The sequence below is a fragment of the Sphingobium sp. EP60837 genome, assembly GCF_001658005.1.
Taxonomy (GTDB): Bacteria; Pseudomonadota; Alphaproteobacteria; order Sphingomonadales; family Sphingomonadaceae; genus Sphingobium; species Sphingobium tyrosinilyticum.
In genome coordinates, this window is the sequence record NZ_CP015986.1 from 1,995,480 (window position 1) to 2,110,133 (window position 114,654).

The window sequence follows — 114,654 nt, forward strand, 5'->3', positions numbered from 1 at the left end:
GCGCAGGCAGCGTCAGGCTGATGCCCGGCGACAGGGTGCGGCTATATTTGCCGAGTAGCGTCACCACACCCCGTTCCTGCGGGCCGACCCGATGGAAGCAGGTGAGCACAAGCCACAAGACTACAAGGATGCCGACGGCGGCAGGCCAGAGCGTCTTTCCGGTGGGGCGGGGAGGCAGATTGCCAAAGCCGCCACCGCCGCCACCCTGGCCGAAGCTTTCGCGGCTACGGCGCAGCAGTTCCTCAATAGCCGAAGGGCCCTTGCTGCCCGGAGAGCGGCCCGGCTGCGTCCAGGGATTGCGCGGCCCGCCGTCGCCACCCTTGCCCGAACCGTCATTGCCGTCTGGGCCATCGCTTTTGCCGCCCCAGGGACCCTGGACCATTGCGTCAACGATGCCAGGCATCCACCCGAAAATTCTCTTCATTTCGTCTCTATAGGAAGGCTGGGGCGTGAAAAACAGTGCCCATCGCAACGATTATTGCCTAGGAGGCACTGTCATGACCGATCTTGAGAGTTTCGCCGCGCGCCTGAAGACATTGACTGATGGGCGCGCCAGCACGCCACGGGTGAAAGATGGCGTCATGACCCTGGCGCTCGACGTGGGCGGCCTTTCCGCTGAGCGGCGCGATGCCGTCGCTGCGGCGATCAGGGAAGGCGGCTTATCGGTGCCTGGCGTGCAGGATGTACGCATCGCGATGACCGCCGAGCGCAAGGCGCCCAGGATCATCGCCGTGGCGTCGGGGAAGGGCGGTGTGGGCAAATCTACCCTTTCCGCGAACCTTGCCGTGGCGCTGAGGCGCTTGGGTTTCGCAGTGGGTCTTGTCGATGCGGACATTTACGGCCCCTCGCAGGCGCGGCTGATGGCGAGCGAGGAGAAGAAGCCGCAAGCGCGCGAGAAGCAGCTTATCCCCGTCGATAGCCCCTTTGGCGTGCCGATGCTGTCGATGGCGCATCTGGTGGAGCCGGGCAAGGCGCTCGCCTGGCGCGGTCCGATGGCAGGCAACGCGCTGTCGCAGTTGATCGATGCCGATTGGGGTGAGGTCGAACTGCTGGTGGTGGACATGCCGCCCGGCACGGGGGACGTTCAGTTGTCCATGGTTCAAAAGCATAAGCCGGTGGGAGCGGTGATCGTTTCAACACCGCAGGATCTGGCATTGATCGATGCGACCCGCGCAGTGAGCCTTTTTGAACAAACGCAGGTGCCCCTGATAGGACTCGTCGAAAATATGGCGGGCTATAGTTGTCCGCATTGTGGTGAAATTTCCGATCCCTTCGGCTCGGGTGGAGCGGAGGCGGCCGGTTCGGCGATGGGCATGGCCTTCCTTGGGCGTATACCCCTCGCCATCGATATACGACGCCGCTCGGATGCAGGTGACCCCCCTGCGTCGGGTGACGACGCGTCGGGCAAGGCTTTCCTCGCGATTGCAGAGAAGGTGGCGGCCTGGCTGCGCGATTGAGGCAGGCCGTGGGAACGGTTTGATGCTATTCCGCGTCTGTTTGGTTCCGGCCATCAAGGGAGCATGCTCATGCCGCTAACCCAGCCACAGGATATTGCTGACCTGCTTCAGGAAACGCGTACCATCGCGTTGATCGGCATTTCGGACAGGCCGAACCGGCCAAGCTATGGCGTGATGAAGTTTCTTCAGGATCATGGCTATCGGGTACTGCCAGTCAATCCCCAGATAGCGGGGGAACATGTGCATGGCGAATTCGTCTGGGCTCGGTTGATGGATATTGGCGTACCGATCGATATGGTCGATATCTTCAGGCGCAGCGAGGCAGCGGGAGATGCGGTGGACGACGCCATAGCGGCGGGAGCCAAAGCAGTTTGGATGCAACTGGGCGTTGTCAACGAGTCTGCCTCCGCCCGCGCGGAAGCAGCCGGTCTGAAGGTGGTGATGGATCGCTGCCCGGCAATCGATATTCCTCGTTTCAATATCCCGCCGATAGGCGCGCATTAGCGCTTTTCAGCCGCGCCAAGCCTCATTATCAGCATGGTCATGGGGCGCGTACCGCGAAAGGCGGCAAACCGTAGGAAACAGGTCGGCGGCGTCAATCGCCGTACCCTGTTGGTGGGCGCCGGGGCATCGGCAGGGTTGCTGCTGGCGTGGGGGCTTTGGCCCCGCACCTATCGCACCAATCTCAACGCTGCGCCTGGCGAGACGGTCTTCAACGCCTTCCTGAAAGTCGACAGGGCCGGGCGGATCATTGTCATCGTGCCGCAGACTGAAACGGGCCAGGGCGTGACGACGCTGTTGCCGCAGGTCCTTGCTGACGAATTGGGCGCTGACTGGCGAACCGTCGGCGTACAGAGCGCTCCTATCAGTCCGCTCTATGCCAACAGCTTGCTGGCAAAGGAGTGGCTAGCGAGCGATTGGTCGCGCTTGGTGGGCGAGGCGGGCGAATGGGCCATTGACCAATATGCCACCCGCCGGGCGCTGATGTTGACCGGAGGGGGCACGTCGGTGCCGATGTTTCACGACGCTTACAGGGAAGCTGGCGCGGCGGCCCGCGTGCTTCTGTGTCAGGCTGCGGCTGCACGCTGGGACGTGCCCTGGGAAAGCTGCGACATCGACAATGGCATAATTTCCGATGGTGGTCAGCGAACGCTCAAAATCGGGGAGGTGGCTGCGGAGGCTGCTGATTTTGACCTGCCGGAAATACTGCCGTTTCGGCAAGGGCAGGCCGACAGACTCGCCGGACAAGACCTGCCTCGCCTCGACACCCCATCAAAAATCGACGGCAGCCATAATTTCGCGGCAGACATTCGCTTGCCCGACATGCTGTTCGCTTCCATCCGTCAGGGGCCGATCGGCGACGCCCTACTCAAGAGCGTCAATGAACAGGCCGCCAAATCCGTTACCGGCTTTCTCAAGCTGGTGCGGACGGATCGTTGGGTAGCCGTGGTCGCCACGAACTGGTGGGCAGCTAACAAGGCTCTGGATCTTAGTGACCCTGTTTTCGAACTGGCAGGAGCGCCGCTCAGTAGCGCCAGCATCGATGCGGCGCTCGAAAGTGCGTTTTCAGGTTCGGCCGGCCAGCGCCTTTATTCGCAAGGCGATCTCAAGTCCCTGTTCGACAACGCCACCATCCTCGCCAGCGAATTTAGCGTTGCGCCTGGCCTTCACTTGGCGCTCGAACCCATGTGCGCGACGGCTCGCATCAGCGATGGTGTCGCTGAAATATGGATGCCGACGCAAGCGCCTGCGCTCGCCCGGGCGGCTATCGCAGACGCGCTTGGTATGACGGAGCATGAGGTTACCCTCTATCCGCTTCATGCAGGCGGCTCCTTTGGCCGAAAGATGGATTTTGAAGCGGGCGTTCAGGCCGCGTTGGTCGCCCGGGACATGGGGCGTCCGGTGCAGTTACTCTGGTCTCGACTGGAGGACGTCGTCCAGGATCGGCCGAGCGCTCCGGCGCATGCGCGGATGGCGGCAAAGCTCGGCCGCAACGGCGCCATCGAAGGCTGGCTCGCGAAGGTGGCCGCTCCTTGCGCGATGACCCAGACATGGGACCGGATCGCCCATCACAAGTTGCCGCACGAAGCGAGCCGGGACTCTGCCGGTGCGTCCACGCGTTTGGCGGTGGCTGGGATGGAACTCCCCTATGCGCTCCCCAATTGGGCGGTGGATCACTATCCTGCTTGCGCCGGTCTTTCGCTCGGCTTCACGCGCGCCAACGCTCATCTGCATGGCGCCTTCTTCACGGAAAGCTTCATCGACGAATTGGCGCATCAGGCCGGGATTGAAGCCTTGTCCTTTCGCATACAGATGCTGGGAGGCAATCCTCGGCTGGCGCACTGTCTGACAACCGTCGGCGCGATGGGTGGTTGGCAGGGCGGTATTGAAGGAAGCGGCCAGGGGCTGGCGGTCCATGAGATGAACGGCGCCTATGTGGCCGTCATGATCGAAGCCGCCCTTGATGGCGGGATGCTTAGCGTTGGCCGGATCGTCGCGGCGGTCGATGGGGGTGAACAGGTCAACCCGGATATCGCGCGCCAGCAGGTGGAAAGCGGCCTAATCTACGGACTGGCGCTGGCTATGGGCGCATCGGTTCCCTATGCCAGGGGTATGCCCACTCGCGCGATCCTTGGACGTATGGGGCTTCCCCGCTTGGCAGATATTGGGGAGGTGACCGTCGAGCTCATCCGCAGCACGGCGCCCCCGGCGGGGCTCAGCGACATCGGCGCTCCCCCGGTCTCTCCAGCGATCGCGAATGCGCTTTTTACCGTCACCGGACAGCGTTTTCGCCAACTGCCGATCCTGTCCAGGACATGATATCGAATATGGATAAAATCGGCATCCTCCTCATCAATCTGGGCACGCCTGATGCACCGAATGCCGCTTCTGTACGCCGCTATCTGAAAGAATTTCTCTCGGACCGCCGTGTGGTGGAGATCCCGCAGCTGATTTGGCAGCCGATTTTGCGTGGCCCCATTCTGCTGACCCGTCCTGCCAAATCGGCCAAAGCCTATAAGGAAGTCTGGCTGGAGGCGGGATCTCCGCTGGCGGTCAATACCCGTGAAATGGCGGTTAAATTGCAGGCGCTGGTTGGCCCTGATGTCTCCGTCAATTGGGCGATGCGATACGGAAAGCCGTCAATCGCCGACAGGTTGAGCGCGATGGTCGCCGCCGGATGCGGCCGTATCCTTCTGGCGCCGCTCTATCCCCAATATTGCGCAGCGACGACCGCGACTGCACTGGACGCCTGCTATGCTGCGCTCGCGGGCATGCGCGCGCAGCCAGCCATCCGGACCTTGCCGCCTTATTTTGCAGACCCCGCTTATATCGAAGCGCTGCGCAGCTCGACCGAGCGGCAGTTGGCTGAGCTGGATTTCACTCCCGACCTGCTTGTCGCCAGCTTTCATGGCATGCCGGAACGGACCCGGACGTTGGGCGATCCCTATTATGACCAGTGCCTTGCCAGCGCGAAGCTGCTGGGGGACGCGCTGAACCGGGAGGTGCGCGTTTCATTTCAGTCACGTTTCGGACGAGCCAAATGGCTCGGCCCGGCGACAGATGAAAGCTTGCGAACACTGCCGGTGAAGGGTGTGAAGAAGGTCGCTGTTCTTACCCCCGGCTTCTCGGCGGATTGCCTGGAAACGCTGGAAGAAATCGCAATGCAAGGTCGCGAGGAGTTTTTGGCGGCGGGCGGTAATAAATTTGCCCATTTAAGCTGTTTGAACGCCTCCCCAGAAGCTATGAATCTTTACCGCGCTCTAGCCATCCGTGAACTGGTGGGGTGGCTGGAGACTTAAGTTTCGTCCATTTGAACAGGAGGGGCTGATATGAGCAGAGTTGCTATCGTCACCGGCGGAACACGTGGCATCGGGGAAGCGATCAGCCTGGCCCTCAAGGAACAGGGCTTCAGTGTCGCCGCCAACTATGCAGGCAATGATGAGAAGGCACGCGCTTTCACTGAAAAGACGGGGATTCAGTCATTTCGTTGGGACGTAGGTGATCATCAAGCTTGTCTGGAGGGGTGCGCAACGGTGGCCGAGAAACTCGGGCCTGTCGATATCGTCGTGAACAATGCGGGCATTACGCGCGACGGCGTTCTCGCCAAGATGAGCTTTGACGATTGGAACGAGGTGATGCGCATAAACCTTGGTGGATGTTTCAACATGGCCAAGGCGACCTTTGGAGGCATGCGAGAAAGGGGTTGGGGCCGGATCGTCAATATCGGGTCGATCAATGGCCAGGCCGGTCAATATGGGCAGGTCAACTATGCTGCCGCCAAGTCGGGGATTCATGGCTTCACCAAGGCGTTGGCGCAGGAGGGCGCAAAATATGGTGTGACCGTCAACGCGATCGCTCCGGGCTATATCGACACTGACATGGTTGCCGCAGTGCCTGCGGCTGTGCTGGAGAAAATCGTCGCAAAAATCCCCGTCGGCCGCTTGGGCCATGCCGAAGAGATTGCACGCGGCGTCGCCTTCTTCTGCAGTGACGATGCGGGCTTCGTCACGGGCAGCACCCTGTCCATCAATGGCGGCCAGCACATGTATTGATGAGCGAGGTTCCTGTGAGCGGTGCTTCGGGGCCGGACGCTGCATCGCCCTTCGGGCCACCCGTCAAGCGGAGCGTGACGATCGCGGGCCATCAGACCGCGATCAGCCTCGAGCCTATTTTCTGGGCCGCTTTACGCGTTGAGGCGGTTCGCCAAGAACTGCCCATAAACGCCCTTATCGCGCGTATCGACCTGGACAGAATGTCAGCTGATCCGGCTCCAAATCTCGCCAGCGCCATCCGTTGTTGGCTGTTCGATCGGCAGGCCGCCGCAAGTGATAAGAATTATTCGCAATAGCGTTGACAGTAAGAACGATTCGCAATAGCACGCCCCCAGCAATGAAGGGGGTTAATCCATGTCTGCTCATGCGAAGTCCGCATCTTTTCTGGCGCTGAGCTGTGTTGGCGCAATTGTCAGCACGCCCGCCGCAGCGGTTGAAGCTGCTGCTACCGTTGCAACGCAAGATTCGATCGTGGTGACTGGCAGCGTCTATGCTGATGAACTGGTCAACCCGAAGAATACAGCGCCGCTGGTGGATACCCCGCAAACCATCACCATCATTTCGGATCAGACGATCAAGAAGCAGAATCTGCTGACCCTGCGTGACGTTCTATCGACTGTGCCGGGCATTACCTTCGGCGCAGGTGAAGGTGGCGGCGGCTATGGCGACAGCATCAACCTGCGCGGTTATTCCGCCAATAATGACATCACTCAGGATGGCGTTCGTGACAGCGCGCAATATAGCCGCACCGACCCGTTCAATATGCAGCAGGTCGAAGTCTATAATGGCGCCAATTCGGTCTATAACGGCTCCGGCTCGGTAGGCGGGACGATCAATCTTGTATCGAAGACGCCTCAGCCCGAAAATCTGACGATCGCCGAGGCAGGCATCGGCACAGACGATTATTATCGCGCCACGATCGATACGAATCAGCGGGTCTCAGACTTTGTCGGCCTACGCCTGAACGCCATGTATCACCGCAACGACATGCCTGGCCGCGATGTAGAACGCTTCAAGCGGTGGGGGATCGCTCCCTCCATCAAGCTGGGGGTCGATGGACCGACCAGTCTGACACTCTCCTATTTCCACCAAGAGGACCGCAACACCCCCGTCTATGGTGTTCCCTATGTGAAGAACGCCGTCAATGACGGACCGCTTCCGGGCGTGGATGACAGCGACTATTTCGGTATCGCCAATCTTGATCGGCAGAATGTAAACATCGATCGGTTCACTGCAATCTTCGCGCATGAGTTCAGCGATGCAGTGTCGATCCGGTCGCTGGGCCGTTGGCAGCGCGTGCACCAATATAGCGTGACCAGCGCGCCGCAGGGCACCTTCTGCCTGGCGAACGGAGTGCAGCCGATTACGGGCACGAACCTGCAGACAGCGGCAGCGTGCACCGGCGGTATGGCCGCGGGCACCTACCGGCCGTCGGGCCCACGCGGCCTTGTGCGTGATCAGATCAACGATCTTCTCTACAGTCAGACTGATTTGCGGGTTGTTACGGGAGAGGCGGGCAAGCTGCTTAATACGCTGGTGGTCGGCTTTTCGGCAATGCAGGAGGATTATCAGCTGACCACGGCAAATCTGCTTCGGGATGCACAGGGGAATGTGCTGGCGCAGCCGGATATAAGTCTGTCCAATCCGAATACGATTTGGACGGGTGCCACTAACTACATCGTGTCCGGCAACAGCTATGGCGACAGCCGTAATGTCGCGGTCTATGCTTTCGACACGTTGGAACTGGGCAAGTTTGAGGTGAATGGCGGCGTACGCTATGAAAATGCCCGCAATATCTTCCGCGCCGATACTGTGGCTACCCCGGCGTCGGGCGGCGCAACGACCACGGGTCCGCGTCAGCGCAGTCAAGACAACCTCTTCTCTTATCGTATCGGCGCGGTGTTCAAGCCCGCTGAACATCTGAGCTTCTACGCCGCCTTTGCCAATAGCAAGACGCCCTCATCAGCCACAGTGCGGGCCGGCTGCACCAGCGGTTCAGCCGCGACCTTATCAGATTACTGCGATGTGGCGCCGGAGACTGCGCGCAGTTATGAAATCGGCGCCAAGGCCAATCTGATGGGCGGTAAGCTGCTCGCAACGGCGGCGCTTTTCCGCAACGAGCGTACCAATTATCGCGTGTCGAGCAACGACCCAGTTAACCCTACACTACAGGTGCTGGACGGCCATTCCCGAGTGGATGGTGTTGCGCTGGGCCTGACCGGCAACATCACGCCAGAATGGCTGATCTTCGCCAACTATACCTATCTGGACAGCAAGATCGTCCAGGGGACTTCCGACAGCTGCGTCGCCAATCCGCGAACGGCCTGTTCAAACAGCGTCGTCCTGCCCGATCCATCAAAGGGTGACGACCTCATCCAGACGCCGGAGCATTCGGGCAGCATCTATACCAGCTACCGCCTGCCCTTCGGCCTCGAGCTTGGCTATGGGGTCACCTATCAGGGTAGCTTCGCGCTCAATCAGAGCAACCTGTTCAACCGCACCCAATATCGGTCGGATGATTATTGGGTGCACCGCGCTTTCCTCGCGTGGAACTTCAACAACGGACTGACAGCGCAGCTGAATGTCCAGAACCTGTTCGATAAGAAATATTATACGGGTATCCGCAACAATATCAGCGCTACGAACGGCGTAGTTTCGGGCGGTTGGGTGACGCCGGGCGAAGGTCGAGCCGCGCGACTTAGCCTTTTCTACAGCTTTTAAAGTAAGTTGACGGCGCCTCCCCACCGTCCCTTGGTGAGGCGCATTGAGTGGCGGGCAACCGGCGATCCTCCTCGGGCCGGTTGCCCGCCATTTTCATGAGCGATAGAGGTGCGACATGCTTATCGCCGTTCCTAACCTACTTGATGCAACTGCCATTGCCTCCGTTCGCGCGTTGATCGATGCCGCTCAATGGGTTGATGGAAATGTGACATCAGGCCATCAGTCCGCGTTGGCCAAGCGGAACATGCAACTGCCCGAGGATGCGCCCGAGGCGCGGCAGGCGGGACAGATCATCCTGGACGCTCTTGGCAAATCGCCGCTGTTCATTGCGGCTGCGTTGCCGCTGAAGATATTCCCCCCACTGTTTAACAGTTACACGGGTGGGCAGGCTTTCGGTGTTCATGTCGATAACGCCGTTCGCGTTCAGGCTGGCACGGGGTTTCGCGTCCGATCCGACCTGTCGATCACGGTCTTCCTCGAAGATCCGGAAAGCTATGATGGCGGCGAATTGACGATCGAGACCAATTTCGGCGTCCAGCAGGTGAAGCTCCCGGCCGGGCATGCGGTTCTCTATCCTTCCTCATCGTTGCATCGGGTGGAACCGATTACCAGCGGACGGCGGGTCGCCAGCTTTTTCTGGCTGCAGTCGATGGTACGCGACGATGCTGCCCGGCAGATGCTGTTCGATCTCGACAGCAGCATCCAGGTGCTGGCCGCCGAGCTTGGCCATGACAATGGGCAAGTCATCCGTCTGACGGGTCTGTACCACAATTTGCTGCGGCGATGGGCGGACGTCTGAGCGCGTCCAAGTCGGTCATTCCAGCATCGCGGCCAAAGCAGGGCTCATATATTCTTTTGCCCCTTGCCGGGTGCGAAGGACAAGATGGGCAGCAAGGTTTTCGCGCGTGGCGAGGGTCATGCCGCTTTCGGGTCCTGCTACGGTGATCGCGGTGGCCCAAGCGTCAGCCAGCATGGCGGTTTCATGCAGGACGGTGACTGACGCGACATCATTGCCTACCGGGCTGCCGGTTGCCGGATCGATGCTGTGCGACATTAGCCGGCCGCCTTCATTGCGAAAGCGGCGATAATCTCCAGAGGTCGCTGCGGCGAGATTGCATAGGGCGATGCGCAGCACCGGGATAGTAAGGCCGGGCGGTGCTTCTACATCGACCCACCAGGGTTGCAGATCGGGTCTCACGCCTTCGCCCCGCAACTCGCCGCCAATTTCGACAAGGAAGTTGGGCACGCCCAAATCGCGAAGAGCTTGGGCGACGGCATCGACGGCGAAGCCCTTTGCGATGCCGGAAAAATCCAGCGCCACATCTGCGAGCCGCCGCGCCTTTCCGCCATTGATCTCGATCTTGGTCCAAGGAGAAACGGGGGATTGCAGGGTGAGGGGGCCGGTGATGCCCGACGGGCCAAAGCCCCAGCGTTCGACCAGGCGGCCGACTGCGGGGTCGAAAGCGCCGCCAGAAAGACGCGCGACGTCGAGTCCCGTCCGCAGGACCGTCATCATGTCGCAGGGCAGCGCGGTCCAGGTGCCGACAGGCTGGGCGTTGAAGCGGCTGATGTCAGACTGCGCTTCCCAATTGCTCATCTGCGCTATGACGCGAGCGAGTACGTCAACGATCACGGCGGCGCATCCGGAGGGCGCATCGACGATGCGCGCAGACCAGCTGGTGCCCATCGTGGGTCCGGATAATTCGGTGACCATGCCGGCCCGGTGTCGCCCGGCGAAGGTGCCGGGCGACAGGTGGGTGGGGATAGCTATACGGAGCCCCGTCAGGGTGCGAGCACTTCCAGCGTGGTGACATAAGAGGCGCGACGCTGAGGTGGGGTAGCGGGGCGCGCCGCCTGCGGGCCGCTCGCGCTGGGCTGGCCAGCACCCGGGCTGCCTTCGCCGCCTTCGCGCCCGCCCCCGATGCTGGCGTTCAGCCAATACATGCCGGGCTGCGGCCAAGTGATGGAGAGCTTGCCGTCCTTGCCGGTGGTCAGGTCCTGCTGCCCAAGCGCGTCGCGATAGCGGATGCCCCCGGGAATGACGGTGACCTTGAGGCCGGCGGCAGGCTTGCCATCCAGCAGGAACTGGAAGGTCGCCGCTTCGCCCGATACAAGGTCATTGGGATGAGTGACGGGCACCAGTTCGATGCCGACGCCGGTGGACTTGAAGATAGTGGCAGTAGGTGCGCCTAGGGTCAGGAAAATCTCGTTCCGGTTGGACGCTTCGGCGGTCTGGACGTTGGTAGCGCCTGCGGGAATGGCGGCGAGATTGTCCTTGGTGGTTCCGCGGGGCAGGCGCTTGATCTCGCCATTCAGCGTGTAGCTGCCCATGACGCCAGTGGAGACGCTGGCCACGCGGTAGGTGCCGGGCTGTGTCAGATGGACATCGAAGGTTGAGCGGTACTTGCCGGTGGCGGCGTTCTCAATCTTGCCGTCCGAGCCGTCAGGTTGCGTAACGGTGACATTGTCGATGCGCATCGGCATATGTTCGAAGTAGAAAAGATCGTTCGACACCGCTGCATCGACGGTGACCCAGCTGTCGGTTCCCGACAATGTCGTGGAAGAGGGAAGCATCCATTGGCGGTGCGCCTGAGCGGCTCCGGAAGCCATCAGGGCGGCGAGGGCGCCTGCGATCAGATATTTGGCTTTCATGATAATCCCCTTTATTTGCCGAAGCTGAGGCTGACCGCCCCCAATTCAGTGCTGCCCTTGGCGCGGATAACGGCGCCGGGCTTGGGCGGCCAGTTGAAGGGCAGGCGGACCAGTTCGCGGCCGCCGACTTCGCGGGCGGCTTCGACGACGAGTGTGTAGCTGCCCGGCGACAGCGGACCCAACGGACCTTTTCCTGCGGTGAAGGCGATCTTCTGGTCGCCGGGCGCGCGCGTGGCGCCGGTGATGCCGTCGGCGGGGAAGCTCATGGAACGGCCCGAGGTCCGCCACCATTGGCGGACGTCGCGGAGCCATTTGGTGCCTTCGCCCTTCGCCTTATCGACATCGTACCAGACCGACAGGGTGCGAGGCGTTGTGCCTTCCTTTTCGAGCCAGATTGCGACGTAGGGGCGGTGATATTCGGCGACCGGCAAGCGGGGAATGGCGACGCTGACACTGAGTGTCTGGGCGGTGGCTGGCATGGCTGCGCCGAGCGCTGCGCCGGTGCCGAGGATGAGTTTATAGCCACTTGGCATCGCTGCTGTTCCCCTGAATTAATGAATGAAAAGAAGAATTAAAATGGTTGGGATGATGAAGCCCGCCCCGACCAGGGGCCAGGTGCTGCGGCGCTTGGCGGCGTGGAGCTGGAGGAGGAGCAGGCCGGTCATTGCGAATAGGAAACAAGCGGCGGCGAAAATGTCGATGAACCATTTCCAGGCGGCGCCGGTATTGCGGCCCTTGTGGAGGTCGTTGAGATAGCTGATCCAACCACGGCTTGTGCTTTCGCTGGTGAGCTGGCCGCTCTGCCGGTCGATCGAGACCCAGCCGTCGCCGCCGGGGCGAGGGAGGGCGAGGTAGATTTCGTCCGCGGACCATTCGGCCTCGCCAGCGACGCGAGCGCCGATTTCCTTTTCAACCCAGGCGGCGATAGGAGCGGGAAGGGGCTTCTTGCTGTCGGGAGCGTTATCCGGCGCGACCTGCGTGCGCAGGGCAGCGGGCAGGGTTGCGGACTTTTCAACCGTCTGCAGAGAGCCCTCCACATCGGCGGCATGGTTGAGGGTGATGCCGGTGAAAGCGAAGAGCAGCAGGCCGATAAGGCTGATCGCGGAGCTGATCCAATGCCAGCTGTGCAGTTGCTTCAGCCAGAAGGCTTTCTTCTTTTTCTTGGGCTGAACGCGAACGGGAGCGTGCATGGGTTGGATCGGTCCTGGCAATGACGCGTCCGCATAACGCGAACGACTCGCAATTGCAAACCGAGGCGGCGGGAAAATTGTATCAAAATGTATGGGGTTGATGCCTTGTGGGGACTGTTTTGAGGCCCTTGTCGGATCGGCTCTTATTGAGGAGAGGAGCCCTTCGACAGGCTCGGGGCGAACCGAGGTGAGGAGCGGGGGCTGTAATGCCCTGCCTAGAGTTCGCGGTCGAACCGTCATTCCAGCTTTTGCTGGGATGACGGGTGGGCGTTATTTGGCGAGCAGCCCTCTTGCCTGCCCCGCTATTTCGGCGAGCATGGCCACATTGGGGGCTGCGGCGGTCTTGGCGCGTTGAACCAAGGCGCGGAATTGATGGATGCGGGGCTGCTTTTCGGCGAGCCAGGCGTCCACATGGGCGATGATATCCTTGCCATGGCCTTTGCCGCCCTGCTCCAGAAAGTCGAGCCGGACCTGCTGCATGTCGCGGGCGACACCTGAGATGAGCAGTCTTTCCCAAGGATCGGAGGGGGTCATTCGCGCGGCGGTGGATTGGACCCAGTCGATGCCGACCGCTTCGCCCAGATGGGTGAAGGCGCGCGTCAGCGCGACTTCATCGACCTTCAGCCGTCCGGCAAGGGCGGCGATGCCGACCGCGCCATCGAGCTTGAACAGGCCCGCCGTGCGGCGGACGAGATCTTCGGGCGCACCGAGGATGAGCAGGCGATCAACAACGGCGTTGGTTCGACGCAAGGCTTCGCTGGTGAGCAGGTCATCGACCTGGGTAGCGAGCTTTTCGACGCCCTTCGCCAGCAGGGCATGGCCCGCGCCGGGAAGTGTGCCAGCGGGCAGGCTGCGCAATATATCGGCGATCTGCGCCCGGACGCCGCTCGCTATATCGGCGAACAGCGCAAGCCGTGCGGCTTCGGACATATCGGCGGCGTCGATCGCCGCCCAGAGCGTGCCGATGTCATAGAGCCGTTCGGCAATCAGGAAGGCGCTGGCGAGGTCGGCGAGCGAGCAGCCTTCCTCTTCCGTCAGCTCGAACGGGTGGATGAGGCCGAGGCGGTTGACGATACGGTTGGCGACTTTTGTTGCGACGATTTCCTTCGCAAGCGCATGGGCGGCGATCGCGTCTGCTTCCTTCTTGCGCATCGCAGGGGGGAAAGCGGCGGCCAGTTCGGCAACCATAGTGGGATCGGAGGCAAGTGCGCCATGTTCGATGGCATCCTGCAGCGCGAGTTTGGCGGTCGAGAGCAGCACCGCGAGTTCTGGGCGGGTGAGGCCAAGCCCGTCCTGCCCGCGGCGGAGCAGCTGGTCGTTGGAGGAAAGTCCTTCGACCTGACGGTCCAGCCGGCCGCTTTCCTCAAAGGTTTCGATGAGGCGGACATAGCTGGCGAGGTCGGCAGCACCGCCTGTTTCGGCGATGGAAAGGCCGAGAACCTGGAGGCGATTATCCTCCAATACGATATCGGCGACGGCGTCGGTCATGCTGTCGAGCAGCTTGTTGCGCGCATCGAAGTTCAGCCGCCCTTCGATCATTTCCTTGTTGAGGGCGATCTTGATGTTCACCTCATTATCCGAGCAATCGACGCCAGCCGAATTGTCGATGAAGTCGGTGTTGATGCGGCCGCCGCGCAGCGAAAAAGCGATGCGCGCGGCCTGGGTGACGCCCAGATTGGCGCCTTCACCCACGACCTTGACGCGCAAGTCCTCCGCATTGACGCGCAGGCGGTCATTGGCAGGGTCACCGACGTCGCCCTGGCTTTGGGAAGCGGCCTTTACATAAGTGCCGATGCCGCCGAACCAGAGGAGATCGACGGGGCTTTTGAGGATCGCGCCGATGAGCGCTGCGGGCTCCATTTCCGTGGCGGTCACGCCGAGGATGGATTGGACCTGCGGGGTGAGCGGGATGCTCTTCAGCGTGCGCGGAAAGACGCCGCCGCCTTTGGAAATCAGCGATTTGTCATAATCTTCCCAGCTCGACCGGGGGAGTTGGAACAGGCGATTGCGTTCTTCCCAGCTCTTGGCCGGTTCGGGATCGGGATCGAGGAAGATGTGGCGATGATCGAAGGCTGCAAGCAGCCGGATCGACTTGGACAGCAGCATGCCATTGCCGAACACGTCGCCCGACATGTCGCCGCAGCCGACGACGGTGACAGGCTCGCTTTGCACGTCGATGCCCATTTCGGCGAAATGGCGGCGGACGCTGATCCACGCGCCGCGCGCGGTGATTCCCATCGCTTTATGGTCATAGCCGTGCGAGCCGCCGCTGGCGAAGGCATCGCCCAGCCAAAAGTCCTGATCGAGCGCGATGGCGTTGGCGACGTCACTGAAAGAAGCCGTGCCCTTGTCGGCGGCGACGACAAAATAGGGATCGTCGCCGTCATGGATGACGGTTTGCGGGGGATGCCGCACCTTGCCGCCGACAAGATTGTCGGTCACCGACAGCAGGGCGCGGATGAAGATGCGGTAGCTTTCCGTTCCTTCCGCCATCCACGCGTCGCGATCGATCTGCGGGCTGATCAGCTGCTTGGGGTAAAAGCCGCCCTTGGCCCCGGTGGGAACGATGACGGCGTTCTTGACTCGCTGCGCCTTCATGAGGCCGAGAATTTCTGTTCGGAAGTCGTCGCGACGGTCGGACCAGCGGATGCCGCCGCGCGCGATCGGCCCGGCGCGCAGGTGGATGCCTTCGACCCGAGGCGAATAGACCCAGATTTCGCGCCAAGGCAGCGGTGCGGGCAGGCCGGGGATTTGCGCACTGTCGAGTTTGAAGGCGAGCGCCTCGGCGGCGGCGTTGCTGAAGAAATTGGTACGCAGCGTGGCGGTGATGACGGCGCGCAGCAGGCGCAGCACGCGGTCCTCGTCGATGGCGCTGACCTTTTCCAGGCCCGCATTGATCGCGGCCTGCGCCTGCTCGGCGCAGGCGGAGCCATCCTTGCCGGCGGGATCGTGCAGCGCTTCGAACAAAGTGATGAGCTGACGCGCGATTTCCTGCTCGCGCCGCAGCGTTTCGGCGAAGGTCGCCATGCCATAGGCCATGCCGGTCTGGCGCAGATAGCGGAAGAGAGCGCGGAACAGAACGACCGCCCGAGGAGCGAGGCCCGCGGTCACGATCAGTTCGTTGAAGCGGTCATTTTCCGCCCGGCCTTCCAGCACCTGGGCGATGGCTTCGGTGACGACGGAAGCGCGCGAGACCACGGCTTCCCCATCACCGCCAGCGGGCAGTTCCAGGACGAAACGCTGGACATGGCCCTGCGCGCCATTGTCGATCGCGGTCGTCATTTCATCGATGACGCGGAAACCGAAATTCTCGAATGCCGGGACGACTTCCGAAAGGGCGATCACGTTTTGGCTGTAGAGTTTTAGCCGCAATTGTTCGGGCGTGTCTTCGCCATTGCGATAGATGCGAATCGATTTGTCCCCGGGGCCTGCAAGACCGTGCAGCAGGCGAATGTCGATCGCGGCTTCGGCGGGGCCTGCGCCGTTGCGGTAGGCCATGGGGAAGCCGGGTGCGTAACGCTGGGCAAGGGCGGCGGCGCGGCCGGGTTCTTCAGTTTCGGCAAGCGCCGCCTCTACGGCCGGGAGCCAGCCGCGCACCATCTGCTTGAGCTGCCGGTCGAGCGGCGCTTCGTCGGGCACCACGCCGCCGTCGCGCAGGTCGAGCGTTATGCGGAGCAGCGCAAGGCCGCTTTCCTCCAGTGCAATGGACCAGCTGAGCACCGGCGCCTTGGCGGCGTGGGAGAGCATGTCCTGAACGGCGACGCGGCGGGCGGTGGTCAACTCTTCGCGCGGGAGCCAGGCGAAGGCGTAGAGGTGGCGGGCGAGCGCGCTGGTGCCGAGCGCCAGCTTCGGACGCGGCCGATCGGTGAGCGACATGAAGGTGAGGGCCAGCCGCTCCAGCGTTTCATGATCGAAGCCGATCAATATGTCGTGGGGCAGGGCGGTGAGCGCATGGGCGAGGACCTTGCCTGCATGGCCGCCGGGGTCGAAGCCGAACTTGTCCATCAGTGCAGACAGGGCCGAGCGCAGCAGCGGCACCTTGTCAGGGCTGGCGGCGAGTGCGGCGCTGGTCCACATGCCGGTATGGATGGACAGCGCGGCGACTTCCTTGCCTTCCCGCACGGGCACGATGATGAGGTCGAGCAGTACGGCGCGATGGACGCGCGACAGATGGTTCGATTTGATGATGAGCGGGTTGCGCTTACCCTCCTCGAACCAGGCGAAGGCGGCTTCGAGCGAGGCCGGGGACAGCAGCGGGGCCTCCTCCAGCGTGCAGATGCCGAGCTGATCCTCGGCGGAGCCGTCGCGGCGGCGGCGTTCATGGCCGGTCTGGGTGAAATGACGGGCGAGGAACCAGCGGAGCAGGGCGGCGCCTTCGCCATCGGGAATGGCGTCGGCATCGCGGGCCATGGCGTCACGCATCTTGGGCCAGTCGGCGACCGCGACGCGGACGTCGGCCAATGTTTCGCTCAGCGCCTTTTCCAGTGCGCGGCGGCCCCTGGCATCGGCGCGGTCCGCCTCGATATAGATCAGGGATTCACGCCGGGCGCCGGGGGCTTCGTCGTCGAGGATGGCGGTAAGCGTGCCGTTCTCACCGCGATCGACCGACAGGACGGGATGCAGCAGGCGATGGATGGTGATGTCCTGAGCGGCGAAGACATTCGCGATCGAATCCACCAGGAACGGCATGTCGTCATTGATGATCGCGACCCGCATGTAGCGGCCGGTTGCGCCTTCCCCCAAAGTTTCGATAGCGATGGCGAGTTGGCCGGGTTTACGCGCGCTGGCGGTGCGACCCAGGAAAGCGGCGGCGGCCGATGCGGCGTCATGATCGAAATCGTCGCTCTCGCCAGGAAGCGCGCCTCGCTCAAGCGCCGCCTCCAGCGCCTGGCGGATCGATGCATCGACTTTCTTGGTCTTGGGCTCAGCCAGTGCCGTCATGCGTAACCTTCTCCCGGTGCGGGATTTTCCCGCTTCTGCTTGAACGGAGAAGACGCTGGAACGCCGCCATGCGACTCCTCGGCTATACCGTTTCTTATGCGCTACCGCCCGATAAGGCTCAACATGGAGTTGGAAATAAAGTTACGTGTGATCGAAATAAAATGATGGGGCGCGGCATGAGAAGCGGTTCTCATGGCGTAACAGCCGAGCCCGGAGGATGATCCCGTTCTGGCGCGGCGCGGCGGCCGTTCCTGCCGATCCGGCGGGGATCAGCCTGCGGCGGCGGCGATGACGCGCTGGCCGAGGTCCGAACCGTCGGGCAGGGCGCCTACGATCGCGATCGTGCCGTCGGCTTCACGCCGGGCGATGACGACGGCCAGGCCATCGGTGTCGGTGGGAATGGCCGCGGGGTCGATCGGCGCGGCAGCCTTCAGCGCGGCGCGGGCGCTCTGGCGCGGGTCCGGGCGGTCGGGCAAGGCGGCGCGGCGCTGAGCGCGCTCATCGCGCACAAGGGCCTTTAGACCGCCGGGATATTGGTCCAGATAATCGCCCAGCGCGCCGAGGCCAAGTTCGGCAGCCTTCGCATGTTCGAGTGCGGTCGCATATTCGGTGATGCGCGTCTTGTCATAGGTTGAGCCGAAAACCAGCTTCACCACGGCGGTCAGCGGGCTGCGCGCCTGCGCCTTGATCCCGGCGTCGGCCAGCATCTCAGAATAGTCCTCAGGGGCGGCTTCGGTCATCAGCGCGAAGTCATAAGCGAGGCCGATGGCGCGGTAGAGCGCGCTGTGGGTGCGCGCTTCGCTGGTGCGGGCCTGTTCGGCGCCGTCGCGGGCAAGAGCCAGCCAGTCGGCAAGCGGGGCGTCTTCTGCTGGGCTTTCCATGCCGGCAAGATCCAGCGTATCGCCATCTTCACCTGCAGCCGGACCGTCTGCCCAGATCGGCGCGACATCGCGTGGCTGAGCGCTGCTGCGCAGGGCGGCATCCACCTCACGGCCAAGTTCGTCCGCTACCGCCTGGCTCGCCAATTCCTTCCAACTGATGACGCCGAAAACGAAATCGATCGTCTCCCCATCGGAGGAGAAGGGCATCAGGATGCCGCGATAGAGGATATCCGCGCCGCGTTGGTTGACGAATCCAGCCTCGAAGCCGATCGGCGCGGCGTTGGCAATGATCTGGAGATAATGGTCGGTCAGTCGCGACAGCAGCGAGCGGGAGGGCACATCGTTGATGAACTGGATGGCCCCCGTAACTTCGCACTCGCGGCGCAGCGCCGTGCCGAGATAGACGACCGCAGGATTGTCGAGACCGGTGCTGAAGTCGAGGAGGACGCTGTTGGGACCGAAATCTTCCAGCTGATCGGGAGACAGGTCCTCGATCGAGGGAAGCGCGCGGTCGCTGAGCAGGGACGCCCAATAATTATAGGCGCGGACCTGCATGCGCCGCTCGTCGGAGCCGACACTGGGCGGCGCTTCGATCGCCCCGTTATCGGCATAATCGAAATCATCCTGTTCGTTGGAGATTTCCTGCCCCCGCAGAGTGTCCATCCGGCCGGTCCTTAACCCAGTAGAAAAGCTTTCCTGAGAATCGACACTGCCATGGGATGGTAAACATGCTGTGAAGAAGCGATCGCGCGAATGACGGCGCTTGGCGAGGGCTTTGCGAAAGTGATGCGCGAGGATGCATTGCCCGCTTGTCCTGCGCATCAACCGCTGTTATCTGGCCCCCGAGCGCCGCTTTAGCTCAGTTGGTAGAGCATCGCATTCGTAATGCGGGGGTCACAGGTTCGAGTCCTGTAAGCGGCACCACGATTTCTGACATTTCGGAACGGAATGAGGCAGGCCTACCCATGCGGTGCGGCATGCTTCGCCGCGCATTCAAATCCTGATGGTGAATGTACGGCCGCCAGAAGGGCCGCTTTCCTGCTTGATTTGTTCCAGCCGCTGGCGAATTTGACGGCGACGGCTGAACGCGCGGAGTGCTTTTCTTACCAAGCTTGTCACGACCCCTCCTTTTGATTTGGAGGGAATTTAGCGGCAGCTTTGGCCGCTGCAATATGTCGTTCGGCATGCGGAATCAGTGAGAGGTAGAATCCGTCGAAAGATGGATTTGGCCCGCCGAGTGTAGGGGAACGTCCTACTTCTTTAGAAGAAAACCGTCGCTGCGGCAGCCTTGTTACGAACAGCGCAAGGCAGGTACCGAGCAGAGAAACTTCTCGCTCAAGGCCGACGTGAATGAGAGGTCGAGAGAAATCTGGATGCCCGACAAGGATTCGAACCTTGATTGACGGAGTCAGAGTCCGCTCTCTTACCATTAGAGGATCGGGCACCAAGGCGGGTGTCACCCGCATCGGAAGCGCGCAGATAGGCTGGTTGGACCGGCTGGTCAAGGGGCTTGCGCCGGAAAAATCCGCCCCTTGGGCCATGAAAAAGCCCGCCGGACATGCTGTCGCGTCCGGCGGGCTCTTTCATCTTCCCATGCAGGATCGATGGGCTTGGGAGCCGCTGCTGATGTAGGGAGCGGCGCCCTTTATTTCAAAGGTCTCAGTCGAGGTCCTGGGTGGTGAAGTCCTCACCCTGGACAACGCCCAGCGGATCGTCGCCGATCGCCGCTTCCGGACCCTGCGCCAGTTCGGCGGCATGCTCTTCAGCGGCCGTCTTGGGCGCGATCAAATCGACCTGGCTGGAAGCCCGCAGAGCGGCCCGCATGGCGGCGTCACGCGACGAGGCGGCGACGCGCATGCGGTTCATGCCAGCGCCGGTGCCCGCCGGGATGAGGCGGCCGACGATGACGTTTTCCTTGAGACCGACCAGCGTGTCCTTCTTGCCCTGAACCGCCGCTTCCGTGAGGACGCGGGTGGTTTCCTGGAAGGACGCGGCCGAGATGAACGAACGGGTCTGGAGCGAAGCCTTGGTGATGCCGAGCAGCACCGGCTTGCCCGCAGCAGGCTGGTAGCCGGCGGGAAGCTTGGCGTTGATCTCGTCCATTTCCTCGCGATCGACCTGCTCGCCCACCAGCAAGGTGGTGTCGCCGGACTCGATGATCTCGACCTTTTGCAGCATCTGGCGAACAATCGTCTCGATGTGCTTGTCGTTGATCTTCACGCCCTGCAAGCGATAGACTTCCTGGATTTCCGCGACCAGATATTCGGCCAGCGGCTCGATGCCGAGCACTTCCAGAATGTCATGCGGGTCGGGCGAACCACCGATGAGGTTGTCGCCGCGCTTCACATAGTCGCCTTCCTGAACGTCGATCACCTTGCTCTTGGGGATCAGATATTCGACCGGCTCGCCGCCATCCTCGGGATTGATGGCGATCTTGCGCTTCGCCTTGTAGTCCTTAAGGAACTGTACGCGGCCCGAGACCTTGGCAATGATCGCATTGTCCTTGGGCTTGCGGGCTTCGAACAGCTCGGCAACGCGCGGCAGACCGCCGGTGATGTCGCGGGTCTTCGCAGCTTCGCGAGAGACACGCGCCAGCACGTCACCAGCCTGAACCTGGGCACCGTCATCGACCGACAGGGTCGCACCCACCGCCAGCATGTAGCGAGCGGCTTCGCCCGACTGGTCGTCGAGCAGGGTGAGGCGGGGACGCAGATCCTCCTTGGTGCGGGCGGAACCGCGATGCTCGGTGACGACGCGCTGGGCGATGCCGGTCGCTTCGTCGGTCTGCTCGGTCAGCGTCTTGCCGTCGATCAGGTCCTGATACTTCACGATACCGGGCTTTTCAGTGATCACCGGCATGGTGAAGGGGTCCCACTCGGCGAAGCGATCGCCCTTCTTAACCGCGTCGCCATCCGCGAACAGGATGGTGGCGCCGTAAGGCAGGCGGTGCGTTTCGCGTTCGCGGCCTTCGCTGTCGATGATCGCGATCTCGCCGTTGCGGGCGAGCGACAGACGACGGCCGTTCTTGTCGGTGATGGTCGGCATGTCGCGCAGTTCGATCGTGCCGTCAGCCAGCGCTTCCAGGTTCGACGTTTCGTTGAAGTTCGCCGCGCCGCCGATGTGGAAGGTACGCATGGTGAGCTGCGTACCCGGTTCACCGATGGACTGCGCCGCGATAACGCCGACCGCTTCACCGATATTGACCGGCGTACCACGGGCAAGGTCACGGCCGTAGCACTTGCCGCACACGCCCATCCGGCTTTCACAGATCAGCGGGCTGCGGATCTTCACGGCCTGCGTCCCGATCGCTTCGATCTGGGCGATCATCGGCTCGTCCAGCAGGGTACCAATCGGGATGATGACGGTACCGTCCTTGCTGTCGACGATGTCCTGAGCCGTGGTGCGGCCCAGGATACGTTCGCCGAGCGAGGCGATGACCGAACCACCCTGGACGATGGCCTTCATCTCCAGCGCCTTGTCGGTGCCGCAATCTTCCTCGACGACGGTGCAGTCCTGCGACACATCGACCAGACGACGGGTCAGGTAACCCGAGTTCGCCGTCTTGAGCGCGGTGTCGGCCAGACCCTTACGGGCGCCATGGGTCGAGTTGAAGTACTCGAGAACCGTCAAGCCTTCCTTGAAGTTCGAGATGATCGGCGTTTCGATGATCTCGCCGCTCGGCTTGGCCATCAGGCCGCGCATGCCGGCGAGCTGCTTCATCTGTGCCTGCGAACCACGGGCACCGGAGTGCGCCATCATGTAGATCGAGTTGATCTGGGCCATGCGGCCGGTCTGCGGGTCCTTGGGCTGCGCGCGGATTTCGTCCATCATGGCGTTCGCCACCACGTCGCCGCAACGGCTCCAGGCGTCGATGACCTTGTTGTACTTTTCCTGCTGGGTGATCAGGCCGTCCTGATATTGCTGCTCATAGTCGGCCACCAGCGCCTTGGTTTCCGCGACAGTCCCTTCCTTGGAGTCGGGGATGACCATGTCGTCCTTGCCGAACGAAATGCCGGCCTGGAAGGCGTGGCGGAAGCCCAGCGCCATGATGGCGTCGGCGAACAGCACCGTGTCCTTCTGGCCGGTGTGCCGGTAGACCTGGTCGATGACGTCCCCAATTTCCTTCTTGGTGAGAAGGCGGTTAACGACGTCGAAGGGCACCTTGTGGCTCTTGGGTAGACATTCGCCCAGCAGCATGCGGCCCGGCGTGGTCTCGAAGCGCTTCATATACTGATTGCCGGCTTCGTCGGTCTGCGGCACGCGGCTGGTGATCTTCGAGTGCAGTGTTACGGCCTTGGCATAGAGGGCCTGGTGGACCTCCTGCATGTCAGCCAGCAGCATGCCTTCGCCCGGCTCGCCTTCGCGCTCCATGGACAGGTAATAGATACCCAATACCATGTCCTGCGAGGGGACGATGATCGGTTTGCCGTTCGCGGGCGAGAGGATGTTGTTGGTGGACATCATCAGCACGCGCGCTTCCAGCTGGGCTTCCAGCGAGAGCGGGACGTGGACGGCCATCTGGTCACCGTCGAAGTCGGCGTTGAAGGCCGAGCAGACGAGCGGGTGCAGCTGGATCGCCTTGCCTTCGATCAGCACGGGTTCGAACGCTTGGATGCCGAGGCGGTGAAGCGTCGGCGCGCGGTTCAGCATGACCGGATGCTCGCGGATCACCTCGTCCAGGATGTCCCAGACTTCCTTGCGCTCCTTCTCGACCCACTTCTTCGCCTGCTTGAGGGTCATCGAGAGCCCCTTGGCGTCGAGACGGGCGTAAATGAAAGGCTTGAACAGTTCGAGCGCCATCTTCTTGGGCAGGCCGCACTGGTGCAGCTTGAGTTCCGGCCCGGTCACGATGACCGAACGGCCCGAATAATCGACGCGCTTGCCGAGCAGGTTCTGACGGAAGCGACCCTGCTTGCCCTTGAGCATGTCGGACAGCGACTTGAGCGGACGCTTGTTCGCGCCAGTGATGACGCGGCCGCGGCGACCGTTGTCGAACAGGGCGTCGACGGCTTCCTGCAACATGCGCTTTTCGTTGCGGACGATGATGTCCGGCGCGCGCAGCTCCATGAGGCGCTTCAGGCGGTTGTTACGATTGATGACGCGACGATAGAGGTCGTTGAGGTCCGACGTCGCGAAACGACCGCCGTCCAGCGGCACCAGCGGGCGCAGTTCCGGCGGAATGACGGGGACAACGTCCAGGATCATCCATTCCGGACGGTTACCCGATTCCAGGAAGCTCTCGACGACCTTCAGCCGTTTGATGATCTTCTTGGGTTTCAGTTCCGACTTGGTGACGGCCAGTTCGTCGAGCAGCGCCTGCTTCTCGCCCTCAAGGTCGAGGTCCATCAGCATCTGCTTGACCGCTTCCGCGCCGATCCCGGCGGAGAAGGCGTCCTCGCCATATTCGTCCTGCGCGTCGAGCAGCTCATCTTCATTCAGAAGCTGGAACTTCTCCAGCGGAGTCAGACCCGGCTCGGTAACGATGTAGCTTTCGAAGTAAAGGACGCGCTCCAGCTGCTTGAGCTGCATGTCGAGCAGCAGGCCGATGCGCGAGGGCAGCGACTTCAGGAACCAGATGTGCGCGACGGGCGCGGCCAGTTCGATATGGCCCATACGCTCGCGGCGGACCTTTGACACGGTCACTTCCACGCCGCACTTTTCGCAGACGATGCCCTTGTACTTCATGCGCTTGTACTTGCCGCACAGGCACTCATAATCCTTGATCGGACCGAAGATGCGCGCGCAGAACAGGCCGTCACGCTCGGGCTTAAACGTGCGATAGTTGATGGTTTCCGGCTTCTTGATCTCGCCGAAGGACCAGCTGCGGATGCGCTCGGGCGAGGCGAGGCCGATCTGGATCTGGTCGAAGGTTTCCGCCTTCTGGACGGGGTTCGCGAAGTTGGTCAGTTCGTTCATCTTGTCATTCCCTCTAGAGGGTAAAATTTTTGGGGCGAAGGAGGAGGGCACTGCCGAAGCAGCGCCCCGCAACTCTTATTCCGCCGCCTGCGCGAAGCCGTCGTCGTCCTCGATCTCGTCCATAGCGGCGAGTTCGACGTTGAGGCCCAGCGAGCGCATTTCCTTGACCAGCACGTTGAAGCTTTCGGGGATGCCGGCTTCGAAGGTGTCGTCGCCCTTGACGATCGCTTCATAGACTTTGGTACGGCCTACGACGTCGTCCGACTTCACCGTCAGCATTTCCTGCAAGGTATAGGCAGCGCCATATGCCTGGAGCGCCCACACCTCCATTTCACCGAAGCGCTGGCCCCCGAACTGCGCCTTACCGCCCAGCGGCTGCTGGGTGACGAGGCTGTAGGGGCCGATGGAACGTGCGTGGATCTTGTCATCGACCAAGTGGTGCAGCTTCAGCATGTAAATGATGCCGACAGTCACCTTGCGGTCGAAACGGTCGCCGGTGCGGCCGTCATAAAGATCCGACTGGCCCGAAGAGTGCAGGCCCGCCAGTTCCAGCATCGCCGATACGTCGGCTTCGCGGGCGCCGTCGAACACCGGGGTCGCCATCGGCACGCCGCGCGCAAGATGCTCGGCGAGATCGACGATCTGATCCGCGGTGCGGCCTTCGATCTGGTCGGCATATTGCGGACCATAGGTCTCCAGCAGGCGGGTCTTGACCGCGTCCGGCATCTCGCCGCCCTGCGCGTTCGGATTGGCCTCGCGCCATTCCTCCAGTGCATGCTTGAGCTGCTGGCCAAGGCCGCGCGCGGCCCAGCCGAGATGCGTTTCGAAGATCTGCCCGACGTTCATGCGCGATGGCACGCCCAGCGGATTGAGCACGATATCGACATGGGTGCCGTCTTCGAGGAACGGCATGTCCTCGATCGGCAGGATGCGCGAGATGACGCCCTTGTTGCCGTGACGGCCGGCCATCTTGTCACCCGGCTGCAGCTTGCGCTTCACCGCGACAAAGACCTTGACCATCTTCAGCACGCCCGGGGGCAGCTCGTCGCCGCGCTGCAGCTTATCGACGCGATCTTCGAACTTCTCGACGATCAGCTTCACCGCTTCGTCATACTGCGCCTTGACGGCTTCGATGCCAGCCTGACGCTGGTCGTCCGCAACCGCGAACTTCCACCATTCATGACGCTCAACCTCGCCCAGCAGGGCGTCGTCGATTTCGACGCCCTTCTTGACGCCCTTGGGAGCAGCCGTGGCCGTCTGGCCGAGCAGCATTTCCTGGAGGCGGTTGAAGGTCGCGCGGTTGAGGATGGCGCGTTCGTCCTCACGGTCCTTGGCGAGACGGTCGATTTCCTCCCGCTCAATCGCCATGGCGCGCTCGTCCTTGTCGATGCCGTGACGGTTGAACACGCGCACTTCAACGACCGTGCCGGCGACGCCCGGCGGCAGACGCAGCGAAGTGTCGCGCACGTCGCTGGCCTTTTCACCGAAGATCGCGCGGAGCAGCTTTTCTTCCGGGGTCATCGGCGATTCACCCTTGGGGGTGATCTTGCCGACCAAGATGTCGCCCGGCTCCACTTCGGCGCCGATATAGACGATGCCCGCCTCGTCGAGGTTGCGCAGCGCTTCTTCACCGACGTTCGGGATGTCGCGGGTAATGTCCTCCGGCCCCAGCTTGGTGTCGCGGGCCATGACCTCGAACTCCTCGATATGGATCGAGGTGAAGACGTCATCCTTCACGATCCGCTCGGAGATCAGGATGGAGTCTTCATAGTTGTAGCCGTTCCAGGGCATGAACGCGACGAGCGTGTTGCGGCCCAACGCCAGCTCGCCGAACTCGGTCGACGGGCCGTCGGCGATCACGTCGCCGCCTTCGATCAGGTCGCCCACCTTCACCAGCGGACGCTGGTTGATGCAGGTATCCTGGTTCGAACGCTGGAACTTCTGCAGCGTGTAGATGTCGACGCCCGACTGGCCGGGCTCGATATCGCCCGTCGCGCGGATGACGATACGGGTCGCATCGACCTGATCCACGATGCCAGCGCGCTTGGCGGCGATGGCGGCACCGGAATCCCGAGCCACCGTGCCTTCCATGCCGGTACCAACGAACGGCGCCTCGGCACTGACCAGCGGCACCGCCTGGCGCTGCATGTTCGAACCCATGAGCGCGCGGTTTGCGTCATCGTTTTCCAAGAACGGAATCAGCGACGCCGCGACCGACACCAGCTGCTTGGGGCTGACGTCCATCAGGGTGATGTGGTCGCGGGGCGCCATCAGGAATTCGCCCGCTTCACGCGCCGAGATCAGGTCTTCAGCCAGCGTGCCATCTTCGTTCAGCTCGGCGTTGGCCTGCGCGATCGTGTGCTTGGCCTCTTCCATCGCCGACAGATAGACGACCTCGTTGGTCACCTTGCCGTCGATCACCTTGCGGTAAGGCGTCTCGATGAAGCCATACTTGTTGACGCGGCTGAAGGTGGCGAGCGAGTTGATCAGACCGATGTTCGGGCCTTCCGGCGTTTCAATCGGGCAGATACGGCCATAGTGCGTCGGGTGAACGTCGCGGACTTCGAAGCCCGCGCGCTCACGCGTCAGACCGCCCGGCCCGAGCGCCGATACGCGGCGCTTGTGGGTGACTTCCGACAGCGGGTTGGTCTGGTCCATGAACTGCGAGAGCTGCGAGGAGCCGAAGAACTCGCGCACCGCGGCCACGGCGGGCTTCGCGTTGATGAGGTCGTTCGGCATGACCGTCGACACATCGACGCTCGACATGCGCTCCTTGACGGCGCGCTCCATGCGGAGAAGGCCGACGCGATACTGGTTTTCCAGCAGTTCGCCCACCGAGCGGACGCGGCGGTTGCCGAGATTGTCGATATCGTCGATCTCGCCCTTGCCGTCCTTAAGGTTCACCAGTTCCTTGACGACGGCGAGGATGTCCTCGACGCGCAGGGTGGTGACGGTATCCTCGGCATCGAGGTCGAGGCGCATGTTGAGCTTCACTCGGCCCACGGCCGAAAGATCGTAGCGCTCCGGATCAAAGAACAGACCGGCAAACAGCGATTCCGCCGTTTCCTTCGTCGGCGGTTCGCCAGGGCGCATGACGCGATAGATGTCGGAAAGCGCCTGGTCACGCTCTTCCGCCTTGTCAGCCTTGAGCGTGTTGCGGATCCAGGGGCCCGTGGTGACATGGTCGATATCGAGCAGTTCGAGACGGTCGATGCCCGCCTTGTCCAGCTTTTCGAGATTTTCCGGCGACACTTCGTCACCGGCCTCGATGTAGATTTCACCCGTTTTCTCGTTGATGAGGTCATAGGCGCTGTAGCGGCCATAGACTTCCTCGGTCGGGATCAGCAGCGTCTCAAGCCCGTCCTTCTCCGCCTTGTTGGCGGCGCGGGGCGAGATTTTGTGACCGGCGGCGAATACGACTTCGCCCGACTTGGCATCGACGATGTCGAAAGCGGGCTTCTGACCGCGCCAGGCTTCGGCGGTGTAAGGGATCTGCCAGCCGCCTTCGCCACGGACGAAGGTCACCTTGTTATAGAAATAGCCGAGCATGTCCTCAGCCGTCAGGCCGAGCGCATAGAGCAGGGCCGTGACCGGCAGCTTGCGCTTGCGGTCGATACGGACGTTCACGATGTCCTTGGCGTCGAATTCGAAGTCGAGCCAGGAACCGCGATAGGGGATTACGCGCGCGGCGAACAGATATTTGCCCGAGGAGTGGGTCTTGCCACGGTCATGGTCGAACAGCACGCCCGGCGAGCGGTGCATCTGCGACACTATGACGCGCTCGGTTCCGTTGACGATGAAGGTGCCGTTCTGCGTCATGAGCGGCATGTCGCCCATGTAAACGTCCTGCTCCTTGATATCGAGCACGGAACGGGTTTCGGTGTCCTGATCGACTTCGAACACGATCAGGCGCAACGTGACGCGCATCGGCGCCGCATAGGTGATGCCGCGCTGACGGCATTCCTCAACGTCGTACTTCGGCTCTTCCAGTTCATAATGGACGAAGTCCATTTCGGCCGTGCCAGCGAAATCGCGGATCGGGAAGACCGAACGCAGCGTCTTTTCTAGGCCCGAGACATAGCCGATCGAAGGGTCGGAGCGAAGGAACTGCTCATAGCTCTCCCGCTGAACTTCGATCAGGTTCGGCATCTGCACCACTTCGTGGATGTCGCCGAACACCTTCCTTATGCGCTTCTTCGCGCCGGTGTTGCTGATCGGGGGGAGAGCTTTGGTCGCCATTGCGTATCCTGCCTGTTGTTCGTCGCATTTTTTCGCATCACAGCGAAAATTCAGCCTGACGGAGCAAGCGAAAGGGGTGATTCGTCCTTCCGCTGCCACGCAAAAAAGTGCGGGCCGGGACTGTCCGATCCGCACTGTCAGCACTTTGTGACCCGCCGTTTTCCGCCCAATCCCGCCAGTTTCGCGCGCTAATCAAAACCGGTCCCCGGGCGATCCGGGGGACGGCGCTCATCATACCGGAAGGATGACGAGTGCCGGATTTCCAAGAAGCCATATAGAACTGGCACAGCCCTTTGTGAAGGGGTGTGCCCTCCGATGATTGAGATTGTTGCCGTGCCGCCTGATGGCTCTGGGCCAGCCGGCATCTAGAATTGCAGCCGTCGGTCAGAACAGGCGCGTGAGCCAGTAGAAAGCCGCGCCGATCACGCCAGCGGCGGGTAGCGTCACAACCCAGGCGATAACGATGCTGGAGGCTACGTTCCAGCGCACCGCTGACAAGCGGCGCGACGCGCCGACGCCGACGATAGCGCCGGTGATGGTGTGGGTGGTCGATACCGGTACACCCAGATGCGTCGCCAGGAACAGCGTCATCGCTCCGCCGGTTTCCGCGCAGAAGCCCTGCGCCGGGGTGAGCCGGGTGATCTTCGATCCCATCGTATGGACGATCTTCCAGCCGCCGAGCAATGTGCCGAGGCCCATCGCCGCCTGACAGGAAATCACAACCCAGAAGGGAACGTGAAAGCCGCCGGTCAGCATGCCCTGGGAATAGAGCAGCACGGCGATGATCCCCATCGTCTTTTGTGCGTCATTGCCGCCATGGCCGAGCGAATAAAGTGACGCCGAGACGAGCTGGAGCTTACGGAAGACGCGGTCGGCGCCTTGCGGCGTGAAGCGGCGAAAGACCCAGCTGATGATCAGCACTAGCAGCAGCGCCAGGACAAGGCCGATGGCAGGCGAGAGGACGATGGCGGCGCTGGTCTTGAAGACTCCGGTCCACACGACGGCGCTAAGGCCCGCCTTGGCGGTGCCCGCGCCCAGCAGCCCGCCGATGAGCGCATGGCTGGAGGAGGAGGGGATGCCGAGCCCCCAGGTGATGAGGTTCCAGGCGATGGCCCCCATCAGCGCGCCGAAGATCACCTGCGGATCTATGATACTGGCATCGACAATGCCCTTGCCCACGGTTTCAGCCACATGAAGGCCGAAGAAAAGGAAGGCGATGAAATTGAAGAAAGCCGCCCAAGCCACCGCATATTGCGGCTTCAGCACGCGCGTCGAAACGATCGTCGCGATCGAATTGGCGGCATCATGCAGGCCGTTCAAAAAGTCGAAGGCGAGCGCGATGCCGATCAGGGCGACGAGCAGCGGGAAGGCGAGATGGGCTTCCATAAAAACTAATGTCTATCCTTCAAATCCCGTTCGTCCTGAGAGCCGCTGAGTTTGTCGAGGCGGTGTATTGAAAGAGAGGTTGCGCCCACCCTTCGATACGAGCCTTCGTCAGGCTCAGGCCCTACTCAGAGCGAACGGTAAGATGGAAGTCCTGCATCAAGCGTGGTCGATGACCAGGCCGGAGATTTCGTTGGCGACGTCTTCGAAACGGTCGGTCACCTTCTCCAGATGGGCGTAGATTTCATTGCCAACGACGAAGTCCATGGGGTTGCCCTGACGCGCCTGATTGTAGAGCGCCTTAAGGCCCGCTTCGTGCAGGATGTCGGCATGGCCTTCCAACTTCACCAGCCGTTCGGTGAGGTCATGGAGACGCACGGAATTGAGATTGAGCGAACGCAGCAGCGGCATGGCTTCGGCGGTGATGCGGGCGCATTCGACGATCAGCGCGCTCATGTCCTGCATTTGCGGCGCGAATTCCTTGACCTCGAACAGCGCGATGGCTTTGGCGGTCTGGTTCATCTGGTCGATGGCGTCGTCCATGACGCCGATCAGGCCGGTGATGGCGCTGCGGTCAAAGGGGGTGACGAAGATGCGGCGAACGTCCTGCAGCACTTCGCGGATGATGTCGTCCGCCTCATGTTCGCGCGCGGAAATCTCCTGAATGTGCGCATCCATGTCCGGGCCGCCCTTCAGCAGCTTCGCAAGCGCATCAGCGCCCGCAACAAGGGTGTCTGCATGATCTTCGAACTGTTCGAAGAAGCGCCCCTGCTTGGGCATCAGCGCGTGAAACCACCGCAGCATTCCAGTCCTTTCGCTTTGCCATTCCTTGACCCGCAGCAGCATTCGGATGAACCAGCCGGGATCACGCGGCGGTTCGCGAAAGGCCGCGATAATGGTCTGAAGATCGGGTTCATCGACCGCCTTCGCGGCCTCTGAGACCGGAAACCAGCGCAGTTCCCTCTGCCCCTGCTCGGGCCATTGCGACAACTGGCCGGTGACTGCAAGGGGGAAAACTTCGACCGTGGCTTCGCGGGAGCCGCCCTTCCGGCGGCGCTTGTCATAACGGTAGCGTCCCAACGGAGCAGGGCAGGCGATGCCGTGAATGCCCGCTTCTTCAAAGGCTTCGACTTCGGCGGCGCGGTGACCGGCCAGGCCCTTGATAGGGTTGCCTTTCGGGATCACCCAGCGCCGTGTTTCACGCGACGTGATCAGCAGGATCCGCATCGAACCATCGGGGCCGGTGGCATAGGGCAGCGCGGCGATCTGGCGCATTACCAGTCCGCCCCCACAGCCCCGCTTGTTGTCGATCGCCCCTGTTCCATGAGCGCCTTGTAACGAAAACGTCACATGGCGCAATCAACAAGGTTGATCAGATCGATAGGCGCGCGGTCACTCGAATGTCCCGCCCAGCCAGCGGCGCATAATCCTTGAGGAAGCTGGCGTGCCGCCGCGCCTCCACATCGAAGATATTGTTGGCCGACAGGCTGATGGTCGTGCGGTCATTCCCCTTGAGCGGTTTGAACGACAGCGATGCGTTGACCAGAGTGAAGCCGTCAGTGCGGGTCTCGGTGGCGGCCGTCCGGTCTTGCGCGAAACTATGTTCGATCTCACCGCGAAGCGTCAGCCGATCGCCCTGGGCCTCGATCCCGCCCAGCAGGCGGAGCGGCGGGATGCGCGGGGCGGGTCCGGAACCGGTGATGGTGGCGCGGACATAATCGGCCATGCCGTCCAGATTGACCTTGTATCCACCGACCTCACCCAGCTTGATCGAGGCTTCGGCCTCGAACCCAAGATAGCGCGCGTCCGCCTGGGCATATTGGAAGCAGGGGAAGTCGAGTGGCTCGCCGCCATTCGCCGCCATGCAGGCGGAGTCATTGACGAGGGCGTCGTAGATATAGCCGTTGAACCAGTTGTGATAGGCGGACAGGGAGAAGTTGTATCCGGTGCCTTGGCCCCGCAGCGTTGCTTCGACGCCCCAGCTTTTTTCAAGGCCGAAGTCGGGGTTGCCGAGTTCGAACGCCTGGGTGCCCGCATGATTGCCGCGCGCGAACAATTCTTCGGCAGAGGGCGCGCGTTCGGTCCGGGCCAGGTTCAGGCCCAGCCGCCAGCCGCGCGTGATTTCCTGGCTCGCGCCGATGGAGGCCGAAAAGGCGTCGAAGCTGCGATGATAAGCGGGGTTGAACAGCGTCGCGTCGGCATCCGCTTCCACCTGGCTATGTTCATATCGGCCGCCCAGTTCGATCCGCGTGGTGCCGAAGTCCAGCGATTGCAGCGTGAAGAAGCCAAGCTGCTCGGTTCGGTTGCGCGGCAGGAATTTTTCCTCGCCCTCGACATGGAAATTGCGGGCGAAAAATTGGGCTCCGACCGCGCCGTCCCAACCGCCGCGTTTTGCCTGCACCAGTTCAAGCCGGGATTCGATCGACTCATTGTAGAAGGTGGTGCCGACCGCGCCGGATTCTTCGATTTCCTGATGTTGATAATCAGCGAAGCCGGCGCGCAGACGGATGGATTCGAGGATGCCGCCGTTGACCGGCAATTCAGCGCGCAGGTCGGCGCGGTCTTGCTTCATGTGCAGCCGGACCTGCTCGGTTTCCGATCCGGGCTCCAGTGAATAGCGCGCGGGAACGCCATAAAGATTGTCGGTATGGGCCACCGAAAAGCCGAGGTTACCCCCGTCGGTGACCAGCCCGGCACCGCCGGCCACTTCCCAACTGCGAGCGGCGCTGTTGGGCAGCTTGCCGCGTAGGTCAGCCAGAGCAGCGATAGCGGGGTCGCCGCTCGCCGCCGCCTGGGCGCGCAGGGCTGGGGTTAGGATGTAGGCGCCGGTGTCGAGATCAGCGCTCCTGGAATAGCTGCCGTCGAAATGGACGACCAGCTTGTCCGTGATCGGAGCCTCGATCTCCGCCGATCCGGTGCGCTCGTTGGCGGCGCTGCCATAGGTGGCGATTCCGTCGATATGGACAGGCTCATCGGGCACGCGGCGAGGGATGCGGCTGTCGATCACATTGACTACGCCGCCGATCGCGGACGAACCGTATAGAAGCGCAGCGGGGCCGCGCAGCACCTCGATCCGGTCGGCGGTGAGCGGGTTGATCGCGACCGCGTGGTCCACCGAGGTGTTGGATACGTCGAAACTGCCGATGCCGTCGGTCAAGATGCGCACCCGCTCGCCCTGAAAACCGCGCAGGACTGGACGGGAGGCGTTAGGGCCGAAGGAGGTGGCCGAAACGCCGGGCTGATGCGCTAGCGTATCGCCGATCGTCGGGCGTAGCGCGCGGGTCAGTTCTGCTCCCGCGATGACGGAGGTGCCTGACAGGATGTCGCCTTGACGGCGCGGAACGATGGCGGTGACGATGATGTCGGATTGTTGGTCATGATAGCCCTGGAGCTGTGTCGCGGTGGCCTGTGCGGCGGCGGGGAAGGCGAGGCAGAGCGCGGCGACAGCGCAACCGGCGCGGAGCAGCGGCAGAGGCGAAATCATGAAGGAAATCCTTGAATGAAAGAGATTTGGCCCTCCCGTAACCAAAATGATATATCATAACAATATATTTTGTATGCGGCGTTGCTCCGGGCGCCGTGGCCGAGGCTCGCTTTGTCGTGGGGAGTGAGGCTGCTCTAGCTCAGAGAAAGAGGAATTCGGCTAGGGCAGCGACGGCCGAGTTCGCCTCTGCCTGGGGCGCGATGGCTTGGCGAACCTCAATCGCGGGCAGGGGCTGTTCCAGCGCTAGGCGGCGAATGCCGGACATTCGGCCAAGGTCGCGCGCCAGCGGGCCGAAAGCCGCGAAACAGCCAGCGCCTTCGCGAAGAATGGTCATGATATCGAACATATTGTCGGTTTCGATGACCGGCGCGCCTATGCTGATCCCGTCCCGTTCGAACGCCGCGTCAATGATGCGGCGCAGGGCGTTGTGCGGCTCCATCGCGAGCGTGGGGCTGATCCGCAATTCTTCGGGCGTGACGCAGTCGCGGCGGGCCAGGGGATGATCGGTTCCCGCATACAGATTGATCTGCTCCGACCAGCCATAGCGGGAGGGAAGTTCGGGCGGTTCGCCCAGGGCAAAGAAATAGGCGATATCAACGCGCCCCTGATCCAGCGCGCGCCGTGCTTCCTCGGCCAGGTGAATGGAGAGGTCGAGCGTGATGGCGACGTCATCGTTCGCCGCCTCGAAGGCTGCAAGCGCCTCCTGAAAATGCCCGAAAACCGGAGCGGGAGCGGCGAGCGTGATGGATTGGCGCGGGGCGGAGCGCTCAATGGCGGGCGGCGGCTCGCTGGCCTCTGGCGCTGGCTCATCCAGGCTCCAGCTTTCCGGCTGGTCCTGGGACAGCAGGGTCATGGCCTCGGCCGTCTTGCGGCCCGCAGGGGTCAGCCGCTTGCGTTCGGGAAGATCCTCAAACAGGCGATAGCCCAGGCGCATTTCCAGCGACGCAATATCTTGTGCGATCTCCTCGACCGGCAGACCGAGGTCGCGCGCGCAGCGCGAGATGCCGCCAGCCACCACCATCTGCGCGAATATGTCCAGTTGGCGCAGAGAGGGTTTGGCCATGCCGGGGTGATAGTGCAATTACCGCGCCGGGTTAAGCGCCATCTTCGCGCTCGCGACATTGCTGATATTGCCGAAGCCGGTAAAATGCTTGCAGGCGTTCAATCTGGAGATCAGGCATCGCTCCATCGTGAGCACTGGCTGCCTCACCTTGCGGGGCGGGCTCGATGCCCGCTACCCGCTCACCGTCCTTTTAGCAGGACTGCTGCATAAGGGAGCAGGCATGGCCGACATCATCAACTTCAGGCAGGCACGAAAAGCGAAGGCGCGGGCGGATAAGGAGCAGGCGGCTGCGGCCAATCGCGCGAAGTTCGGGCGGACGAAGCCGGAGCGGCAGGCAAGCCTTCAGGAAGAAGCACGGCTGGAGCGGCAGCTTAAGGGTGCTCGTCGCGAATTGGGAAAAGACGAAACTGAATAATGGTGGTGTCAGTAAGCAGACCTGACTGGCCTATGGCTATATCGGTAGATTAACAGCCATTCATATAGACTTTGTAGGAAACGATCCGCCGGACTGCTGCGTCGGTTTATCTCAAAGATTAACATGAGTTTGAGGTGGATTGTCCGCTTCGTCGGTTAAGCTCTGACTATGAGAAGATATAGCCAATATATTCGTCCGGCCGGTGCCGCGATTGCCGCTGTTCTGGCCATTGGTCCCACCTATTCTTACGCGCAGGAAGCGGCCGCTCCAGCAGCATCTGCCCCCGCGGAAGTCATGGCCGCATCGCCGCCTGCGTCAGCGCCTGTGATCGTCCCGTCTCAGCCGGTGGTTCAGCCGACCCAATCGGTTGATGAGAGGATCGCTGCGGCGGTTGCAGCGTCGCAAGCTGAAACCGCGTCTGCGTCAACGGAGGCGCCGGCAAAACGTGTCGAGCGCCGGGCCGAGCCTCAGCGGCAAAAGGCGGCCCACAGCCCGACAGCCCGTGCGCAGCGTGAGGCGGCAACGCCCGCTCCTACAGCGCAGCGAGAGCAGGCTAATCCTGCTCCCGCGCCGGTGGAGACGGTGGGCCCGACCGCACGCGAAGCCGCGCCGGTAGCGCCTCCAGTGGAGGAGCAGCCTGCGACGGCCAGCAATGCGCCGAACGAGGCGCTTTATTGGGCGCTGGGCGGCGGCGCTTTGCTGCTATTGGGCTTGGGAGGCGCGGCCGCCTTCCGCCGCCGCCGCACCGATGAGGAGGTTTTGGCTGTTGCACCGACCGCTCCTGTCGCCGCCGAGCCGGTGGTGACGGAGCGAGTTCCAGTGGTGGAGCCTGTGGTACAGCGCGCTCCGGCTGCTGCTTATACGCCGACTAAGCGGGCGCCGCAGATTGGCAGCTTGGAAGCCATGGCCGCCGCGCGGCCAAGTCCGGAAAATCCCTTCCTCACGCACAGCAAACGCATGCGGCGGGCGCGCTTCCTGCTCGCCCAGGCGGAACGGGGGGATGCCGCGCTGCATACGCCAACCGCCGCGCCCGTACCGCCGCAGACGATCCATGCCGAGCCGAAGATGCAGACGGTTTACAGGCTGGGCGGCGACCGGGGCCGTCAGATGGGGTTCAAGCCGCAGACGCGCTGAACGCCATGGCCTTGGCCATCAACCAGTGAACGGGCGGCGGCTTTCACCGTCGCCCTTTTGCTCGCCTGCTTTTTCTCGACTCGGTTGCACTTGGAGCCCACCCCTGATACCGGCGCGCCGGTAATTTCGCGCCAGTTTGAAGGAAGGCCGCTCCACCATGTCCGATAAGATCAACCGCATTGTCCTTGCCTTCTCAGGAGGGCTCGACACAAGCGTGATCCTGAAGTGGCTGCAGCAGACCTATAATTGTGAGGTCGTGACCTTCACCGCCGACCTGGGTCAGGGCGAAGAGCTGGAGCCCGCGCGGCAGAAGGCCAAGCTGATGGGCGTCAGGGATGAGCATATCTTCATCGACGACCTGCGCGAAGAGTTCGTCAAAGACTATGTTTTCCCGATGATGCGTTCCAACGCGCTGTATGAGGGGCTGTATCTGCTCGGCACATCGATCGCGCGGCCGTTGATCGCCAAGCGGCAGATCGAGATCGCGAAGATGGTGGGCGCTGACGCCGTGTCGCATGGCGCGACCGGCAAGGGCAATGACCAGGTCCGCTTCGAGCTGGGCTATTATGCATTGTCGCCCGACATCAAGGTGATCGCGCCGTGGCGCGAGTGGGATTTGACCAGCCGTACCAAGTTGATCGAGTTCGCCGAGCAGCACCAGATTCCTATTCCCCGGGACAAGCGCGGCGAAAGCCCCTTTTCGACCGATGCGAACATGCTGCACACCTCGTCCGAGGGGAAGGTGCTGGAAGATCCGTGGGAAGAAACCCCGGATTATGTCTATTCGCGCACCGTCAACCCGGAGGATGCGCCGGACGCCCCCGAATATATCACGATCGATTTCGAGCGGGGCGATGGCGTGGCGATCAACGGCGTGGGCATGAGCCCGGCGACGCTGCTGGAAACGCTCAATGAATATGGCCGCAAGCATGGCATCGGGCGGCTCGATCTGGTCGAGAACCGCTTCGTCGGCATGAAGTCGCGCGGCATGTATGAAACGCCGGGCGGCACCATCTATCACCTCGCGCACCGGGGCATTGAGCAGCTGACGCTTGATCGCGGCGCGGCGCATCTGAAGGATGAACTGGCGCCCAAATATGCAGAGCTGATCTATAACGGCTTCTGGTTCTCGCCGGAGCGCGAGATGTTGCAGGCGGCGATCGACCATAGCCAGGAGAAGGTGACAGGCACCGTCCGGCTGAAGCTGTACAAGGGCGGCGTCTATGTCGTCGGGCGCAAGTCGCCCTATTCGCTCTACAGCGAGAAGGTCGTGACGTTCGAGGATGATGCGGGTGCCTATGACCAGCGCGATGCGGCCGGGTTCATCAAGCTGAATGCGCTGCGGCTGCGCTTGCTGGGGCGGCGGGACGGCTGAGGCTGATCCGTCATTCGGGCGCGCGCTTGAGGTCCTGGGCGATGTCGTCTCCCGTCATCCCGGCTTCCGCTGGGACGACGGGCGTTACAAATTGCGACACAATCCTGCGTGACATGACAAAGTTGCGGGACAAGTCTTCCTCATAAGGGTTCCAAGGACGGCGCTGCCGTTCGTCACCCTTGGAAGGAAGATATTAGATGATCCGCAAATATATGGGCACGGTTGCCCTCGGCGCGCTGTTCGTTGGCGGGCTGGCCGCGTCCCATCTGGCGCTGGCGCAGCCGGGCGATCGCGGGCCTCATGATCGCAACGGCGGTCTGATCGCCATGGCCGATGCGAACAAGGACGGGAAGGTCAGCAAGGCCGAACTGACGACCGCGCTCGATGCGCGCTTCGTCAAGATGGATGCCAATCGCGACGGCAAGCTGACCAAGGAAGATCGTGAGATGCGCCGTCGGGCCCGGCTGGACGAGCGTTTCGCGGCGCTCGACCGTGACCGCAACGGCCAGATCAGCAAGGCGGAGTTCGCCGCCGGACATCAGGGTCGCCCGGATGGAGACGGGCCGCGTGGACGCGACGGGCATCGTTTCGGGCGCGGCGGCGACCATGGCTTTGGCGGCGGGATGATGTTCCGCGGTCGCGGCGGCGCAAGGGGCGAGGCGATGCAGGATGGCGTGGTGACCCGCGCCGAGTTCCTGGCGCGACCGCTCGCCATGTTCGACAAGGCCGATGCGAACAAGGACGGCTTTGTTACCGCCGACGAGATGAAGGCCGCGCGGGAGGCCATGCGTGATGCGTGGCAGGCCCGCCGTGGGTCCGACGCAAGCCCGAAGAACTGACCGCAAGCGAAGGGTGGGGGACATGTCCTTCACCCTTCCAAGCTGCTGATAGTCGTGACAGATATCCTTTATGAGTGAAAAACCCCATCTGCTGCTCGTCGATGATGAGCGTTCGATCCGCGAGCCGCTGGCGCAATATCTCTCGCGCAACGGCTTTCGCGTGACTGCGGTCGAAAGTGCGGCCGAGGCGCGGATGCGGCTCAACGCCAATGCGATCGACCTCGTGATCCTGGACATCATGATGCCGGGCGAGGATGGGCTGTCGCTGTGCCGTCACATCCGCGAGACCAGCGAAATCCCGGTGATCCTGCTCACCGCCAAGTCCGAGGAGACGGACCGGATCGTGGGGCTGGAGATGGGGGCGGACGATTATGTGCTGAAGCCCTTTTCCCCGCGCGAGCTGGTGGCGCGGATCAAGGTGATCTTCCGCCGGGTGGCGACGGGCGGCCAGCGCGTGACGGCTCCGGATGGTGCGACCTACGCCTTCGCCGGCTGGCTCCTGAAAACGCAGGAGCGGGTGCTGGTGGATCAGGAAGGCGTGGTGCTGCCGCTGTCCACGGCCGAATATAATCTGATGATGGCCTTTGCGACGCGGCCGAACCAGGTGTTGAGCCGCGACCAGCTGCTCGACATCACCCAGGGGCGGGAGGCCAATGCGTTCGACCGGGCGATCGACAACCAGATCAGCCGGTTGCGCAAGAAGATCGAACCGGACCCGAAGAGCCCGACGCTGATCAAGACGGTGTGGGGTGGAGGCTATACGCTGTCCGCGGATGTGAGAAAGCTGTGAGGCGGTTTCGCCTTTGGCCCCAAAGCCTGGTCGGCCAGATCATCATGCTGGTCGCGATTGCTCTGTTCGTGGCGCAGGCGATCAATTTCGGCCTATTGCTGCAGGAGCGCAACCGGCTGACGCTGACGGCGCAGACGGCGCCGGGCGTCTATCGCATCGTCGATGCGCTGGACAACCGGGGAGAGCCGCCCGCAGGCAACCGCCCGCCAAGAGCGCGCTTTTTCAATGCGCCGCCGGTGCTGAAGGGCGACAGGCGGCCTGAGATCGAGCGGCGGGCCCTGGCGATGTTTGCCGATATCGGCATCCCCGTTCTTTCGGTGCAGGTTGTGGAGCAGAGCCAGACCGTGCCGATGCGCCGGTGGGAACGGGCCCGCATGCGGTCGCTGGACGACCCGCGTGGACCCAGGGGCAGAAGGCTGACGATGGCCGCGCAATATCAGCCGGGCAAATGGGTCGTGGCGCAATCGCGCATGGGCGACCGGCCGCCGCGCTTTGGCGGCTGGCTGATCGCGCAGACGCTGATCCTCTATGCGATCGTGCTTCTGCCGCTGTTGTGGGTGGGGCGCAGGCTGGCGCGGCCGCTGGGGCAGCTGACCCGATCGGCGCAGCAATTTGCGCGGACGGGATCGGCCGATGCGGTTGAGGAGCGGGGGCCGGGCGATGTACGCGACCTGACTACTGCCTTCAACGCGATGCGCAGCCGCATTATCGTGATGTTGGATGAAAAGGACCGCATGCTGGGCGCGATCGGCCATGACCTGCGCACGCCGCTGGCGTCGCTGCGGGTGCGTGCAGAATCGGTCGAGGATGACGGCGAGCGCGCACGCATTTCGCAGACGATCGACGAGATGAATCGGATGCTGGAGGATATCCTCTCGCTGGCGCGGGCAGGGCGGAGCAGCGAGGCGGCGCAGAAAGTGGATATCGCAGCGCTGGCCGATGCGGTGGTGGAGGATTTCATCGAACTCGGATCGCCCGCAGAGATGGCGGATAGTGAGCGTGCGGTGGCGTCGGTAAGGCCGCAGCAGATCCGCCGCGCGCTGCGCAACCTGATCGAAAATGCGATCGTCTATGGCGATCGCGCGCATGTTTCCGTGGCCCGCGAGGACGGCGCGATCCGGCTGATCGTCGCGGATGAAGGACCGGGCATCGCCGAAGAGCGGATGGAAGAGATGATGGAGCCCTTCACCCGGCTGGAAGGGTCCCGCAATCGGGAGACGGGCGGCGCGGGCCTCGGGCTGGCGCTGGTCCGCGCGATCATGGCGGAGCATGGCGGCGCGCTGAAGCTGGTCAACCGGGCTGGCGGGGGGCTGGAGGCGAGCCTGCTGCTGCCGGTTTGACGGTTGGGAGATGCCGGAAAACGGCCATTTTCGGTCGAAGTTCACACCATATGCGCGCGCGTGCGCGACCGCGCGTAGGCGTCGTGGAAAGCAGGTTGGACATTTCAAAGACGGGCCGGAGTAGGCAGGCCGAAGGAATGTAGGACAGCGAAAAGCGGAGTCACGACGGAAAATAGGATGGTTTTTGCGTCGGTTGTGGCCTGGAGGTTACAATTGGTCGCGCGATTTCGGCTAACGGGTCGCCGGTTCTTCGTCACCCGGACTCGATGCGGGGTCCGCTTAACTTTGCTGATTAGAAGAAGCGGGATGCCGGCTCAAGGCCGGCATGACGGTAGAGTTTTTCGGTTAGCGACCAAAAGTCGCCTCTCCTGCATATGTAGACGCTTGCTGATTGAGGACGTTCGCACGGAGGCGTGGCTCCCCTAAAGATTCACCCCCATCGGTCTGGAACGGGGCATAGTGGAACAACGACGAGTGGCGCGGTGTCATCAGCTGCGTCAGTCGTCAAATGCATGAGTAGCCGTGTAAGGTATCTGAAAATAATCGAGACCTGCACCGATCGCCCGGCCGGCAAAGGAACGACTGTTCTTGAAGAAAATTTCCTTGAGATTGAGCGCAACACCGAAGAAAATGTCACGATCGGGCTTGATGCCCATCGCGCGGTCGCGGTTCGAAAAGTTCTTGCCGCGATAGCCCACTTGTATTTCTACAAATCGCAGCGGACTGTTTTCCAACGTCTTGAAGCCAGCGAGCTCCAGCGACAGCAGGAAGCGCTGCTGCTCATAATGCTTTTTGCCACTGCGCGAAAAACCCCTTTTATTGGGCATGAGCATCAGGCGGAAGTCGAGTTTACTTGCGAGACCAGGCACAATATGCCTCACTGCCGAGAGGCTTGCACCCAATCCGTTGAAGACGACGTCCTGTACAGAAAAGCCGCTACTGGTCTTGAAGGCGTCAAACATCTCACCGTATAGCTGGAGTCCGAAACCCATCATCGCCGCGGGCACTGCCGCACGCGCGCGATCACCCGTTTTGCGCGCTATGCGCCATCCCAAAAATTCCGAAAACAGATAACCGTTGAACGCGTGCGTCAACTTATCGATGCCCAGATTGGCTGTGTCCCTTCCGAACCATCCTTCATCGTGAAAGTGAAAGCCGGTGTTGAGATTTGTAAGCTGTGTCTGGATCGTGGTCGTGTACGCCATGATTCCAAGCGCTTCCCACTTGGCTGCACCCATACGGCTACCTAAAGATCGATATTCCCGTCGCCGTTCAGTATCGATTGTCCGTTCCTCGACATTCTCCGCAAAGGCAGCAGTCGGGGACATGAGGGCCCAAGCGAGCGGGACTGGCTCAGACGCGGTGAACGCCTGATGCGTCTGCCAAGCTTGGATTGGATCTGAAGCAGTCGGATCCGCGATCACTGCGGGTGGCGATTTTGAACGGTATGTAGCTAAATCAAAAAGCGCAGCATTTTCGTCCGATATGCCGCCAAGGTCCGTGGAAAGAGGGTCAGCGAGAGCGGCATGTGCAGACGAAATAGTCGTAAGTAAGACGACACCCCCCAAGGCAATCATTGTGCGCATGATCCCCCCTCCTGCAACCTTAGATAATCGTATCGACCGCATCCAAGAGTGTCGCAAGAGCGAAGAGGAGGTAGAAACGGAATTGAAGCTCAAGGCGATCGGGATGGAGGGCTGCGAGCCGCCCAACTCCGCGGCCCCGTCAATGCTTGCCCGGCTTGCTCGATGTGCCTGGCGCTGTGGGGTTTAGCAGTTGCACGCCGGCGGGGAGGCCGGTGCCGCCCATGTCGATCCTGGTCGCTTCGACGCGGGCGACGCGGGCCGGATCGTCGCGCTCGCGGATCGCGGCCTTGGTTTCCTCATCCACGCCCGGCTCCTCGCCGCCGCTGCTGCCGCCCTGGCTCCAGCCGAGGATGATCGACATGCGCCGGTTGCGCGGGTCATAGGCATTGCCCTTGGCGAAGGGCTCGCGGTCGGCGACGCCTTCGATCCGGGCAAAACGATCATTGCCGATGCCGCTGGCCGCCAGCGTCTTGCGCGTGGCTTCGGCGCGGGCGGAGGAAAGCATCCAATTGTTCATGCTCTGACCAGAGCTGTAGGGCAGGCCATCGGTATGGCCGCGCACGATCAGCGGATTGGGCATGCCGCGCACGACGCCAGCCACTTCGCTTACCAGGTCGCGGGCCTGGGGCAGCAGCCGGTCGGTGCCCATCGCGAACATGGCGAAATTGGCCTCGTCGATGAGGTCGATGCGCAGTCCTTCGCGCGTTTCGGTGAAGCGGACGTTGCGGCGCAGCTTGTCCATGCCCTTCTTGCGGGCCATGCGCGCTTCCAATTCCTTCTTCACCGCCTCGAACTTGGCGCGGTCGGCGGCGCGGGTGGCCTTGCCGCCCTGGTCCTTCGTTCCGGTGGCGTCGCGCGGAATGGTGATGGCGAGATTGCCCTGACCGCCGGTCGTCGGGTAATTTTCCTTGCTGACCATTGAGTCGCCGCCGAACAGGCCGCTTGAACCGGCCGAAGCCATCTTCAGTTCGACCAGCGTCGGCGTGAAATAGTCGGCCAGGCCCTTGCGCTGCTTTTCGGTGGTCGCACCCAACAGCCACATCAGCAGGAAGAAGGCCATCATTGCCGTCACGAAGTCGGCATAGGCGACCTTCCACGCGCCGCCATGATGGCCGCCATGCCCTTCGACGATGATCTTCTTGACGATGATCGGCCGGGGTTCGGGCTCGTTCGCGCCGCGCTTCTTGTCCGACATGGCTTATTTGCCCCGCATACCGTCGAAGACTTCGGCGAAGGCCGGCTGATTCGCATGGGTGAGGCTGGAGCGCGCGGCTTCGATGACGAGCGGCTGCGGGTGGCCGTGTAGCGATGCGATGATGATCTGCTTGACGACATGGTACATCGACCCGTCGGCCTCGATCACCGCGCGGCAGCGATTGGCGAAGGGATTGACCATTCCATAGGCGAGCAGCACGCCCAGGAAGGTGCCGACCAGCGCCGATCCGATCATGCCGCCCAGGATCGCGGGCGGCTGGTCGATCGAGCCCATGGTCTTCACGACGCCCAGAACCGCCGCGACGATGCCGAGCGCGGGAAGGGCGTCGGCAAGGCCCTGGAGGTTGTCGGCGGGCTTCAGCGATTCGTGATGATGCGTCTTGAGGGCGTTATCCATGACCTCTTCGACCGCGTGCGGATCGAGCGTGCCGGAGGAGACGACGACCAGACGCAGCGTATCGCTGATCAGGTGGATCAGCGTCTTGTCGCCCATCAGGCGCGGATATTCGGAGAAGATGGTCGAGCTGGCCGGGTCCTCGATATGGGGCTCCAGCGCCACCGGACCTTCGACACGCAGCGTCTTCATGAGGCGCGAGACGAGGAAGATGCAGTCGAGAAAGTCCTGCTTCTTATATTTGGGACCCTTGAACACCTTGCCCAGGCCGCCGCCGAGCGCCTTGAGGTCCGCGCCGGAGTTTCCGATGATGAGCGCGCCGACCGCCGCGCCGCCGATGATGATCATTTCATGGGGCAAGGCGTGAAGAACGGGGCCGATGTCGCCGCCCGTGAAGATGAAGCCGCCGAAAACCATGGCGAGCAGCACGACGAGGCCAATGATTGCGAACATGTGTATCCCCGAAAATTCCGCCCGTGGGCATTCATTCGACAGCGCCGGCGCGACGCTTTCGTCAGATGGTTAATGTGGAATGGTTAGCGCGAGGTTTAGGACGAGCGATTTTTTCGTCGTTTTCGGTTTATTGGGAGGAGGTTCCCCCCGTTTCGCTCCACACGAAGGGAGGAAATAAGATCGCTTGAACCCCGGACTTACCGGATCAGATCGAACAAGGTCTGCTGGTTGATGCGCGCGAAAGCCGATTGGGCGGCTTCGAGCTGGAGCAGCTTGCTCTTCACGGAAGAGATGACTTCGGAAAGATCGGTCGATTCGAGGTCCTGTCGGCGCTCCGTCAGGTCCAGATCGATGGTCGTCAGCCGCTCGCCGATCACATCGAGCCGGTCGCCGCGCACGCCCTGCTTGGCCTGTTCGATGGCGACATGGGCCTGACCGATCTTGATGCTGCCAAGGGCGGTGACAAGGTCGGCGTCGGTGCCGCTCTGCAGGGCGGTAAGACCCTGGCCCAGAATATCGTCGATCGACATGGGCGTGCCGCCGACGTCGATGCCTTCGGACACTTCCTGACGGGTGCCGACCACCGCGAGATTGAGCCCGCGGCTGACCGGGACCAGCACGCTCTGCGTGTCGTCGAATACCGGCACGCCCTGATAGTCGGTCTGGTTCAGCAGCGATGCGACGGTCGCGCGGATCGTGCTCATTTCCTCAACGATCGCCGTGCGGTTCGAATCGTTCAGCGACCCGTTGCGCGCGGAGGTCACAAGTTCCTGGGCGCGGACCAGCAGGGTGTTGACCTGCTCCAGATTGGCTTCGGCGTTGGCGGCGCGGCTTGCGCCATAGCTGACATTGGCCTGCCAGGAGGATTGCTGCGCCTGCGCCTTGCCGATTTCCGACACCTGCACCCAGGCGAGCGCATTGTCGGAAGGCTTGTTCAGCGTGATGCCGGTCGAAATGGCGGTCTGCCCCTCGACGATGCTTTGCGAAAGCTGCTGCTGCCGGCGGATTTCGGCGATCAGCGTCTTGTTGGTGATGCCTACCATGGGTCAGCCCTTTTCAGATGATCTGCAGGATCGCATCGACGGTTTCCTTGGCGATCTGCAATATTTTCGCCGAACCCGAATAAGCCTGCTGCAAGCGGAGAAGCTCGGCGGCTTCCATGTCGAGATCGACGCCACTGACGGCCTCGCGAGCGGCGATCGCCTGGTCGCTGCGGCTCTGCGCGGTGGATTGCTCGGCCTTCACGGAAGCCAGCAGATTGCCCTGAGTGGCGATCAGCGACGTCCAGCCCTGTTCGACGCTGCCATTGCCGCGCAGTACGGTGCTGGCGGTCAGCAGATTGCCGTTGAGCGTGCCGTCCGCCGATTTGGTCGCCAGCGCGGCAGGATCGGTGATCAGCGCTGTGACGCTTGCGGCGCTCGTGCCGGACAGGAGCGCGCCGCCCGCCGCATTGGCGTCGGTGCGGCCCTGTGCATGCCAGGCGTTCATGTCCGTGACGAACTGCTGCGCCAATGTGTCGAGGCTAGTGCGGCGCTGCGCCGTGGTGGAGGCGGCGGAAAACAGGCCGCCCAACGTGCCGTTGGCAGGCGCGGTAAGGGCGGTGCCGCCGCTGGTGGCCAGCGCCAGCGTGCCGTTGGCGTTGACGGTCAGGGCAACGGTCGTCGCCGCATTGCCCTGGACCAGGCTCTGGCCGTTGAAGCTGATCTGCGCCTGATCATGCGCGCCGAAGCTGATATCGACATTGAGATTGGCCGACAGCGTGTTGAGCGCAGCGTCCCGGCTGTCGAGCAGCTGAGCATAGGCGGAGGTGCCCGGCTGCGAGCGCAGCAGGCTGTTGTTGATATTGGCAAGCTGCGAGAGCGAGCGATTGATGGTTTCGACCGACGCCTGCGCTTCCGTGCCGATGCCCGCGGAGACCTGGGCGAGATCGGCCGAGGTGCGCTGAAAGGCTTCGGCGACGCGGCTGATGCTGTCCAGCGTCGTGACGCGCAGCGAACGGTCGTTGGGGCTGGCCGCGAGCTTGTCGATATTCTGGAACATGCCCGTCATCAGCTTGCCGATGCCGGTATCCGTATCGTTGAGCGCGCCTTCGATATCGCTCATCCAGCGCAGGCGCGCCGTCGAACTGCTGAGCGCCATGCCGGTATAGCGAACCGTTGCGTCCAGATAGGGATCGGCGGCGCGGACGACGCCCGATACTTCGGTGCCGCCGAAATTCGCGCGCGAGATATAGGTCGCCATCGTGGCGGTGGACGAACCGGATTCTACGGTGGTCAAGGACCGGCGCGAATAGCCGTCGGTGCTGGCATTGGCGATATTCTCGGAAATCGCCGCCATCGCTTGCCGATAAGCGCGCGTGCCCGACGCGCCGATGATGAAGAGATCGCTCATGCGCTCTTGCCCGGCGCGGGAGCGGCGGGCGCGGCAGGCGTGCGGCTTTCATATTGGCGCAGCAGCATCTCCGCGATGCCGAGCGCGCCTTTTTCAGCCATGGTGTCGGCGGTGCGCGCGTCGGACATGTCGCGGAACTGATCGGTCGCGCTGGAATCGAAGACGCCTTCGCCGCCGCCGGATTGGCGCATGGTGCCGATCATCTGGCGCAGGAAGATCGCCTCGAACTGTTTGGCGACCTTTTCCAGTTGCGCCTTTTCCGGCGATGCGGTGGGCTGCGCGCCCAGGGAAACCGAGTTGATCTGCATCACAACACCACCAATTCAGCCTTCATCGCGCCTGCCTGCTTCAAGGCTTCGAGGATCGCGACCATGTCGGCGGGAGACGCCCCGATGGCGTTCACCGCTTTGACTATATCGGCCAAAGAGGCTCCACCTTTAAAATTAACCATTGGTTTCTTTTCCTGCTCGATCGAAATCGAGCTGGATGGCTCCATCGCGGTGCGGCCTTGCGAGAAGGGGGCGGGCTGGACCACGCGCGGGGATTCGTTGACGCTGACGGTCAATTTGCCGTGCGCGACGGCGGCCGGATGGATCTTGACCGCGCCGTTGATGACCACGGTGCCGGTGCGGGCGTTGACGATGACCTTTGCCGGAGCATCGGCGGGCTTGATCTCGATATTCTCGATCATGCCCATCATCATGATGCGATCGGTCGCGCCGGGCGCGGCGGTGATGTTCACCGAAACGGCGTCCGTGGCGCGGGCGCGCTGGTCGCCAAAGGTGCGGTTGATGCCGTCTGCCACGCGCAGGGCGGTCGTGAGGTCGGCCTCTGCGAGGTTGAAAGTGAGGGTGGGCGCAGTGTCGAAGCCGGTGGCGACCGCGCGCTCGACCGTGGCACCACCGGGGATGCGGCCCGCGGACGGGATGTTGACCGACACCTGGCTGCCGTCCGCCCCGGAAACGCCGAGGCCGCCTACGGCCAGATTGCCCTGCGACATGGCGTAAATCTCGTTATCCGCGCCGCGCAGCGGCGTCATGATCAGCGTGCCGCCGCGCAGCGACTTGGCCTTGCCGAGCGCGGAGACGGTGACGTCGAGCCGCTGGCCGGGCTTGGAGAAAGCGGGAAGGTCGGCCGTCACCAGCACGGCGGCGGCGTTCTTGAGCGCGGGGTTGATCCCCTGCGGCAGCGTGAGGCCGAAGCGCGAAACGACGCCCTTCATGCCCTGCGTCGCATAGTCGAGGCTGTCGTCGCCGGTGCCAGCGAGGCCCACGACGATGCCATAGCCGGTCAGCTGGTTGGGACGCACGCCCTGGAAGGTGCCGAGGTCCTTGATCCGCTCGGCATGGGCAGGAGAGGCGAAGGCGAGGAGGGCCGCGACGGCGAGAACCGCGCGGCGTGCAAAATCCGCCGCTGCAAGGGGAGCTGGCGGCGCGAAGCGCTGACGGAGGGGTGTATGCCCCGTCGAGAGGGCGCTACCCCTCCACCACCGCTTCGCGGCGGTCCCCCTCCCCTTGAAGGGGCGGATCTGGGAGATGCGATTGAAGATGTTCATGGCAATCTCCATCAGAAGGGGCTGATCATCGAGAAGAAGCGCTGCAGCCAGCCCTGGCGGCTTGCGCGGGCGATTTCGCCCTTGCCGGTGTAGATGATCTTGGCGTCGGCCACGCGGGTCGATGCGATGCGGTTGTCCGGGCTGATGTCGGCCTGGCGGACGAGGCCGCTGATCTGGATGAACTCGTCGCCGCGGTTGAGCGTCAGGGCCTTTTCGCCCCTCACCAGCATCGTGCCGTTGGGATAGACCGCCGCGATCGTCACGGTGATCTCGCCGGAGAGCGCGTTGGACTGAGTAGCGTTGCCCTTGCCGGTAAAGCCTTGCTCGCCGCTCGCGGCAATGTCGCTGGCGGAGAAGAGCTTGGACAGCGGGCCGGTCGAGGGCGGCGTCAGGCCGATGCTGCCGCTGCGGTTGGTGTCCGCGCTGTTGCTCTTCGTCGCCTGCGTGCGTTCGACCAGGACGATGGTGATGATGTCGCCGACGCTCTGCGCGCGCGCGCCGCTGGTGAGGGGGGTGTAGCCCATGGACGCCTGGAAGATCGAACCGTTCGCTTGCGGAGCGGCAGGGGCGGCAATAACGGTGGGGGCATAAAATTGCCGCTCGGCATCGCGCTTTTTGCCGGCCATTGCCGGGGTGGCGGTGAGGGCGATGAGCCCCATGCCAAAGAAGATGGCAGGGAGGGGCTTCGACAAGCTCAGCCCGAACGGAGTATGGGGCGCGATCATCGTCAACCTCACAGCTGCTGGTTGACGTACTGGAGCATTTCGTCGGTCGCCTTGATCATCTTGGAATTGACCTCATAGGCGCGCTGGGTTTCGATCATATCGACCAGTTCTTCGACGACATTGACGTTGGATGTTTCCAGATTGCCCGCGCGGATGACGCCACGGCCCTCCAAGCCAGCAACGCCGACCTGGGGCGTGCCGCTGGCGGCGCTTTCGGCAAGCAGGTTGCCGCCGATCGGCTGCAGGCCCGCCGGGTTCATGAAGCTTGCCAATTCGATCTGGCCGAGCTGCGTCGGTTCGCTCTGGCCCTGCAGCGTCGCGGTGACAGTTCCGTCATTGCCGATGGTGACGCCGGTCGCGCCCTGCGGCACGGTGATCTGGGGCACGAGCGGCATGCCGTCGCTGGTGACGAGGGCGCCTTCCGCCGTGGTGCTGAAATTGCCCGCGCGGGTATAGGCGATCGTGCCGTCCGGACGCTGGACCTGGAAGAAGCCGGAACCTTCGATCGCCATGTCGAGCGCGTTGCCGGTCTGCTGCAGCGTGCCCTGCGTGTTGATCTTGCTGGTGCCCTGCATCGACACGCCCGAGCCCAGGTTCAGGCCGGTGGCGAACTTGTTCTCTGCGTCCGAATTGGCGCCCGCCGCGATCATCTGCTGATAGGCGAGCGTTTCGAAATCGGCGCGGTCGCGCTTGAAGCCGGTCGTGTTGACGTTCGCCAGATTGTTGGCGATCACGCGCATCTTCGTGTTCTGCGCGTCAAGGCCGGTGCGGGCGACGTGAAGGGCTGCGTTGCTCATGGTCTAACTCCGTAATGCCGTTAGGCTTGCACAACGAAAAGCAAGGTTCGTGCCAAATCAACCATCAAGCCGCATGAGCGACGCGCCGCCGTCGTCCAGCTGCTTGGCGGTGTCGATCAGCTTGACCTGCGTTTCCCATGCCCGGCTGGCCTCGATCATCTGAACGAGGGCCGAGGTCGCGTTGACGTTGGACCCTTCGATCGAACCGCCGGTCACGGTGGCCAGCGGGTCCTGCGGCAGCGCGCCGCCATTGGTTTCGCGGAAGAGGCCGTCTGTGCCCTTGGAAATGCTGGAGCCGACCGGACGGACGAGCTTCAGCTTGTCCACCTGCTGTGGATTGGCGGGATCGCCGCCCTGGGGCACGCCCCAAATGCTGCCATCCTGCGCGATGGAGATGCTGTCCATGGCGGGCAGGGTGATGGGGCCGCCTTCGCCCACGACGGGCAGGCCGTCGCCGGTTGTCAGCAGGCCGCTGTCGCTGACCTTGAGGTCGCCCCGGCGCGTATAAGCTTCGTTGCCGTCGGCGGCCTGAACGGCGAGCAGAGCATCGCCGTTCATGGCTACGTCCAGCGGATTGCCGGTTTCGGTGACCGCGCCTTGCGCCATGTCGGCGGCGATCACCTGTTCGGACTGCTGCGCCCGCGTGTCGAAGCCGTCGCCCTTGATCCAGCGCGTCTCGGCATTGGCGATTTCCGCCCGGAAGCCAACTGTGTTGACGTTCGCGAGATTGTTGGAAATCGCCGCCTGCCGCGCCATCGCGCCGCGCATCGCGGTGAGAGCCGTGTTGACGAGCCGGTCCATGGGTATCCTTCTTTTCAACCCTCGCCGTTCGTCCTGAGTAGCCACTGAGCTTGTCGAAGTGGCGTATCGAAGGAGACATGTGCTTCGATACGGGGCTTCGACAGGCTCAGCCCCTACTCAGCACGAACGGTTGGTTCAGTGGATTGTGTTCAGGCTATCGAACTTACGTCCGCATATTCACGATGGTGGTCGACAGCGTGTTGGCCGCTTCGATCGCCTTCGAGTTCGCCTGGAAGTTGCGCTGGGCCGAGATCAGGCTGACCAGTTCTTCGGTGATGTCGACGTTGGAGCGCTCCAGCGCGCCCGAGCGGACGGCGCCGTAAAGGCCGCTATTGCCGGTGCCGAACATCGGGGTGCCGCTGGCCGAAGTCGAGGTCCAGTGGGCGTCGCCGCCTTGGCGCAGACCTTCCTGGCTGTTGAAGGCGGCGATCGCCGTGGCGCCCAGATAGACGGTCGAACCGTCGGCATAGACGCCGGTGATCATGCCGTTCTGGCCGACGCCGACGCTGGTCAGCTGATTGGTGGTGCCGCCTGCCGGCCAGTTGGTCGGGACCTGGAGGTCCACCAGCGAGGCGGAAGTGAGGCTGTTGTTGACCGTCACGGTGGGAACGCCGGTGGTGGGATTGACCGGGATCACCTGAAGGTGGGCGCCGGTGGTATCGACGACGTTGCGGTTTTCATCCACCGAGAAGGCACCGTTGCGGGTGAAGCTGACCTGATTGTCGCCCACGCGCTTGACGGTGAAGAAGCCTTCGCCGGTGATGGCGAGGTCCAGCGTCTTGTCGGTCGTTTCGATCGTGCCCTGCGTGAACTGCTGGCTGATGCCCTGCACGCGCACGCCCTGGCCGGCGACCTGGGTGGTCGTCTGCATCGGCGCGGCGGCGAAGATGTCGCCGAACACGGCATTGCTCTTCTTGAAGGCGGTCGAGTTCACGTTCGACACGTTGTTGGCGATGGTCGACAGGTCGGCCTGGGCGGCCTTGAGGCCGGAAAGCGAGATGTAGAAGGACATGGCGTTGCTCCTTGGGTGAAAAGGATTTTGGGGGTGAAAAGGATGGGTTGGTTGAGGTTAGGAGAGCGAAAGGGCGTCGGACGGGCTGTAGGTGCCGAGCGCGGTGATGAGTTTCGAGGCGCTGCCGTCGGCGGGTGACTGGACGGCGGCGATCGTCGCCCAACTGGCGACGCGGGTTGGAGACGCGCCATTGACGCGGATCTTGAGCGCGTCCGTAGCGACGGTGTTCCCACTCTCGTCCTTGCCGTCCCAGTAGAAGTTGACGTCGCCAGCTTCCTGATTGCCCAGATCTATGGTCTTCAGGACATTGCCGTTGCCGTCGAGCAGATCGACGGTCGCGCCGCTGGTGGCATCCTTGAACGTCACCTGGCCGGTATATTGGCCGTAGGCGTCGGGTGCGATGATGTTGCTCTGGACCAGCATCGACTTGCCGATCCAGCTGGCCGCATCGCCAAGGCGCGAGCCGGTGAGCGAGGACGCCAGACCCTTGAGCGTCTGGTTCATTTCCGCGATGCCGCTGGAGTTGGTGATGGTCGCCATCTGCGAGACCATCTGCGCGTTATCCATGGGTTCGAACGGATCTTGCGTCTGCATCTGCGTGGTGAGCAGGCGCAGGAAATCCGCCTGGCCCATTTCCGACTTGCCGGTTCCCACATTCTTGTAGGGATTATAGACGGACAGGCCCGCGCTGTCGGTGACAGTGGAGGTCGTGCTCATTTGCCGATCCTTATGGTTTCGAGCATGAGGGATTTGGCGGTGTTCAGCACCTGCACATTGTTCTGGTACATGCGGGCGGTCTCGATCATGTCGACCAGCTCGGCGCTGCTATCCACCGCCGCTTCCCAGACGTCGCCATTCTTGTCGGCGAGCGGATGGTTAGGGTCGTGGCGCTTGGTCGGTTTGGCGTCGGTGGTGAGGACATTGGCGACCTTCACCGTGGACACGCCGGGCTTGTCGGTGACCGACTGGAATACAGGCTTGATGGCGCGATAGGCTTCCGCCTCGCTGCCGGTGACATTGCCAGCATTCGCCATGTTGGAGGCGGTGGCGTTGAGGCGCACCAGCTGCGCGCTCATGGCGCGGCCGGCGATATCGAAGACGTTCATGGGACCCGAGCCGCTCATGCTCATTCTCCCTTCAGCGCGCGAGTGATGGTGTTGATACGGCCCTCCAGAAAGGAGAGGGTCGTGCGATATTTGACGGCGTTTTCAGCGAACAGCGTCTGTTCGGTGCTGAGTTCGACGGTGTTGCCATCAAGGCTGGGCTGCAGCGGGACGCGATAGCCCATGCTGTCATCGACGGCTTTGGACACGTCCGCGATGGACCTGTTCTGTTGAGCCGAGGCTTCCTTGAGCGCGGACTCGAAGTCGATGTCCCGCGCCTTGTAGCCGGGGGTCGAGGCGTTCGCGATGTTGGACGCGAGCAGGGACAGGCGCTGCGAGCGAAGTGCCAGCGCCTTCCCATGTATCCCGAACAATCCGTCTTCCAGCGACATTGTCTCTTTTCCGTCTTTTTGCCCAAGGGCCTAAAAGTTGCGGTTCAATCGCCGTTCTGATGCCTGAAGGCGTGAACCGCGGGTGATCCGAACGGGTATTCGCAAGAGCCGTGCCAATTTGCGTGGGTGACGCATCGGCAAAGGCAGGAATGGCGGAAAACCCCCGTGTTGCGTGAGCGGGACGGCATGGACGGCAAGATTTTGCCGCCTGCTGGCAAGGCTTTGCCGCCGCTCTTTTGGGTGAATGGGGGATTTGTTGATGATCGCGATATTGGCGCAGCTATTTGATCCCCTTACCCTGGTCGTGATGATCGCGGGTGTGGGCGCAGTCGCGCTGTTCCAGAATGGCGTATCGGCTCTAGGAAGCGCGTTCGCCGCCCTGCCGCTGCTATTCCGTGCCGATCCGGACAGGGATCAGACCGCAGCGCGTGCAGCCATGCTGAAGATCGATCAGGTCGCGCAATTGCGCGGGCTTGCCTGCACGGACCGGGTGAAGACCGCCAACCCCTTCCTGGCGGAAGCGGCGCGGCGGCTTGCCAATAGCGAGCGGACCGAACAGTTCGAAAGCTGGGCGGCGCAGGCGCTGGCCGATCGCGCGCGGCGTCATGCAAGCGCGCGCAATGTCTGGCTGTCGGTCGCCGACGCTGCGCCCGCACTGGGCATGGCCGGGACCATCCTTGGCCTGATAGGCATGTTCGCGGCGATGGATGATCCGGCGGCATTGGGTCCGTCCATGGCGCTGGCGCTGCTGACGACGCTTTATGGCGTGGTCATCGCTAATCTGGTGGCGGCTCCCATCGCAGCGCGGCTCGCCGATCTGTCGGAGCGGGAACTCGCCTGGCAGAAGGAAGCCGCTGGGCGCATGCTGGCGATCGCTCGGCGGGAAAATGTGCCGATGCGCCGGGCGTCGATCCGCGAGGTCGCATGATGACGGCCATCACATCCCAGGCCCGGCGCAATCGCTGGGCGGTCAGCTTCGCCGACCTGCTGATGCTGCTGCTCAGCTTTTTCATATTGTTGCAGGCGAGCGGGCAGAAGCGGGACGCGATGCTGGCGCAGGTGCGTCAGCAATTTGGCGGGCGCGCGATCGCCAAAGACATGGAATTGCACGCGGCGGAGCTGTTCCTGCCGGGCGAAGCGCTGCTGTCTGATGCGGGCAGGGTGCAGCTGGCGCGGGTGGTGGCGGGGTTGCGGCCGGGCAGGGATGTGCTGGACCTCACCAGTGAGGGGACCGATCCCGTGCGGGAGCGGTTCGACGAGTGGGACTTGGCGGCTGCGCGGCTGGGCGCGGTGGCGCGTGAGTTGAAGGGCCAGGGGTTAAGGGGCGATCGCTTGCGCATCCGCGGGCTCGACCAGATGGACGGCGCGAGCGGCAAGGGGCAGGTCATCCGCATCGGCCGCGCCGCCGCGCGCCCCCGTTAACGACTTATTAGGCATGAAGCGGGCTTAATGGATGGCATGAATCTGTCCGTATGCGGAGATCTGCCGTGAACAAGCTGCCCTTGATTGCCCTTATCCTGCTGTCAGCAGCGGGTGCCGAGCCTGTGCTGGCGCAGCAGAAGTTCGAGAATCTGGATCGCATCGACAGCCTGGTCGCCATGACCGTGGGCGCCAATATCGGCGAACCGGGCGGGCCCGTGGCTCCGGTCGATCGGCGGTTGCGCCTAGCGGCTTGTCCGGGAACGCCGAGCATCGAAGGGCCGGTATTCGGCGCGGCGATCGTGAAGTGCGACGCAGTGGGCTGGCGCATTCGCGTGCCTTTGGCGGGCGGCGGCGCTTCTGCGGCGGCGCCGGCAGCGCGTTATGGCGCTGTGGCTCGGCCAGTCCAGCGCGACATGGTGGTAAAGCGGGGCGACCCGGTCCAACTGGTCGCGGGTAATGCGGACTTCAGCGTTTCGCGGATGATGGTCGCGGACGAGGATGGCGCGGTCGGCGACACGATCCGCGTGCGTGAAGACAAGAAAGCTGCGCCTGTTCTGGCTCAGGTTGTGGGAATGGGCACGGTCCGCATTCCGGGATTTAATGATTTTTGAACCCTGCCGTTATAGGGTGAGCGGGACGAGTGAAGGATTTAAGCCATGATCAAATCTGTCGGCCAGAGTATCAGCGCCGCCATTGAGGCTTCCCGCTTGCGGGAAAGCGGCAAGACGCGGACCTTTTCCGACAAGGGGTCGGCTGGCGTTTCGACGTCTGGAGCATCGGCGAGCCCCGCTGCACGCATGGCGGCCGAAGGCGCGCCGGTCGATATGGACCGGGTCGCTGCGATCAAGGCAGCCATCGCATCAGGCAATTATCCGGTCGATCCGGCCGCGATTGCCGACAAGATGCTCGCGCTCGACCTGCCGGTTAACGGATAACTTTTCCTATGTCGCTCGGGCTTGCAGCGCTGGATGATCTCTTCTCGGCCTTCGAGGAGCTGCGCGTTGCGCTTGACGGCACCGATGTGGAGGCCATCGACGCCGCCGCTGCCCATGTGAGCAGCAGCGCCGCAGCCGTGCGCGCGATCGGCGCCTGGCGTGCCGACGAGGCCATTCGCGACCGAGTGACCGCGCTGCTGCCGCTGATTGAAGCGGCGCGGGTGCGAATCAATCTGTTGACCGATCATGCGGGGCAGCGCTTGTCGTTGCTCGCGGCGCATGGATCGACCCAGGCGCCTTTGGTTTACGGGCGCTAGAGCGCGAATAAATTCGATGGCTGTGTGTGAGAAGGGCGCCGCGAGGCGCCTTTTTTCTTTCATGCTGAACGCGCCATCAACATTTATGGAGCTCGCGTTAACCAAATCTTGGCATAAGCCTTGCTCTAATGCTCCCCGGTACCAACGGGGATTTTTCTTTGTCGGCTTTTGCAGACATATCAGCGACAGGCGCATCGGCCGGCAACCGCGTGACCAACGCGATCGCCATGGCGAGCCGCAGGACGGGCGTGGATTTCGCCTATCTGCTCGGCCAGGCCAAGATCGAGAGCAGCCTCAATCCCACGGCGCGCGCGACGACCTCGTCCGCGACGGGCCTCTATCAATTCGTCGATCAAAGCTGGCTTGCCGTCATCGACAAGCATGGCAGCGAATATGGCCTTGGCTGGGCGGCAGAGTCGATTAGCCGGGGCAGCAACGGCCGCTATTATGTCGCCGATCCCGAGCTGCGGCAGCAGATACTCGACCTGCGCAAGCATCCTGAGACCGCCTCCGTCATGGCCGCCCAGCATGCGGCCGACAACAAGGCTTATCTGGAACAGCGCCTGGGCCGCGAGGCCGAGCCGGTCGATCTGTATCTCGCGCATTTCCTGGGCGTCGGCGGGGCGAGTAAGTTCCTGTCCGTCCATGATCGCGCCCCTGACGCGACGGCGGCTTCGATGTTTCCGGCGGCGGCGCGGGCCAACCGCTCGATTTTCTACGACCGTTCGGGAAGCCCGCGCAGCTTCGCGGAAATCCGCGATCGCTTTGCCGCCAAGCTCCAGCGCGGCGTCGATTCGCTTGATACCGGCCCCATCCAATATGCCGCCGCCTCGCTGTCGGAAGGCGCAAAGACGGTGCAGCCCGCCGACTATGTGCGGATCGAAACCCAGCGCCTTGCGACCGCCGCCGACGTCTCCGTCCGGCCAGACCCGCAGACCGCGCGCCTCGCCTATCTCATGCTCGCCACCCTCGGAAGGTAACGGCCCGATATGACTCCCGCCCAAGTCAAAGCGAAGATCTGGACGAACGCCGCCAAGGGGGCGGTGCTGCCCATCGCGACGCTGATGGTCGTGCTGTTCATGATGGTGCCGGTGCCCGCGTTCATGCTGGACGTCGGGTTCATCACCAATATCATGATTTCGCTCGCGGTGCTGATGGTGGCGCTCAATGCCGCCAAGCCGCTCGACTTCTCCAGCTTCCCGACGGTGCTGCTGTTCGCGACCCTGCTGCGGCTGGCGCTAAACGTCGCCTCGACCCGTGTCGTGTTGGTGCAGGGGCATGAGGGCTCCGATGCGGCGGGGCATGTCATCGAAGCGTTCGGCCATTTCCTGATCGGCGGCGACTATGTCGTCGGCATCTTTGTCTTCGCGATCCTGATGATCATCAACCTGGTGGTCATCACCAAGGGCGCGGGCCGCGTGTCGGAAGTCAGCGCGCGCTTCACCCTGGACGCCTTGCCCGGCAAGCAGATGGCGATCGACGCTGATCTCAACGCTGGCCTGATGACGCCGGAAGAAGCCAAGATTCGCCGCCGCGAAGTCGCGACCGAGGCGGATTTCTACGGATCGATGGACGGCGCCAGCAAGTTCGTGAAGGGCGATGCGGTCGCGGGCATCCTGATCCTGGCGATCAACATCGTCGGCGGCATCATCCTGGGCGTGGTCAGCCACGGCCTGGCGATCGGTGAGGCCGCGCAAACCTATATCGTTCTGGCGATCGGTGACGCTCTGGTGGCGCAGGTTCCGGCGCTGCTGCTCTCGATCGCGGCGGCTGCTATCGTGACCCGCGTCGGCAGCGAGGACGATCTGGGCAACCAGATCACCAATCAGTTCGGATCGGGCCGCGCCTGGGTTCCGGTCGCCGCAATCCTCGGCTTCCTCGGCATCCTGCCGGGCATGCCGCACTTCATCATCCTGACGGCGGCGGCCGTGGCCGGTGCGATCGCCTGGCATTTGCGCAAGACAGCGAAGGCCAAGGCCGCCGAACCGGCCCCAATGCCCGAACCCGCCAATCCCGCGGTCATCGAATGGAATGATGTGTCGGACGGCGCGATCCTGGGACTGGAGATCGGCTATGGTCTCATCAGCCTGGTCGATGAGCGCAAGGGTGCGCCGCTGATGGCCCGCATCACCGGCATTCGTCGCCAGCTTTCGAAGGAATTGGGCTTCGTCGTGCCGATGGTCCGCGTGAAGGACAATCTGGCGCTCGAACCCAATCAGTATCGCATCACCATCGCCGGCGTCGTCGTCGGCGAGGACGAGATTTATCCCGAAGACCTGCTGGCGCTCGACAGTGGCGCGCTGGAAGGGGTCGTGTCCGGTCGCGAGGCCAAGGACCCGACGTTTGGCCTCGACGCCGTCTGGATTTCGCCTGCCAAGCGCAGCGAGGCGGTGGTCGCGGGTTATACGGTGGTCGATCCGCCGACGGTGGTCGCGACGCACCTCAACCAGTTGATCGCCATGAACGCCAGCGAGATGTTCGGCCTGGACGAAGCGCGCAAGCTGCTCGACAACCTCAAGGACGCCGCGCCGCAACTGGTCGATGGCCTGACGCCCGGCACGCTCAGCCTGACGCAGATTTCCGCCCTCTGCCGTGCGCTGCTGTCTGAAGGGATCGCGCTCAAGGACTTCCGCCGCATCTGCGAGGCGATGGTCGATGCCGCGCGGCCCGACATGAGCCATGAACAACTGGTCGAAGCCGTTCGCCAGCGGATCGGCGCTCTGATCATCCAGGGTCTTGTGCCGGTCAAGATGCCGCTGCCGGTCATCACGCTGGATGGCGACCTGGAGGCGCTGCTCGCCCAGGCCATGCGGGTGGCAGGCGACGCCAAGCATCCGATCGAACCCGCGCTCGCCAACCGGATCATCGAATCGGTGGTGCAGGCTGCGCGGCCGATCATGGGGCAGGCGCGCAACTTCGCCATCGTTACCTCGCCAGTGGCGCGCCGTGCGCTCGCCCGCCTGTTCAAGCCGCACCTGCCGGAAACGCCGGTACTCTCCTTCCTGGAAATCCCCGATGGCAAGGGCGTGGAAGTCGTCGCCGTGGTCGGTGGCGAGCAGCGGCCCGCGCCCCGCCACGATCCGCTTCCCACTCGCGAACGCGTCGCCTGAGGATAACTGACCCATGTTCATGAAGAAGGTCGTCGCCGGTTCCGATGCCAATACTTACGGCCGGTCGAACAACAGTCCCGAACAACTGGCGCGGCGCTACATGCCGCTGGTGCGCAAGATCGCCTGGCATGTCCATGGTCGGGTGTCGAGCGCCGTGGAGGTTGAGGACCTGCTGCAGATCGGGATGGTCGCGCTGGTCGAGGCGGCCAATGCTTTTGAAGATCGCGGCCTTGGCTTTGCCTCCTACGCGCAACTGCGCGTGCGCGGCGCGATGATCGATCATTTGCGCCGAGGTGCGACACTGGCCCGGTCAGCCATGGCGAACCGCAAGCAACTGGCGGCGGTGCGGAGCAGGCTGGAGCAGCAGCTCCGCCGCGCCCCGCTGGAAGCAGAGATGGCGGTCGAGATGGAGATGGACGCCGCGACCTACCGCGACTTGGCGGACGGTTGCGAGATGGTCCAGCACACGAGCATGGATGAGGTCTATTCCGACCAGTCCATGTGGTTCGCCGATGTCGAGGATAGAGCGGACGATGTGATGGAGCGGGAGTCGCTTAAAGCCGCACTCGCCAAATGCATTGGAGAGTTGCCGCAGCGCGAGGCGCTGGTGTTGCAGCTCTATTTCGTCGAGGAACTCAATCTGGAGGAAATCGGGCAGGCGCTGGACATCGGCGCCGCGCGGGTGTGCCAGATCAAGAAGGCGGCGCTCGACAAGCTGCGCGAGAAGCTGCGGGAGTGGGATTGACCCCGTCCGTTCGTGTCCAGCGCAGTCGAGACACGCTATGTGCGGCTTCTCGACTTCGCTCGAAGCGAACGGAAGAGCAGTTTGTCACAATCTCGGTGTCACCCTGAACTTGGATAAGGGCCATGTCTGCGGATCGGTCTCGGTCGGTAAGGCAAAATCCATGCCGAAACGAGATCAGCATGACGAGCCTGCCTACCGATCGTTCGCGACCGCCTGCTGAAGCGCGGGCCGTCCCCGCACCTGTTCGGGATAATGCGGCGGGCGATAGCTTTGCGCGCGCCACCAGGGCTCCGCGACTTGAAACAGCCCGCTCTGTTCGGCCTTGTGGCCAAGATCCTTGCGCGCCGTGAAGGCGGCGAGGACGGGCGCCAGCACAAGTCCCGCCACCACCGGAATGATCCAGCCAACTGACGTGCCGCCCCTTATCGCCAGGGCCGTGAGCGCGCCGCCCAGCATGATATGGTATTTGAATAGCCAGATGGCGCTTGTCATCGCCATGCCGTCGCGGTCGCGGATCTGACCGCTCCAACTGCTCTTTCGGCCCATCAATATCCCGAACAGGTTGATCGTCTGCGTCAGCATGCTGACCGGCGCCATCAGGATCGACAGCGCGATGTCAGCGATGACGCCCCGGCTCATGCGCGCAGCCCCACCGAAACCGATGCGGCGGGCGGGGTCGGCCATTGCCCATAGCATCGCAAGCAACTTAGGCCCGAACAACAGCACCGCCGTCAGCGCCAGCAGCCCGCCCGACGGCAGGATGGCGCTGGGCGGCCACACGCCCGCAAGCGCCCCGCCAAGCACCACCAGCATCAGCGCCAGCCACAAAGGCGATGTGCAATAGGCTGACGCCCCGACGAGCAGTTGGAAGCGGCTGACCGGATGCAGTCCTTTGATCTTCGGGATCAGCGGCACATGCTGGATATTGCCCTGGCACCAGCGCCGGTCGCGGGTGGCGAGGTCGGGCAGGGAGGGAGGAAATTCCTCAAAACTGTCGTCCGCCATGACCATGTGCACGTCCCAGCCGCGGCGGCGCAGTAGCGCGGCTTCGATCATGTCATGGCTCATGATATGCCCGCCAAAGGGGGCACGACCCGGCAGTTCGGGCAGGCCGCAGCTCTGCGCGAACGCCTTTGTGCGCAGGATGGCGTTATGGCCCCAGAACATGCCTTCCGAGCCGGCCCACCAGATCATGCCCGCAGCGGAAATCGGGCCGAACAGCCTGCTCGCGAACTGCTGCCAGCGGGCGAAGAAGGTGGCGGCGCCGACGATGGTCGGCACGGTCTGGATCAGGCCGACATGCGGGTGCCGTTCCATGTCGAGCGCCAGGCGCGCCATGGTCTGGCCGCTCATCACGCTGTCGGCGTCCAGCACGATCATATAGTCATAGCCGCCGCCAAAGCGCTGCACCCATTCCGCGATATTGCCGGGCTTGCGGCCGATATTGAACGCGCGCCGCCGGTAGTGGACCGGGCGCGAAAAGCCCTTGCGCATCTTCAGATAGGCTTCGCGCTCAATCTCGCCATTGGCCGGATTGGAATCGCTCAGGATGAAGAATTCGAACCGCTCATGGCCCATCACCTGCGCCAGCGACCGTTCCATGATCGACAGGCGGCCCATGACGCCCAGGAAATCCTCGTTGCAGACCGGCAGCAGGACAGCGGTGCGGCCGCGAAGGGGGGCTGCGAACTGCCCCCGATAGGGGCGCACCCCCGGACCTTTGCCCATGGTCAGCGTTAGAAAACCAATAAGGCTGGTGGCGAAGCCGAAAGCGATCCAGGCGAAAAGGGGGATGAACAGGGCGAGATAGACGCCTTCCCAAAGTGAAATGCCATCCAGCCCAATCGACCGCCGCATCTCGTGCGCGGCCATGGAGGCAGGCAGCAGCGCCAGCAGCACGACCAGCAAGCGCCGCGCCCATTGGTCGATGTTCAGCGGCCGGTGCGGGAAGTCGCGGGGATGCTCGCGGAAATCCTGCTCGGGCATGACGAGCGGCATCTCAGCGGGCACATGCTCGAACCCGCGCGCAGGCGCTGGCGTCTCCGCCTGGTCGTCCATCTGCCCGTCACTGATCACCGTCATATTCGGTCCGTTCTGAAATCGTAACGGACGCGACAATGCGCCCGGTCATCGCCGGTTCCCTCAAGCACCGAGCGGATAATGCACATATTCGCTGAACGGCCGATTGCCGCTACGGAGTTGGACGCGGATATCAGCCGGTTGGCCGCTATCGCGCCGGATATCGAGCGCGACGCGGTACAGCCCGGACTGATGGAGAACCGGATAGCCGCCTTTCTGGACCACCGTTCCCCCCGCCACATCCACCCAAATATCAGGCTTCACCTCGGAGGAAACGCCGGAAAAGTCCAGGATCAGGCGGTCCACGCCTGCTTCGCTCGCACGGCCGGTCCAGATATTGTCCAATATCGCGCCAGCCTTGGCTGGCCCACCCGCAGAAGACCAGTCGAGGCGGTAGCTCGCATTGATCCTGCCGCCCGCCCGCACCGCAGCGGCGGGGGTCCAGTAGGCGCAGACATTATCGACATATTCGCTGGTGGTAGGAAAGGCATATAGCCGGACCTGGCCCCCGCCAAAGGGCTTGAGCGGGCTTGCCCAAAGCGACGGTCGGCGTTCGTAGAATACGCCGTCATCCTGATAATGGTCGAAATTCCGATCGCGCTGCATCAGGCCGAAGCCCAATGGATTGCGCTCGGTGAACGCATCGACGCGGGGGGCGGCAGGATTTATCAACGGGCGGGCATGGACCGTTCCATCGGCGCTGCCGATCGCCAGCAGATCGGAATCGTGGATTTCCGGTCGCCAGTCCGTGCGGGACGATCGGCTGGCCTGATCATACCAGAACATGCTGGTCATCGGCATCAGCCCCAGTTCCGCAATGGCGCGGCGGGGGAAAAGTACCGTATCGACATCCTGCCGTACGCCCTGCGGTGTCCGTTCGCTCACGAAGCGATAGGCTCCGGTGATGGAGGCGCCGTCGAGCAGGGCATAGATGGTGACGCTGCTGCGCCCGGTGCGCTCAAGCCAGAAATGGGTGAAAAGGGGGAATTCCTCCTTGCCCTGGATACTGGTGTTGATCGCGATCGCGCGCGCGGACAGGCCGAACTGCTTGGTGGCGCCGGGCGAGCGGAAATAGGTGGCCCCCAGAAAGGAGAGCCAGTCACCGTCACGCGCCGCATTCATGATGCGAAACCCGGCATAGCCCGCGTTCGGCCCAAGCTTGCGCACGGCGTTGTCGGCAGGCGCGTCGAAGATGTTGGGGTCGTAGCGCAGCGGGGTGGCGCGGCCATTTTCGACCAGCGCGATTTCGACCGGCTGTTCGGCCGAGGCGCTCAGCGGGAAAAGCTGAATGCCCGTGTCGCCGGGCAGGTCGCCCCAGATTGTCCGGTCCTCCCGAAAACGCGCCTGATAAAGTGCGTCGTAATTGACGTTCCGCGCTCCGGGATGATGAGGCGTTTCCTTATAAGGCTGGCGGGCCAAGCGCTGGGCGCTTGCAATTACCGTTTCCCATGAGAAGCGTTCGGCTCTCGGCTGGGCCAGGGCCGATCGGGGGAAGAGGAGCGTTGCGCCTGAAACGGCGATCACCGCGCGCCGGTCAATCTTCATCATGCCGCCATGATGGGCGCATGGAGGCACATTGCAAGCCTTGTACCCCCAAAAAGCGGTGAAGCCTCCGCCCGGGGGGACGGAGGCTTCTGATATGCTGGCCGTTCGATCGAAGTGTTTCCCCCGGCGCGGTGGGGACTGTTGATGCGCCGGGGGCTACATGACCGTCTGCAAGGTGACCAATACCTCAGCCGGTCAATTTGGTTGGCTGGTCCGGATTACTGGATCAGCTTCAGGACGTTCTGCTGGCTCTGGTTCGCCTGGGCGAGCATCGCGGTCGAAGCCTGGCTCAGGATCTGCGCCTTGGCGAGAGCGGTCGTTTCGGCCGAGAAGTCGGCGTCTTCGATGCGGCTGCGGGCGTCGCTGAGGTTGGTGATGTTGTTGGTCAGGCTGTTGATCGTCGAGTCCAGGCGGTTCTGCGCGGCACCCAGCTGAGCACGGGCGGTCGCGACGGCCGTCAGGGTGGTATCGACGTTGCCCATCGCCGTGGCGGCGTTGGCGGCGGTATCGACTGCCGTCGCGGCGGCCAGGTCGGTCAGCGAGCTGAAGGTGATCGTCACCACGTCGCTGGCGTTGGCGCCTGCCTGGATGTCGATGGAGCCAGCCTGAGCCGTGTAGGTGGTGCCGGTCGCGGCGCTGTTGAAGATGCGGACGCCGTTGAACTCGGTCGTGGCGAGGACATTGGTGATCTGCGACTTCAGCGCGGTGACTTCAGCGTTCAGGTTGGTGCGGTCGCTGGCGGCGTAGGTTTCCGAAGCCGACTGGACGGCCAGTTCGCGGATACGCTGCAGCATGTTGGTGACTTCGCCGAGCGCGCCTTCCGCCGTCTGGGCCAGCGACAGGCCGTCATTGGCGTTGCGGATGCCCTGGGTCATGCCCTTGATCTGCGAAGTCATCTGCGAGGAGATGGCGAGGCCGGCAGCGTCGTCCTTGGCGCTGTTGATGCGCTTGCCGCTCGACAGGCGCTCCATCGCGGTGGTCAGCGACTTGCCTGCGAGAGCCGAAGCGTTGGCGGCGCGCAGAGCGGAGGAGTTGGTTCCGATAACAGTCATGATATTCCCTTTCTATGTCCTATCAGGTCGCTGCCATCAGGCTGCTTGCGGCCTCGAAAGGGGATAACGGCAGGCGGAAAAAAGCTTTTAGGGCAGGGCGCGATTTTTTTCAGAAAAATTCAAAAAGCACGCAAATCCGAGGCTCTCACGCGCGCATGTTTAGGAAGCATCATCGGCATGGCGGCAATGCGGAAGAAAATTGCCGCCCGGCGACATGGTAATTGCCGCATTAACTAGATGATAACCACGCGAAGGCATTTTCAGGATCATCGAAGGGGGTTGGAACGTGCGGGGGCACAATCCGGCCAAAATGATTGGGGACTATCATGTCGTCGCTTGACGTGAGCCGAGGTGTCTGTGCGCTCGTTCCGGGCCTGCAGCATTGGCTGGAAAACGCCTTTTATCTAGTGCGCATCGTCGATGCGCAAAGCCCGCGCGAGCGAGATGATCGCCGCGTCCTTCTGGCCACCGAGATCGGTCATGCCACTCATCGCGACATATTGATCAACCTGATCGAGGGCACGCCTTCGCTGGTTCCGGCGGCCAATGGCCTGCCCGCCCGCGTCGCTTTCGGCCTTGAAGACATGGCCTTCGCCTTCGCCCTGATCGCAGAACTCATCCGCCCGGCAAGCATTCCGGCAGTTGGCGACGCCGCCAGCACCCGCCTGATGACGCTGGCCGGGCGTGTCGCCCGCAGCGACGCCACTGTCCTGATCCAGGGCGACACCGGCACGGGCAAGGAAGGCATGGCGCGCTTCCTTCATGCGCAGTCGGGCCGTACTTCGCACGACTTCATCGCGGTCAATTGCGCCGCGCTTCCTGAAACGATGATGGAAGCAATGCTCTTTGGTCACAAGAAGGGAAGCTTCACTGGCGCGGCCAACGCGTCGGAAGGGCTGTTCCTGGCGGCCGACGGCGGCACCCTGTTCCTCGACGAGATTGCCGAACTGCCACTGGCGCTGCAGGCCAAGCTGCTCCGCGCGCTGCAGGAAAGCGAAATCCTCCCCGTCGGTGCCACCCATCCGGTGCCGGTCAATGTCCGCATCATCGCGGCGTGCAACCGCAACCTCGCCGCTGAAGTCGCCGCTGGCCGCTTCCGCGAAGATCTCTATTGGCGTTTGAACGTCATGCCGTTGGAGCTGCGTCCGCTCTCGGAGCGTCCGGGCGATGTTACCGCCATCGCCGCCGCCATGCTGCTGCGCCATCAGGATTTCGTCTGGCCGACCACCGCCGCGCTTTCCAAGCTTGCCGACCATATCTGGCCCGGTAACGCCCGTGAACTTGGCAATGTGCTTCAGCGGGCGGCCGTTTTGCGGGACGGCGACCGGATCGACGCGGACGACCTGCATATCGCCGGTGCGCCGCAATTGCGCGTGGTGGGGGTGGAACCCGCGCCTGCCGCCGAGCCGGTGCGCCTGCGCGATGTCGCCCGCCAGTCGAAGCTCGATGCGATCCGCGCCGCGCTGCGCGAGACGGACGGCCACCGCGCCGCCGCCGCCCGCAAGCTGGGCATTTCAGAACGCACCTTGCGCTATCGGCTCGCCGAGATGCGCGAACTTGCAGCGGCTTGAGGGAGGTAAGGCATGACCGGCATTTCCCCAACTGACAGCGTGATGGCCATCCGCAACGCCATCCTCCAGAAGAACGCCGCCCTGCGCGACGTCGCACAGACCGGGACGGTCGGCGGTGGCGCGGGTATCGGCGGGGCCGAGGGCACCAAGCCCGGCGGCTTTACCGAGGCGCTCAACTCCGCGCTGCAACAGGTCAACGGCCTGCAGAGCCAGGCGGGCGAGGCGGCTTCCGCCTTCGAGCGTGGCGAAACGACCGACATCGCCGCCGTCATGCTGGCCAAGCAGCAGGCGTCGGTCAGCTTCGAGGCGACCCTTCAGGTCCGCAACAAACTCCTGTCCGCTTACAAGGACATCATGAGCATGCCGGTGTAATATGAGCGAGAACGCACTCACCACCAATGTCGGCGGCGCGGCCGCTCTCCCCGCAACCAGCGGCTCCTCTTTCGGCGGCACCGATGCGCTTAAGGCGCGCTTCACCGGCTTCATCAAGCAGCCTGCGGTGGCAAAAAGCCTGCCGCTGCTCGGCCTGCTCGGCGTCGTCGCGACGGCGGGCGCGGCTTGGCTCGCCCTGCGCGAGCCGCCGCAGCGCGACCTGTTCCGCAGCCTGCCCGATGCCGACAAGTCGGCGGTGGCGCAGGTGCTGGACCAGAACGGCATGCGCTATGACTTCGACAATTCGGGCGCGATGACCGTGGCCGAGGATGATTATTTCAAGGCGAAGATGATGCTCGCCGCCCAGGGCCTGCCCAAGAGCGCGCCTGACGGCAACAGCATGATCGACAGCCTGCCGATGGGGGCGAGCCGCGCCGTCGAGGGCGAAAAGCTGCGGTCCGCCCGCGAAATGGACCTGGCCCGCACGATTGAGGCGATCGACAGCGTCGAAAGCGCCAAGGTGCATCTCGCCGTCGAACCGCCGAGTGTCTTCCTGCGCGAACGGGCCAAGCCGTCCGCCTCGGTGATGCTGCGCCTCGCTTCGGGCCGCACGCTGACCGACGCACAGGTCAGCGCGATCGTTCACCTCGTTGCCTCGTCGGTCCCGGAACTCAGCCCCGACCAGATTTCGCTGGTGGACCAGAATGGACGGCTGCTCAGCAACAATGACGGCAATGCAGCCGACGACCGCCAGCTCGCCGTCCAGTCGAAGATTGAGGATCGCTATCGCCAGTCGGTCATCGCGCTGCTGACGCCGATCCTGGGCGAAGGCAAATTCTCGACCGAGGTCCGCGCCGAACTCAATTTCGCCGAGCGCCAGGCGACCCGCGAAACCTATCCGCAGGACGAAGCGCGCCTGCGCACCGAAACCGGCAGCTGGGCCTCCGATCCGCGCGGCCAGGGTGCAGGCGGCGAGGCGGGCGGCGTTCCCGGCGCGCTCAGCAACCAGGCGCCGGTCAACCCGACTGTTACGCAGACCAATCCCAATGGCCAGGCCGTCAGCCAGGGCGCGCAGGCCAACCAGCCCGCGACCCCGGCCAGCGCGCCGATGAAGACCGAGGAAACCTTCAACCGCAGCTTTGAGCTGGGCCGCGAAGTGTCGGTGACCAAGGACGCGATCGGCACCGTCAAGCGCCTGTCGGTCGCGGTCGCTTTGGACAATGGCGCGGATGGCAAGCCACGCAGCGCGCAGGAGATCGCAGCCCTTGAAGCGCTGGTGAAGGGCGCGGTCGGCTTCGATCAGGCACGCGGCGACGTGGTCGCTCTGTCCTCGCGCAGTTTCGTGAAGGCCGAGGAAGTGAAGGCACCCTGGTATGAAGCCGACTGGGTTTCGCCGCTGGTGCGCAATCTCTCGGCTCTCGCTGTCGCTCTGCTGGTGGTCTTCGGCATCGGCCGCCCGCTGCTGAAGCGCCGCGCCGCCGCCCAGGAAGCCGCCGCTGCCGATGTCGCCGCCCAGGGCCAGAAGATCGGCCGCGAAATCTCGACGGAGATCACCAAGCAGGCCGCGATCGCTCCTGATGGCAGCAAGGCCGTCACGCTCGACATGATTTCGTCCACCTATGACTATGCGCAGCGCGCCGACCTCATTCGCAACTTCGTGAAGCAGGACCCGGATCGCGCCGCCCTTGTCGTCCGCGACCTCCTGAAGGAAGGGAAGAAGGACAATGGCTGAGGCCGCTACCGCCCCCGCGATCAAGGGCAGCGCCGCCGCTGCCGTCCTCCTGATGCTCTTCGACGAGGATGAGGCCGCGCAGATCCTCTCCCGCCTGGAGCCCGACGAAGTCCGCCAGCTTGGCTACGCGATGTATGACGTCGCCGACGTTGCGGTCGAGGAAGTGAACGAGGCGCTCGACCATTTCGTCACGAAGGCGAAGAAGCGCACCACCATCGGCTACGGCGCGACCCGTCATATCCGGGGCGCGATGACCAAGGCTTTGGGCGAGGAACGCGCTGAGACGATCCTGGCGCGGATCACGCCGCCCACGCGCTCCACCCAGCTCGAAATGCTCAAGTGGATGGACGCCAAGGAAGTCGCGTCGCTGATCGAAGCGGAGCATCCGCAGATCATGGCGATCGTCTTGGCTCATCTGGAAGCGCCGGTCGCCGCCGACGTGCTGCAATTGCTGCCCGCCGAATATCAGGAAGAGATTGTCTATCGCATCGCGACCCTCGGTTCGGTGTCCAACGAGGCGCTGGACGACCTGGAGCAGCTGCTGCTGCGCGGTTCGACGTCCAAGAAACAGGGCGCTGCCTCGCAGCGCGGCGGCACGATCGAAGCAGCCGCGATCATGAACAATGTCCGCAAGGAGAATGAGCAGCGGATCATCAAGGCGATCGCCAAGCGCGACAAGATGATCGCGCAGACCATCGAAGAAGAGATGTTCGTGTTCGATAACCTGATCGACATGGATGACAAGAATATGGGCACGCTGATGCGCACCATCGACAGCAGCGTGCTGGTCGTGGCGCTGAAGGGTGCGAACGACATGCTGAAGGGCAAGATCTTCGGTTCCATGTCTGCCCGTGCGGCTCAGGCGATCGCCGACGAGATCGAGGAACGCGGCCCCATCCGCCTCGCCGAGGTGATGGACGCGCAGAAACTCATCATCGCGACCGCGCGCCGCATGGCCGATGCGGGCACCATCATGCTGGGCGGCAAGGGGAACGACTTTGTTTAAGGTTCTGGGCTCGATCAGCAGCCATGACGTCGCGAGCATCCCGCTCGGCGGCATGAGCCAGGTGAAGAGCGGCGGTTTTCGCAGCCTGTTCAACGAAGGCCCTATGTCGGCCATGGCTTTGCACGATGCCGCCGCCGCGCCGATGACGGACGAGGATCTTTTGGAACAGGCCCGGATCGAGGCGTTCGCCCAAGGGTTTGACGAAGGGTGCCGCGTGATTGGCGACTCCCAGGCCGCGGAGGCCGAAGCGCGCAACCGCTTGGCCGAGGCGCTCGAATTGTTGTCGCCTGCTCCCAGCGGGATGCTATCCACCATGTTGTCGGCCACTGTCGTCCGGCTGGTCGAGCAGATCGTCGGCGAGGTCGAGATCGATATCGAACGGCTGCTGCAGCGTTGCGATACCGTCGCCGCCTTTATCGAGGATAATGACCCTAAGGGCGCGCTGCACCTGCATCCCGACGATATCGCCCTGTTGCAGGATGAGACGATCGGCGTGCGGCTGGTTCGTGACGAGGCGATGCATCGCGGTTGCGTGCGGCTGGAAACCGCTGACGGCTGGGTCGAGGACGGCCCGGATGTGCGCCTCTCGCGTCTGCGCGCGCTGCTCGACGATATGGAAGGTAAGGCATGATCCGCGCCTCGCTAGCCCAGGCGGAAAGCCTGTTTGACCATCTTCAAGTACAGAACCGCCAGCCGCGCCATGTCGGCCGGCTGGTCAGTCATGACGCCGGGATGCTGGAAGTCACCGGCTTCCGCAAGCCGATCGGCGCGGGCGCACGGGTCATCGCGTCGGACGGAACCGTCTGCCGCGCCGAAGTCGTGGGCTTTCGCGGCGACAAGACTTTGCTGGTGCCGTTGGACGCCGACGCGCCGCTGGAAAATGGCGCGCGGGTCGAGCCGGACAGCCAGGCGACCATGGTGCAGGTGGGCGATGGCCTCATCGGTCGCGTCATCGACGCCATGGGCCAACCGCTGGACCGTAAGGGACCTATCATCGGCGGGGGCAGCTGGCCGCTCAATGGCGTCAAGGGAAATGTGCTCGATCGTGGCCGTGTCACCGAGCCGTTCGACCTTGGCGTGCGCGCGGTCAACGCGCTGCTGACCGCCGGGCGTGGCCAGCGCATTGCCATCATCGCAGGGTCTGGCGTCGGCAAGTCGGTCCTGATGGGCCAGATGATCGCGGGCGCCGAAGCCGACATCGTTGTTGCGGGCCTGATCGGCGAACGCGGCCGCGAGGTCAGCGATTTCCTCGAAACCAAGCTCAAGGGCGCGATGCACAAGTCGATCGTCGTCGCCGTACCCGCCGACCATCCCCCGGTGCTGCGCCTGCGCGCCGCCGCCCGCGCCACCGCCATCGCCGAATATTTCCGCGCCCGTGGCAAAAAGGTGCTGCTGCTGATCGACAGCCTGACCCGCTGCGCCCACGCTCAACGTGAGATCGGCCTGGCGCTGGGCGAACCCCCCGCGATGAAGGGCTATCCGCCCTCCGCACTGGCCCTTATCCCCCGTCTGGTGGAGCGGGCAGGGGTGGACAGCCGCACTGGCGGCTCGATCACCGCTCTTTATACCGTGTTGGCCGATGGCGACGATACCGACGATCCGATCGTCGATGCCGCGCGCGCCATCGTGGACGGCCATTTCGTCCTGTCGCGCCATCTGTCCGAACAGGCGATCTTCCCGGCGATCGACATCGGCAAGTCCCTCTCGCGAGTCATGGCGGACGTGGTGCCGGACGAGCATCGCTTTGCCGCTGCTTCCTATCGCCGCCTCTGGGCCGCTTATGAGGAAAATCGTGACCTCATCCTGATGGGCGCCTACCGCCCCGGCAATGATCCGGTGATCGACGAAGCGGTGCAGCGCCGTCAGGAGATACTCGACTTCATCCGGCAGGATCAGAAAAGCCATATCGACCTCAACACCAGCGCCGGTGCGCTGATCGCTGAGTTCGGCGCATGAAGGGCGCGCTCAAGACCCGCCAGCGCGTCTTACGCGTCCGCCATGTCCAGCATGCCATGGCCGTGGCCGAAACCGCGCGCGCCCGTGACGAGGCGGATGGCATCGAACGCAATGCAGAGCGGCTACGCAGGGTGCGCGGCGATCTTTTTTCCAACCCCGGCATGGCAACTGGCGCGAATTTTGGAGCGATGCAGGAACTTGCGGGTCGTCTTGAACAGGCGGGCCGTCAGTTGGACGGCGCGCTTTATGATGCGCGCCGGAAGGTTGAAGTGAAGGAAGGTCTCAGTCTCGTGACCAATCGGGATCGTGAAATCGCCGAAAAGCTGAAGGATCGCGCGCGCGCGCACCTTGAAGAATGGCGCGAGAATAAATTGGCGGCCTTGCCGCGCTATCGCCGGATGCAGCGGACAGGAGATGTCTGACATGAACATGCTTTCCAGCCTCAAGGCAATGCTCTTCTCCTCGGCCCTGCCGGGGACTGCTGCCGTGGCGGAGACGGGGCAGGAAACGGCCGACTTCGCCGCGATGCTGAGCGGGTCGATCGCGGGAGCGGCGACCAACGATGTCGCCTCCCCACCCACTCTGCCGCCAGTCGAGGCGGCGGCGACCCTTCCGGATTTTCGGACGGACGGCGACCAGCATGTCGATGCTCCAGGCCATGACCATGTGCCTGCCGGGCTCGCAGTCGCGGTTGCAGCAGGCAAGGGTACGCCCGCTTCGCTGCCGCCCGGCCTTGCCCTGGGATTGGTCAAGCATGACACGGCCCTTCCGCCTGCGCCGGAGGGGGAGGCTGAACCGGAAGGTGAGGGAGCTATTGCCACGCTGCCTAGCCCTGAAATGCCGGACGAAGCCATTGAGACCAAGGCGACTGCCAAAGTGCATCCGACGCCTCACAAGCAGGAGATCGCACCAGAGGCCCCCTTCATTCCGGTGCAAGCTGAAATCGACGTAGAGGTCGCGGTTGAGGCGGAGAGCGAAGGAGACGCCGATAGCCAAGACCGCACCAACGTCGCGGTCTCCCTGGCGGATATGCCCGATGCTGCACCGCTGCTGACGCCCGCAATCCCTGTTGCGCCGACGCCTGTGGCGATCGAAATTCGGCGTGGCGAGGCCGATAAGCCGCCTGTCGCTTCGCAGGGCATAGCGCCTGCACCAGCGGCGGTGGGAGCCGAACGTGGCGAAGCCGATAAGCCGCTTGCCGCCGCGCAGGAAACTGCGCCCGCCGTTCAGCCGGTTATCGCGCGCATGCCCACGCCTGCGGCTTCAACAGAAGAGGGTGCCCCACGCATAGCCCCAATATCGACGCCCGTCGAACAACCGCGAACCGAGTCACCCAGCGTCACGGCCAAGCCGGATCAACCCTCAGCCGATAGCCCCGCAATCCCGGCCCAAATCCAGCAATCTGCTGCACCGGCCCTCAACGGCAAGCCGGTTAAGGCAGAGGCGATTTCTCTCCTCCAGCTGGTGCGCGATCAGGTTTCCGCGCGCCAATCCGGCCTATCCGTGCGGGTCGGCGCGCAGGTTTCTGCCGCGGCTTCCGCAAAGGACGAGCCTGCCCCAGTGAAGGCCGATACGCCGCCCAGCCTTTCCGTGACGGCGCAGCCGCTCGACGCCGCGCCCGTGACGTCCAGCGCCGCTTCCTCGCCCATAGCCACGCTGCCCCCCGCATCATCGGCTCCGGCGGTGGACCTGTCTGCCAGCCTTGGCGCGCAGATGGTGGACATGGGCGTGTCGGGCCAGTGGATCGACGGCCTCGCCCGCGACATCGCAGGGCTGTCCGCCAATGGCGCGCAGGGCCGGTTCCAGATCGACACCCACCATTTGGGCGCCGTGCAGGTGGATATCCGCCAAGGCAGCGAGGGCTCGGCCGTCAGCCTGACGGTCGCCAGCGAAGCGGCCGAGGCTGCCCTGCGGCAGGATAGCGACCGGCTGAAGCTGGACGCAGGTCTCGCCGCCGTGCGCATTTCTGACGTCCGGGTCGAGCGAGCGGCGCCGGTGGCCGAAGCCCATCGCGCGGACATGGGCAACCAATCCTCCTCGCAGCAGCAACAGCCGCAGCAGCACGGCTCCCAGACCGCTTCAGCCTGGCAGCAGAGCAACCAGAATATGGGTCAGCCCCAAGGCCAGCAGGGCCGCTGGCAAGGTCGTGAAAATAACGCTTTTGGTCCTAAAGGCTCCGCTGATCCTGCCGTTCTTAACCATGCGGATGCACAGCCGCGCGCCCAGGACGCGGTGCGCGCGCGCTACGCCTAATTCCAGGATATTCGGGGGACCAGCAGATGAGTGACGAGGCGAAGGCGAAGAAAAAGAAGGGGGGAGGCATGAAGATGATCCTCCTGATCGTCGTCGCGCTGGTCCTAGGTGGTGCTGGCACGGCTGGCGGGCTTTATGCCGCCGGTTTCTTCAGTGCGAAGGAAGAAGGCCCGAAGGAAGATCCGAACAAGCCGGTTCTCGTTCTGGCGGGCGAGAGTGCTGAGGAAGTCGCCAAGGCCCATGGCATGGGCGGCGAGGGGCATGGCGAAGGTGGCGGCGGCGCGCATGCGCCTGCCCACCCGGGCAAGGGCATCGACCTGCCCACGCCCGCCAATCCGGCGGCCTATCAGGCGACCTATTTCCAGCTTCAGGCGCCCTTCACATCCAACATGTCGGACACGGACGCCTTCGCGCAGATTTCGGTCGCCGTATCGACCTATTACGACCTGCGCGTGATCGAGGCGATCAAGACGCATGAGATGGCGATTCGCAGCCAGGTGCTGATGCTGCTCGCCCAGCAGCCCGAGACGATGCTCGCGACGCCAGAGGGCAAACGCCAGCTTCAGGGCCGGATCAAGGGCGTCATCAACGATGTTTTGAAGCAAAAGACCGGTTATGGCGGCGTAGATAACGTTTATTTTACCAATTTCGTTATTCAATAGGGGTGCCTGAAAGGTCGGGAAGTCCCCTGACCCGCTCGGGCAGGGGACTATCATGAACGACGTTCAGACCTACGCCTTCGGGCGAGGGGAATCGCAGACACCACAGATGCTGTCGGGGCTGGACCGGCTGGGCGAAAAGCTCGGCCGGCGTTTGCGCGCCCTCATCGAGCCGATCTCCGGCGTCCGCCCGCATGTCGGCGTGGCCGATGCGCGGGTGCTGGACTTCGCCACCTGGTCGGCTGACGTCCCGGCCTTCACCAGCATCGGCGTCTATCGCATCGCGCCGCTCAAGGGGCAGATGCTGCTGCGCATCGATGCGGCCATGATCTCGACCCTTGTCGATTGCTTTTATGGCGGCCTTGGCAACCGGCCGCTGCCCGCGCGCGGCGAGTTCACGCCGACCGAAGATCGGCTGATCAGTCGCATCTCCGAAGGGCTGATTGCCCGCCTCGTCGATAGCTGGGCCGACATCCTGCCGCTGGAGCCGGGGCTCATCATCCGTGAAGCCGGCATCGGTTTCGCCTCTGCGGCTCAACCCGGCGAGCAGATGGTGCTGCAACGCTTCATGCTGAGCATCGCGCGCGATCAGGAATGGCCCATCGACCTGCTGTTCCCGCTGTCCTCGCTGCGCGCCGTCGAGCCGCTGATGGGGGCCAAGGCTCCAGCCGACGAGGAGCGCACCGATCCGATCTGGCAAGCCCGCGTCGCCAACCGCATGCGCGACATCCGCCTGCCTGCCCGCACCGTGCTGGCGCGGCCCAATCTCTCGCTCGCCGACCTCATGCAGTTGAAGGCCGGCGATATTATTCCGGTGACCATCAGCCGCAGCCTGCCGCTGATCGTGGGGGACCGCATCGTCGCCCATGGATCGATCGGCGACCAGGACGGCCGCGCCGCATTCCAAATAGAAAAGCTTTCACAAGGACCTGAACAATGAGCGACATGAGCGAAGCGCCCCGTATCGACGGCTTCGGCGATGAAGGGGGCAGCCGGATGGCGAACAACCGCCAGTTCCGCCTGCTGGCCGACATTCCCGTCCGCATGTCCGTGGAGGTCGGCTCCACTTCGCTCCGTCTGGCGGAGGTCATGGATCTGGCGGAAGGCAGCATCGTGGAACTGGATCGCCAGGCCGACGATCTGCTCGACATCATGGTCAATGGCGCGCTCATCGCGAAGGGTGAAGTGGTGACGGTGAATGGCCGCTATGGCGTCCGCATCGTCGATATCGCCGCCGCCGAAAGCCGCCTTGCCGGGGTCGAACGGCGCGGTTGATCGCGCGGTTCGCGCTTTTCCCTTGCTGCGCGCCGATCTTTCTGATTCGGAAAGACGATTAACCATCATTGCGGACTGCGCCCCATGTTCTGGTATTTCGTCAAACTGCTGATCCTGTTGCCGCTTGTTGGCGGAATGGCCTTCGGCGCGCTCTGGCTGTGGCGCAAATATCAGCCCGGCATGATGGCGGGCCAGGACGGCCGGTCGCTCAAAATGCTGGAGGCGCTGCCGCTCGGCACCTTCGGCAAGCTCGCCGTCGTCGAGTTCGAGGGCAAGAAGATCCTCCTGTCCGTCACCCGCGGCCGGATCGAAAAGATCGCGGAAGGCGATCCCTATCGTGCCGGGCGCTGAGATTTCCATGTCCGTTCGCGCCGTCCGAATGAGCCAGCTGTCTCTATCGAATGTCGAAGCGCGCACCCTTCGACACGCTCAGGGCGAACGGAAGTGGGTTGTTTGGGCGGTTGTGATTGCGGCCGTTGCGCTGCTTTCCTGCCTCCTTCATGCCACCCCCGCTCTGGCCCAGGCGGCCGCGCAGGCTGCTCCTACCGCACCTGTCGATAATGGCGGCGCGCTGACCCGCGCCATGGGCCAGATTTCGGGCGACGGCCGTTCGCTGTCGCTGTCCTTGCAGATACTCGTCCTCATGAGCTTGCTGTCGGTTCTGCCGTCGCTCGTGCTCATGATGACCAGCTTCACCCGTATCATCATCGTCCTGTCGCTGCTGCGCCAGGCGCTCGGCCTGCAACAGACGCCGCCCAATCAGGTGCTGGTCGGCCTCTCGCTGTTCCTGTCGCTGTTCGTGATGCGGCCAGCCATCGACCAGATCAACGCGCAGGCATTCGATCCCTATGGAAAGGGTCAGATCAGTGTCGAGGAAGCGGTCGGCCGGTCGGGTAAGGTGCTGCACGGCTTCATGACCAAGCAGACACGCGAGACGGACCTCAAGCTGTTCGCCAACCTCGCCGAAGCGCCCGCCTTCCGCTCGCCTGCCGACATTCCCTTCTCGATCCTGCTGCCCGCCTTCGTGACCAGTGAGCTGAAGACCGCCTTCCAGATCGGCTTCATGATCTTCCTGCCATTCCTCATCATCGACCTTGTCGTCGCCTCCACGCTGATGGCGCTAGGCATGATGATGTTGTCGCCGACGATCATTTCCATGCCGTTCAAGCTGCTGCTGTTCGTGCTGGTGGATGGATGGGCGCTGACGATGGGGTCGCTGGCTGGGTCGTTTGCGACATGATGGGAAACCGACCCTCCACCCTCGTTCGTGCTGAGCCTGTCGAAGCACGCGCGCGCCGTTGGCTTCGCCGCCCTGACGGGTCGATGGGCTCAGGGCGAACGGGGCGAGGCGTTTAGCCCATGGACAATGCCGACTTCTTCATGGGCCTCGCCCAGCAGGCGCTCTGGATCACGGCGCTCGCTGCGGCGCCCATCCTGATCCCTGCGCTGATCGCGGGCGTACTCATCGGCATGGTGCAGGCCGCCACCTCGATCAACGAACAGACGTTGAGCTTCATTCCCAAGATCATCGTCGTGGGCGCGATGCTGGTGCTGTTCGGCGGATCGATCCTGGTCCTGATCGCCGATTTCACCCGCGAGATATTCGAACGCATCCCGGACCTGCTCCAATGATCGCACCGGGCTTCGCGAATGTGGAGACGCAGCTGTGGATCTGGCTAATCGCCATGATCCGTCCCGGCGCGGCCTTCATCGCGGCGCCCGTATTCGGCGCCCCCGCCGTGCCGCTGCCGTTGCGCTTCATCCTCTCGCTCGCCCTTGGCCTTGCCGCGCTCAACAGCGTCACCATCCAGCTGCCGCATGACGGCGTCGCCAGCTTTGAGGGCATCATGATGGTGGCGGGCGAAGTGCTGGCCGGGCTCGCAATGGGCTTTGCGGTGCAGATCGGCTATGCCGCCGCCTTCGTGGCGGGCGAGACGATCGGCAACGCCATGGGTTTGAACTTCGCCGCGATGGTCGATCCGTCATCGGGTCAGGCGACGCAGGCGGTGGGGACCTTCCTCTCCATTCTCGCCACCTTCCTGCTGCTGGGTATGGACGGCCATCTGATGCTCGCCAGCTTCGTGGTGCAAAGCTACAAGGCGATGCCCCCCGGCGGCGCAATGATGAGCAACGATGCGGTGTGGCATCTGGTCCAGTTTGGCGGTTCGCTCCTCGGCGCGGGCGTCACCGTGGCGCTGCCCGTCGGCTTTGCGCTGGTGCTGGTGCAGATCATCATGGGCATGCTTGCGCGTAGCGCGCCCTCGCTCAACCTCTTCGCGGTGGGCATGCCCGTCGCGGTGATGGCGGGCCTCATTTTGCTGGCCATTGCCGCGCCAGTGATGGGGGAGGGACTGACCGCTGCGCTCAAGGCTGGGCTCGACCAGGCTCAGTCAATCGCGGAAGGGCGCTGAACCATGTCCGGCAGCAACGGTGGCGGCGAAAAGACCGAAAAGCCGACCCAGAAGAAATTGGAGGATGCCGCCAAGAAAGGCGACATCCTCCAATCCAAGGAACTGGCGACGGCGCTCGTCGTCATGGCGGGCATCGGCTGGATCGCGGTCACCGGACCGTCGGTCGTCGAATCGCTGTCCCAGATGCTGATCGAAGCGCTGCGGTTCCGGCGCGAGGACATCATGGATTTCGCCCCGGCTGCGCGTGGCATGAGCCTGCTGACCGGCATTGCCTTGCCGGTTGGCGGCATATTGCTGGCGACCACGCTCGCGGCGATCGCCGGGCCGGCGATCCTGGGCTCGTTCGGTTTCCGTCCCGGCGCCTTTGCGCCCAAGGCATCGAAGCTCAATCCAGCCGCTGGCCTCAAGCGCATCTTCGGCATTCAGGGCCTGATCGAACTGATGAAATCCATCGCCAAGGTGGCGCTGTTGGGATCGATCGGGGTCTGGCTGATCTGGGACCGGCTGACCGCCATCATCGGCCTGGGGTCGTCGGGCCTTGCCCCGGCCATGTCCGACCTCGGCAATATGTTCATCATGACCTGCCTGATCATGGCGGGGGGGCTGTTCCTGATCGCCGGTATCGATGTGCCCGCGCAAATCATGCAGAGGTCCAAGCGGCTCGCCATGAGCAAGCAGGACATCAAGGACGAAAATAAGGAAAGCGAAGGCTCGCCCGAACTGAAGGGCCATATCCGACGGCGCCAGTTCGAGGTGCTGAGCGGATCGACGCGCAAGGCGGTAGCCGAAGCCAGCGTCATCATCACCAACCCGACCCATTTCGCCGTCGCCCTGCGCTACAAGCCCGGTCAGGATACCGCGCCGGTCGTGGTGGCGAAGGGATGCGACGCGATCGCCGCCGCCATCCGCGAACTGGCGGACCAGAATGGCGTTACCGTCCTTCAATATCCCGATCTGGCTCGCGCCATCTATTTCACCTCGCGGGCTGGGCAGATCGTCAATGAAGGGCTCTATATGGCGGTCGCCACCGTGCTGGCCTTCGTCTTCCGGGTCGAAAACCGGATGGCGGGCGAGATGGATCGGCCCTTCATCAATGTGCCCGACGATCTGCGCTTCGACGCGGACGGACGGAAGGTCTGAAAAAAAGCATCAAGGTGAACTAAATCTTAGGCATCGCTGACCGTAATATCTTCACGGGGACGCATTAGGATGGTGCGTCATGAACGAATATGTTTCGCGGAGCGACTTAACGCAGGTTGATCGGGCTAAGGCCCGTGCGCCTTCGGCCGTGCCCGCGGTCCAGCCGGTAACAGCGCAGCAAGGCGTCGATCCGCATGCGGGCAAGCCCCATGAAGGCGAAATCGGCGCAGATCTTTCGGAAGATGATCTCGCCAGCGCCGCGGAATATGCAAAGGTGCATGCCAAGGTCGCCGATATTCTCGCGGACCTGCGCTCGGCCGCCAGCGCCCCGACCATTGAAGGCGCAGAGGCGGAACTCCAGTCACTGCTGCCCGCACCGATCATTCTGGTTCCGTTGCCGCCCGCATCCAGGGAAGCCGTCGAAAGCGCGGTGATGCTGGGCAAGCGTATCGCGGAGCAGGCGAGCTACGCCCATGCGGCGCAGGCGCATCTGAAGCGTGGGACCGTCGATCAGCTGCTTTCGACCGGGAACTGAGTAAGATCGCCTGTGCGGGCGATCTTTCTTAACCATCAAAATCTTTCCTAAAGGTCTTCGCCCTAGAGCCGTTCTCACTTTCGAAAGGACGGATGATGACCTCGGTAAGCGGCAGCATAGCGACGGCCCTCGGCATTGGATCGGGTATCGACACCAGCGCGTTGGTCACCAGCCTGGTAAGCGCCGCGCGCGATCCCAAGCAGAAGGTCATTACCGACCGGCAGACCACCAACAATGCCAGGATTTCGGCGCTGGGGTCTGCCTCCAGTTCGCTCGACACCTTCGCCGATGCGTTGAACAGCCTGCTCGCCGGAACGGGGTTTGCCGGCTCGCCTGCCTCCAATGATCCCAGCATCGCCGCCGTCAGCCTGCTGCCCGGCGGCGTGCCAAAGCTGCCTGCCCAACTTGAAGTGCGGCAGCTCGCCGCCGCGCAGACGATCTCATCCGCGCCGGTGGTGGGGGCGACTGCTTCCACGCAGCTTGGTGCGGGCAGCTTTTCGCTGAAAGTCGGCGCAGGCGCGGCAGTGCCGATCACGCTTGCGGCCAACGCCACCTATGCCGACCTCGCCGCCGCGATCAACGCAGCCGGGACGGGCGTCACCGCCAGCGTCATCACCGACAACCAAGGCACGCGCCTCGTCATGAAGGGCGCGACCGGCGCGGCAAACAGCTTCACCTTCACCAACACATCGGCGAGCACGGCGCTCGACGCCTTCACCTGGGACGGCGCGACCGGCGGCATGACCCGCCAGGTCCAGGCCAAGGACGCGATCATTCTGCTCGACGGCGTCGAGCAACATTATTCCAGCAATACGGTCGATACGGCCATCGCCAACCTGCGCATCGACCTCAACAAGGCTGCGCCCGGCACCAGCGTGACGCTCGCCTCCACCGAGCCGACTACGTCGATGCGCGACCTGATGGTCGAGTTCGTCGATGCCTACAACACGCTGATGAAGGCGCTGAACAGCGCGACGGCGAAAGGCGCGGATTCGTCCAGCGCAGGCGTGCTGAACGGCGAAGCATCGATCCGCGACATGAAGCGACAGCTGTCGCAGATGACCTCCACGGTTCTCGCAACCAGCGGCACTTACAAGACGCTGTCCTCCATAGGGGTGAGCACCAACCGCGACGGCACGCTGAAGCTGGACACCGAAGCGCTCGACAAGGCGCTGGTCGCAGACGCCGCCGGCATCACCCAGATGCTCAATCCGGCGGTCAAGTCGGACACGACGCCGGGCCTTGCGGGCCTCATGGACAGCGTCCGTGACAAGATCCAGCAGAAGGACGGGCCGCTCGCCACGGCGAAGGCAAAATATGAAAAGCTGGGCGATGATCTGAAGGAGCAGCTCGACAAGCTCAATGATCAGATGACCGATTACCAGGCGCAGCTTTCCAAGGTTTACACCGCGATGGAGAAGCGGCTTTCAGCGTTCAAGGCGACACAGACCTATCTTGAGCAGCAGGTCGCCATGTGGACCAAGAGCGATAATTGATAATAGGGGTCAGATAAGATGTTCTACTCTCAGGGTTATGCAGGCGCCAACGCGGCGCGCCGTTATGCGGCGGTGCATTCGGGCAGCCGGATCGAAGGCGCGACGCCCCATGCGCTGGTCAAGGTGCTGTTCGACGAACTGCTGATCGCGCTGGAAGCCACCGCGCTCGCCGAACGGAATAACGACCGCCTCAAGGTTTCCGATAAGCAGGCGCGCGCCATGTCGATCCTGATCGCGCTCGAATCCAGCCTCGACTTCGACAAGGGCGGCGACATCGCCACGGGGCTCGCCCAAATCTACCGCGAAGCCCGCCGTCTGCTGTTGCTGAGCGCCAAGGAGCGTTCGGCCGAACATGCCGAGCAGGCCCGGGACATCATCGCCGAGATTGCCGACGCCTGGAACCAGATCGCGTAGGGGCGCCTCAACCTCCGTTCATTTCGAGCGCAGTCGAGAAATCGGGCGGAACTCTAGGGGGGAAGACAGGCTTTCAGCAGACTTGCACCACCCCGGCGGCGCTAGTATAGGCGACGCTCGCAAAGGGCGGCCCGGCGGGGGCCGCCTTTTTGCGTTTTGGAACTTTTTGCATCAGCCCAGCGAAGGGAGGGCCACCATGTCGATTACGCCGCTCATGCCCGTTTACCCCCGGTGCGATGTCCGCCCGGTGCGAGGCGAGGGCTGCTATCTGATCGGCGAGCGTGGCGAACGCTATCTCGATTTCGCCAGCGGCATCGCGGTCAATCTGCTCGGCCATGGCCATCCCAAGCTGGTGAAGGCGATCGCCGATCAGGCTGCGACGCTGATGCACACGTCGAACCTCTACGGCATGCCGCTGGGGGAGAAGTTCGCGCAGCGGCTGGTCGATACGACCTTCGCCGACACGGTCTTCTTCACCAATTCGGGCGCGGAGGCGGTCGAGTGCGCGATCAAGACCGCGCGCCGTTACCATTATGCCAATGGGCAGGCGCACCGGCACAAGATCATCAGCTTCGACAATGCCTTCCACGGCCGGACGCTGGGCACGATTTCCGCGACCAGCCAGCCCAAGATGCGCGACGGCTTCGAACCGCTGCTGCCCGGCTTCACCGTGGTGCCGTTCAACGACCTTGAAGCGGCCACCGCGGCGGTCGATGACAACACGGCCGGTTTCCTGGTCGAAACCGTGCAGGGCGAAGGCGGCGTGACGCCCGCAACCCAGGAGTTCCTCTCCGGCCTGCGCAAGCTGTGCGACGAACAGGGCATGCTGCTGATCCTCGACGAAGTGCAGTGCGGCTATGCCCGTACCGGCACCTTCTTCGCCTATGAGCAATATGGCCTGACGCCCGACATCATGGCCGTCGCGAAAGGCATCGGCGCGGGCTTCCCGCTTGGCGCATGCCTCGCGACCGAGGAAGCGGCCAAGGGCATGGTGTTCGGCACTCATGGTTCGACCTATGGCGGCAATCCGCTCGCCATGGCGGTGGGCATGGCCGTGCTGGACGAAGTGCTGGGCGACGGCTTTCTCGACCATGTAAACAGCATCGGCGCGCGCCTGCGCTCGGCGCTGGAGCAGCTCATCCCCAACCACGACATGTTCGAAGATGTGCGTGGGCTTGGCCTGATGCTCGGCGTCAAGCTCAAGGATGATGTGGATTCGCGTAGCTTCGTGGCGCATCTGCGCGACGATCACGGGCTGCTGACGGTCGGGGCGGGCCAGAATGTCGTGCGTATCCTGCCACCGCTCGTCATCGATGAAAGCCATGTCGCCGAATGTATCGAAAAGCTGTCCGCCGGTGCGCGCAGCTTTGCGGAGGCGGCCGCGGCCTGAACAATCGCCGTTCGTCCTGAGTAGCCATTGAGCCTGTCGAAATGGCGTATCGAGAGACTGGGTTTGTGAATGCTTCGATACGGGCCTTCGACAAGCTCAGTCCCCCTCAGCGCGAACGGGGGTGATGAAAGGGGATATCCCTATGACCAGACATTTCCTTAACCTGTCCGACGCCGGCGGCGATGCTCTCGCCGCCATGATCAGCGACGCCATCGACCGCAAAGCCGTGCGCAAGGGTTTGCCCAAGGGCAAGGCCGACGCCGACGCGCCGCTCGCAGGCCATACGCTGGCGATGATCTTCGAGAAGAACTCGACCCGCACCCGCGTCAGCTTCGACATGGCGATCCGCCAGCTTGGCGGCACGTCACTTATCCTCGACGGCGCGACCAGTCAGCTCGGCCGGGGCGAAACCATCGCGGACACCGCGCGCGTCCTCAGCCGCATGTGCGACATGATCATGATCCGCACCGATGATCATGGAAAGATCGAGGAAATGGCCCGCCATGCGACCGTCCCGGTCATCAACGGCCTGACCGACCTGTCCCACCCGTGCCAGATCGCCGCCGACCTTCTGACAGTGGTGGAGCATGGCCTGGCGCTGCCGGGAAGCCAATGGGCATGGCTGGGCGACGGCAACAATGTGCTTCACTCGATCATAGAGGCCGCGGGCCTGTTCAAGTTCGACGTCCGAATCGCCGTGCCCGAAGGCTATGAGCCCGATCACGCCTTCATCAAGGAAGCGCAGGCGCTGGGCGCAGGCATCACGCTCACCCGAGATCCCGTTGCCGCCGTCGCGGGCGCCGATGCGGTCGTTACGGACACCTGGATTTCCATGGGCCAGGCGCATGCCGACGAAAAGCTGAAGGCGATGATGCCCTATCAGGTGACGCCCGAATTGATGGCGAAGGCGAAGCCCGGGGCAAAGTTCCTCCACTGCCTGCCCGCCCACCGTGGGGAGGAAGTGGTGCCCGGAGTGATCGATGGCCCGCAATCGGTGATCTGGGACGAGGCGGAAAACCGTATCCATGCGCAAAAGTCGGTTCTGCTCTGGGCTGCGCACCGCCTCGGTTGAGTTTCGGATGACGCGTCTTATCTAGAGCGGCAACTGACGAGACCGCCTATCCGCAGTCGTCATGTTGAACATGTTTCGCTGCGCTGACCTGCGGTTCGGCATGACGGTTCTTCGTAGGATTCTCGCGCCCGATGGATTTTTTACAATCGCCCTTTGCGGGGTTGAATGGAGCCTGACTTGAACTCGACTACTCATATCGACCAGGCCCTGGGTTTCACCATCCCCTCGCGCCATGCGCGCGGCCGCATCCTGCGCTTGGGCCCGGTGCTCGACGATGTGCTGGCCGCGCACAGCTACCCGCCCCCGATTGAGCGGCTGCTCGCCTCAGCGCTGGTTCTCGCGGCATTGCTCGGCTCCACGCTCAAGGATGTGGACGGACAGCTGACGCTCCAGGCGCAGACCGAAAATGGCGTCGTCAGACTGCTCGTCGCTGATTACAAGGGCGGCGAAGTGCGCGGTTATGCCAAGTTCGATGCCGATCGGCTGGCCGAACTTGGCCCCGATCCGACGCTGTTCGGCCTGTTCGGCAAGGGCTATCTGGCCATCACCTTCGACCAGGCGGTGACCGGCGAACGCTATCAAGGCATCGTGCCGCTCGACGGCGATTCGCTGGCTGATGCCGCGGAACATTATTTCTTCCAATCCGAACAGATCCCGAGCGTCGTGCAGATCGCTGTTCGTCACGAAGCTGGCCAGGGCTGCTTTGCCGCTGGCATGATGCTCCAGCATTTGCCCGAGGGCGAGGTCGGCCGTGAACGGTTGCACACCCGGCATGATCATCCCGAATGGGAACATGTGCAGGCGCTGGCCGTGACCCTCAAGGACGAGGAACTGACCGACGAAGCCCTGCCGCTGACCGACATCGTCTGGCGCCTGTTCCATGAGGAAGAGGCGGTGCGCGTCACCGAACCTGTCGATCTGACCAAGGGTTGCCGCTGCGACCTTGCCCATATCCGTAGCGTCATCGGCCGCTTCCCGGCGGAAGAACGTGCGCAGATGGCCGATGAGCAGGGCGTCATCGGGGTCGATTGCGCCTTTTGCTCGCGACTCTTCCCGGTTTCGCTGGACAGCTTCATGCAAGGCTGACAGGAATTTATTGCGATTTCGGAACAGCTTGATGCGCCTGCGGGGGCTGGCGTTATCAAATAGCCGTGATGAGGTGTATGGAGGCTAGGGAAGCTACCATGCATGCGGCAAGCTGCTCCGGAGTTCGCGATGAAAGACGGGGGCTATCGAATGACGACAGGTCTGCACGCCTTGCGCGTGGCCGTTACGATGCTGATCGCCGCATCTCCGACCGCGTCCCAGGCACTCTCCGCGCCACCGCTCAAGGGGCTTGAGCCGGGCGAATGGGAATTGCGTGAACGGCCGGAGGAAGGGGAAAGGGGCGGCGTCCGCAATATCTGCCTTGCTGACATGCGGCAGTTGATCCAGCTACGCCATGCCCGCAACAGCTGCAAAAGGCTGACGGTGGACGAAAGCGCGAAACGGCTGGCGATCAGCTATGACTGCGCCGGCGCGGGCGGAGGACGCACTGACATCCGGATCGAAACGCCGCGTCTGGTGCAAATCCGTTCGCAGGGCGTGGCCGACGGCGCGCCTTTCTCCTTCAGCATGGAAGCGCGGCGGATCGGCGCCTGTCACTGACCCGACGACTTGCGCCGAGCCGTTAGGGGCGGTAGCGCGGGCCTATGGCTGCCAATAAAGGGAAATTCGCTGTCGTCCTGTTGTCGGGCGGGCTCGACTCGATGGTCGCGGGCGGGCTCGCCCGCGAGGCGGGCTATCATGTCTTCGCGCTGACGATCGATTATAACCAGCGGCATCGTGTCGAACTGAGCGCGGCGGCCCGTGTCGCCTCGGCACTGGGCGCGATCCGCCACATCGTCCTGCCGCTCGATCTTACCGCTTTCGGCGGCTCTGCGCTGACGGCGGACATATCAGTGCCCAAGGGCGGCGTCGGCGCGGGAATCCCCAACACCTATGTACCCGCTCGTAACACCATCTTCCTGTCGCTGACGCTAGGTCTTGCCGAAGTGTCGGGCGCCAATGACGTCTTCATCGGCGTCAACGCCCTCGATTATTCGGGCTATCCCGACTGTCGGCCAGAATTTATCGACGCCTTTCAGAAGATGGCCGCGCTCGCGACCAAGGCCGGGGTGGAAGGACATCCTATCCGCATCAATGCGCCGCTCCAGCATATGAGCAAGGCCGATATCGTCCGCGAAGCCCATCGCCTGGGCCTCGATGCCGGGATCAGCTGGTCCTGCTATGATCCTGCCCCGAACGATCAGCATTGCGGCCTATGCGACAGCTGCCGCCTGCGGTCCAAGGGGTTCGAGGAGGCTGGCCTGCCCGATCCCACCCGCTATGCGGCAAGGCCGTAAGGGGCAGGGCGGATGACCTATGCCGTCAAGGAAATGTTCCTGACCCTTCAGGGCGAAGGAGTGCATAGCGGCCGCCGCGCCGTCTTCCTGCGCTTTGCCGGATGCAATCTCTGGACCGGCCGGGAAGAGGACCGGCGCAAGGCTGTTTGTCAGTTCTGCGACACCGACTTCGTCGGCACCGATGGCGATGGCGGGGGCAAGTTCGCCGATGCTGCATCGCTGGCCGATGCTGCGCTCGCTTTCTGGGGTGAAGGGGAGGAGGGGCGCTATATCGTCCTCACCGGCGGCGAGCCGATGCTGCAGATCGATGACGCCCTAATCGACGCCCTCCATGCCCGCAGCTTCACGATCGCGATCGAAAGCAACGGCACCATCGCCGCGCATCCGGCTATCGATTGGGTCTGCATCAGCCCCAAGGCGGGCAGCGAGGTCGTTCAGCGTAGCGGCAACGAACTGAAGCTGGTCTGGCCGCAGCCGGGCGCAGGGCACAGCCTCGCCGATGTGCAGGCGATGGAAGGCTGGGCCTTCGATCATCTGCTGATCCAGCCGCTCGACGACCCGAACGCCACCGCCAACATGCAGGCCGCCATCGACCTGGTGATGGCCCGCCCGCGCTGGCGCCTAAGCCTTCAATCCCACAAATATCTCGGGCTGCGCTGAAGCCCGCCTGTCCCCGACCTCCGTTCGTTTCGAGCGAAGTCGAGAAACAATATGCAGGTGGACGGTGGTTGAAGAACCACGCAAATGGCCCGAAGCACACCCCGTTCGGGCTGAGCCTGTCGAAGCCCTTCACCACCTCAAGAGAAGAAAAGCCCTTCCACTTCCAACAGCGAGAACGGAGGTAAGGTTTAAGGCGCGGTCCTTACTGCGCCCCAACCTGCTGATTATACGCCACTTGGCATTCCGGCCGCAGCTTGTCCTTCTTCCAGCATTTCTTGTCGAAGGAAGGCAGGACCAGCGAATAGCTCCGCCCCGGATCGCCGTAAAATTGCTCGCCCGCCAGCACCAGCGACTTCTTGATCGAGCCAAGTCCGGTACGCGCGACATCATGGAGCGAGCCGCGATTGGCGAAGATCGCCTGGCGTCCGACCAGCGCCGCCGCCTGGCAGAAACCGCGCTGCGCCTGCACCGTTGAATAGCCCGAATAGATGCGCGTGCCATATTGGTCCGCCGCCGCCTGGCCCGGCTTGCCCTTGCCCACCGTCCGCTGGAAATAGCCCAGCAGCGCCGCCTGCGCCGCGTCCAGTTCGGCGTCATGGTGCGCGATCATTGCATTATAGTTGCTGATCGACAGCAGCGTCGGCTCAAACTGGCACTGCAGCGCCGCGACGTTCAGCGCCGCGCGCAGGTTCCACACCAGCCCGGCGCGGATTTCCTCCGCCGTGGCGCCCGGTAGGCCCAACGCCGTCGCGGCTTCCGCATCGGTCAGCGGCGGCGTGGAGAAATCAGGCGGCGACCAGAAGAATTGGGCGGCGGCCGGCTGCGCAATGATGGGCGCGGCGGCTAGCATCAGCCCGGAAACGATCCGGCGCAGGGTGGAACAGGATGTCATGGCTTCCCCTTTGTGAACGACGATCGAGCAGGCTTTCTGTTATGATATGCCTTGTCCGCGGCGCCTGTATTGCGCCTGAACGCCTCGCTCCTTCTATTGATCCGACAGCACTTCCGTCTCGCCCGGCGTGGCGTTGGCCGCCGGTTCCGGCTTGGGCGCGGCGGCGGCGCTGTTATTTCCCCCAGCGGACGGCAAAGACGCGGCGGGCACTTCGCTCTGCACGCCGTCCAGGTCCGTCATGGCGTCGGTGGTAGTGCCGTCCACGACCTCCAGATCCTTCATCTGCACCGCGTTGCTGCTCTTGTCGTCCTTGCCGCACCCCGCCAGAGCCGCGCAGCCCGCCAGCAACAGGGCGGTAAAGATCATCCTTGCGTTGCCACGCATCCGGGTCTCCCAAACATCCTCAAGCCCGGCGGCCCCCCACCCGGCGAAAGCGCAGACCCTAGCCGCCAGTTCCGCATTGCTCAACCCCCGCGCCGCAGCGCCGCAATCGGCTGAGAAAAGCTGGAAAATGCGCCTCAAGCGCGGCGTCCAAAGCAGCCATCGACGCTGTCTTCCCCAGCGCCGCAAGGCTGGTGACCGGATATTCCGCCAGCCCGCACGGCACAATGCCCCCGAAATGCGATAGATCGGGGTCCACATTGATCGAAAATCCATGCAGCGTCACCCAGCGCCGCACTCGGATGCCGAGCGCGCCGATCTTCGCCTCTCGCCCGTCAAGATCGTCGGTCCAGATGCCGATCCGCCCGTCGGCCCGCCGCGCCGCGACGCCCAGATCCGCTAGCGCATCGATCATCCACCCTTCCAGATGATGGACGAAGTTGCGCACATCCTTGCCCCGCTCCCGCAGGTCGATGTTAAGATAGCCGATCCGCTGCCCCGGCCCATGATAGGTATAGCGCCCCCCGCGCCCCGCCTCATGGACCGGGAAGCGCGGGTCAATCAGCTCCGCGGGATGGGCGCTCGTCCCCGCGGTATAAAGCGGCGGATGTTCGAGCAGCCAGACGCGCTCGCGCGCCCGGCCTTCGAAGATCGCCGCCGCCCGCGCCTCCATGTCGGCAAGCGCGGCCGGATAATCGACCGGTGCGGAATCCACCCGCCATTCAATCTGCTGAGCGCCGGCAGGAGCGGGAGAGGGCGATGACATGGCGCTTCCTTGACTTGGGCGAGGGGAGCGATCAAGTCTCCTCCGCGATTTTCCGCACGATAACTAAGGCGAAGATATGACGGTGATGTCGATCGGCAAGGCATGGGAAGAAGCGGTCGCCTTCGTCGCGCGCGAACGCAGCCTGCTGTTCCCGGTCGCCCTGCTGTTCGTCGCGCTGCCCGGCCTCATCCTTCAGGAAATGACCCCGCCGGAACTCGCCAATTGGACCATGGAGAAAGGCGCTTTGCCCGACGTTCCATTCAGCTTCGGGCTGTCCATGCTGATCGGCGTCATCATCATCTGGTTCGGCTCGCTCGCCCTGTTCGCGCTGGCGCTGCGGCCGGGGATCAGCGTCGGCGAAGCGCTGCGCTTGAGCCTCTCCCGCTTGCCCGTTCTGCTGGGCACGGCGCTCACAGTGGTCGGCGTGCTGCTGGGCGTCGCGATCGTCGGGATGATCATAGTGGTCGCCATCTCGTTCGTCGCCAAGGCCGCAAGCGCTGCGCTGGCCATGCTGCTGGGCCTTGGTCTGGGCGGCGTGATGCTGTTCGGCAGCGTCCGCCTGCTGTTGCTCAATCCTGTCGTGATCGATGGCAAGGAAGGGGTCTCTGCCTCGCTGCGGCATAGCTGGGCGCTGACCCGCGGCCATTTCTGGCGACTGCTTGGCTTCATCCTGGTGCTGACGCTGCTGTCAGCCATCGTCGGCTCGGCGGCGCAGGTGATCTTCGGCCTGGTCGGACGCCTCGTCGCAGGAGCGGAGGGCGCGCGCCTCACCGGCGGGATCGCGGCGGCCGTCGTGTCAACGGTGGTGCAAGTCTATATGCTGGTGATGCTCGCCCGCCTCTACCGTCAGGCCGAGGCCGGCTGACCCAGCACCGGCACATGCGGCGCGGCGTCCCGGCTTAGCAGCCCAGTCAGGCGCGGGTCGGGAAAGACCTCCACCTCGCGCTTGAACGGCACGAACCCCGCTTGCCTGTAGAAACCGAGCGCCCCCGGACTGTCCAGCGTGCAGCTATGCACCCAGAAACGGCGTACATCCTTGCGCCAGGCGAGCGACTTTGCCTGCGCCATCAGCCATTTGCCGAATCCCTTGCCGGTAAGTTCAGGAATGAAGCCGAGGAAGCTCAGTTCACAGTCGGGCAGGGTGCGGAAATCCAGCTCCAGCAAGCCCACTTCCACCCCGCGCGGGTCGGTGACGGCGAATATCTGGACCGCAGGATCATGAATGATCGCGGACAGTTCCTTGTCGCTCATCACCAGCCGTGAGAACCACAGCCACGGTTCCCCCACGCGCCGGAACAGCGCGCGATAGGCGTCCGGGGCAGGTTGCTTCCACGGCACGAGTCGCAGCGGCGCGGGCGGGATAGGCGCTGGCTTCGGCCGCTCGACCATCTCCAGATGCGTGACGATCGTCGCGATCTGGTCATTGGCGACGGGCGTCAGGCCCACGGCCTCAGCTCCAGCTCGCCATCGGCGGCAGGCTCATCAATATGGCGTCGATATTGCCCCCGGTCTTCAGGCCAAACAGCGTGCCCCGGTCATGCACCAGGTTGAACTCCGCATAGCGGCCGCGCCATTCCAGCATCGTCCGGTAATCTTCATCCGCCCAGCTTTCGCCCATCCGCCGCCGCACGATCGGCGGAAAGGCTTTCAGGAACGCGTCACCGACCGCGCGAGTGAAGGCGAAATTCGCCTCGAACCCAGCGTCATCCGTACATTCCAGATGATCGTAGAAAATGCCCCCGACGCCGCGATGAACGCCCCGGTGCGGGATGAAGAAATAGTCGTCGGCCCAAGCCTTGAAGCGGGGATAATAGTCCGCATCATGCGCGTCGCAGGCTGCCTGCAGCTCGGCATGAAAATGCGCCGTATCCTCTTCGCGCGGTAGAGGGGGGTTGAGGTCCGCCCCGCCGCCGAACCAGCTTTTGGACGTAACCAGATAGCGCGTGTTCATGTGGACGGCGGGCACATGCGGATTGGCCATATGCGCGACCAGGCTGATTCCGGTGGCGAAGAAGGCGGGGCTTTCGTCGGCGCCATGAATGGTCTTTGCGAACTCGGGCGCGAACTCCCCCGCGACGGTCGAGACATTGACGCCGACCTTCTCGAAAATCTTGCCCTTCATGACGCCGCGCACGCCCCCGCCGCCTTCGCCGGGCGTCAGGCCGGCCGCTTCGCGGTCCCACGGCGTATAGATGAAGGACGCATTGCTTCCCGCCTCCCGCTCGATCGCCTCGAACTCGGCGCAAATGCGGTCGCGCAGTGATTCGAACCAGGTGCGGGCAGCTTGCTGCTTGGGGTCGAGAGAGAGGGTCATTGCGGAAATTGTCCAGTCTGGCGAAGAGCTTCTGCGACGGCGATGCCCGTCGAAACGGCGATGTTCAAGGATCGGAAGCCCGGCGCCATCGGGATTCGTACGCGCAGGTCCGCCATGTCGCGCACGGCATCCGGCACGCCCGCGCTTTCCGACCCCATCAGCAATATGTCGTCGCCCTGGAAATTCACCTCGGGCAGGGGGTGGGACGCATGACTGCTCATCAGCACCAGGCGGCGGCCCTGTGCACGGCGAAGCTCGTCAAATGCCTGGAAATTCGAGTGCCGGGTCACCTCGGCCGCCGCGCCATAGTCCATAGCCGCGCGCTTCAGCCGGGCGTCTGAAAAGGCGAATCCCATCGGCATGATGATGTCCACAGGCACGGAAAAACAGGCGGCAAGGCGCAATATGGCGCCGACATTCCCCGCGATCTCGGGTTGGTAAAGGGCAATACGCATGGCCCGCCCATAATGCAGCAGGGCAAATTGTCATAGGCTTGGCCAAATTGCTGTTGGCAAAGAGTGCATCCTGGGTCTATCAGGCCCGCGAACCACGCCAGGGGGAAAGGCGGGGCCCATATTCTATGGGCGCGCAAATCCCCTGATAACCAGGGCCGGCGACGGCAATGCGGCGGGTAACAGGGACGTCTTTGCAAGGGTTGAGGTGCATGGCGAGCGTTGAACATACGGACAGCCAAGGTCTATCCGGCGAAGGTGGAGTGCGCCGTCGCGACTTCATCAACATCGCCGCAGTAAGCTTCGCGGGGGTCGGGGCTGTTGCCGTCGTCATTCCGCTCGTCGATCAGATGAACCCCAGCGCCGACGTGCTGGCGCTCGCTTCGACCGAGGTCGATCTGTCGGCGATCCAGCCGGGTCAGGCGATCAAGACGACCTTCCGCTCGCAGCCGCTTTTCGTCCGTCACCTGACGGACAAGGAAATCGCTGAAGCCGACAAGGTCGACGTATCCAGCCTGCGCGATCCGCAGACGCTGGAAGAGCGCACCGTGGACGGCAAGAAGCAGTGGCTGATCACCATGGGCGTGTGCACCCATCTGGGCTGCGTCCCGCTGGGCGCAGGCGAGGGTGAAAATCGTGGCGAGTTTGGCGGCTATTTCTGCCCCTGCCACGGTTCGTCGTACGACACGGCTGCTCGCATCCGCAAAGGCCCTGCGCCTAAGAACCTGGAAGTGCCGAAGTTCAGCTTCACTTCCGACACTGCCATTCTCGTAGGCTGAGGTAAGAAACGATGAGCTTTCCCTGGGCTGAGCATTATACTCCCAAGCATCCCGCGATGCAGTGGCTCGACGAGAAGCTGCCGCTTCCGCGCCTCGTCTATAACGCCATCGGCGCCGGCTATCCGGTCCCGCGCAACCTCAACTATTTCTGGAACTTCGGTGTTCTGGCCGGCCTCGCGCTGGTGATCCAGATCGTCACCGGCGTGATCATGGCGATGCACTATGGCGGCAACACGCTGGTCGCGTTTGGCACCGTCGAACAGACGATGCGTGACGTGAACGCGGGCTGGCTGATGCGTTATGCGCACGCCAACGGCGCCAGCTTCTTCTTCATCGTCGTCTATCTCCACATCTTCCGCGGCCTTTTCTACGGTTCCTACAAGGCGCCGCGCGAAATGGTCTGGCTGCTCGGCCTCGTTATCTTCCTCCTCATGATGGCCACCGCCTTCATGGGCTATGTGCTTCCCTGGGGGCAGATGTCCTATTGGGGCGCGAAGGTGATCACCGGCCTGTTCGGCGCGATCCCGGTGGTGGGTGAGCCGATCCAGACCTGGCTGCTCGGCGGCTTTGCTCCCGGCAACGCATCGCTCAACCGCTTCTTCTCGCTGCACTTCCTGCTGCCCTTCGTGATCGCGGCCGTTGTCATCCTGCACATCTGGGCGCTCCACATTCCGGGCTCGTCGAACCCGACCGGCGTGGAAGTGAAGGGACCGCAGGACACCGTTCCCTTCCATCCCTACTACACGGCAAAGGATGGCTTCGGGGCGGGCGTGTTCCTGATCCTCTTCTCGATCCTGCTGTTCTTCGCGCCGAACTATCTCGGCCACCCGGACAACTATATCGAGGCGAACCCGCTTTCGACGCCTGCCCACATCGTGCCTGAATGGTATTTCTGGCCCTTCTACGCGATCCTGCGTGCGTTCACGGTGGACTTCTTCTTCGTGCCCGCCAAGCTGCTGGGCGTGCTGGCGATGTTCAGCGCGATCCTGATGCTCTTCTTCCTGCCCTGGCTGGATACCTCGCCGGTGCGTTCGGGCAATTATCGCCCGACCTTCAAGAAGTTCTTCTGGATACTGATCGTCGATGTGCTGGTCCTGGGCTATTGCGGCGGTGCGCCGGCGGCAGAGCCCTATGTGATGATCTCTCAGATTGCGGGCGCCTATTATTTCGCCCACTTCCTGATCATCCTGCCGCTGATCTCGCGCTTTGAACGGCCGCTGCCGCTGCCGGGCTCGATCACGGAATCGGTGCTCAACCGCTATAACATCAAGGGCGAACAGGATGCGCTTCCCGGCATGGGCGCGGATCCGCAGCCGTCGAACGCCGGCTAAAAGGGGACAAGATCAACATGGTTCGCATCGGCGCATTTCTCGTCGGCCTCTTCTTTGCTGGCTGGCTGCTGATCTCCTTCCTTGTGGGCGCTGTGGCCTATGTCTCCGAACCGCCTGCCAAGACGGTGGAGCATGAATTCCACAAGCATCCCAAGGATGTGGACTTCTCTTTCAACGGCCCCTTCGGCAAGTTCGACCAGGCGCAGCTGCAGCGCGGTTTCCAGGTTTTCAAGGAAGTCTGCTCGGCCTGCCACAGCCTGAAGTTCGTCGCTTTCCGCGACCTCAAGGGCCTTGGCTACAATGAGGCGGAGATCAAGGCGATCGCCAAGCAGTGGGCGATCAAGACCCCTGACGTTGATCCCAAGACCGGCGAGGCTTCGAGCCGTGAACCGGTTCCGGCGGATTATTTCCCCAAGCCCTTCGCGAACAATGTCGCGGCCGCTGCGGCGAACAACAATGCGATCCCGCCGGATCTTTCGCTCATGACCAAGGCGCGCCACGACGGCTCGGCTTATGTCTATTCGCTGCTGACGGGCTTCCAGAAGCAGCCGGAGGAACTGCTGAAGCACTTCCCCGACGCCAAGACGCCTGAGGGGCTGCACTACAACCCCTATTTCGCTAACCTCAACCTCGCCATGGCGCCGCCGCTGACGGCTGATGGCCAGGTGACCTATGGCGACGGCACCAAGGCGACCGTGGATCAGATGGCGAAGGACGTTTCGGCCTTCCTGACCTGGACGGCCGAACCGAAGCTCGAAAACCGCCGCCGCGCGGGTCTGGCGACGATCGTCTTCCTGCTGATCGCGACCGCTCTGGCCTATATGTCCTACCAGAATATCTGGGCGGACAAGAAGAAGGCGGCCTGATCGCCGCTTCGGACAAGCCGATGAAGATAGAAGGGGCGCGGTTTCATGACGGAACCGCGCCCTTTTTCTTGTAAGGGGTTTCGATGAGCATCGATGATCTTGCCGAGTTGGTACGGACCATTCCCGACTTCCCCAAGCCGGGCATCCAGTTCCGCGACATCACCACCCTGCTTGCCGACCCGGCGGGTTTTTCCGAACTGATCCGCCGCTTGGCCGACATTGCGCGCCCGCTCGACGCTGACCTCGTCGCCGGAATCGAAGCGCGAGGCTTCATTCTCGGCGCTGCTCTTGCGCAGGCGCTCGGCTTGGGCTTCGTGCCCATTCGCAAGGCGGGGAAGCTGCCGGGGAAGACCGTCGGCATCGACTATGTCCTTGAATATGGGACCGACCGCCTTGAAATGCATGAAGGACAAGTAAAGCAGGGCGCCCGCGTCCTCTTGGTCGATGACCTCATCGCCACCGGCGGTACAGCCCTCGCCGCCGCGCAATTGCTCCGGGAGCAGGCCGCCACCGTCCTCCTGGCCCTCTTCGCCATCGACCTCCCCGACCTCGGCGGCCGGTCAGCATTGGAGGCCGATGGCATCGCTACCGCGGCTCTTCTCGAATTCGCCGGTAATTGACTATTTCATTGATGCGTTTCCCACCGCCCCAAGCCCGCTGCGAGACAATCGCCGGAAAGCGCGTCCTGTTCGTCATGGCGATCGAGGACGAATATGGTCCGCATCTTCAATCCCGCTTCACCCCGCTGATGACCGGCGTCGGCCCGGTGGAAGCCGCAATGTCGGCCAGTCTGGCGCTTCAGCACCTTCACCAGCATGACGCCCTGCCAGATTTGGCCGTGTCGCTCGGATCCGCAGGATCGCGCACTTGCCAACTGGGTGAGGTCTATCAAGTCGCCAGCGTCTCCTGGCGCGACATGGACGCCTCTCGCCTCGGCTTCACGAAGGGCGTGACGCCGTTCCTGGATCACCCTGTAGATCTGCCGCTCCACACCCCGCTCGCATTGCCCACGGCGCGTCTTTCGACCGGCGCCAACATCGTCGGCGGCGATGAGTATGCGCTGATCGACGCCGATATGGTCGATATGGAAACCTTCGCCATAGCGCGCGCCTGCCAGCGCTTTGCAGTCCCACTGATGGGGCTGCGCGGCATATCCGACGGTCCTGGCGAATTAGACGACATGCTGGGCTGGACCCAACTGCTCACGCTACTCGACGAAAGGCTGGCGATCGCAGTGGATTCCCTGGCCGACGCATTGGACCCACTTAGCCGCTGAACTGCTGTATACACATCGCCGATCCAATAAACCTCGCGAGCCGATTACTTGAGGGGGCGTTATTGGGGTCACGGAAAGGATTGAACTTGCGACCCCTGCGATGTCAAGGCGGTGAGTGGCAGCAGATTCTTCTTTGAAAAACAAGTGGTTAGATGAGTTTCCCATGGCGCTTGCCCACCGTTTGCCCAGCTCGATTATTGATGCAACTTTCCCCAAAGTTGCATCGAGCCGAGAGAAGTTCAAGCGCCATCTGCAACTGCGAGATTATATGCAAAAGCATATGACCTTCTCGTTTGATATGCTTTTGCATATGAGCTCGTCATACCCGGACATCTCAATCTAGGTCGCTGAAGCGCGTCAGCGACGGCCTGCGTGGAGCACGGGCGGCGAGTGGATTGTCTCAGCGGGCTTTGGGTGTGCGGGTCGGACTACCGCAGAGCCATGTAGCGGCAAATAAAGAACGGGGTTGTCGATCTGCGACGGACCAGCCTTGTCGAATTGACAAGGGCGCTTGATCTCGAAATTCGATTAGTCTCACGGCAGCTTTTGCCGGCTGTGAATGGGGTTGTATTCGAGGAAGCCGAAGCATCGCGGGAATCGCTGATGGTTGAGATGGCACGGCCTTATCTGGAGCGGATTGCTTCGTTGAGCGGCAGGATCGAGACGCTGGAAAGGTCCTCCAGCAACGGCTGCCAGAACCCCAACAACTGCTCGACTATTGACCGTCCTCGGTACAGGTCACGTCATCGCTATGGCAATCGAAGCCTTTGCGCCTCCTATGGAGACATTCCGCCGCGGGAGAGGCTTTTCCGCCTGGCTTGGCCTTGTCCCTCTCCAGCGCTCGACCGGCGGCAAGAAGGTTCTGGGCAAGATATCGAATCGGGGCCGCGAAATATCCGCCGACTGCTGATTACCGGCCCGATGACTGTCATGCGCTGAGCTTCACGCAAAACTCTGCCGGAGTGATCGTGGCTGTTCCGCACGCGGGGGCGCAGGCCGCGAATGCTGGTCGCAATCGCCTTGGCTAATAAAATGGCACGGGCAGTACGGGCGATGCTGACCAAAGTGAGGATTACAGAAATCCGGTGGCTGTCGTGGCCTGATCAAACGATCGCGCCAGCAGTTCCGGGTGCGTCGGGCCTGTGAGAAGTTCGAGGGGCAGTAAGGGCATGCGATCGGTCAGACCCGGTTTGGAAAAGCATTCCGAGTCATTGGGCTTCGAGCCCGCAGAGTTGTTTTGCACCAGGCCTCGGCATCTCCATCATGGCCAGCGGTCATCAGACCGCAGAGCAGGCCTGATACGTGACTGCATCCGATCACACGCAGGCGCCGCTCAAATAACTCTTGGACATGGCGTTATTGAGCGTTATCCGGCGCTGGCATTTCCGCGATCATCTCTCGATCCGCGAGATTGCGCGGCGTACCGGGCTGTCACGCAATACGATCCGTAAATATCTACGATCAGGCACAGTGGAACTGCGGTTCAAAGTGCCCGAGCAGCCGAGCAAACTGGACTCGGTCGCGGAGCGAATCGGCGTGGCTGAAGCGGGAGATGGGCCGCACCCGCAAGCAGAAGCGGACGATGTAGCAGTTGCACGCCCGATCTGGTGAGCCTGGGTCCTACAGTCGCGTGGCGGCCTTGGCTCGGGACTGGCGCGACGCCCATAATCGCGCCTTCCGCATGCTGGGAGGCGTGCCGCGTCCGGGGAACTATGACAATATGCGCACCGCTGTTGATAAGGTGGGGCGCGGGAAGGAGCGGAACGTCAATACGCGCTTCCTCACATGGTCAGCCATTATCTGTTCGAGGCCAAGTTCTGTAACCCGACAGCAGGCTAAAAAAAGGGCTAGGTCGAGAAGAATGTCAGGACGCGCGGCATCGCCTGTGACAACCCACGCCGCAGGCCGAGAGCCTCGATGATCGCAATCTATGGCTGGAGGCACGCTGCAAGGCGCTATGGCAGGACTCCCGCACGGAATCATACCGGCTTTGTCGCGGTGCCTGGGCCGATGAAGTGAAATGCCTGATGCCGATGAGCCGCTCCTTCGATGTCTTCGTGGAATATGGCAGACGGGGCTCGCCGACCTGCCTCGTCCATCTGGAGCGTAACCGGTACAGCGCGGCTTCCTTTGCCAATCGGCCCGTCAGCCTTCGGGTCTATCCCGATCACTACCGGGTCGTCGCCGAAGGGCGGTCAAATGCGAGCATCAATGTATCATCGACCAATAGTTGGAAAAGGAGTGATCTTAAACCCAGCGGCGGACCACCATCGGTATCACCAAAGGGGCCACATCATCTCGGAATCAGGGGCAGGTTACCTCGGAAGCAGCGCCTTTGGCTACCATCAGTTTTGGACAGTGAATGTATCTACTTTTCCTTTGTTCCTATCGGCCAATCCGCTATCGCAGCCGGCCATGCAGTCGAACCGGGCAAATCCCTACCCAGACAAGAAAGCCGGCCTATGGCTGCTGCTGTTCATTCATTTTGATGCCTTTCGAGCCGATCCTCGCGCCTATTTGACGGCGATGTGGTGGCGTCTGAAACGTAAGAGGGTGCGTTCGCGCGCCCAGTTGGCGCGTTTGCTCGGGGCGTCGTCAAGAGGCTATGACATGTGGCTGCTGTTGGAGAAGGAGGCGATCTCCACCGACGAGAGTAGCAATCAGCGTCCGCGGATCCTGGCGCTGATCGACATGACGCGGGGGCAGGACAGGATACAGGAAACTTTGTCTAACCTGCAGGCGGAGGGTGTGCCTGCGCTGCTGATCGGTACGCCATATGTGCCGGATTTAACGGAAGCGGCTCGGCAAATCGATTGGAGCGAGAATCCTTGGCTGATGCCCATCGTCGCGGGCGATCGGCTCGCGCGGGGGGCGGCGAGCACCTACCGCAAAGCCATTTCCGAGATGGAGATCGGGATCGCTTATGCAGATGATGACCTGCTAACCGGCGCAGGGAAGCGCACAGATCCGCACTTCAAACCTGATTGGAACAGCGAATTATTCGGTCATTTCGATTATCTTTCGGGGGCCTGCGTCCTTCGGGTCTCTCGCGAAAATCTGGAAGCTCTTGCCGAAAGTGATGACTGGACGCGTCAACTTGTTATGCGGGCGGCAGGGCAGGGGACGCCACTGCATGTCAGCAAGATTCTGCATCATCGCCGAGCCCGCCCCGGTCCCAAATTGGCGGCAGCTCCGGTCATCCAGGGGCGTGATCTGCCGCCGCTTACTGTCATTGTACCGACGCGGAATCGTGTTGAACTGCTGCAAACATGCCTGACCGGTCTCGTCGCCACTGATTATCCTGACATGGAAGTCATCATCGTTGATAACGACAGCGACGATCCGCAGACGCTCAAATTTCTGTCCAGCCTTGATCCTGCACGTCATCATGTCCTCCGGCATGCGGGCGCATTCAACTACTCGGCCATTAACAACCGTGCCGTGGCGGAGGCGCGTGGTCGGCTGTTGTGCTTGTTGAATAACGATATCGAGATAATCGAGCCGAATTGGCTGGCAACGATGGCTGTCCAGGCTTTGCGCCAGGACGTTGGCGCCGTGGGGGCCCGCTTGCTTTATCCCGACGGACGTATCCAGCATGCAGGGGTCGTAATCGGCATGGGCAACGCGGCGGGCCATGCTCATCGGCTGCTTCAACCAGACGAAGAAGGTTATTTTCATCGCCATGCGTTGCCGCAATTCGTTTCGGCAGTGACGGCGGCCTGCCTTGTGGTGTTGCGCGACCGCTTTCTTGCCGTTGGTGGCTTGGATGAAACGAATTTTCCGGTCGCGTTCAACGATGTGGACCTGTGCATGCGGCTGAACCGGGGCGGATACCAGTCGCTCTTTGAGCCGCGTGCGACGCTCATACATCATGAATCCGTTTCTCGCGGGTTTGATCGTGATCCCGTCGGAGCGGCACGGCTTGCAAAGGAGCTGGACGCGCTCAAACGGCTATGGGGCACAGATGAGGTGGTGGATCCCTTTCATCATCCGGAGCTGAGCCGCGCGAGTGAACGCTTCGTCGTAAGGCTGGAAGCATGACAACGCGACCCGAAGAAACTCCTGACCGGCTCGCGTTGCCCCAGGTGACCTTGTGCGCCGTGACCTCGGTCAATGTGAAGGCGACGGTGCGCGCGCTGGAAGCAAGCCTGGCGCAGGCCGACTTTGCAGCCTGCAAACTGTTCACAGACGCGCCTTTACAACCCACTCATCCCGGCATCTCCGTCGTACCGATCCCACACATCCAATCCGCTGCTGCTTATTCGGACTTCCTGCTGTCACGGTTGGTTGATCATGTGGAGACTTCTCATTGCTTGGTGGCGCAGTGGGACGGTCATGTAATCGACGCAGGGCGGTGGCGTCCCGAGTTCCTCGACTATGACTATATCGGGGCAAGTTGGCCGCAGTTCGACGATGGCTATGATGTCGGCAATGGCGGCTTCTCTCTGCGTAGCCGACGGCTGATGGAAGCGTGTCGGGTGTCCCAGTTTCTTGCCTCCCATCCCGAAGATATTGCCATCGGACGGGCCAATCGCAGCTGGCTGGAGGGAAGGGGCATGCATTTCGCCCCACGGGCACTCGCTGATCTGTTTGCTACCGAGCGGGCCGGGAAGCTGGAGACGAGCTTCGGTTATCATGGTGTGTGGAATATGCCTCAAGCGGTAGGAATGAAGGCCTTTTGGCGGATTTACCGCGATCTTGATGACCGAGGCACCGTAAGACATGACTGGACCAGCATATTGAAAGACGTAGGGCAAGGCCCGGGAGGTTATGGGCGAATGGCCCGACTGATGTTCGATCATGTGAAATACAAAATGGGAGGTTGGTCAGCAGCGATGATCGGCCCTGCTCCACAGTCCCGAAAGGCTTGATACGCTGTGACTAATATTTTCCCTGGTTTGCCGCTGATCGAGTCGCCATTATTCCCCACGCTTAAGGCTTCTCAGGGGCTGAGCTCGGAAGAGCAGGAGATTGCCACCAGCCTCTATGAAAGGGGTTATGCGGTGTTCGATTTCCCGGACGCGGACCTTGATGCGCGGATTGACAGGATCAAGCGTAATCTGGCACCTCGCTATGGGATCAATTTCGACGATCCGCGAAACGACAAGACTCTGGGGGAACGCCGCATCCAAGATGCCTGGGTGTTTGATGAAGATGTCCATGCGATTGCCGCGAACCAGATGGTGCTGGATCTGCTGAGTAAACTCTATGGACGCCGCGCCTTTCCGTTCCAGACACTGAACTTCCCGGTCGGCACGCAGCAGGATGCCCATTCGGACTCGGTCCATTTTTCCAGTCTGCCGGAGCGCTTCATGTGCGGGGTGTGGTTGGCGATGGAAGATATCAGTGCTGATGCCGGGCCGCTATTCTACTATCCGGGTTCGCACCGCTGGCCGATCATGACGAATGCGCTGATCGGGCGACGTGGTTACGGGGGCGACCTTCATTCAGCGCAGGATCCATATGGCCCAGCCTGGCAGGCGTTGCGCGAGGCCTATGGTGCGAGGGAGGAAATCTTTCTCGCGCGCAAGGGGCAGGCGCTGATCTGGTGCGCGAACCTGCTGCATGGTGGCAGCCGCCAGGCGGATCCGCAGCTCACGCGCTGGTCGCAGGTGACGCATTATTATTTTGACGACTGCATCTATTATACACCGGCTTTTTCCGATGAGGCGCTGGGTCGGTTACAACTGCGCGACCTTGTGGCGATCAGCGACGGGCAACCCCGGCCGAACGCCTATTTGGGAGAGGTTTTGGAGAAACCAGCAACGCCGCCACAGACGCCCGGTCGTCGCCCATCTCTCCGGCGTCGCCTGCTGAAACGATTGCGCGGTTAAGTCTAGCTGCATTTTGAGCGGCAATTCTGGAATTGGCGGCAGTCAGGACTTTGGTAAGACAAGGCCTTTTCCTGGGCCAGGAAATCGGCAATGTTCCACGATATTTGATCCGGTTTCTGCTCGATGCGGTAATCGGAATGAAGTTATTCAAATTCAGGATTTGATGCGTGCGATTGGCAAGAAAATTCATCTACAAGATGATGGTTGCGAGCAAAGCCAAGGGCTTTGATGCCAATTTTTATATATCTCACTATGATGATTTAAAAAGCATCAAAAGCAAAAGACAGGCATTGAGCCACTATATAAGACATGGGAAATCTGAAGGAAGGTTTCTTAATGAGAAAGAATATTTTGTTAATGCTTGGTCTTTGAAGAACGATATCCGTGATAATTTTGACATTTCAGCTTATAAATTCTATAATAAAGACTTGATTTCAAGATTTGAGACGGACGAGGAATTTTTTCACCATTATGTTCGACATGGTCGAAAGGAAGGAAGAATTTCTCGATTTGCTGAAAATGAAAATGCTAATATCCAAATACCTGTCCAGGAAAAATGGAAGTCTATATTTTCTACCTCTGAATTTCTTGCGTGGTGCGGGGATGAGCTCGACGCTCTACCAACATCCCGGGAAGAGGCGCTGGAGGTTTTTTGCGCAGAGGGGATTGAAAACCTTTGGCCGATTAATTTCGAATACGCCTTTGACGTCCAATTCGTACGCGACAATGGCATTTTACCCGATCATGTACATAAGTCCGACGCGGATTTGTATAGGGCCTGGCTGACAGAAGGGTTTCCTGCGGGCGCTGCGCCCAACGAGCGAATTTTTCTCCTTTCCTATCTCGGGGGGCTGCCTTTCCCCCTTTCTTTCGATTGGCAGACTTTTGTCAAAAGATCGGGCTTGTCGCTAAAGACAACCCGAAGCCAGGCTTTGGTTGCTCTATTTAACCAGGCCGCGCGCAAGATCATCCGCAACGTCGATCTTATGGGGCAAGACGCAGTTTGGCTGCTGGATTGCATCGGCCGCCGTGCGCTGGCCCATGGAGAGCATCGCAAGGCGATCGCCTTGTTCGAGCAATCCATAGCGATCGCACCTGCGGCCGAGGCGCTGTGCCTTTTAGGCGATTCGCATCGTGAACTCGGCGGAACGGGCGAAGCCGCGGAAGCCTATACCGCTGCGATGAAAATCGGTCGGGCTCCAATCTGGGCTTTTCTCCATGCCGTTTCGATCCATGCGTCTCGCAAGGAGTTTTCCGAGGCTTTTGACGTCCTGCGCAAAGCGCATCTCCTCTGGCGGCAGAAGGTGGAATTCGGTCGCAAACTTCACGAGGTCGTCCAGCTCTATTTCGACCATCAGAGCGCGCGAGCCCATGCGCTCTACCGCGAAACCACAGAGCAGGACTCTGGCCTTGTTCAAAGGGAAGCTGTCGATGCGCTTCTCATCGACACATTAGATGAAATCCGGGCACTTTACTCGGAATTGGAGAGCCTTCCCGCGCCAACAGGAGGAAATCCGGAAGGCTATGTGGCCATCCTCGCCAATGACGATTTGCGGCAGTGTACCCACTACCGCATTGAGCAAAAGGCTCTGCAGTTCAAAAGCGCCGGCATACCGGTCAAGATATTCTCCCATTCCGATGTTCAGGATTTTGTCGACAGCCTGGTCGGCGCGAGAGCTGCGATTTTTTACCGTGTTGCCGCTCTTCCGGTGATCCTGCGCGCCATTCTGCATGCGAACAGCATGGACCTCGATACCTATTATGAAATCGACGATCTGATTTTTGATGCCAGCTGCTATCCTGATCCTTTCTCTTCCTTTGAAGGTCAGGTTTCCGCAACCGAATATGCTGGGCTACAATTTGGTGTCCCGCTGTTCCGTTATGCCATGTCGATGTGCAAGGGCAGCATTGCCTCGACTCCCGCTCTGGCAGAACGGATGCAGGCGGTCACGGTTACCGATGCCAATATCCTCATCCGCAACGGCCTTGACGAACGCAGCAATGCCGCCGTCACCATGGGTGCCTATCCGATCCGACATTCAAGCGGGCGGGTGCGCATCTTCTATGGATCGGGCACGAAAGCTCATAATGCCGACTTCAATCGATTGGTTGCGCCGGCGCTTCTGGATCTCATGCAGCGTCACGCGCATGTTGACCTGGTAATCGTGGGGCATCTCAAACTGAAGCCGGAACTGAACGTTTTGGGCGACCGGATTACCACTTATTCGTTCATTCCTGACGTCACCGCTTATTGGTCGGTGCTCGCCAGCTGTGACATCAATCTTGCCGTGCTGGAGCCCGGCATCGTCGCCGACTGTAAGAGTGAGATCAAATGGCTGGAAGCGGCGGTGCTGCAGATTCCTTCTATCGTAAGTGGAACGAGAACCTATAGGGAAGTTATAGAGAATGGCGTTGATGGGCTCCTCGTAGATTCCCCAACGGAGTGGCATGCTGCTCTGCAGAAACTGATAACCGACCCGGAATTTCGCACAAAGGTCGGGGCGCAGGCTCGTCAGAAGGCTTTGCGAGCATATGATCTTGAAGTGGGGGCGAAGGCCCTTGAAACAGGATTTGGCGATCTTGGTCGGCATAAGCTTGCTACCCGCAACGGCCGTCTCCGTGTTCTCATCTGCAATGTATTCTTTGCCCCCCAGAGCTATGGCGGTGCGACCAGGGTTGTGGAGGAAAATGTTCGGGACTTCAAAAAACAATACCCGGATTTAGAAATCGGCGTCTTCTGTTCGGAGGATGGTGCTACTCCGCCGGGCCGTCTCGCCATGGATTCAGAAGGCGGCACTCCAGTTTATCGCCTCTCAACGCCGCAGGAAGTCCATATGGATTGGAGGCCGTTCAACGAGGATCATGCGGAGCCATTTGAAAGGGTCCTGGATCATTTCAAACCCGATATCATACATTTTCACTGCATCCAGCGGCTGACAGCGACGATCGTCGAGGTGGCCTTGCGTCGCAAAATTCCTTACCTCGTCACCCTGCATGATGCTTGGTGGATATCCGACAATCAGTTTCTTGTGGACGAGGATGGCCTGCTGCAACTGCCGAGCACCGATGTCCTGACCGGCGCTGCCGGCGGCCGCGATCCTCTCCAATCTGTTACCCGACGCCAGCGTCTTGCATCGCTGCTTCAGAATTCAGAGGCAAATTTGAGCGTTTCTGTTCCTTTTGCCCAAATCTATTCTGAAGCCGGCATCACTGGTCTGCAGGTGGTTGAGAATGACGCCCCTGTTTTTGCAAAAGTAGAGCGTTTACTCCGGCAAGACGGCCGCGTAGCCCTGGGGCATGTAGGTGGCCGGTCTGCACATAAGGGTGCTTCGCTTATCGAAGCCACTTTGCGTCGCGGGAGTTACCGTAACCTGCACCTGACGATGATCGACGGCACATTGGGGGGCGGTCAGTCTATCGATACGATCTGGGGTACAACCCCGGTGACGCTGATGGCGCCCTTTCCGCAATCACAAGTCGGGACGCTTTATGGCCAACTCGATGTGCTGCTCGCGCCATCGACTTGGCCGGAGAGCTTTGGCCTTGTCACGAGGGAAGCCCTTGGCAGCGGTTTGTGGGTGGTAGCCTCGAACTTGGGCGCTATAGGCCAAGAGATCGAAGATGGCTGCAACGGCTATGTCATCGATGTTGCGACAACTCGAGATCTAATTAAAGTCTTAGAAAATATTGATAAAGACCCAATGAAGTATAAAGAAAATTTGCGAGTTCAACAAATTCATCACCATAATAATAGAAAGCAGTTCGAGATATTGCATGATATATATTATAGATATAAACAATAGTAATTATTTTTATTATGATGTAATTATCTATAATAATCAACCACGGGGCGTTCGCCAACGACGATATGCCGACGTTGATGACTTTTAGCCGTCTGAAGCCTATTGTGGGTAGCCGTATGACGCAATAAGCCTGATTCGATAGATATAGAACTATTGACGAGTAAGTGGCCTTCGTGGGAGTAGGATAGGGTAAGCTTCGGAACGGACGCGATAAATTGACAGAATATCACGGTTACCTGGATCGATTTTCTATTTTGGGAAATTGCATCGTTGCCGAAGGCTGGGCTAATGAAGCCAATCCCGCAGTTTTCTACAACGGCATGAATCTGGATGCGGTTTGGAAGCCCATTCAGACGCCTCATCTTGAAAATACGTTTGGTCCCGAAGCAAAAAATTGGGGCTTCTCACTTTGTGCACTGTTGCCTACGCCAAATGTCGATCATGGCGGATTTACTTTTCGGTTCAGCAAGGGAAAGACTATGGATAACCCATGTGCTTTCTTTGAAGCGCCAAGTGACATGGGCTTTCACGACCTACGCAACGGGTTCATCGCTTTGGTAAATCAGCAAGGGGGGCGAATGCTTGAGATCGGATCGCGTGATCGCTCTGGCTCGAGCTATCGGAACTGGTTTTCTGATATATCTGAATGGGTCGGACTGGATGTTATGGCTGGCCCTGGCGTGGATGTGGTAGGCGATGCCCACCATCTTTCCCGGCATGTGTCTGGCACCTTCGACTTCGCATTTTCAATGGCGGTGTTCGAGCATTTGTTGATGCCGTGGAAGGTAGCGATCGAGATGAGCCATGTGTTGAAGCCAGGCGGCAAAGCGCTGATCATATCGCACGCAGGATGGCCTCTCCATGAAGAGCCTTGGGACTTTTGGAGGTTTTCACGACAGGCTTGGTCCGGCATTTTCAATGAGCATACCGGGTTCAAAGTCATAGATGCACAGTATCAATATCCCGCGCGCATAGCCCCGGATTACATAGCTGGTCCCGATATGGCGAGCATGAGCCAAGGGGTTACCTACCTGCTAAGTGGATGCCTTGTAGAGAAGATCTGCGAAGCAAAGGTAGAATGGGACGCCGAGGCGTCGGAAATTTACAATTTGCAATATTCCTACGCCTAAAAACCACGAGCAAAAGCTCGACGACATGGCCAATTTTAAAAGCGACTCTCCGGTTGAGCGTGCTTGTGCAGGGGGGGGACGGGTTGTGCCATGATGCTCGTTGGGATTGCGGCGACGGGTGCTGCTGTCAAATACGCTGGTTTCTTGCGCACCGGCTACATACCGTTCGTCCTCGGCAGATGGGAGCGAAGCCTTGGTCAAGGCCCACTGGCATACTGGCGCTCTAGGTCGTGAACTCATAAATTTTTGCAGCGCTTAATTTGCAGCTGCGGTTAGGTCGACCGTAGGCATTCGGTGAAGACCGCGGGCTACTGGTGATCGCGTTTATGCTCGCCGAGCAGATCGCGAAGGCACTCGATGCCGTCTTCGGACAGGGCCAGCACCGCATGCTCTTCGACGCCGTAAACCCAGATAACGCCGTCTTCGGTGTCCATTTGCTCGGTGAGCTCGTGGAGCAGGTCCTCGCTTTCCTCCCATTCTTGGGCGACTTTCGCGAGGGTTGTCACTGCGTAGACCTTGTTCCGCTGCATCAGGCTGCCAGGTCCTCTACCGGAGCCCTCTGATGATCGGCTTTCCAGTTCCAGGGAAGCAGTTCATGGAGACGGTTCTGAGGGATGTCGGCGATGCGGCTGAGCACATCGGCAAGCCAAGCCTGCGGATCGATGTCGTTGAGCTTCGCCGTGCCAATGAGGCTCAGCATGAAGGCCGTGCGCTGACCTCCGCGGTCCGAACCGGCGAAGAGCCATGATTTTCTGCCCAGGGCTATGCCTCGAAGCGCCCGTTCCGCCGCGTTGTTCGTCAGACAGATGCGGCCATCATCGAGGAACGCGGCGAAGGCTGGCCATGCCTTGAGCATGTAATCCATGGCCTCGGCCACATCGCTGTTCTTCGATAGCTTGGACCGGTTGTCGCGCATCCATTCTTCCAGATCGGCAACCCGCGGTGCGCTGAGTTCCTGTCGAAGGGCGTGGCGCTCCTGGGCCGGTCTGCCGTTGATGGCGCGCTCAATGTCAAAGATCGCGTCGATACGGCGGACCGCCTCCACTGCCAGCGGCGAGATAACGGCCTTTTTGCGGCGCTTTTTGAGCTGCGCGGCGATATCGGCCAGCTCGAAGAAATAACGGCGCGCATGGCTCCAGCACAGGGCGCGGGTTAGCGGCGCCGGCAGGCGGTCGGCATGGAACAACGCATTGTAGCCGGCATATGCGTCAGCCTGAAGGATGCCTCTCCAACTGCGCAGATGTCCCACGGGATGCTCGCCCCGCCGGTCCCGGGAATAATGGAAGATCGCTGCGGGCGGTGCCGGTCCGCCAAAAGGTCGATCATCCCGAACATAGGTCCAGATCCGGCCCGTATCGGTCTTGGTCTTGGCCAGCACTGGCACCGTCGTATCGTCGCCATGCAATCGCTCGGCGGCAAGGACATGCGCCTCGATCAGCAGATAGAGCGGCATCAGCGCGGCGGTGCAGGTGCCGACCTGATCGGCCAGAGTGGAAAGGCTCAGGTCCACGCCTTCCCGGGCATAGCGATCACGCTGGCGGTTAAGCGGTTGATGCGCACCGAACTTCTCGAACAGCAGCATCGCAAGGAAGCTGGGACCGAAGAGCCCGCGGGGCGTCACATGGAACGGCGCCGGCGGTTGTGTGATCTTCTCACAATCCCGGCAGGAGAACTTCTCCCGCACGGTCTGAACCACCTTCCACTGTCGCGGCACGACCTCAAGCGTCTCGGTGATATCCTCACCCAGCTTGCACAGCCGTTCCGAGCCGCAGCAGGGGCAGGCATCGGGCGCGGCGATGACGACGCGCTCGCGCGGCAGATGCTCGGGCAAGGCCTTGCGGGCGGGCCGCTTGCGCTCGAACGGTGCTACGTTGGTCTTCGCCGCTGCCAGGGCAGCCAGGAACTCATCTTCGCTGGCAGCGGTCTCGCACTCCTCGAAGGTCAGTTCCATCTGGTCGAGCAGATGGCGCGTGCGCTCGGAGCGCTGGCCAAAAAGGGTGCGGCGCATCTTCTCGTTCTGCAGTTCGAGAAGGGCGTTACGGGCTTCCAGGTCGGCGTTGATGGCCTTGATGCGGGCGACTTCAGCGGCGACAGCCTCGGCAGCGGCAAGCCGCTCGCGAAGGCTGTCGATCTCTGCTTGTGCCTCGTTCCCCATGGCCAATAGCATAGCCAAAAAGCACCGGAATCTCTAGCCTTTTAGGTCATGCTGGGGCTTTATCCGGCCAATGTCGGGCGCCATGTGGCCTGCGGATTACGCCAGTCGATCGCCTCCAACATGCAGGCCATCTGCGAGGGGGAGATGGCAATCACGCCGTCCACGGCCGAAGGCCAGATGTACTTCCCGCGCTCGAGACGCTTGGCATAAAGCGACATGCCGACACCATCATGCCAGATGATCTTGCAGAGGTCGCCGCGGCGTCCCCTGAAAATGTAGAGATCCCCGGCGAAGGGATCACGTCCGAAACTCTGCTGCACCTGCAGGGCCAGGCTGCGCATGCCGCGCCGCATGTCTGTGTGCCCCGTTGCAATCCATATCCGAACGCCGGAGGGGACTGGGATCACGGCTTGACCGACCGCAGCACTGCCGACACCAACCCCGGCGAGGCGCCAGCAGGAATACGCACGATCGCCCGCTCGAACTCCACGATGATCGCCGATCCGCTCACTGGCATCGGATCGGGCTGCACCTGCACTTCTGCAAAGCCTTGGGCTGCCTGCCCCATCTGCCGCCGCCATCTGTAGATCTGGTTCGGCCGCAGATCGGCACGGCGGGCAATCTCCGCCACGTTCGCACCGGGCGCCGAAACCGCCGCGACCAGTTCGCGCTTCTGCTGGTCGGTCCATACCCGCCGCCGCTCCGGCCCCGAAATTACCGTGATCTGACTCATCGCACCGTCCTTAGTATCGGTGCAAACACCGGCGCTTGCACCGGTGCCATGTCAAAATATCAGCCGATCACCGCAAGGCGGCCCTCACCGGAGCGATACGGTCGACCTTCACTGCGTGAGTTTGAATGGGGGTGAGCAGGAACACCGCCGCGCTTGCTAGGCCGACGATCCCCCAAGTGTACCGACGGGCACGAAGATCGATGACGGCCTTGGCTATGCAGCAATTGGGGTTCGATCTGACTACACATCGACGGAATTGCGTCGATTTGCGCGACGAAGTGAAGACGCGGATCGGGTTCGTCGTCTGCTTGCTGTTGCGCTGATCCTGGATGGCGGAAGCCGGAGCGAAGCGGCGAAGGTTGCCGGCGTGATGCTGCAAATTGTGCGCGACTGGGTTATGCGGTTCAACGAAGGCGGCCCCGATGGCCTGGTCACGCGCAAGGCGCCGGGACGGGGCTCTACCCTGAACGATGAGCAGCGCAGTCGGTTAGCAGCGGTTGTCGAGGCAGGACCGATCCCTGCGGCGCAGGGCGTGGTGCGCTGGCGACTTGCCGATCTGGCGCAGTGGATCCGGGATGAGTTCGCGCTCTCCGTCACGCGCCACACACTCGGGCGCGAGCTGCGCGGGATGGGCTATCGCAAGCTCTCGGCGCGCCCCCGCCATCGTAGCCAGATGCCTGACGACATTCCCGATTTTAAAAAAGCTTTGCCTCCCGTCTGGCGCAGATCAGGCGGAGGCTCCCAATAGGGCCGCCGATAGAGCTGTGGTGGCAGGACGAATCCCGCGTCGTTCAGCAGACCAAACTCACCCGGCGGTGGGCCAGACGCGGCACCCGCCCCTCGGCACCCAAGGATCAACGGCGGTCCTCGGCATGGCTGTTCGGTGCGATCCGCCCGCGGAAGGCAAGGCCGCCGCCGTCGTCATGCCCAGATGCAACAGCGAGGCGATGAGCATGCATCTCCAGGAGATCGCTTTCCACATCGCACCGGACGCGCATGCCGTCCTGCTACTCGATCAGGCCGGATGGCACGGATCAGCCGAGTTGGTCGTGCCTCCCAACATCACCCTGTTGCCGCTGCCACCCCGGTGCCCCGAACTCAACCCGGTCGAGAACGTGTGGCAGTTCATGCGAACTGGCTGTCGAACCGCATCTTCAAATCCTACGACGACATCGTCGAACACTGCTGCTTCGCTTGGAACCAGCTCGTCCATGGGCTCATGGGTTTTGATCAATGCACCTTGGTATTAGGGCTATAGGGTGGCAGCAAGCGCAGCGCTGCCCCTGCCGTCTCGATGCTTCAACTTGTAGATTGTCGCCGGGCTCAGACCATGCTCGCGGCAGACCTCGGCACTTGAGCGGGCCGATCACTGTCTAAGAAGGCTTATATGGAACAAACATCGTGTCATGCCCGGACACATGTTCGAATATCGGACGATATCCCTTATTTGACATCAAATCTATTATGTCGCTTCTATGAAATTTCGTTTCGATAGTCGCGAACTTAAAATTATGCTTAGAGAAATCGAAACTATCCAAAATAGACACCTCTGCTCCCTCCACATCTATAGATATAAAATCTATAACTTTAGGAGCTTTGTGAACTCTTAGAAGGTCATTTAGTGAAATCGTTTCAACTTCATATATATTTTTTGGCGTGTGATTTTCTTTGTCTTCAGCCAAAATGCTAGATTCGGCGAGATGTTCATCTCTTTCATATTCTGCAAATTGTACCTTCTCACCGGAGATAGACCATACGCATCTTGTATCGACTTTACAAGACCGATTATTCTTGACAGTGTTCCTCCAATGCATCGCTGGCTCAGCCAAGATGCCTCTCCAATTAAAATATTTTTCGAGAATGAAGGTGTTGCTTATAAATTTGCCGTCACATGCACCGAACTCAACAAAAAAACCGCGATTTTTTCCTCGATTTATTAGCAAACAGAAGATGTCTTGATAAAATTGAGAAGAGGTTATAGGTATGCAATCTATTATTCTCTTTAAAGATATTCCATCAATATTATCGCACTCCCTGCCGATTACAGAAAGTATTTCAAACAATCGCTCTCGCTGTGCGATAAGCTGCCGTACCGAATACGCGTGCCCCTCCGATTCATCAGCTAACTCGATCAACTTGGACATCTCTGTTGCAAGGTTTCTCATAGTTTTTATGATATCGGTCATGCGCTTCGCTCTCCCCAGGGCATCCTTTTTCCCTCTCGATCTGTGAACATGGCAATTCTGAACATGGTGTATCTCATTGAACTGGTTAATGCTTGACAGGACAGGCCCTCTTCTGGAGCAGCCTGATCCTGAGAAGGCGGCGTCGGAATAGCCGAGGATGCTATGGAGTGTCTTGGGAGACGTTTGTTGTCAATGACAGGCCAATGCGCCTTCCCTTGCTTGCCTATAAGCGCATCGGATTGTACAGGATTATAGCTTCTGCGTTTAACAGGCTATCTTGTGTCGGGCCTTACATCAGCCTAGGTGCGGCTCCTGATTTTGCGTGTTGTTGGAGGCCTGCGTGTCGATGAAGTGGACGCTGGAAAGCTGGCGGGAGCATAAGGGCATTCAGATGCCCGTCTATCGTGACGCGGAGGCGCTCGCCGCCGTGGAGGCGCAGCTCAGCCAGTTTCCCCCGCTCGTCTTTGCCGGCGAAGCGCGCAACCTGAAGCACGACCTCGCCAAGGTCACCAATGGTGAGGCTTTCCTGCTGCAGGGCGGCGATTGTGCCGAAAGCTTCGCGGAGTTCCACCCGAACAACATCCGCGACACCTTCCGCGTGCTGCTCCAGATGGCGGTGGTCCTTACATTCGCGTCCAAGCTGCCGATCGTGAAGGTCGGCCGCATGGCAGGCCAATTCGCCAAGCCGCGCTCGGCCGACACCGAAACGATCGGCGGCGTGGAACTGCCCAGCTATCGCGGCGACAATGTCAACGACATTGCCTTCACGCCCGAAGCGCGCGAGCCTGACGCGCAGCGCATGGTCCGGGCCTACAACCAGTCAGCCGCGACGCTGAACCTGGTGCGCGCTTTCTCGACCGGCGGTTACGCCAGCCTGGATCGGGTGCATGGCTGGATGCTCGATTTCATGGGCCGCAGCCCTTGGGCCGCGAAGTTCGAAGCCATGGCGGATCAGATCGGCCAGGCGCTCGACTTCATGCGCGCCTGCGGTCTGTCGCCCGAAACCGTGCCGCAGCTCGGCGGAACCAGCTTCTACACCAGCCATGAAGCGCTGCTGCTTCCCTATGAGCAGGCGCTGACCCGGCAGGATTCGCTGACTGGCGACTGGTATGACACGTCCGCGCACATGCTTTGGATCGGCGACCGCACGCGGTTCGAAGGCTCGGCGCATATCGAGTATCTGCGCGGCATTGGCAATCCGATCGGCATGAAGTGCGGCCCGAGCCTTGAGCCCGACGCCCTCATCCGACTGCTCGACATCTTGAACCCCTCGCGCGAGGCGGGCCGCATCACGCTCATCACGCGCTATGGTCATGACAAGATCGAGGCGGGCCTGCCCAAGCTGGTCCGCGCGGTGCTGCGCGAAGGCCATCCGGTGGTCTGGTCCTGCGACCCCATGCACGGCAATGTCATCAAGGCGGCCAATGGCTACAAGACCCGCCCGTTCGACCGCATCCTGGCCGAAGTGCGCGGCTTCTTCGCCGTGCACCGCGCCGAGGGCAGCTTCGGCGGCGGCATCCATGCCGAAATGACCGGCCAGAATGTGACGGAATGCACCGGCGGCGCCATCGCCATCACCGATGAGGGCCTAGCCGACCGCTACCACACCCATTGTGACCCGCGCCTCAACGCGGCGCAGAGCCTCGAACTCGCCTTCCTGCTTGCGGAAATGCTGAACGAGGAACTGAAGGAACGCCGCGTCGCGGCTTAGTTAGCATGTGACCGGCACCTAGGACTTGAGGATGTTGAGGGCATATACCGTTTGCCAAAAAGGCGATGATGGATATCCACAATACTCCTGTTCGAAAGCAGACTACGTAAAACAGGTAAATCTCGTGCAGCGCGCTCAGTTTTCCTGATCGCAGTTTTGGTCTCGGTATTTTCATCATCATAGGAAAAGAGCGCGGCAGACGAGAGCGCGTTTCCGCTACTGGTATAAAAAATTTAGCATTGGACCGCGAAGCGCCGTCTTTCAAATGTAACGCTGGATCCCGGAAGGTCAAATAGATGAACGCTCGGCTGAAATTTCTGGTTTCTGGACCCGGCTTGATCGGAAAGACACACGCTAAGCTCATTGCGGCGCGGCCAGATTGCAAATTGTCGGCGATAGTCGCCCCCCCACAGCCGGAAAACAAGGCATTTGCTGCTTCCTTGGGTTCGGTTTTATTCCCCGATATTGAAAGCGCAATGGCCGCCAATGACTTCGATGGCGTGATTGTCAGTTCTCCTAACAAATTCCATTTTAATCAAGCTGCTGCGTGTATCGAACGCGGCGTGCCAGTATTAGTTGAAAAGCCGATTACTGAAAATACTAGTACGGCGCTCCAGTTGGTGGAAATGGCTGAACGGAAAGGCACACCTGTATTGGTAGGCCATCATCGCACGCATAGTCCTCTACTCGAAGTGGTAGAGGATTTCCTAAATTCGCCTTCATTCGGTCAACCGGTTGCACTGCAGGGATCGGCGCTGTTTTATAAGCCCAAGCATTATTTTGAGGATGGCAGCTGGCGGGCTCTTCTTGGTGGCGGGCCCATATTGATTAATATGATCCACGAAATTGGATTGATGCGTTTCTTCTATGGTGAGATCGACAGTGTTTTCGCTACCGCTTCCCACTTCACTCGTTGTTTTGAAGTCGAAGATACTGTCGCTATTACAATTCAATTCGTAAACGGTGCTCTTGGTACCTTCTTGCTTTCCGATGTAGCGGCAAGCAACCGAAGCTGGGAGATGACCAGTGGAGAAAATCCCGCATACCCTTACTTCCCTACAAATGATTGTTATCATTTCGCTGGAACAAACGGATCTTTAGATTTTCCAAGCATGGCTGTGCGCTGTTATGGCGCTGACACGGACCCATCATGGTGGCACCCCTTTGAGCAAGGCAAACTGGAAGTTCAACGGGCTGATCCATTGGAACGCCAGATTTCCCATTTTGTGGATGTCATTCGAGGCCGTGCCAAACCGCTGGTTTCGGCAAGGGACGGCTATCGCAACATGCAAGTTGTTGAGGCCATTAGGCATTCAATAGAAAACCGGACGGTCGCGAAAATCGACCATGTGTCAATTTAACGTCGGGGATTCCAAAATGAAAGTCCTCCTTCTGGATGCGGCGTTCGCAGCTGCGCCCATCTATAATTATCTGATCGGGGCAGGGCACGAGGTCTGGGTTATGGGCAACAGAGCCAGCGACCTCCTAGCGCGCAGGGCAGGAAGCCGATGGATTGAGCAGGACTATAGCGATGCCCAAGCGGTCGCACGGCATATTGAGATGCTGGGGATTGGGGCAGTAGTGCCCGGTTGCACCGATGTTTCCATAGAAACTTGCTTGAAGCTGCACATCGGATCAGAATTCCGAGATTCTCCCGAAACTGATGCAGCTTTAGGAAATAAAGCTCTTTTTCGAGCCTTGTGCGAAAAATTGGATC

General features: G+C 62.1%; 105 protein-coding genes, 2 tRNA genes and 3 pseudogenes (2 of these 110 running past the window's edge). 66 read left to right on the plus strand and 44 right to left on the minus strand.

The features are described from left to right. Window positions 1-424: the beginning of an FtsH protease activity modulator HflK gene (hflK, locus tag EP837_RS09690; protein WP_197486263.1), read on the minus strand. The gene continues 707 nt to the left of window position 1, outside the view; 424 of the gene's 1,131 nt are visible here — the first part of the coding sequence; the start codon lies at window positions 422-424; its stop codon lies off the left edge, out of view. A gap of 73 nt (window positions 425-497) precedes the next feature. Here hflK and EP837_RS09695 point away from each other — a divergent pair, with 73 nt between their 5' ends. The 8 genes from EP837_RS09695 to EP837_RS09730 all read left to right on the plus strand — a co-directional run bounded on the left by EP837_RS09695 (window position 498) and on the right by EP837_RS09730 (window position 9,530). Further along, entirely contained in the window at window positions 498-1,457 is a 960-nt protein-coding gene (locus EP837_RS09695; RefSeq protein WP_066526884.1) for an Mrp/NBP35 family ATP-binding protein, read from the plus strand. 69 nt (window positions 1,458-1,526) lie between these two features. Then, window positions 1,527-1,961 (plus strand): CoA-binding protein, encoded by a 435-nt coding sequence (locus EP837_RS09700; protein WP_066529118.1) that lies wholly within the window; start codon window positions 1,527-1,529, stop codon window positions 1,959-1,961. A gap of 39 nt (window positions 1,962-2,000) precedes the next feature. Further along, entirely contained in the window at window positions 2,001-4,277 is a 2,277-nt protein-coding gene (locus EP837_RS09705) for a molybdopterin cofactor-binding domain-containing protein (protein ID WP_066526886.1), read from the plus strand. Window positions 4,278-4,285: 8 nt separating this feature from the next. Beyond that, window positions 4,286-5,257, plus strand: coding sequence for a ferrochelatase (gene hemH / locus EP837_RS09710; protein WP_066529120.1), 972 nt, complete (start codon window positions 4,286-4,288; stop codon window positions 5,255-5,257). A gap of 30 nt (window positions 5,258-5,287) precedes the next feature. Continuing rightward, window positions 5,288-6,010, plus strand: a complete 723-nt coding sequence (gene phbB / locus EP837_RS09715; protein WP_066526888.1) for an acetoacetyl-CoA reductase — start codon at window positions 5,288-5,290, stop codon at window positions 6,008-6,010. Continuing rightward, window positions 6,010-6,306, plus strand: coding sequence for a ribbon-helix-helix domain-containing protein (locus EP837_RS09720; protein WP_066526893.1), 297 nt, complete (start codon window positions 6,010-6,012; stop codon window positions 6,304-6,306). Before phbB ends, EP837_RS09720 begins: the two co-directional genes overlap by 1 nt. Window positions 6,307-6,364: 58 nt before the next feature. Next, a complete protein-coding gene (locus EP837_RS09725; RefSeq protein ID WP_066526895.1) occupies window positions 6,365-8,731 on the plus strand; it encodes a TonB-dependent receptor in 2,367 nt (788 codons plus the stop codon). 115 nt (window positions 8,732-8,846) lie between these two features. Next, complete coding sequence (locus EP837_RS09730; RefSeq protein WP_066526898.1) at window positions 8,847-9,530, plus strand: Fe2+-dependent dioxygenase; 684 nt, start codon at window positions 8,847-8,849, stop codon at window positions 9,528-9,530. A gap of 15 nt (window positions 9,531-9,545) precedes the next feature. On the opposite strand, the gene EP837_RS09735 is transcribed toward EP837_RS09730, so the two are convergent. From EP837_RS09735 to EP837_RS09760, 6 genes are all read right to left on the minus strand, one after another. After that, window positions 9,546-10,418, minus strand: a complete 873-nt coding sequence (locus tag EP837_RS09735) for an FAD:protein FMN transferase (RefSeq protein WP_066529122.1) — start codon at window positions 10,416-10,418, stop codon at window positions 9,546-9,548. 95 nt (window positions 10,419-10,513) lie between these two features. After that, entirely contained in the window at window positions 10,514-11,383 is an 870-nt protein-coding gene (locus EP837_RS09740; RefSeq protein ID WP_066526901.1) for a DUF4198 domain-containing protein, read from the minus strand. Between the two features lie 11 nt (window positions 11,384-11,394). Further along, complete coding sequence (locus tag EP837_RS09745) at window positions 11,395-11,916, minus strand: DUF2271 domain-containing protein (protein WP_066526903.1); 522 nt, start codon at window positions 11,914-11,916, stop codon at window positions 11,395-11,397. A gap of 18 nt (window positions 11,917-11,934) precedes the next feature. Continuing rightward, a complete protein-coding gene (locus EP837_RS09750; RefSeq protein ID WP_066526906.1) occupies window positions 11,935-12,573 on the minus strand; it encodes a PepSY-associated TM helix domain-containing protein in 639 nt (212 codons plus the stop codon). Window positions 12,574-12,843: 270 nt separating this feature from the next. Next, window positions 12,844-17,514: an NAD-glutamate dehydrogenase gene (locus tag EP837_RS09755; RefSeq protein WP_066526908.1), complete on the minus strand. Its 4,671-nt coding sequence runs from the start codon at window positions 17,512-17,514 to the stop codon at window positions 12,844-12,846. 269 nt (window positions 17,515-17,783) lie between these two features. After that, window positions 17,784-19,058 (minus strand): PAS domain-containing protein, encoded by a 1,275-nt coding sequence (locus EP837_RS09760; protein ID WP_066526913.1) that lies wholly within the window; start codon window positions 19,056-19,058, stop codon window positions 17,784-17,786. 185 nt (window positions 19,059-19,243) lie between these two features. Between EP837_RS09760 and EP837_RS09765 the strand changes: the two genes are divergently transcribed. Further along, window positions 19,244-19,319 (plus strand) — tRNA-Thr (locus tag EP837_RS09765). A 446-nt stretch (window positions 19,320-19,765) separates the two neighbouring features. Here the strand turns inward: EP837_RS09765 and EP837_RS09770 are convergent. From EP837_RS09770 to EP837_RS09800, 7 genes are all read right to left on the minus strand, one after another. Beyond that, a tRNA-Gln gene (locus EP837_RS09770) sits at window positions 19,766-19,839 on the minus strand. Window positions 19,840-20,054: 215 nt separating this feature from the next. Continuing rightward, window positions 20,055-24,311 carry a DNA-directed RNA polymerase subunit beta' gene (gene rpoC, locus EP837_RS09775; RefSeq protein WP_066526914.1) on the minus strand — a complete coding sequence of 1,419 codons (4,257 nt, stop codon included), beginning with the start codon at window positions 24,309-24,311 and terminating at the stop codon, window positions 20,055-20,057. 75 nt (window positions 24,312-24,386) lie between these two features. Beyond that, window positions 24,387-28,550 carry a DNA-directed RNA polymerase subunit beta gene (gene rpoB / locus EP837_RS09780; RefSeq protein WP_066526915.1) on the minus strand — a complete coding sequence of 1,388 codons (4,164 nt, stop codon included), beginning with the start codon at window positions 28,548-28,550 and terminating at the stop codon, window positions 24,387-24,389. Window positions 28,551-28,934: 384 nt separating this feature from the next. Beyond that, a complete protein-coding gene (locus tag EP837_RS09785) occupies window positions 28,935-29,936 on the minus strand; it encodes an inorganic phosphate transporter (RefSeq protein ID WP_066526917.1) in 1,002 nt (333 codons plus the stop codon). A 156-nt stretch (window positions 29,937-30,092) separates the two neighbouring features. Further along, a complete protein-coding gene (locus tag EP837_RS09790; protein ID WP_066526918.1) occupies window positions 30,093-31,208 on the minus strand; it encodes a DUF47 family protein in 1,116 nt (371 codons plus the stop codon). A gap of 97 nt (window positions 31,209-31,305) precedes the next feature. Further along, the gene (locus EP837_RS09795; protein ID WP_066526920.1) at window positions 31,306-33,417 is read right to left on the minus strand and encodes a TonB-dependent receptor; all 2,112 of its coding nucleotides are present in this window, start codon (window positions 33,415-33,417) and stop codon (window positions 31,306-31,308) included. Window positions 33,418-33,556: 139 nt separating this feature from the next. Then, on the minus strand, window positions 33,557-34,480 hold the full coding sequence (locus EP837_RS09800; RefSeq protein ID WP_066526921.1) for a LysR family transcriptional regulator: 924 nt from the start codon (window positions 34,478-34,480) through the stop codon (window positions 33,557-33,559). 127 nt (window positions 34,481-34,607) lie between these two features. Here EP837_RS09800 and EP837_RS09805 point away from each other — a divergent pair, with 127 nt between their 5' ends. The 3 genes from EP837_RS09805 (at window position 34,608) to EP837_RS09815 (ending at window position 37,404) form a co-directional block, all read left to right on the plus strand. Then, window positions 34,608-34,895 (plus strand): DUF4169 family protein, encoded by a 288-nt coding sequence (locus tag EP837_RS09805; protein ID WP_443019110.1) that lies wholly within the window; start codon window positions 34,608-34,610, stop codon window positions 34,893-34,895. 168 nt (window positions 34,896-35,063) lie between these two features. Continuing rightward, on the plus strand, window positions 35,064-36,029 hold the full coding sequence (locus EP837_RS09810; RefSeq protein ID WP_066526923.1) for a hypothetical protein: 966 nt from the start codon (window positions 35,064-35,066) through the stop codon (window positions 36,027-36,029). Window positions 36,030-36,186: 157 nt separating this feature from the next. Then, window positions 36,187-37,404, plus strand: coding sequence for an argininosuccinate synthase (locus tag EP837_RS09815; RefSeq protein WP_066526925.1), 1,218 nt, complete (start codon window positions 36,187-36,189; stop codon window positions 37,402-37,404). A gap of 10 nt (window positions 37,405-37,414) precedes the next feature. Here the strand turns inward: EP837_RS09815 and EP837_RS21865 are convergent, their stop codons facing one another. Continuing rightward, window positions 37,415-37,537 carry a hypothetical protein gene (locus EP837_RS21865; protein ID WP_257784356.1) on the minus strand — a complete coding sequence of 41 codons (123 nt, stop codon included), beginning with the start codon at window positions 37,535-37,537 and terminating at the stop codon, window positions 37,415-37,417. Between the two features lie 64 nt (window positions 37,538-37,601). Between EP837_RS21865 and EP837_RS09820 the strand changes: the two genes are divergently transcribed. The 3 genes from EP837_RS09820 (at window position 37,602) to EP837_RS09830 (ending at window position 40,373) form a co-directional block, all read left to right on the plus strand. Next, the gene (locus EP837_RS09820) at window positions 37,602-38,243 is read left to right on the plus strand and encodes an EF-hand domain-containing protein (RefSeq protein WP_066526926.1); all 642 of its coding nucleotides are present in this window, start codon (window positions 37,602-37,604) and stop codon (window positions 38,241-38,243) included. Between the two features lie 70 nt (window positions 38,244-38,313). After that, complete coding sequence (locus tag EP837_RS09825) at window positions 38,314-39,033, plus strand: response regulator (RefSeq protein WP_066526927.1); 720 nt, start codon at window positions 38,314-38,316, stop codon at window positions 39,031-39,033. Then, the gene (locus EP837_RS09830) at window positions 39,030-40,373 is read left to right on the plus strand and encodes a HAMP domain-containing sensor histidine kinase (protein WP_066526929.1); all 1,344 of its coding nucleotides are present in this window, start codon (window positions 39,030-39,032) and stop codon (window positions 40,371-40,373) included. The genes EP837_RS09825 and EP837_RS09830 overlap by 4 nt, the downstream gene beginning before the upstream one ends. Window positions 40,374-40,870: 497 nt before the next feature. Here the strand turns inward: EP837_RS09830 and EP837_RS09835 are convergent, their stop codons facing one another. The 14 genes from EP837_RS09835 to flgB form a co-directional block, all read right to left on the minus strand. Continuing rightward, complete coding sequence (locus EP837_RS09835; protein WP_225870530.1) at window positions 40,871-41,959, minus strand: DUF2279 domain-containing protein; 1,089 nt, start codon at window positions 41,957-41,959, stop codon at window positions 40,871-40,873. A gap of 139 nt (window positions 41,960-42,098) precedes the next feature. Then, on the minus strand, window positions 42,099-43,154 hold the full coding sequence (locus EP837_RS09840; RefSeq protein ID WP_066526934.1) for a flagellar motor protein MotB: 1,056 nt from the start codon (window positions 43,152-43,154) through the stop codon (window positions 42,099-42,101). A 3-nt stretch (window positions 43,155-43,157) separates the two neighbouring features. Next, window positions 43,158-44,021 (minus strand): flagellar motor stator protein MotA, encoded by an 864-nt coding sequence (gene motA, locus EP837_RS09845; RefSeq protein ID WP_066526936.1) that lies wholly within the window; start codon window positions 44,019-44,021, stop codon window positions 43,158-43,160. 197 nt (window positions 44,022-44,218) lie between these two features. Further along, window positions 44,219-45,064, minus strand: coding sequence for a flagellin (locus tag EP837_RS09850; protein WP_066526939.1), 846 nt, complete (start codon window positions 45,062-45,064; stop codon window positions 44,219-44,221). 13 nt (window positions 45,065-45,077) lie between these two features. Continuing rightward, window positions 45,078-46,412 carry a flagellar hook-associated protein FlgK gene (gene flgK, locus EP837_RS09855; protein WP_066526940.1) on the minus strand — a complete coding sequence of 445 codons (1,335 nt, stop codon included), beginning with the start codon at window positions 46,410-46,412 and terminating at the stop codon, window positions 45,078-45,080. Next, complete coding sequence (locus EP837_RS09860; protein WP_066526942.1) at window positions 46,409-46,720, minus strand: rod-binding protein; 312 nt, start codon at window positions 46,718-46,720, stop codon at window positions 46,409-46,411. The genes flgK and EP837_RS09860 overlap by 4 nt, the downstream gene beginning before the upstream one ends. Continuing rightward, entirely contained in the window at window positions 46,720-47,967 is a 1,248-nt protein-coding gene (locus EP837_RS09865; protein ID WP_225870531.1) for a flagellar basal body P-ring protein FlgI, read from the minus strand. The genes EP837_RS09860 and EP837_RS09865 overlap by 1 nt, the downstream gene beginning before the upstream one ends. A gap of 11 nt (window positions 47,968-47,978) precedes the next feature. Continuing rightward, window positions 47,979-48,626: a flagellar basal body L-ring protein FlgH gene (locus tag EP837_RS09870; protein WP_197486345.1), complete on the minus strand. Its 648-nt coding sequence runs from the start codon at window positions 48,624-48,626 to the stop codon at window positions 47,979-47,981. Window positions 48,627-48,700: 74 nt separating this feature from the next. After that, entirely contained in the window at window positions 48,701-49,489 is a 789-nt protein-coding gene (gene flgG, locus EP837_RS09875) for a flagellar basal-body rod protein FlgG (protein WP_066526944.1), read from the minus strand. Window positions 49,490-49,546: 57 nt separating this feature from the next. Next, window positions 49,547-50,290 (minus strand): flagellar basal body rod protein FlgF, encoded by a 744-nt coding sequence (locus EP837_RS09880; RefSeq protein WP_066526946.1) that lies wholly within the window; start codon window positions 50,288-50,290, stop codon window positions 49,547-49,549. 163 nt (window positions 50,291-50,453) lie between these two features. Next, window positions 50,454-51,302 (minus strand): flagellar hook-basal body complex protein, encoded by an 849-nt coding sequence (locus EP837_RS09885; RefSeq protein WP_066526948.1) that lies wholly within the window; start codon window positions 51,300-51,302, stop codon window positions 50,454-50,456. 57 nt (window positions 51,303-51,359) lie between these two features. Next, a complete protein-coding gene (locus EP837_RS09890; RefSeq protein WP_066526951.1) occupies window positions 51,360-52,019 on the minus strand; it encodes a flagellar hook assembly protein FlgD in 660 nt (219 codons plus the stop codon). Then, entirely contained in the window at window positions 52,016-52,426 is a 411-nt protein-coding gene (flgC, locus tag EP837_RS09895; RefSeq protein WP_066526953.1) for a flagellar basal body rod protein FlgC, read from the minus strand. The genes EP837_RS09890 and flgC overlap by 4 nt, the downstream gene beginning before the upstream one ends. A 2-nt stretch (window positions 52,427-52,428) precedes the next feature. Continuing rightward, a complete protein-coding gene (gene flgB, locus EP837_RS09900; protein ID WP_066526955.1) occupies window positions 52,429-52,797 on the minus strand; it encodes a flagellar basal body rod protein FlgB in 369 nt (122 codons plus the stop codon). A gap of 259 nt (window positions 52,798-53,056) precedes the next feature. Between flgB and EP837_RS09905 the strand changes: the two genes are divergently transcribed. The 8 genes from EP837_RS09905 (at window position 53,057) to EP837_RS09940 (ending at window position 59,326) form a co-directional block, all read left to right on the plus strand. After that, window positions 53,057-53,725 carry a motility protein A gene (locus EP837_RS09905; RefSeq protein WP_066529140.1) on the plus strand — a complete coding sequence of 223 codons (669 nt, stop codon included), beginning with the start codon at window positions 53,057-53,059 and terminating at the stop codon, window positions 53,723-53,725. After that, window positions 53,722-54,219, plus strand: coding sequence for a flagellar motor protein MotB (locus tag EP837_RS09910; protein ID WP_066526957.1), 498 nt, complete (start codon window positions 53,722-53,724; stop codon window positions 54,217-54,219). The genes EP837_RS09905 and EP837_RS09910 overlap by 4 nt, the downstream gene beginning before the upstream one ends. Before the next feature lie 65 nt (window positions 54,220-54,284). After that, window positions 54,285-54,830 carry a flagella basal body P-ring formation protein FlgA gene (locus EP837_RS09915; protein ID WP_225870532.1) on the plus strand — a complete coding sequence of 182 codons (546 nt, stop codon included), beginning with the start codon at window positions 54,285-54,287 and terminating at the stop codon, window positions 54,828-54,830. Between the two features lie 45 nt (window positions 54,831-54,875). Next, complete coding sequence (flgM, locus tag EP837_RS09920) at window positions 54,876-55,154, plus strand: flagellar biosynthesis anti-sigma factor FlgM (protein WP_066526966.1); 279 nt, start codon at window positions 54,876-54,878, stop codon at window positions 55,152-55,154. A gap of 8 nt (window positions 55,155-55,162) precedes the next feature. Next, complete coding sequence (locus EP837_RS09925; RefSeq protein ID WP_066526967.1) at window positions 55,163-55,471, plus strand: hypothetical protein; 309 nt, start codon at window positions 55,163-55,165, stop codon at window positions 55,469-55,471. Between the two features lie 158 nt (window positions 55,472-55,629). After that, window positions 55,630-56,451 (plus strand): flagellar biosynthesis protein FlgJ, encoded by an 822-nt coding sequence (locus tag EP837_RS09930; protein WP_066529141.1) that lies wholly within the window; start codon window positions 55,630-55,632, stop codon window positions 56,449-56,451. A 9-nt stretch (window positions 56,452-56,460) separates the two neighbouring features. Further along, complete coding sequence (gene flhA / locus EP837_RS09935; protein ID WP_066526969.1) at window positions 56,461-58,581, plus strand: flagellar biosynthesis protein FlhA; 2,121 nt, start codon at window positions 56,461-56,463, stop codon at window positions 58,579-58,581. Window positions 58,582-58,594: 13 nt separating this feature from the next. After that, the gene (locus tag EP837_RS09940) at window positions 58,595-59,326 is read left to right on the plus strand and encodes a FliA/WhiG family RNA polymerase sigma factor (protein ID WP_066526972.1); all 732 of its coding nucleotides are present in this window, start codon (window positions 58,595-58,597) and stop codon (window positions 59,324-59,326) included. Between the two features lie 192 nt (window positions 59,327-59,518). Here the strand turns inward: EP837_RS09940 and mdoH are convergent, their stop codons facing one another. From mdoH to EP837_RS09955, 3 genes are all read right to left on the minus strand, one after another. After that, window positions 59,519-61,408 carry a glucans biosynthesis glucosyltransferase MdoH gene (mdoH, locus tag EP837_RS09945; protein WP_225870533.1) on the minus strand — a complete coding sequence of 630 codons (1,890 nt, stop codon included), beginning with the start codon at window positions 61,406-61,408 and terminating at the stop codon, window positions 59,519-59,521. A gap of 60 nt (window positions 61,409-61,468) precedes the next feature. Continuing rightward, window positions 61,469-62,953 (minus strand): glucan biosynthesis protein, encoded by a 1,485-nt coding sequence (locus EP837_RS09950; RefSeq protein WP_066526975.1) that lies wholly within the window; start codon window positions 62,951-62,953, stop codon window positions 61,469-61,471. Between the two features lie 215 nt (window positions 62,954-63,168). Next, window positions 63,169-64,002 (minus strand): flagellin N-terminal helical domain-containing protein, encoded by an 834-nt coding sequence (locus EP837_RS09955; RefSeq protein ID WP_066526977.1) that lies wholly within the window; start codon window positions 64,000-64,002, stop codon window positions 63,169-63,171. A gap of 326 nt (window positions 64,003-64,328) precedes the next feature. Here EP837_RS09955 and EP837_RS09960 point away from each other — a divergent pair, with 326 nt between their 5' ends. The 25 genes from EP837_RS09960 to queE all read left to right on the plus strand — a co-directional run bounded on the left by EP837_RS09960 (window position 64,329) and on the right by queE (window position 86,328). After that, window positions 64,329-65,573 carry a sigma-54 interaction domain-containing protein gene (locus tag EP837_RS09960; protein WP_066526980.1) on the plus strand — a complete coding sequence of 415 codons (1,245 nt, stop codon included), beginning with the start codon at window positions 64,329-64,331 and terminating at the stop codon, window positions 65,571-65,573. Between the two features lie 12 nt (window positions 65,574-65,585). Further along, window positions 65,586-65,945 (plus strand): flagellar hook-basal body complex protein FliE, encoded by a 360-nt coding sequence (gene fliE, locus EP837_RS09965; protein WP_066526982.1) that lies wholly within the window; start codon window positions 65,586-65,588, stop codon window positions 65,943-65,945. 1 nt (window position 65,946) lies between these two features. After that, window positions 65,947-67,677 carry a flagellar basal-body MS-ring/collar protein FliF gene (gene fliF / locus EP837_RS09970; RefSeq protein ID WP_066526984.1) on the plus strand — a complete coding sequence of 577 codons (1,731 nt, stop codon included), beginning with the start codon at window positions 65,947-65,949 and terminating at the stop codon, window positions 67,675-67,677. Next, window positions 67,670-68,683, plus strand: a complete 1,014-nt coding sequence (gene fliG, locus EP837_RS09975; RefSeq protein ID WP_066526986.1) for a flagellar motor switch protein FliG — start codon at window positions 67,670-67,672, stop codon at window positions 68,681-68,683. Before fliF ends, fliG begins: the two co-directional genes overlap by 8 nt. A 52-nt stretch (window positions 68,684-68,735) precedes the next feature. Further along, complete coding sequence (locus tag EP837_RS09980) at window positions 68,736-69,314, plus strand: FliH/SctL family protein (RefSeq protein ID WP_066529147.1); 579 nt, start codon at window positions 68,736-68,738, stop codon at window positions 69,312-69,314. Then, the gene (locus EP837_RS09985) at window positions 69,311-70,639 is read left to right on the plus strand and encodes a FliI/YscN family ATPase (protein ID WP_066526988.1); all 1,329 of its coding nucleotides are present in this window, start codon (window positions 69,311-69,313) and stop codon (window positions 70,637-70,639) included. Before EP837_RS09980 ends, EP837_RS09985 begins: the two co-directional genes overlap by 4 nt. Next, on the plus strand, window positions 70,636-71,061 hold the full coding sequence (locus tag EP837_RS09990; RefSeq protein WP_066526990.1) for a hypothetical protein: 426 nt from the start codon (window positions 70,636-70,638) through the stop codon (window positions 71,059-71,061). Before EP837_RS09985 ends, EP837_RS09990 begins: the two co-directional genes overlap by 4 nt. A 1-nt stretch (window position 71,062) precedes the next feature. Further along, the gene (locus tag EP837_RS09995) at window positions 71,063-72,892 is read left to right on the plus strand and encodes a flagellar hook-length control protein FliK (RefSeq protein ID WP_082919600.1); all 1,830 of its coding nucleotides are present in this window, start codon (window positions 71,063-71,065) and stop codon (window positions 72,890-72,892) included. A gap of 26 nt (window positions 72,893-72,918) precedes the next feature. Beyond that, a complete protein-coding gene (locus tag EP837_RS10000) occupies window positions 72,919-73,554 on the plus strand; it encodes a flagellar basal body-associated FliL family protein (protein ID WP_066526993.1) in 636 nt (211 codons plus the stop codon). 52 nt (window positions 73,555-73,606) lie between these two features. Further along, on the plus strand, window positions 73,607-74,491 hold the full coding sequence (locus EP837_RS10005; RefSeq protein WP_066527000.1) for a flagellar motor switch protein FliM: 885 nt from the start codon (window positions 73,607-73,609) through the stop codon (window positions 74,489-74,491). Next, window positions 74,488-74,826 carry a flagellar motor switch protein FliN gene (gene fliN / locus EP837_RS10010; RefSeq protein ID WP_066527001.1) on the plus strand — a complete coding sequence of 113 codons (339 nt, stop codon included), beginning with the start codon at window positions 74,488-74,490 and terminating at the stop codon, window positions 74,824-74,826. Before EP837_RS10005 ends, fliN begins: the two co-directional genes overlap by 4 nt. 84 nt (window positions 74,827-74,910) lie before the next feature. Continuing rightward, complete coding sequence (locus tag EP837_RS10015; protein ID WP_021236401.1) at window positions 74,911-75,177, plus strand: FliO/MopB family protein; 267 nt, start codon at window positions 74,911-74,913, stop codon at window positions 75,175-75,177. Window positions 75,178-75,184: 7 nt separating this feature from the next. Then, entirely contained in the window at window positions 75,185-76,066 is an 882-nt protein-coding gene (gene fliP / locus EP837_RS10020; RefSeq protein ID WP_225870534.1) for a flagellar type III secretion system pore protein FliP, read from the plus strand. A gap of 119 nt (window positions 76,067-76,185) precedes the next feature. Next, on the plus strand, window positions 76,186-76,458 hold the full coding sequence (gene fliQ, locus EP837_RS10025) for a flagellar biosynthesis protein FliQ (RefSeq protein ID WP_066527003.1): 273 nt from the start codon (window positions 76,186-76,188) through the stop codon (window positions 76,456-76,458). Further along, window positions 76,455-77,237: a flagellar biosynthetic protein FliR gene (fliR, locus tag EP837_RS10030; RefSeq protein ID WP_066527006.1), complete on the plus strand. Its 783-nt coding sequence runs from the start codon at window positions 76,455-76,457 to the stop codon at window positions 77,235-77,237. Before fliQ ends, fliR begins: the two co-directional genes overlap by 4 nt. A gap of 3 nt (window positions 77,238-77,240) precedes the next feature. Beyond that, window positions 77,241-78,377: a flagellar type III secretion system protein FlhB gene (gene flhB, locus EP837_RS10035; protein ID WP_066527007.1), complete on the plus strand. Its 1,137-nt coding sequence runs from the start codon at window positions 77,241-77,243 to the stop codon at window positions 78,375-78,377. 79 nt (window positions 78,378-78,456) lie between these two features. Continuing rightward, a complete protein-coding gene (locus EP837_RS10040) occupies window positions 78,457-78,912 on the plus strand; it encodes a hypothetical protein (RefSeq protein ID WP_066527014.1) in 456 nt (151 codons plus the stop codon). 95 nt (window positions 78,913-79,007) lie between these two features. Next, window positions 79,008-80,408, plus strand: coding sequence for a flagellar filament capping protein FliD (fliD, locus tag EP837_RS10045; protein ID WP_066529153.1), 1,401 nt, complete (start codon window positions 79,008-79,010; stop codon window positions 80,406-80,408). 18 nt (window positions 80,409-80,426) lie between these two features. Further along, window positions 80,427-80,822, plus strand: a complete 396-nt coding sequence (locus EP837_RS10050) for a flagellar export chaperone FliS (RefSeq protein ID WP_066527015.1) — start codon at window positions 80,427-80,429, stop codon at window positions 80,820-80,822. Window positions 80,823-81,018: 196 nt separating this feature from the next. Further along, the gene (locus tag EP837_RS10055) at window positions 81,019-82,212 is read left to right on the plus strand and encodes an aspartate aminotransferase family protein (RefSeq protein ID WP_066527016.1); all 1,194 of its coding nucleotides are present in this window, start codon (window positions 81,019-81,021) and stop codon (window positions 82,210-82,212) included. Window positions 82,213-82,354: 142 nt separating this feature from the next. Next, a complete protein-coding gene (argF, locus tag EP837_RS10060) occupies window positions 82,355-83,284 on the plus strand; it encodes an ornithine carbamoyltransferase (protein ID WP_066527017.1) in 930 nt (309 codons plus the stop codon). Between the two features lie 177 nt (window positions 83,285-83,461). After that, a complete protein-coding gene (gene hslO, locus EP837_RS10065) occupies window positions 83,462-84,370 on the plus strand; it encodes an Hsp33 family molecular chaperone HslO (RefSeq protein WP_225870535.1) in 909 nt (302 codons plus the stop codon). A gap of 150 nt (window positions 84,371-84,520) precedes the next feature. Beyond that, window positions 84,521-84,931, plus strand: a complete 411-nt coding sequence (locus EP837_RS10070; RefSeq protein ID WP_066529154.1) for a DUF3617 domain-containing protein — start codon at window positions 84,521-84,523, stop codon at window positions 84,929-84,931. 44 nt (window positions 84,932-84,975) lie between these two features. Further along, complete coding sequence (gene queC / locus EP837_RS10075; RefSeq protein ID WP_066527025.1) at window positions 84,976-85,668, plus strand: 7-cyano-7-deazaguanine synthase QueC; 693 nt, start codon at window positions 84,976-84,978, stop codon at window positions 85,666-85,668. 12 nt (window positions 85,669-85,680) lie between these two features. Then, a complete protein-coding gene (gene queE / locus EP837_RS10080; protein WP_066527029.1) occupies window positions 85,681-86,328 on the plus strand; it encodes a 7-carboxy-7-deazaguanine synthase in 648 nt (215 codons plus the stop codon). Window positions 86,329-86,530: 202 nt separating this feature from the next. Here queE and EP837_RS10085 read toward each other — a convergent pair whose 3' ends face one another. The 3 genes from EP837_RS10085 to lipB form a co-directional block, all read right to left on the minus strand. After that, window positions 86,531-87,220, minus strand: a complete 690-nt coding sequence (locus EP837_RS10085; protein ID WP_066527035.1) for a hypothetical protein — start codon at window positions 87,218-87,220, stop codon at window positions 86,531-86,533. Window positions 87,221-87,313: 93 nt separating this feature from the next. Next, the gene (locus tag EP837_RS10090; RefSeq protein ID WP_066529155.1) at window positions 87,314-87,604 is read right to left on the minus strand and encodes a hypothetical protein; all 291 of its coding nucleotides are present in this window, start codon (window positions 87,602-87,604) and stop codon (window positions 87,314-87,316) included. A 58-nt stretch (window positions 87,605-87,662) separates the two neighbouring features. After that, window positions 87,663-88,367 (minus strand): lipoyl(octanoyl) transferase LipB, encoded by a 705-nt coding sequence (gene lipB / locus EP837_RS10095; protein ID WP_066527037.1) that lies wholly within the window; start codon window positions 88,365-88,367, stop codon window positions 87,663-87,665. A 76-nt stretch (window positions 88,368-88,443) separates the two neighbouring features. On the opposite strand from lipB, the gene EP837_RS10100 reads away from it, so the two are divergent. After that, complete coding sequence (locus tag EP837_RS10100; RefSeq protein ID WP_066527039.1) at window positions 88,444-89,232, plus strand: glycerophosphoryl diester phosphodiesterase membrane domain-containing protein; 789 nt, start codon at window positions 88,444-88,446, stop codon at window positions 89,230-89,232. Here EP837_RS10100 and EP837_RS10105 read toward each other — a convergent pair. Genes EP837_RS10105 through EP837_RS10115 form a run of 3 tightly spaced genes read right to left on the minus strand, consistent with a single transcriptional unit; the run spans window position 89,214 to window position 91,136 of the window. After that, window positions 89,214-89,813, minus strand: coding sequence for a GNAT family N-acetyltransferase (locus EP837_RS10105; protein WP_066527041.1), 600 nt, complete (start codon window positions 89,811-89,813; stop codon window positions 89,214-89,216). The two genes, EP837_RS10100 and EP837_RS10105, sit on opposite strands and share 19 nt — an antisense overlap. Before the next feature lie 4 nt (window positions 89,814-89,817). After that, the gene (gene hemF, locus EP837_RS10110; protein WP_066527043.1) at window positions 89,818-90,681 is read right to left on the minus strand and encodes an oxygen-dependent coproporphyrinogen oxidase; all 864 of its coding nucleotides are present in this window, start codon (window positions 90,679-90,681) and stop codon (window positions 89,818-89,820) included. Next, window positions 90,678-91,136, minus strand: a complete 459-nt coding sequence (locus tag EP837_RS10115; protein WP_066527045.1) for a tRNA (cytidine(34)-2'-O)-methyltransferase — start codon at window positions 91,134-91,136, stop codon at window positions 90,678-90,680. The genes hemF and EP837_RS10115 overlap by 4 nt, the downstream gene beginning before the upstream one ends. 209 nt (window positions 91,137-91,345) lie before the next feature. Here EP837_RS10115 and petA point away from each other — a divergent pair, with 209 nt between their 5' ends. The 13 genes and pseudogenes from petA to EP837_RS10175 all read left to right on the plus strand — a co-directional run bounded on the left by petA (window position 91,346) and on the right by EP837_RS10175 (window position 106,152). After that, complete coding sequence (gene petA, locus EP837_RS10120; protein ID WP_066527047.1) at window positions 91,346-91,912, plus strand: ubiquinol-cytochrome c reductase iron-sulfur subunit; 567 nt, start codon at window positions 91,346-91,348, stop codon at window positions 91,910-91,912. Between the two features lie 11 nt (window positions 91,913-91,923). Continuing rightward, window positions 91,924-93,243: a cytochrome b gene (locus EP837_RS10125; RefSeq protein ID WP_066527049.1), complete on the plus strand. Its 1,320-nt coding sequence runs from the start codon at window positions 91,924-91,926 to the stop codon at window positions 93,241-93,243. Between the two features lie 17 nt (window positions 93,244-93,260). Next, the gene (locus tag EP837_RS10130) at window positions 93,261-94,109 is read left to right on the plus strand and encodes a cytochrome c1 (RefSeq protein WP_066527052.1); all 849 of its coding nucleotides are present in this window, start codon (window positions 93,261-93,263) and stop codon (window positions 94,107-94,109) included. A gap of 83 nt (window positions 94,110-94,192) precedes the next feature. Beyond that, window positions 94,193-94,729, plus strand: coding sequence for an adenine phosphoribosyltransferase (locus EP837_RS10135; RefSeq protein ID WP_066527057.1), 537 nt, complete (start codon window positions 94,193-94,195; stop codon window positions 94,727-94,729). Window positions 94,730-94,740: 11 nt separating this feature from the next. Next, window positions 94,741-95,385 (plus strand): 5'-methylthioadenosine/S-adenosylhomocysteine nucleosidase, encoded by a 645-nt coding sequence (locus EP837_RS10140; protein WP_066527059.1) that lies wholly within the window; start codon window positions 94,741-94,743, stop codon window positions 95,383-95,385. 115 nt (window positions 95,386-95,500) lie between these two features. Beyond that, window positions 95,501-95,728 carry a hypothetical protein gene (locus tag EP837_RS21300; RefSeq protein WP_197486264.1) on the plus strand — a complete coding sequence of 76 codons (228 nt, stop codon included), beginning with the start codon at window positions 95,501-95,503 and terminating at the stop codon, window positions 95,726-95,728. 375 nt (window positions 95,729-96,103) lie between these two features. Beyond that, window positions 96,104-96,295, plus strand: a complete 192-nt coding sequence (locus EP837_RS22020; protein ID WP_225870536.1) for a transposase — start codon at window positions 96,104-96,106, stop codon at window positions 96,293-96,295. Between the two features lie 440 nt (window positions 96,296-96,735). Then, window positions 96,736-97,612: pseudogene (locus tag EP837_RS20450) on the plus strand (IS21 family transposase); the annotation flags it as partial. A gap of 188 nt (window positions 97,613-97,800) precedes the next feature. Next, entirely contained in the window at window positions 97,801-99,426 is a 1,626-nt protein-coding gene (locus EP837_RS10155; RefSeq protein ID WP_066529157.1) for a glycosyltransferase family 2 protein, read from the plus strand. Beyond that, the gene (locus EP837_RS10160) at window positions 99,423-100,256 is read left to right on the plus strand and encodes a DUF5672 family protein (protein WP_066527069.1); all 834 of its coding nucleotides are present in this window, start codon (window positions 99,423-99,425) and stop codon (window positions 100,254-100,256) included. Before EP837_RS10155 ends, EP837_RS10160 begins: the two co-directional genes overlap by 4 nt. A 6-nt stretch (window positions 100,257-100,262) precedes the next feature. Then, window positions 100,263-101,219: a phytanoyl-CoA dioxygenase family protein gene (locus tag EP837_RS10165; RefSeq protein ID WP_066527071.1), complete on the plus strand. Its 957-nt coding sequence runs from the start codon at window positions 100,263-100,265 to the stop codon at window positions 101,217-101,219. 167 nt (window positions 101,220-101,386) lie between these two features. Further along, a complete protein-coding gene (locus EP837_RS10170) occupies window positions 101,387-105,022 on the plus strand; it encodes a glycosyltransferase (protein WP_156518464.1) in 3,636 nt (1,211 codons plus the stop codon). A 215-nt stretch (window positions 105,023-105,237) separates the two neighbouring features. Further along, the gene (locus EP837_RS10175) at window positions 105,238-106,152 is read left to right on the plus strand and encodes a methyltransferase domain-containing protein (protein ID WP_066527079.1); all 915 of its coding nucleotides are present in this window, start codon (window positions 105,238-105,240) and stop codon (window positions 106,150-106,152) included. Between the two features lie 308 nt (window positions 106,153-106,460). On the opposite strand, the gene EP837_RS10180 is transcribed toward EP837_RS10175, so the two are convergent. The 4 genes from EP837_RS10180 to tnpA are packed head-to-tail and all read right to left on the minus strand — an operon-like array spanning window position 106,461 to window position 109,040. Further along, window positions 106,461-106,682, minus strand: a complete 222-nt coding sequence (locus EP837_RS10180) for a hypothetical protein (protein WP_048578800.1) — start codon at window positions 106,680-106,682, stop codon at window positions 106,461-106,463. Continuing rightward, window positions 106,682-108,307, minus strand: a complete 1,626-nt coding sequence (gene tnpC / locus EP837_RS10185) for an IS66 family transposase (protein ID WP_082919603.1) — start codon at window positions 108,305-108,307, stop codon at window positions 106,682-106,684. The genes EP837_RS10180 and tnpC overlap by 1 nt, the downstream gene beginning before the upstream one ends. 59 nt (window positions 108,308-108,366) lie before the next feature. Further along, on the minus strand, window positions 108,367-108,714 hold the full coding sequence (tnpB, locus tag EP837_RS10190; protein WP_030541462.1) for an IS66 family insertion sequence element accessory protein TnpB: 348 nt from the start codon (window positions 108,712-108,714) through the stop codon (window positions 108,367-108,369). After that, window positions 108,711-109,040, minus strand: a complete 330-nt coding sequence (gene tnpA / locus EP837_RS10195) for an IS66-like element accessory protein TnpA (RefSeq protein ID WP_066527080.1) — start codon at window positions 109,038-109,040, stop codon at window positions 108,711-108,713. The genes tnpB and tnpA overlap by 4 nt, the downstream gene beginning before the upstream one ends. A 196-nt stretch (window positions 109,041-109,236) precedes the next feature. Here tnpA and EP837_RS20455 point away from each other — a divergent pair. Next, a pseudogene (locus EP837_RS20455) lies at window positions 109,237-110,298 on the plus strand (IS630 family transposase). Here the strand turns inward: EP837_RS20455 and EP837_RS22025 are convergent. Continuing rightward, a pseudogene (locus EP837_RS22025) lies at window positions 110,293-110,388 on the minus strand (hypothetical protein); the annotation flags it as partial. The pseudogenes EP837_RS20455 and EP837_RS22025 sit on opposite strands and share 6 nt — an antisense overlap. A 25-nt stretch (window positions 110,389-110,413) precedes the next feature. Then, window positions 110,414-111,226 carry an FkbM family methyltransferase gene (locus EP837_RS20460; RefSeq protein ID WP_082919604.1) on the minus strand — a complete coding sequence of 271 codons (813 nt, stop codon included), beginning with the start codon at window positions 111,224-111,226 and terminating at the stop codon, window positions 110,414-110,416. Between the two features lie 340 nt (window positions 111,227-111,566). Between EP837_RS20460 and EP837_RS10205 the strand changes: the two genes are divergently transcribed. From EP837_RS10205 to EP837_RS10215, 3 genes are all read left to right on the plus strand, one after another. Then, window positions 111,567-112,937, plus strand: a complete 1,371-nt coding sequence (locus EP837_RS10205) for a class II 3-deoxy-7-phosphoheptulonate synthase (RefSeq protein WP_066529164.1) — start codon at window positions 111,567-111,569, stop codon at window positions 112,935-112,937. A gap of 296 nt (window positions 112,938-113,233) precedes the next feature. Further along, a complete protein-coding gene (locus EP837_RS10210; RefSeq protein WP_066527083.1) occupies window positions 113,234-114,298 on the plus strand; it encodes a Gfo/Idh/MocA family protein in 1,065 nt (354 codons plus the stop codon). 16 nt (window positions 114,299-114,314) lie between these two features. Further along, on the plus strand, window positions 114,315-114,654 hold the beginning of the coding sequence (locus EP837_RS10215) for an ATP-grasp domain-containing protein (protein WP_082919605.1). 812 nt of this gene lie beyond the right edge of the window; the window shows 340 of its 1,152 coding nt (coding positions 1-340); the start codon lies at window positions 114,315-114,317; the stop codon falls past the right edge of the window.

Bases quoted from the DNA above. Each gene is read 5' to 3' on its own strand.
- EP837_RS10160 (WP_066527069.1), top strand. From the start codon at position 99,423: ATGACAACGCGACCCGAAGAAACTCCTGACCGGCTCGCGTTGCCCCAG.
- flhB (WP_066527007.1), top strand. From the start codon at position 77,241: ATGTCCGGCAGCAACGGTGGCGGCGAAAAGACCGAAAAGCCGACCCAG.
- EP837_RS09905 (WP_066529140.1), top strand. From the start codon at position 53,057: ATGATCGCGATATTGGCGCAGCTATTTGATCCCCTTACCCTGGTCGTG.
- fliP (WP_225870534.1), top strand. From the start codon at position 75,185: ATGTCCGTTCGCGCCGTCCGAATGAGCCAGCTGTCTCTATCGAATGTC.
- EP837_RS10130 (WP_066527052.1), top strand. From the start codon at position 93,261: ATGGTTCGCATCGGCGCATTTCTCGTCGGCCTCTTCTTTGCTGGCTGG.
- EP837_RS09720 (WP_066526893.1), top strand. From the start codon at position 6,010: ATGAGCGAGGTTCCTGTGAGCGGTGCTTCGGGGCCGGACGCTGCATCG.
- EP837_RS10100 (WP_066527039.1), top strand. From the start codon at position 88,444: ATGACGGTGATGTCGATCGGCAAGGCATGGGAAGAAGCGGTCGCCTTC.
- tnpA (WP_066527080.1), bottom strand. From the start codon at position 109,040: ATGAGTCAGATCACGGTAATTTCGGGGCCGGAGCGGCGGCGGGTATGG.
- rpoC (WP_066526914.1), bottom strand. From the start codon at position 24,311: ATGAACGAACTGACCAACTTCGCGAACCCCGTCCAGAAGGCGGAAACC.
- EP837_RS09745 (WP_066526903.1), bottom strand. From the start codon at position 11,916: ATGCCAAGTGGCTATAAACTCATCCTCGGCACCGGCGCAGCGCTCGGC.
- fliD (WP_066529153.1), top strand. From the start codon at position 79,008: ATGACCTCGGTAAGCGGCAGCATAGCGACGGCCCTCGGCATTGGATCG.
- EP837_RS10210 (WP_066527083.1), top strand. From the start codon at position 113,234: ATGAACGCTCGGCTGAAATTTCTGGTTTCTGGACCCGGCTTGATCGGA.
- hemF (WP_066527043.1), bottom strand. From the start codon at position 90,681: ATGACCCTCTCTCTCGACCCCAAGCAGCAAGCTGCCCGCACCTGGTTC.
- EP837_RS10140 (WP_066527059.1), top strand. From the start codon at position 94,741: ATGCGTTTCCCACCGCCCCAAGCCCGCTGCGAGACAATCGCCGGAAAG.
- EP837_RS09705 (WP_066526886.1), top strand. From the start codon at position 2,001: ATGGGGCGCGTACCGCGAAAGGCGGCAAACCGTAGGAAACAGGTCGGC.
- EP837_RS09950 (WP_066526975.1), bottom strand. From the start codon at position 62,953: ATGATGAAGATTGACCGGCGCGCGGTGATCGCCGTTTCAGGCGCAACG.
- EP837_RS09860 (WP_066526942.1), bottom strand. From the start codon at position 46,720: ATGCAGATCAACTCGGTTTCCCTGGGCGCGCAGCCCACCGCATCGCCG.
- EP837_RS09995 (WP_082919600.1), top strand. From the start codon at position 71,063: ATGAACATGCTTTCCAGCCTCAAGGCAATGCTCTTCTCCTCGGCCCTG.
- EP837_RS09955 (WP_066526977.1), bottom strand. From the start codon at position 64,002: ATGACTGTTATCGGAACCAACTCCTCCGCTCTGCGCGCCGCCAACGCT.
- flgK (WP_066526940.1), bottom strand. From the start codon at position 46,412: ATGAGCGATCTCTTCATCATCGGCGCGTCGGGCACGCGCGCTTATCGG.
- EP837_RS20460 (WP_082919604.1), bottom strand. From the start codon at position 111,226: ATGACCGATATCATAAAAACTATGAGAAACCTTGCAACAGAGATGTCC.
- EP837_RS09835 (WP_225870530.1), bottom strand. From the start codon at position 41,959: ATGCGCACAATGATTGCCTTGGGGGGTGTCGTCTTACTTACGACTATT.
- flgG (WP_066526944.1), bottom strand. From the start codon at position 49,489: ATGAGCAACGCAGCCCTTCACGTCGCCCGCACCGGCCTTGACGCGCAG.
- EP837_RS09980 (WP_066529147.1), top strand. From the start codon at position 68,736: ATGAGCCAGGTGAAGAGCGGCGGTTTTCGCAGCCTGTTCAACGAAGGC.
- EP837_RS09725 (WP_066526895.1), top strand. From the start codon at position 6,365: ATGTCTGCTCATGCGAAGTCCGCATCTTTTCTGGCGCTGAGCTGTGTT.
- EP837_RS10000 (WP_066526993.1), top strand. From the start codon at position 72,919: ATGAGTGACGAGGCGAAGGCGAAGAAAAAGAAGGGGGGAGGCATGAAG.
- EP837_RS09740 (WP_066526901.1), bottom strand. From the start codon at position 11,383: ATGAAAGCCAAATATCTGATCGCAGGCGCCCTCGCCGCCCTGATGGCT.
- flgC (WP_066526953.1), bottom strand. From the start codon at position 52,426: ATGAGCGGCTCGGGTCCCATGAACGTCTTCGATATCGCCGGCCGCGCC.
- EP837_RS10015 (WP_021236401.1), top strand. From the start codon at position 74,911: ATGTTCTGGTATTTCGTCAAACTGCTGATCCTGTTGCCGCTTGTTGGC.
- EP837_RS09885 (WP_066526948.1), bottom strand. From the start codon at position 51,302: ATGTCCTTCTACATCTCGCTTTCCGGCCTCAAGGCCGCCCAGGCCGAC.
- EP837_RS09825 (WP_066526927.1), top strand. From the start codon at position 38,314: ATGAGTGAAAAACCCCATCTGCTGCTCGTCGATGATGAGCGTTCGATC.
- EP837_RS09820 (WP_066526926.1), top strand. From the start codon at position 37,602: ATGATCCGCAAATATATGGGCACGGTTGCCCTCGGCGCGCTGTTCGTT.
- EP837_RS09695 (WP_066526884.1), top strand. From the start codon at position 498: ATGACCGATCTTGAGAGTTTCGCCGCGCGCCTGAAGACATTGACTGAT.
- EP837_RS10115 (WP_066527045.1), bottom strand. From the start codon at position 91,136: ATGCGTATTGCCCTTTACCAACCCGAGATCGCGGGGAATGTCGGCGCC.
- EP837_RS09795 (WP_066526920.1), bottom strand. From the start codon at position 33,417: ATGATTTCGCCTCTGCCGCTGCTCCGCGCCGGTTGCGCTGTCGCCGCG.
- EP837_RS10085 (WP_066527035.1), bottom strand. From the start codon at position 87,220: ATGACATCCTGTTCCACCCTGCGCCGGATCGTTTCCGGGCTGATGCTA.
- EP837_RS10125 (WP_066527049.1), top strand. From the start codon at position 91,924: ATGAGCTTTCCCTGGGCTGAGCATTATACTCCCAAGCATCCCGCGATG.
- EP837_RS09700 (WP_066529118.1), top strand. From the start codon at position 1,527: ATGCCGCTAACCCAGCCACAGGATATTGCTGACCTGCTTCAGGAAACG.
- argF (WP_066527017.1), top strand. From the start codon at position 82,355: ATGACCAGACATTTCCTTAACCTGTCCGACGCCGGCGGCGATGCTCTC.
- EP837_RS09810 (WP_066526923.1), top strand. From the start codon at position 35,064: ATGAGAAGATATAGCCAATATATTCGTCCGGCCGGTGCCGCGATTGCC.
- petA (WP_066527047.1), top strand. From the start codon at position 91,346: ATGGCGAGCGTTGAACATACGGACAGCCAAGGTCTATCCGGCGAAGGT.
- EP837_RS10180 (WP_048578800.1), bottom strand. From the start codon at position 106,682: ATGCAGCGGAACAAGGTCTACGCAGTGACAACCCTCGCGAAAGTCGCC.
- EP837_RS09730 (WP_066526898.1), top strand. From the start codon at position 8,847: ATGCTTATCGCCGTTCCTAACCTACTTGATGCAACTGCCATTGCCTCC.
- EP837_RS09870 (WP_197486345.1), bottom strand. From the start codon at position 48,626: ATGGGGCTCATCGCCCTCACCGCCACCCCGGCAATGGCCGGCAAAAAG.
- EP837_RS09800 (WP_066526921.1), bottom strand. From the start codon at position 34,480: ATGGCCAAACCCTCTCTGCGCCAACTGGACATATTCGCGCAGATGGTG.
- rpoB (WP_066526915.1), bottom strand. From the start codon at position 28,550: ATGGCGACCAAAGCTCTCCCCCCGATCAGCAACACCGGCGCGAAGAAG.
- EP837_RS10050 (WP_066527015.1), top strand. From the start codon at position 80,427: ATGTTCTACTCTCAGGGTTATGCAGGCGCCAACGCGGCGCGCCGTTAT.
- tnpC (WP_082919603.1), bottom strand. From the start codon at position 108,307: ATGGGGAACGAGGCACAAGCAGAGATCGACAGCCTTCGCGAGCGGCTT.
- fliN (WP_066527001.1), top strand. From the start codon at position 74,488: ATGAGCGACATGAGCGAAGCGCCCCGTATCGACGGCTTCGGCGATGAA.
- EP837_RS09865 (WP_225870531.1), bottom strand. From the start codon at position 47,967: ATGAACATCTTCAATCGCATCTCCCAGATCCGCCCCTTCAAGGGGAGG.
- EP837_RS10090 (WP_066529155.1), bottom strand. From the start codon at position 87,604: ATGCGTGGCAACGCAAGGATGATCTTTACCGCCCTGTTGCTGGCGGGC.
- EP837_RS09760 (WP_066526913.1), bottom strand. From the start codon at position 19,058: ATGGACACTCTGCGGGGGCAGGAAATCTCCAACGAACAGGATGATTTC.
- EP837_RS10070 (WP_066529154.1), top strand. From the start codon at position 84,521: ATGACGACAGGTCTGCACGCCTTGCGCGTGGCCGTTACGATGCTGATC.
- flgB (WP_066526955.1), bottom strand. From the start codon at position 52,797: ATGTCGCTGGAAGACGGATTGTTCGGGATACATGGGAAGGCGCTGGCA.
- EP837_RS09850 (WP_066526939.1), bottom strand. From the start codon at position 45,064: ATGGTAGGCATCACCAACAAGACGCTGATCGCCGAAATCCGCCGGCAG.
- EP837_RS09785 (WP_066526917.1), bottom strand. From the start codon at position 29,936: ATGGAAGCCCATCTCGCCTTCCCGCTGCTCGTCGCCCTGATCGGCATC.
- EP837_RS09880 (WP_066526946.1), bottom strand. From the start codon at position 50,290: ATGGACCGGCTCGTCAACACGGCTCTCACCGCGATGCGCGGCGCGATG.
- EP837_RS09735 (WP_066529122.1), bottom strand. From the start codon at position 10,418: ATGGGCACCAGCTGGTCTGCGCGCATCGTCGATGCGCCCTCCGGATGC.
- EP837_RS09755 (WP_066526908.1), bottom strand. From the start codon at position 17,514: ATGACGGCACTGGCTGAGCCCAAGACCAAGAAAGTCGATGCATCGATC.
- EP837_RS09750 (WP_066526906.1), bottom strand. From the start codon at position 12,573: ATGCACGCTCCCGTTCGCGTTCAGCCCAAGAAAAAGAAGAAAGCCTTC.
- EP837_RS10005 (WP_066527000.1), top strand. From the start codon at position 73,607: ATGAACGACGTTCAGACCTACGCCTTCGGGCGAGGGGAATCGCAGACA.
- fliG (WP_066526986.1), top strand. From the start codon at position 67,670: ATGGCTGAGGCCGCTACCGCCCCCGCGATCAAGGGCAGCGCCGCCGCT.
- EP837_RS09925 (WP_066526967.1), top strand. From the start codon at position 55,163: ATGTCGCTCGGGCTTGCAGCGCTGGATGATCTCTTCTCGGCCTTCGAG.
- lipB (WP_066527037.1), bottom strand. From the start codon at position 88,367: ATGTCATCGCCCTCTCCCGCTCCTGCCGGCGCTCAGCAGATTGAATGG.
- EP837_RS10040 (WP_066527014.1), top strand. From the start codon at position 78,457: ATGAACGAATATGTTTCGCGGAGCGACTTAACGCAGGTTGATCGGGCT.
- queC (WP_066527025.1), top strand. From the start codon at position 84,976: ATGGCTGCCAATAAAGGGAAATTCGCTGTCGTCCTGTTGTCGGGCGGG.
- motA (WP_066526936.1), bottom strand. From the start codon at position 44,021: ATGTTCGCAATCATTGGCCTCGTCGTGCTGCTCGCCATGGTTTTCGGC.
- EP837_RS09940 (WP_066526972.1), top strand. From the start codon at position 58,595: ATGTTCATGAAGAAGGTCGTCGCCGGTTCCGATGCCAATACTTACGGC.
- EP837_RS10135 (WP_066527057.1), top strand. From the start codon at position 94,193: ATGAGCATCGATGATCTTGCCGAGTTGGTACGGACCATTCCCGACTTC.
- EP837_RS09985 (WP_066526988.1), top strand. From the start codon at position 69,311: ATGATCCGCGCCTCGCTAGCCCAGGCGGAAAGCCTGTTTGACCATCTT.
- fliE (WP_066526982.1), top strand. From the start codon at position 65,586: ATGACCGGCATTTCCCCAACTGACAGCGTGATGGCCATCCGCAACGCC.
- fliQ (WP_066527003.1), top strand. From the start codon at position 76,186: ATGGACAATGCCGACTTCTTCATGGGCCTCGCCCAGCAGGCGCTCTGG.
- fliR (WP_066527006.1), top strand. From the start codon at position 76,455: ATGATCGCACCGGGCTTCGCGAATGTGGAGACGCAGCTGTGGATCTGG.
- EP837_RS09890 (WP_066526951.1), bottom strand. From the start codon at position 52,019: ATGAGCACGACCTCCACTGTCACCGACAGCGCGGGCCTGTCCGTCTAT.
- EP837_RS09990 (WP_066526990.1), top strand. From the start codon at position 70,636: ATGAAGGGCGCGCTCAAGACCCGCCAGCGCGTCTTACGCGTCCGCCAT.
- mdoH (WP_225870533.1), bottom strand. From the start codon at position 61,408: ATGACGGTGATCAGTGACGGGCAGATGGACGACCAGGCGGAGACGCCA.
- fliF (WP_066526984.1), top strand. From the start codon at position 65,947: ATGAGCGAGAACGCACTCACCACCAATGTCGGCGGCGCGGCCGCTCTC.
- EP837_RS09840 (WP_066526934.1), bottom strand. From the start codon at position 43,154: ATGTCGGACAAGAAGCGCGGCGCGAACGAGCCCGAACCCCGGCCGATC.
- queE (WP_066527029.1), top strand. From the start codon at position 85,681: ATGACCTATGCCGTCAAGGAAATGTTCCTGACCCTTCAGGGCGAAGGA.
- EP837_RS10155 (WP_066529157.1), top strand. From the start codon at position 97,801: ATGCAGTCGAACCGGGCAAATCCCTACCCAGACAAGAAAGCCGGCCTA.
- EP837_RS09815 (WP_066526925.1), top strand. From the start codon at position 36,187: ATGTCCGATAAGATCAACCGCATTGTCCTTGCCTTCTCAGGAGGGCTC.
- hemH (WP_066529120.1), top strand. From the start codon at position 4,286: ATGGATAAAATCGGCATCCTCCTCATCAATCTGGGCACGCCTGATGCA.
- EP837_RS09910 (WP_066526957.1), top strand. From the start codon at position 53,722: ATGATGACGGCCATCACATCCCAGGCCCGGCGCAATCGCTGGGCGGTC.
- flgM (WP_066526966.1), top strand. From the start codon at position 54,876: ATGATCAAATCTGTCGGCCAGAGTATCAGCGCCGCCATTGAGGCTTCC.
- flhA (WP_066526969.1), top strand. From the start codon at position 56,461: ATGACTCCCGCCCAAGTCAAAGCGAAGATCTGGACGAACGCCGCCAAG.
- EP837_RS10055 (WP_066527016.1), top strand. From the start codon at position 81,019: ATGTCGATTACGCCGCTCATGCCCGTTTACCCCCGGTGCGATGTCCGC.
- phbB (WP_066526888.1), top strand. From the start codon at position 5,288: ATGAGCAGAGTTGCTATCGTCACCGGCGGAACACGTGGCATCGGGGAA.
- EP837_RS09960 (WP_066526980.1), top strand. From the start codon at position 64,329: ATGTCGTCGCTTGACGTGAGCCGAGGTGTCTGTGCGCTCGTTCCGGGC.
- EP837_RS09790 (WP_066526918.1), bottom strand. From the start codon at position 31,208: ATGCGCCAGATCGCCGCGCTGCCCTATGCCACCGGCCCCGATGGTTCG.